This window comes from Sphingomonas edaphi (assembly GCF_003583725.1).
In the GTDB taxonomy this organism is placed as follows: domain Bacteria; phylum Pseudomonadota; class Alphaproteobacteria; order Sphingomonadales; family Sphingomonadaceae; genus Sphingomicrobium; species Sphingomicrobium edaphi.
Genome location: NZ_QXTF01000001.1, coordinates 280,467 through 390,260, shown reverse-complemented (window position 1 = coordinate 390,260; position 109,794 = coordinate 280,467). Strand labels below are relative to the sequence as shown.

The 109,794-nt window shown below is 63.0% G+C and carries 115 protein-coding genes, 2 tRNA genes, 1 other RNA gene and 2 pseudogenes (2 of these 120 running past the window's edge); 67 read left to right on the top strand and 53 right to left on the bottom strand.

Annotated elements, in window-relative coordinates:
• The 3 genes in view from trpS to secB are tightly spaced (at most 15 nt apart) and all read right to left on the bottom strand, a layout consistent with a single transcriptional unit that may run on beyond the window.
• Positions 1-445, bottom strand: partial view of a tryptophan--tRNA ligase gene (gene trpS / locus D3M59_RS02010; protein WP_407695421.1) — the 5' end (the start) only. The gene continues 566 nt to the left of window position 1, outside the view; the window shows 445 of its 1,011 coding nt (coding positions 1-445); the start codon lies at positions 443-445; the stop codon falls past the left edge of the window.
• Positions 442-1,995: a murein biosynthesis integral membrane protein MurJ gene (gene murJ, locus D3M59_RS02005; protein ID WP_119531111.1), complete on the bottom strand. Its 1,554-nt coding sequence runs from the start codon at positions 1,993-1,995 to the stop codon at positions 442-444. The genes trpS and murJ overlap by 4 nt, the downstream gene beginning before the upstream one ends.
• Before the next feature lie 15 nt (positions 1,996-2,010).
• Entirely contained in the window at positions 2,011-2,538 is a 528-nt protein-coding gene (gene secB / locus D3M59_RS02000; protein WP_119531109.1) for a protein-export chaperone SecB, read from the bottom strand.
• 194 nt (positions 2,539-2,732) lie between these two features.
• Between secB and D3M59_RS01995 the strand changes: the two genes are divergently transcribed.
• The 4 genes from D3M59_RS01995 (at position 2,733) to D3M59_RS01980 (ending at position 6,843) form a co-directional block, all read left to right on the top strand.
• Positions 2,733-3,392, top strand: coding sequence for a Tim44/TimA family putative adaptor protein (locus D3M59_RS01995; RefSeq protein ID WP_119531107.1), 660 nt, complete (start codon positions 2,733-2,735; stop codon positions 3,390-3,392).
• A complete protein-coding gene (gene mltA, locus D3M59_RS01990) occupies positions 3,389-4,561 on the top strand; it encodes a murein transglycosylase A (protein ID WP_119531105.1) in 1,173 nt (390 codons plus the stop codon). The genes D3M59_RS01995 and mltA overlap by 4 nt, the downstream gene beginning before the upstream one ends.
• A gap of 202 nt (positions 4,562-4,763) precedes the next feature.
• On the top strand, positions 4,764-5,066 hold the full coding sequence (locus tag D3M59_RS12385) for a Smr/MutS family protein (RefSeq protein WP_325048593.1): 303 nt from the start codon (positions 4,764-4,766) through the stop codon (positions 5,064-5,066).
• A 94-nt stretch (positions 5,067-5,160) separates the two neighbouring features.
• Positions 5,161-6,843, top strand: coding sequence for a putative bifunctional diguanylate cyclase/phosphodiesterase (locus tag D3M59_RS01980; RefSeq protein ID WP_119531101.1), 1,683 nt, complete (start codon positions 5,161-5,163; stop codon positions 6,841-6,843).
• Here D3M59_RS01980 and dapE read toward each other — a convergent pair.
• Positions 6,840-7,970, bottom strand: a complete 1,131-nt coding sequence (gene dapE, locus D3M59_RS01975; protein WP_119531099.1) for a succinyl-diaminopimelate desuccinylase — start codon at positions 7,968-7,970, stop codon at positions 6,840-6,842. The genes D3M59_RS01980 and dapE overlap by 4 nt on opposite strands.
• A gap of 26 nt (positions 7,971-7,996) precedes the next feature.
• Here dapE and D3M59_RS01970 point away from each other — a divergent pair, with 26 nt between their 5' ends.
• Complete coding sequence (locus D3M59_RS01970) at positions 7,997-8,446, top strand: cupin domain-containing protein (RefSeq protein WP_119531097.1); 450 nt, start codon at positions 7,997-7,999, stop codon at positions 8,444-8,446.
• Here D3M59_RS01970 and D3M59_RS01965 read toward each other — a convergent pair.
• The 7 genes from D3M59_RS01965 to D3M59_RS01935 all read right to left on the bottom strand — a co-directional run bounded on the left by D3M59_RS01965 (position 8,443) and on the right by D3M59_RS01935 (position 12,642).
• A complete protein-coding gene (locus D3M59_RS01965; protein WP_119531095.1) occupies positions 8,443-9,105 on the bottom strand; it encodes a glutathione S-transferase family protein in 663 nt (220 codons plus the stop codon). The genes D3M59_RS01970 and D3M59_RS01965 overlap by 4 nt on opposite strands.
• Entirely contained in the window at positions 9,102-9,743 is a 642-nt protein-coding gene (gene yihA / locus D3M59_RS01960) for a ribosome biogenesis GTP-binding protein YihA/YsxC (RefSeq protein ID WP_119531093.1), read from the bottom strand. The genes D3M59_RS01965 and yihA overlap by 4 nt, the downstream gene beginning before the upstream one ends.
• The gene (yidC, locus tag D3M59_RS01955) at positions 9,740-11,461 is read right to left on the bottom strand and encodes a membrane protein insertase YidC (protein ID WP_119531091.1); all 1,722 of its coding nucleotides are present in this window, start codon (positions 11,459-11,461) and stop codon (positions 9,740-9,742) included. The genes yihA and yidC overlap by 4 nt, the downstream gene beginning before the upstream one ends.
• A 22-nt stretch (positions 11,462-11,483) precedes the next feature.
• Positions 11,484-11,696, bottom strand: a complete 213-nt coding sequence (gene yidD, locus D3M59_RS01950) for a membrane protein insertion efficiency factor YidD (RefSeq protein ID WP_119531089.1) — start codon at positions 11,694-11,696, stop codon at positions 11,484-11,486.
• Entirely contained in the window at positions 11,693-12,013 is a 321-nt protein-coding gene (gene rnpA / locus D3M59_RS01945) for a ribonuclease P protein component (protein WP_199662395.1), read from the bottom strand. Before rnpA ends, yidD begins: the two co-directional genes overlap by 4 nt.
• 5 nt (positions 12,014-12,018) lie before the next feature.
• Positions 12,019-12,153, bottom strand: coding sequence for a 50S ribosomal protein L34 (gene rpmH / locus D3M59_RS01940; protein ID WP_037504084.1), 135 nt, complete (start codon positions 12,151-12,153; stop codon positions 12,019-12,021).
• Positions 12,154-12,237: 84 nt separating this feature from the next.
• Positions 12,238-12,642 carry a hypothetical protein gene (locus D3M59_RS01935; protein WP_233543099.1) on the bottom strand — a complete coding sequence of 135 codons (405 nt, stop codon included), beginning with the start codon at positions 12,640-12,642 and terminating at the stop codon, positions 12,238-12,240.
• A gap of 423 nt (positions 12,643-13,065) precedes the next feature.
• On the opposite strand from D3M59_RS01935, the gene D3M59_RS01930 reads away from it, so the two are divergent.
• The 3 genes from D3M59_RS01930 (at position 13,066) to D3M59_RS01920 (ending at position 14,506) form a co-directional block, all read left to right on the top strand.
• Positions 13,066-13,150 (top strand) — tRNA-Leu (locus tag D3M59_RS01930).
• A 70-nt stretch (positions 13,151-13,220) separates the two neighbouring features.
• Positions 13,221-14,378, top strand: a complete 1,158-nt coding sequence (locus D3M59_RS01925; protein WP_119531087.1) for an AI-2E family transporter — start codon at positions 13,221-13,223, stop codon at positions 14,376-14,378.
• 51 nt (positions 14,379-14,429) lie between these two features.
• Positions 14,430-14,506: transfer RNA gene (locus tag D3M59_RS01920), tRNA-Asp, on the top strand.
• A gap of 45 nt (positions 14,507-14,551) precedes the next feature.
• Here D3M59_RS01920 and D3M59_RS01915 read toward each other — a convergent pair.
• The 6 genes from D3M59_RS01915 to D3M59_RS01895 form a co-directional block, all read right to left on the bottom strand.
• The gene (locus tag D3M59_RS01915) at positions 14,552-15,616 is read right to left on the bottom strand and encodes a cell wall hydrolase (protein ID WP_119531085.1); all 1,065 of its coding nucleotides are present in this window, start codon (positions 15,614-15,616) and stop codon (positions 14,552-14,554) included.
• 63 nt (positions 15,617-15,679) lie between these two features.
• A complete protein-coding gene (locus D3M59_RS01910; RefSeq protein ID WP_119531083.1) occupies positions 15,680-15,892 on the bottom strand; it encodes a DUF2842 domain-containing protein in 213 nt (70 codons plus the stop codon).
• Positions 15,889-16,476, bottom strand: coding sequence for a 5-formyltetrahydrofolate cyclo-ligase (locus D3M59_RS01905; RefSeq protein WP_119531081.1), 588 nt, complete (start codon positions 16,474-16,476; stop codon positions 15,889-15,891). The genes D3M59_RS01910 and D3M59_RS01905 overlap by 4 nt, the downstream gene beginning before the upstream one ends.
• A non-coding RNA gene (gene ssrS, locus D3M59_RS12430) (6S RNA) lies at positions 16,463-16,615 on the bottom strand. Before ssrS ends, D3M59_RS01905 begins: the two co-directional genes overlap by 14 nt.
• 11 nt (positions 16,616-16,626) lie before the next feature.
• A complete protein-coding gene (locus D3M59_RS01900; RefSeq protein WP_119531079.1) occupies positions 16,627-16,941 on the bottom strand; it encodes a cell division protein ZapA in 315 nt (104 codons plus the stop codon).
• Positions 16,934-17,116, bottom strand: coding sequence for a hypothetical protein (locus D3M59_RS01895; protein ID WP_119531077.1), 183 nt, complete (start codon positions 17,114-17,116; stop codon positions 16,934-16,936). Before D3M59_RS01895 ends, D3M59_RS01900 begins: the two co-directional genes overlap by 8 nt.
• Positions 17,117-17,250: 134 nt before the next feature.
• On the opposite strand from D3M59_RS01895, the gene tkt reads away from it, so the two are divergent.
• From tkt to D3M59_RS01875, 4 genes are read left to right on the top strand one after another with little or no spacing between them, the layout of a single operon-like run.
• A complete protein-coding gene (gene tkt, locus D3M59_RS01890) occupies positions 17,251-19,236 on the top strand; it encodes a transketolase (protein ID WP_119532818.1) in 1,986 nt (661 codons plus the stop codon).
• Positions 19,233-20,240 carry a type I glyceraldehyde-3-phosphate dehydrogenase gene (gene gap, locus D3M59_RS01885; RefSeq protein WP_119531075.1) on the top strand — a complete coding sequence of 336 codons (1,008 nt, stop codon included), beginning with the start codon at positions 19,233-19,235 and terminating at the stop codon, positions 20,238-20,240. The genes tkt and gap overlap by 4 nt, the downstream gene beginning before the upstream one ends.
• Positions 20,241-20,245: 5 nt before the next feature.
• The gene (locus D3M59_RS01880; protein WP_119531073.1) at positions 20,246-21,448 is read left to right on the top strand and encodes a phosphoglycerate kinase; all 1,203 of its coding nucleotides are present in this window, start codon (positions 20,246-20,248) and stop codon (positions 21,446-21,448) included.
• Positions 21,449-21,458: 10 nt separating this feature from the next.
• Positions 21,459-22,340, top strand: coding sequence for a fructose bisphosphate aldolase (locus D3M59_RS01875; RefSeq protein WP_119531071.1), 882 nt, complete (start codon positions 21,459-21,461; stop codon positions 22,338-22,340).
• 6 nt (positions 22,341-22,346) lie between these two features.
• Here the strand turns inward: D3M59_RS01875 and D3M59_RS01870 are convergent, their stop codons facing one another.
• Positions 22,347-22,730, bottom strand: coding sequence for a hypothetical protein (locus D3M59_RS01870; protein WP_119531069.1), 384 nt, complete (start codon positions 22,728-22,730; stop codon positions 22,347-22,349).
• Between the two features lie 35 nt (positions 22,731-22,765).
• Between D3M59_RS01870 and thiE the strand changes: the two genes are divergently transcribed.
• The 25 genes and pseudogenes from thiE to D3M59_RS01745 all read left to right on the top strand — a co-directional run bounded on the left by thiE (position 22,766) and on the right by D3M59_RS01745 (position 45,769).
• Positions 22,766-23,443 carry a thiamine phosphate synthase gene (gene thiE / locus D3M59_RS01865; RefSeq protein ID WP_119531067.1) on the top strand — a complete coding sequence of 226 codons (678 nt, stop codon included), beginning with the start codon at positions 22,766-22,768 and terminating at the stop codon, positions 23,441-23,443.
• Positions 23,444-23,761: 318 nt separating this feature from the next.
• The gene (locus D3M59_RS01860; protein ID WP_233543098.1) at positions 23,762-24,802 is read left to right on the top strand and encodes a L,D-transpeptidase family protein; all 1,041 of its coding nucleotides are present in this window, start codon (positions 23,762-23,764) and stop codon (positions 24,800-24,802) included.
• Positions 24,803-24,811: 9 nt separating this feature from the next.
• Entirely contained in the window at positions 24,812-25,447 is a 636-nt protein-coding gene (locus D3M59_RS01855; protein WP_119531065.1) for a M23 family metallopeptidase, read from the top strand.
• 81 nt (positions 25,448-25,528) lie between these two features.
• Positions 25,529-26,092, top strand: coding sequence for an elongation factor P (gene efp, locus D3M59_RS01850; RefSeq protein ID WP_119531063.1), 564 nt, complete (start codon positions 25,529-25,531; stop codon positions 26,090-26,092).
• Entirely contained in the window at positions 26,092-26,904 is an 813-nt protein-coding gene (locus tag D3M59_RS01845; RefSeq protein ID WP_119531061.1) for an inositol monophosphatase family protein, read from the top strand. The genes efp and D3M59_RS01845 overlap by 1 nt, the downstream gene beginning before the upstream one ends.
• A 95-nt stretch (positions 26,905-26,999) precedes the next feature.
• Positions 27,000-27,377, top strand: a complete 378-nt coding sequence (gene ndhC, locus D3M59_RS01840) for an NADH-quinone oxidoreductase subunit A (RefSeq protein WP_119531059.1) — start codon at positions 27,000-27,002, stop codon at positions 27,375-27,377.
• Between the two features lie 107 nt (positions 27,378-27,484).
• A pseudogene (locus tag D3M59_RS01835) lies at positions 27,485-27,949 on the top strand (NuoB/complex I 20 kDa subunit family protein); the annotation flags it as partial.
• Entirely contained in the window at positions 27,946-28,824 is an 879-nt protein-coding gene (locus tag D3M59_RS01830) for an NADH-quinone oxidoreductase subunit C (RefSeq protein ID WP_119531057.1), read from the top strand. The pseudogene D3M59_RS01835 and the gene D3M59_RS01830, both read left to right, overlap by 4 nt.
• Positions 28,821-30,053 (top strand): NADH-quinone oxidoreductase subunit D, encoded by a 1,233-nt coding sequence (locus D3M59_RS01825; RefSeq protein ID WP_119531055.1) that lies wholly within the window; start codon positions 28,821-28,823, stop codon positions 30,051-30,053. The genes D3M59_RS01830 and D3M59_RS01825 overlap by 4 nt, the downstream gene beginning before the upstream one ends.
• Positions 30,053-30,718, top strand: a complete 666-nt coding sequence (locus D3M59_RS01820; RefSeq protein ID WP_119531053.1) for a complex I 24 kDa subunit family protein — start codon at positions 30,053-30,055, stop codon at positions 30,716-30,718. The genes D3M59_RS01825 and D3M59_RS01820 overlap by 1 nt, the downstream gene beginning before the upstream one ends.
• A complete protein-coding gene (locus tag D3M59_RS01815) occupies positions 30,718-30,900 on the top strand; it encodes a hypothetical protein (protein ID WP_119531051.1) in 183 nt (60 codons plus the stop codon). The genes D3M59_RS01820 and D3M59_RS01815 overlap by 1 nt, the downstream gene beginning before the upstream one ends.
• Positions 30,890-32,179, top strand: coding sequence for an NADH-quinone oxidoreductase subunit NuoF (nuoF, locus tag D3M59_RS01810; protein ID WP_119531049.1), 1,290 nt, complete (start codon positions 30,890-30,892; stop codon positions 32,177-32,179). Before D3M59_RS01815 ends, nuoF begins: the two co-directional genes overlap by 11 nt.
• Positions 32,176-32,889: a hypothetical protein gene (locus D3M59_RS01805; protein WP_119531047.1), complete on the top strand. Its 714-nt coding sequence runs from the start codon at positions 32,176-32,178 to the stop codon at positions 32,887-32,889. Before nuoF ends, D3M59_RS01805 begins: the two co-directional genes overlap by 4 nt.
• Positions 32,889-34,892: an NADH-quinone oxidoreductase subunit NuoG gene (nuoG, locus tag D3M59_RS01800; RefSeq protein WP_119531045.1), complete on the top strand. Its 2,004-nt coding sequence runs from the start codon at positions 32,889-32,891 to the stop codon at positions 34,890-34,892. Before D3M59_RS01805 ends, nuoG begins: the two co-directional genes overlap by 1 nt.
• Entirely contained in the window at positions 34,889-35,944 is a 1,056-nt protein-coding gene (gene nuoH / locus D3M59_RS01795; RefSeq protein WP_119531043.1) for an NADH-quinone oxidoreductase subunit NuoH, read from the top strand. The genes nuoG and nuoH overlap by 4 nt, the downstream gene beginning before the upstream one ends.
• A complete protein-coding gene (gene nuoI, locus D3M59_RS01790) occupies positions 35,941-36,423 on the top strand; it encodes an NADH-quinone oxidoreductase subunit NuoI (RefSeq protein WP_119531041.1) in 483 nt (160 codons plus the stop codon). The genes nuoH and nuoI overlap by 4 nt, the downstream gene beginning before the upstream one ends.
• 23 nt (positions 36,424-36,446) lie before the next feature.
• A complete protein-coding gene (locus tag D3M59_RS01785; RefSeq protein ID WP_119531039.1) occupies positions 36,447-37,052 on the top strand; it encodes an NADH-quinone oxidoreductase subunit J in 606 nt (201 codons plus the stop codon).
• The gene (gene nuoK / locus D3M59_RS01780; protein ID WP_119531037.1) at positions 37,049-37,354 is read left to right on the top strand and encodes an NADH-quinone oxidoreductase subunit NuoK; all 306 of its coding nucleotides are present in this window, start codon (positions 37,049-37,051) and stop codon (positions 37,352-37,354) included. The genes D3M59_RS01785 and nuoK overlap by 4 nt, the downstream gene beginning before the upstream one ends.
• Positions 37,354-39,408: an NADH-quinone oxidoreductase subunit L gene (gene nuoL / locus D3M59_RS01775; protein WP_119531034.1), complete on the top strand. Its 2,055-nt coding sequence runs from the start codon at positions 37,354-37,356 to the stop codon at positions 39,406-39,408. Before nuoK ends, nuoL begins: the two co-directional genes overlap by 1 nt.
• Positions 39,405-40,931, top strand: a complete 1,527-nt coding sequence (locus D3M59_RS01770; protein ID WP_119531032.1) for an NADH-quinone oxidoreductase subunit M — start codon at positions 39,405-39,407, stop codon at positions 40,929-40,931. Before nuoL ends, D3M59_RS01770 begins: the two co-directional genes overlap by 4 nt.
• A complete protein-coding gene (nuoN, locus tag D3M59_RS01765; RefSeq protein WP_119531030.1) occupies positions 40,931-42,364 on the top strand; it encodes an NADH-quinone oxidoreductase subunit NuoN in 1,434 nt (477 codons plus the stop codon). The genes D3M59_RS01770 and nuoN overlap by 1 nt, the downstream gene beginning before the upstream one ends.
• The gene (locus D3M59_RS01760; RefSeq protein ID WP_325048606.1) at positions 42,361-43,059 is read left to right on the top strand and encodes a biotin--[acetyl-CoA-carboxylase] ligase; all 699 of its coding nucleotides are present in this window, start codon (positions 42,361-42,363) and stop codon (positions 43,057-43,059) included. The genes nuoN and D3M59_RS01760 overlap by 4 nt, the downstream gene beginning before the upstream one ends.
• Before the next feature lie 39 nt (positions 43,060-43,098).
• Complete coding sequence (locus D3M59_RS01755) at positions 43,099-43,875, top strand: type III pantothenate kinase (RefSeq protein ID WP_119531026.1); 777 nt, start codon at positions 43,099-43,101, stop codon at positions 43,873-43,875.
• Positions 43,872-45,512, top strand: a complete 1,641-nt coding sequence (locus tag D3M59_RS01750) for a ribonuclease J (protein ID WP_119531024.1) — start codon at positions 43,872-43,874, stop codon at positions 45,510-45,512. The genes D3M59_RS01755 and D3M59_RS01750 overlap by 4 nt, the downstream gene beginning before the upstream one ends.
• Entirely contained in the window at positions 45,509-45,769 is a 261-nt protein-coding gene (locus D3M59_RS01745; protein WP_119531022.1) for a DUF1467 family protein, read from the top strand. The genes D3M59_RS01750 and D3M59_RS01745 overlap by 4 nt, the downstream gene beginning before the upstream one ends.
• A 36-nt stretch (positions 45,770-45,805) precedes the next feature.
• Here D3M59_RS01745 and D3M59_RS01740 read toward each other — a convergent pair whose 3' ends face one another.
• Complete coding sequence (locus D3M59_RS01740; RefSeq protein ID WP_147416674.1) at positions 45,806-48,118, bottom strand: coiled-coil domain-containing protein; 2,313 nt, start codon at positions 48,116-48,118, stop codon at positions 45,806-45,808.
• Positions 48,119-48,248: 130 nt separating this feature from the next.
• Between D3M59_RS01740 and D3M59_RS01735 the strand changes: the two genes are divergently transcribed.
• The 3 genes from D3M59_RS01735 to D3M59_RS01725 are packed head-to-tail and all read left to right on the top strand — an operon-like array spanning position 48,249 to position 51,809.
• Complete coding sequence (locus D3M59_RS01735; RefSeq protein WP_119531018.1) at positions 48,249-49,439, top strand: hypothetical protein; 1,191 nt, start codon at positions 48,249-48,251, stop codon at positions 49,437-49,439.
• Positions 49,440-49,474: 35 nt separating this feature from the next.
• Positions 49,475-50,491 (top strand): DUF2336 domain-containing protein, encoded by a 1,017-nt coding sequence (locus D3M59_RS01730; protein WP_119531016.1) that lies wholly within the window; start codon positions 49,475-49,477, stop codon positions 50,489-50,491.
• The gene (locus tag D3M59_RS01725) at positions 50,484-51,809 is read left to right on the top strand and encodes a sensor histidine kinase (RefSeq protein WP_158581920.1); all 1,326 of its coding nucleotides are present in this window, start codon (positions 50,484-50,486) and stop codon (positions 51,807-51,809) included. The genes D3M59_RS01730 and D3M59_RS01725 overlap by 8 nt, the downstream gene beginning before the upstream one ends.
• Here D3M59_RS01725 and D3M59_RS01720 read toward each other — a convergent pair.
• The 6 genes from D3M59_RS01720 to D3M59_RS01695 form a co-directional block, all read right to left on the bottom strand.
• Entirely contained in the window at positions 51,806-53,092 is a 1,287-nt protein-coding gene (locus D3M59_RS01720; RefSeq protein WP_119531012.1) for a citrate synthase, read from the bottom strand. The genes D3M59_RS01725 and D3M59_RS01720 overlap by 4 nt on opposite strands.
• Positions 53,089-54,555, bottom strand: coding sequence for a glutamate--tRNA ligase (gene gltX, locus D3M59_RS01715; RefSeq protein WP_119531010.1), 1,467 nt, complete (start codon positions 54,553-54,555; stop codon positions 53,089-53,091). Before gltX ends, D3M59_RS01720 begins: the two co-directional genes overlap by 4 nt.
• Before the next feature lie 175 nt (positions 54,556-54,730).
• The gene (locus D3M59_RS01710) at positions 54,731-55,069 is read right to left on the bottom strand and encodes a VOC family protein (RefSeq protein ID WP_119531008.1); all 339 of its coding nucleotides are present in this window, start codon (positions 55,067-55,069) and stop codon (positions 54,731-54,733) included.
• Positions 55,070-55,077: 8 nt separating this feature from the next.
• Positions 55,078-55,728 carry a transcriptional repressor LexA gene (lexA, locus tag D3M59_RS01705; RefSeq protein WP_119531006.1) on the bottom strand — a complete coding sequence of 217 codons (651 nt, stop codon included), beginning with the start codon at positions 55,726-55,728 and terminating at the stop codon, positions 55,078-55,080.
• A gap of 55 nt (positions 55,729-55,783) precedes the next feature.
• Positions 55,784-56,368, bottom strand: a complete 585-nt coding sequence (locus D3M59_RS01700) for an anthranilate synthase component II (RefSeq protein WP_119531004.1) — start codon at positions 56,366-56,368, stop codon at positions 55,784-55,786.
• Positions 56,369-56,390: 22 nt separating this feature from the next.
• A complete protein-coding gene (locus D3M59_RS01695; RefSeq protein ID WP_119531002.1) occupies positions 56,391-58,328 on the bottom strand; it encodes a peptidylprolyl isomerase in 1,938 nt (645 codons plus the stop codon).
• A 130-nt stretch (positions 58,329-58,458) separates the two neighbouring features.
• On the opposite strand from D3M59_RS01695, the gene tpiA reads away from it, so the two are divergent.
• The 6 genes from tpiA (at position 58,459) to trxB (ending at position 63,385) form a co-directional block, all read left to right on the top strand.
• Positions 58,459-59,214, top strand: coding sequence for a triose-phosphate isomerase (gene tpiA / locus D3M59_RS01690; protein ID WP_119531001.1), 756 nt, complete (start codon positions 58,459-58,461; stop codon positions 59,212-59,214).
• A gap of 70 nt (positions 59,215-59,284) precedes the next feature.
• Complete coding sequence (locus D3M59_RS01685) at positions 59,285-59,785, top strand: hypothetical protein (protein WP_147416673.1); 501 nt, start codon at positions 59,285-59,287, stop codon at positions 59,783-59,785.
• 98 nt (positions 59,786-59,883) lie between these two features.
• Entirely contained in the window at positions 59,884-60,246 is a 363-nt protein-coding gene (gene secG / locus D3M59_RS01680) for a preprotein translocase subunit SecG (protein ID WP_119530997.1), read from the top strand.
• 85 nt (positions 60,247-60,331) lie between these two features.
• Entirely contained in the window at positions 60,332-61,966 is a 1,635-nt protein-coding gene (locus tag D3M59_RS01675; protein ID WP_119530995.1) for a CTP synthase, read from the top strand.
• Between the two features lie 170 nt (positions 61,967-62,136).
• Positions 62,137-62,364, top strand: coding sequence for a hypothetical protein (locus D3M59_RS01670; protein WP_119530993.1), 228 nt, complete (start codon positions 62,137-62,139; stop codon positions 62,362-62,364).
• A gap of 52 nt (positions 62,365-62,416) precedes the next feature.
• Positions 62,417-63,385 (top strand): thioredoxin-disulfide reductase, encoded by a 969-nt coding sequence (gene trxB, locus D3M59_RS01665; RefSeq protein ID WP_119530991.1) that lies wholly within the window; start codon positions 62,417-62,419, stop codon positions 63,383-63,385.
• 43 nt (positions 63,386-63,428) lie between these two features.
• Here the strand turns inward: trxB and D3M59_RS01660 are convergent, their stop codons facing one another.
• Positions 63,429-63,722, bottom strand: a complete 294-nt coding sequence (locus D3M59_RS01660; RefSeq protein WP_119530989.1) for an acyl carrier protein — start codon at positions 63,720-63,722, stop codon at positions 63,429-63,431.
• Positions 63,723-63,799: 77 nt separating this feature from the next.
• On the opposite strand from D3M59_RS01660, the gene D3M59_RS01655 reads away from it, so the two are divergent.
• Complete coding sequence (locus D3M59_RS01655) at positions 63,800-65,269, top strand: AMP-binding protein (RefSeq protein WP_119530987.1); 1,470 nt, start codon at positions 63,800-63,802, stop codon at positions 65,267-65,269.
• Positions 65,266-66,486, top strand: coding sequence for a pyridoxal-dependent decarboxylase, exosortase A system-associated (locus tag D3M59_RS01650; RefSeq protein WP_119530986.1), 1,221 nt, complete (start codon positions 65,266-65,268; stop codon positions 66,484-66,486). Before D3M59_RS01655 ends, D3M59_RS01650 begins: the two co-directional genes overlap by 4 nt.
• Here the strand turns inward: D3M59_RS01650 and truA are convergent.
• Positions 66,483-67,223, bottom strand: coding sequence for a tRNA pseudouridine(38-40) synthase TruA (gene truA, locus D3M59_RS01645; protein WP_119530984.1), 741 nt, complete (start codon positions 67,221-67,223; stop codon positions 66,483-66,485). The genes D3M59_RS01650 and truA overlap by 4 nt on opposite strands.
• Complete coding sequence (gene fmt, locus D3M59_RS01640) at positions 67,220-68,125, bottom strand: methionyl-tRNA formyltransferase (RefSeq protein WP_119530982.1); 906 nt, start codon at positions 68,123-68,125, stop codon at positions 67,220-67,222. The genes truA and fmt overlap by 4 nt, the downstream gene beginning before the upstream one ends.
• Positions 68,126-68,180: 55 nt before the next feature.
• On the opposite strand from fmt, the gene recR reads away from it, so the two are divergent.
• A complete protein-coding gene (gene recR, locus D3M59_RS01635) occupies positions 68,181-68,777 on the top strand; it encodes a recombination mediator RecR (RefSeq protein ID WP_119530980.1) in 597 nt (198 codons plus the stop codon).
• Between the two features lie 31 nt (positions 68,778-68,808).
• A complete protein-coding gene (gene def / locus D3M59_RS01630; protein WP_119530978.1) occupies positions 68,809-69,357 on the top strand; it encodes a peptide deformylase in 549 nt (182 codons plus the stop codon).
• Here def and D3M59_RS01625 read toward each other — a convergent pair.
• Together D3M59_RS01625 and D3M59_RS01620 are read right to left on the bottom strand one after the other, a co-directional pair.
• Entirely contained in the window at positions 69,354-69,737 is a 384-nt protein-coding gene (locus D3M59_RS01625) for a four-helix bundle copper-binding protein (RefSeq protein ID WP_119530976.1), read from the bottom strand. The genes def and D3M59_RS01625 overlap by 4 nt on opposite strands.
• Positions 69,738-69,842: 105 nt before the next feature.
• On the bottom strand, positions 69,843-70,718 hold the full coding sequence (locus D3M59_RS01620) for a TolB family protein (protein ID WP_119530974.1): 876 nt from the start codon (positions 70,716-70,718) through the stop codon (positions 69,843-69,845).
• A gap of 195 nt (positions 70,719-70,913) precedes the next feature.
• Between D3M59_RS01620 and rmuC the strand changes: the two genes are divergently transcribed.
• Complete coding sequence (rmuC, locus tag D3M59_RS01615; RefSeq protein WP_119530972.1) at positions 70,914-72,257, top strand: DNA recombination protein RmuC; 1,344 nt, start codon at positions 70,914-70,916, stop codon at positions 72,255-72,257.
• Between the two features lie 141 nt (positions 72,258-72,398).
• Here rmuC and D3M59_RS01610 read toward each other — a convergent pair whose 3' ends face one another.
• Genes D3M59_RS01610 through D3M59_RS01575 form a run of 8 tightly spaced genes read right to left on the bottom strand, consistent with a single transcriptional unit; the run spans position 72,399 to position 78,301 of the window.
• The gene (locus D3M59_RS01610) at positions 72,399-73,157 is read right to left on the bottom strand and encodes an META domain-containing protein (RefSeq protein WP_119530970.1); all 759 of its coding nucleotides are present in this window, start codon (positions 73,155-73,157) and stop codon (positions 72,399-72,401) included.
• Positions 73,158-73,181: 24 nt separating this feature from the next.
• Positions 73,182-73,985 (bottom strand): TrmH family RNA methyltransferase, encoded by an 804-nt coding sequence (locus D3M59_RS01605; protein WP_119530968.1) that lies wholly within the window; start codon positions 73,983-73,985, stop codon positions 73,182-73,184.
• Between the two features lie 4 nt (positions 73,986-73,989).
• Positions 73,990-74,262 (bottom strand): HPr family phosphocarrier protein, encoded by a 273-nt coding sequence (locus tag D3M59_RS01600; protein WP_119530966.1) that lies wholly within the window; start codon positions 74,260-74,262, stop codon positions 73,990-73,992.
• The gene (locus tag D3M59_RS01595) at positions 74,259-74,666 is read right to left on the bottom strand and encodes a PTS sugar transporter subunit IIA (protein WP_119530964.1); all 408 of its coding nucleotides are present in this window, start codon (positions 74,664-74,666) and stop codon (positions 74,259-74,261) included. Before D3M59_RS01595 ends, D3M59_RS01600 begins: the two co-directional genes overlap by 4 nt.
• Positions 74,667-75,602 (bottom strand): RNase adapter RapZ, encoded by a 936-nt coding sequence (rapZ, locus tag D3M59_RS01590; RefSeq protein WP_119530962.1) that lies wholly within the window; start codon positions 75,600-75,602, stop codon positions 74,667-74,669. It lies immediately after the preceding gene.
• Positions 75,603-75,604: 2 nt separating this feature from the next.
• Positions 75,605-76,045 (bottom strand): HPr kinase/phosphorylase, encoded by a 441-nt coding sequence (locus D3M59_RS01585; RefSeq protein WP_119530960.1) that lies wholly within the window; start codon positions 76,043-76,045, stop codon positions 75,605-75,607.
• Positions 76,042-77,616 carry a sensor histidine kinase gene (locus D3M59_RS01580; RefSeq protein ID WP_119530958.1) on the bottom strand — a complete coding sequence of 525 codons (1,575 nt, stop codon included), beginning with the start codon at positions 77,614-77,616 and terminating at the stop codon, positions 76,042-76,044. The genes D3M59_RS01585 and D3M59_RS01580 overlap by 4 nt, the downstream gene beginning before the upstream one ends.
• The gene (locus D3M59_RS01575; RefSeq protein ID WP_119532815.1) at positions 77,585-78,301 is read right to left on the bottom strand and encodes a response regulator transcription factor; all 717 of its coding nucleotides are present in this window, start codon (positions 78,299-78,301) and stop codon (positions 77,585-77,587) included. The genes D3M59_RS01580 and D3M59_RS01575 overlap by 32 nt, the downstream gene beginning before the upstream one ends.
• A gap of 170 nt (positions 78,302-78,471) precedes the next feature.
• Between D3M59_RS01575 and D3M59_RS01570 the strand changes: the two genes are divergently transcribed.
• The 3 genes from D3M59_RS01570 (at position 78,472) to D3M59_RS01560 (ending at position 81,205) form a co-directional block, all read left to right on the top strand.
• A complete protein-coding gene (locus D3M59_RS01570) occupies positions 78,472-80,079 on the top strand; it encodes a phosphoenolpyruvate carboxykinase (protein ID WP_119530956.1) in 1,608 nt (535 codons plus the stop codon).
• Between the two features lie 36 nt (positions 80,080-80,115).
• Complete coding sequence (locus D3M59_RS01565; protein WP_233543097.1) at positions 80,116-80,574, top strand: hypothetical protein; 459 nt, start codon at positions 80,116-80,118, stop codon at positions 80,572-80,574.
• A gap of 190 nt (positions 80,575-80,764) precedes the next feature.
• Entirely contained in the window at positions 80,765-81,205 is a 441-nt protein-coding gene (locus tag D3M59_RS01560) for a nuclear transport factor 2 family protein (RefSeq protein ID WP_119530954.1), read from the top strand.
• A gap of 51 nt (positions 81,206-81,256) precedes the next feature.
• On the opposite strand, the gene D3M59_RS01555 is transcribed toward D3M59_RS01560, so the two are convergent.
• From D3M59_RS01555 to D3M59_RS01540, 4 genes are all read right to left on the bottom strand, one after another.
• Positions 81,257-81,676: a reverse transcriptase-like protein gene (locus tag D3M59_RS01555; RefSeq protein WP_119532813.1), complete on the bottom strand. Its 420-nt coding sequence runs from the start codon at positions 81,674-81,676 to the stop codon at positions 81,257-81,259.
• Between the two features lie 158 nt (positions 81,677-81,834).
• Entirely contained in the window at positions 81,835-83,676 is a 1,842-nt protein-coding gene (locus D3M59_RS01550) for a DUF885 domain-containing protein (RefSeq protein WP_119530952.1), read from the bottom strand.
• A 17-nt stretch (positions 83,677-83,693) separates the two neighbouring features.
• Positions 83,694-84,149 (bottom strand): NfeD family protein, encoded by a 456-nt coding sequence (locus tag D3M59_RS01545; protein WP_119532812.1) that lies wholly within the window; start codon positions 84,147-84,149, stop codon positions 83,694-83,696.
• Complete coding sequence (locus D3M59_RS01540) at positions 84,149-85,117, bottom strand: SPFH domain-containing protein (protein ID WP_119530950.1); 969 nt, start codon at positions 85,115-85,117, stop codon at positions 84,149-84,151. Before D3M59_RS01540 ends, D3M59_RS01545 begins: the two co-directional genes overlap by 1 nt.
• A gap of 60 nt (positions 85,118-85,177) precedes the next feature.
• On the opposite strand from D3M59_RS01540, the gene D3M59_RS01535 reads away from it, so the two are divergent.
• From D3M59_RS01535 to D3M59_RS01520, 4 genes are read left to right on the top strand one after another with little or no spacing between them, the layout of a single operon-like run.
• Positions 85,178-85,984 carry an HpcH/HpaI aldolase/citrate lyase family protein gene (locus tag D3M59_RS01535; protein ID WP_119530948.1) on the top strand — a complete coding sequence of 269 codons (807 nt, stop codon included), beginning with the start codon at positions 85,178-85,180 and terminating at the stop codon, positions 85,982-85,984.
• 39 nt (positions 85,985-86,023) lie between these two features.
• Positions 86,024-87,499 carry an IMP dehydrogenase gene (gene guaB / locus D3M59_RS01530; RefSeq protein ID WP_119530946.1) on the top strand — a complete coding sequence of 492 codons (1,476 nt, stop codon included), beginning with the start codon at positions 86,024-86,026 and terminating at the stop codon, positions 87,497-87,499.
• 3 nt (positions 87,500-87,502) lie between these two features.
• Positions 87,503-88,678 carry an RsmB/NOP family class I SAM-dependent RNA methyltransferase gene (locus tag D3M59_RS01525; RefSeq protein ID WP_119530944.1) on the top strand — a complete coding sequence of 392 codons (1,176 nt, stop codon included), beginning with the start codon at positions 87,503-87,505 and terminating at the stop codon, positions 88,676-88,678.
• Positions 88,679-88,704: 26 nt separating this feature from the next.
• A complete protein-coding gene (locus D3M59_RS01520) occupies positions 88,705-89,202 on the top strand; it encodes a tetratricopeptide repeat protein (RefSeq protein WP_119532811.1) in 498 nt (165 codons plus the stop codon).
• Here the strand turns inward: D3M59_RS01520 and rsmA are convergent.
• The 4 genes from rsmA to D3M59_RS01500 all read right to left on the bottom strand — a co-directional run bounded on the left by rsmA (position 89,199) and on the right by D3M59_RS01500 (position 94,668).
• The gene (rsmA, locus tag D3M59_RS01515) at positions 89,199-90,017 is read right to left on the bottom strand and encodes a 16S rRNA (adenine(1518)-N(6)/adenine(1519)-N(6))-dimethyltransferase RsmA (RefSeq protein WP_119530942.1); all 819 of its coding nucleotides are present in this window, start codon (positions 90,015-90,017) and stop codon (positions 89,199-89,201) included. The two genes, D3M59_RS01520 and rsmA, sit on opposite strands and share 4 nt — an antisense overlap.
• Positions 90,018-90,020: 3 nt before the next feature.
• Positions 90,021-91,016, bottom strand: a complete 996-nt coding sequence (gene pdxA, locus D3M59_RS01510; RefSeq protein ID WP_119530940.1) for a 4-hydroxythreonine-4-phosphate dehydrogenase PdxA — start codon at positions 91,014-91,016, stop codon at positions 90,021-90,023.
• A 9-nt stretch (positions 91,017-91,025) separates the two neighbouring features.
• Positions 91,026-92,375, bottom strand: coding sequence for a peptidylprolyl isomerase (locus tag D3M59_RS01505; RefSeq protein ID WP_456114931.1), 1,350 nt, complete (start codon positions 92,373-92,375; stop codon positions 91,026-91,028).
• A gap of 73 nt (positions 92,376-92,448) precedes the next feature.
• Positions 92,449-94,668 (bottom strand): LPS-assembly protein LptD, encoded by a 2,220-nt coding sequence (locus D3M59_RS01500; protein ID WP_233543095.1) that lies wholly within the window; start codon positions 94,666-94,668, stop codon positions 92,449-92,451.
• Between the two features lie 162 nt (positions 94,669-94,830).
• Here D3M59_RS01500 and D3M59_RS01495 point away from each other — a divergent pair, with 162 nt between their 5' ends.
• From D3M59_RS01495 to D3M59_RS01480, 4 genes are all read left to right on the top strand, one after another.
• Entirely contained in the window at positions 94,831-96,294 is a 1,464-nt protein-coding gene (locus D3M59_RS01495) for a leucyl aminopeptidase (RefSeq protein WP_119530936.1), read from the top strand.
• Positions 96,295-96,314: 20 nt separating this feature from the next.
• Positions 96,315-96,752 carry a DNA polymerase III subunit chi gene (locus D3M59_RS01490; RefSeq protein ID WP_119530934.1) on the top strand — a complete coding sequence of 146 codons (438 nt, stop codon included), beginning with the start codon at positions 96,315-96,317 and terminating at the stop codon, positions 96,750-96,752.
• A gap of 75 nt (positions 96,753-96,827) precedes the next feature.
• The gene (ndk, locus tag D3M59_RS01485; RefSeq protein ID WP_119530932.1) at positions 96,828-97,250 is read left to right on the top strand and encodes a nucleoside-diphosphate kinase; all 423 of its coding nucleotides are present in this window, start codon (positions 96,828-96,830) and stop codon (positions 97,248-97,250) included.
• Between the two features lie 157 nt (positions 97,251-97,407).
• Positions 97,408-98,475 carry a retroviral-like aspartic protease family protein gene (locus D3M59_RS01480; protein WP_158581919.1) on the top strand — a complete coding sequence of 356 codons (1,068 nt, stop codon included), beginning with the start codon at positions 97,408-97,410 and terminating at the stop codon, positions 98,473-98,475.
• Here the strand turns inward: D3M59_RS01480 and D3M59_RS01475 are convergent.
• From D3M59_RS01475 to purM, 5 genes and pseudogenes are all read right to left on the bottom strand, one after another.
• Positions 98,472-98,897 (bottom strand): DUF6265 family protein, encoded by a 426-nt coding sequence (locus D3M59_RS01475; RefSeq protein WP_119530928.1) that lies wholly within the window; start codon positions 98,895-98,897, stop codon positions 98,472-98,474. The genes D3M59_RS01480 and D3M59_RS01475 overlap by 4 nt on opposite strands.
• Positions 98,898-99,018: 121 nt before the next feature.
• A pseudogene (locus D3M59_RS12180) lies at positions 99,019-99,261 on the bottom strand (IS30 family transposase); the annotation flags it as partial.
• A 261-nt stretch (positions 99,262-99,522) separates the two neighbouring features.
• On the bottom strand, positions 99,523-100,080 hold the full coding sequence (locus tag D3M59_RS01465) for a dihydrofolate reductase family protein (RefSeq protein ID WP_119530926.1): 558 nt from the start codon (positions 100,078-100,080) through the stop codon (positions 99,523-99,525).
• A 245-nt stretch (positions 100,081-100,325) separates the two neighbouring features.
• Entirely contained in the window at positions 100,326-101,285 is a 960-nt protein-coding gene (purN, locus tag D3M59_RS01460) for a phosphoribosylglycinamide formyltransferase (protein WP_119530924.1), read from the bottom strand.
• A complete protein-coding gene (gene purM / locus D3M59_RS01455; protein WP_119530922.1) occupies positions 101,278-102,369 on the bottom strand; it encodes a phosphoribosylformylglycinamidine cyclo-ligase in 1,092 nt (363 codons plus the stop codon). Before purM ends, purN begins: the two co-directional genes overlap by 8 nt.
• A gap of 62 nt (positions 102,370-102,431) precedes the next feature.
• Between purM and D3M59_RS12010 the strand changes: the two genes are divergently transcribed.
• The 4 genes from D3M59_RS12010 to D3M59_RS01440 are packed head-to-tail and all read left to right on the top strand — an operon-like array spanning position 102,432 to position 107,851.
• Positions 102,432-103,634, top strand: coding sequence for a heavy-metal-associated domain-containing protein (locus D3M59_RS12010; RefSeq protein ID WP_158581918.1), 1,203 nt, complete (start codon positions 102,432-102,434; stop codon positions 103,632-103,634).
• Positions 103,631-104,260 (top strand): P-loop NTPase family protein, encoded by a 630-nt coding sequence (locus tag D3M59_RS01450; RefSeq protein ID WP_158581917.1) that lies wholly within the window; start codon positions 103,631-103,633, stop codon positions 104,258-104,260. Before D3M59_RS12010 ends, D3M59_RS01450 begins: the two co-directional genes overlap by 4 nt.
• Entirely contained in the window at positions 104,257-106,383 is a 2,127-nt protein-coding gene (locus D3M59_RS01445; protein WP_119530918.1) for an RNA degradosome polyphosphate kinase, read from the top strand. The genes D3M59_RS01450 and D3M59_RS01445 overlap by 4 nt, the downstream gene beginning before the upstream one ends.
• A gap of 4 nt (positions 106,384-106,387) precedes the next feature.
• Positions 106,388-107,851 carry a Ppx/GppA family phosphatase gene (locus tag D3M59_RS01440; RefSeq protein ID WP_119530916.1) on the top strand — a complete coding sequence of 488 codons (1,464 nt, stop codon included), beginning with the start codon at positions 106,388-106,390 and terminating at the stop codon, positions 107,849-107,851.
• Here D3M59_RS01440 and D3M59_RS01435 read toward each other — a convergent pair.
• The gene (locus tag D3M59_RS01435) at positions 107,848-108,141 is read right to left on the bottom strand and encodes an I78 family peptidase inhibitor (RefSeq protein WP_158581916.1); all 294 of its coding nucleotides are present in this window, start codon (positions 108,139-108,141) and stop codon (positions 107,848-107,850) included. The two genes, D3M59_RS01440 and D3M59_RS01435, sit on opposite strands and share 4 nt — an antisense overlap.
• A 35-nt stretch (positions 108,142-108,176) precedes the next feature.
• Positions 108,177-109,379 (bottom strand): ribonuclease D, encoded by a 1,203-nt coding sequence (gene rnd, locus D3M59_RS01430; protein ID WP_119532809.1) that lies wholly within the window; start codon positions 109,377-109,379, stop codon positions 108,177-108,179.
• A 114-nt stretch (positions 109,380-109,493) separates the two neighbouring features.
• Between rnd and aspS the strand changes: the two genes are divergently transcribed.
• Positions 109,494-109,794 carry the beginning of an aspartate--tRNA ligase gene (gene aspS, locus D3M59_RS01425; protein ID WP_119530912.1) on the top strand. The gene runs 1,487 nt beyond the window's last position, so only the first 301 of its 1,788 coding nucleotides appear in the window; its start codon is at positions 109,494-109,496; its stop codon lies off the right edge, out of view.

Below are 109,794 nucleotides of genomic sequence, written 5' to 3'. Positions count from 1 at the left end.
CGACCGGGACGTGGGTCGCCTTGTAGACGAGGACGTCGGCGGCCTGGAGCACCGGATAGGTGAACAGTCCGACGCTTGCGCCTTCGCGGTTTTTGCCAGCCTTGTCCTTCCATTGCGTCATGCGATTAAGCCACCCCATTCGGGCCGTTCCCTGGAGAATCCAGGCAAGTTCCGGATGGGCTGGAACCGCGCTTTGCGCAAACAGAGTGGACTTGGCGGGATCAATGCCGCTGGCTATCAGCGCCGCCGCCATTTCGCGGACGTTGCCCCGCAGGATGGCGGGATCGACATCGACGGTCAGCGCATGAAGGTCGGCGAGGAAGAACAGGCATTCCGCCTCATCCTGCATGCGGACCCAGCGAAGGATCGCGCCCAGCAAATTGCCAAGGTGGAGGTCGCCTGTCGGCTGGATCCCGGAAACCACGCGCATCGGCTGATCGGTCATTGGACGGGCTTTTTCCTTCTCAGAGCGGCGATTGCTTCCCGATCCATTCCGCCAATCATCCACGCGACAGCAAAATAGATCGCGCCACCGATCCCGACGAGCGCTCCCAAGGCGAGAACGCGCTCGACGACGCCGCCGAGGAACATGTCGCCGGCCAAAATGCGGATTCCGTAAAGCGCCGCAGCCATGGCCAGAGCGGCGATCATCTGCTTTGAAATGCGAAGGACCAGCCACGCCGGCATACGAAAATGTCCCTTTGCATAGAGAATGCCGAACAGGAGCGCGAAGTTGATCCACGCGCTGACGGAAGTCACCGTCGCAAGACTGTAAATGCCAATTATGGGAATGAGGACGAAGTTGGCGACGATCCCCAGGCCGAGCACGGCCATCGCGATCCGTACGGGAGTCTTGACGTTCTTGCGGGCGTAGAAGGCGGGCGTCAGCACCTTGACCAAAACGTAGGCAGGAAGTCCAGTGACCAGGATTGCCAGGATGTTGCCCGTTACGCGCGCGTCTTCCACGCTATATTCGCCGCCCTGGTAGAGGGCGCCGATGATGGGACCCGCTGCGACTACAAGCGCCAACGTGGCAGGTAAGGTTAACAGCATCGACAGGTCGAATGCGCGAGCCTGCACGTCTGACGCGTCGTCCTCATTGCCTCGTGCAATCGCTTGGCTGATTGCCGGGAGGATGGCGACGCCAAGCGCCGTTCCGATAATCGACAAGGGAAGTTGGTTCAGCCGGTCAGCGTAGGAGAGCTTTGTGAGCGCGCCTTCCCCAAGTTGCGATGAGAAGTAAGCGTAAAACAGCTGGCTTATCTGATAAACGCCGGCTGCAAGCGTCGCGGGCAGCACTAGGATTACCAGTTCGCGCACTGCTGGCGTCAGGCGAGGCTTACCAAAACGAAGCTTCACGCCTGCCTTCTGCACCGCGACCCAGCAGAGCGCGAACTGCAATATTCCGCCCACCAACACAGCCCAGGCCATGTAGCGCACCACCTCGATCTTGTCTGACGGGGCGATCAACAGCGCTACGATTAGCGTAAGGTTGAGCAACGCGGGCGCAAACGCGGCTACGGCGAAACGCGTCAGGGAATTCAAGATTCCTGACAGAAGGGCGACTAAGCTGATGAACAGCAGGTAGGGGAAGGTCCAGCGGGTTAACTCAACCGCCAACTCCATTTTCCCCGGCGTGTCGGCATAATCTGGCACAACCAACAACAGCACGCCCGGCATGAAAACCACGAACAGCAACGTGACGGCCAAGAGGGCCGGCATGAACACCGAAAGGATTTCATTGGAGAACGCCTCAGCTTCCTTATCCCCGCCGGATGCCAGCCGTCGGCTGAACAATGGGACGAAGCCGGACGAAAAGGCACCCTCCGCGAAGAGTCGGCGGAAGATGTTCGGGAGCAGGAAGGCGAGGTTGAAGGCGTCGTTGGCGTGGCTGGCGCCGAGGATCCGCGAGCCGATCATGTCCCGGGCGAAGCCCAGGACCCGGCTGACCATGGTCAGGCCGCCGATCGACCCGATCGCCCGATAAAGGTTCAAGGACCCGCCTTCTAGTTAGGCGTGGCCGACCGGGGGCTCGCCATCGCCGCCCGGCTGGCCCTGCGCCTGCTGCTGAGCTTCGAGCTGGGCCATGTAGGCGGCGCCGAAATCGATCGGGTCGAGCAGAACGGGTGGGAAGCCGAGGTTCTGGACCGCTTCGGCAATAATCTGCCGCGCGAACGGAAAGAGCAGGCGGGGCGCCTCGACGAGAAGGAACGGCGGAAGTGCGTCCTCTGGAATGTTGCGGAAGCCAAACAGGCCGGCATAGCTGAGGTCGATGATAAAGTGCGTGCCGTTGGCGGACTTGGCGCTGACCTCGACCTTCAGGATGACTTCGTGGACATCGTCGCCGATCTTGCCCCCGTTGATGCCAAACTGGACATCAAGCGCTGGCTGGTCTGACCATTGGAATACCTGCGGAGCCGACGGGCTCTCAACCGACAGATCCTTGATGTATTGCGCGATCGTGCCGGCCTGCGGCGCTTCTGCGGCACCTTCGCCCATTGCTTCGGGGGCGGCGGTGGTGGTGTCCTGGTCAGCCATGGATTGTCCTTGAGAATCGGCGTTTGAATGACGGAGGCGTGGCGCCGAAACTGCGCCAAGCTTTCGGGGCGAGCGACTAGCAGCCACGCAACTACGGCGCAATGCCGCTGGGGCGGGACGGAGCGCCCTTTGAATCCGCGCGTTGTCTGCACTATGTTGGGCCGTAAAGCTTCTCACTTGGAACGGATTCTTCTTTGACCGCGATTGTCATCCTTGCGCTTGTCGCTTTGTTCATCGGCCTGCGCCTCTACAGCGTGCTGGGTGAGCGCACCGGGCATGAGCAGCCCATCCTGAAACCTGCCGACCCAGAGCAGGCTGCGGCCGGCGTCGACGCACGGTCACATCCCGGCCCGGCGACGGCGACTCCCGCCAGCGACGTCGATGACATGGCGTTTTTGCCGACTGCAGGGCCAGGCGTTCGCGCGCTGCTGGCTGCCGATCCCTCGTTCGATGTCGCCCGCTTTCTCGAAGGATCAAAGGCTGCCTACCGCCTGATCCTCGAGGCATTCTGGAAGGGCGAGGTCGAATCGATGCGTCCCTATGTCGACGGCCATGTGTTCGACACGTTCGCCGGAGCGGTCGAGGAGCGGGCCAAGGACGGCCTCGTGCTCGACAACCGGCTGGTCGCGATCGATCAGGCGGTCATCGCTGGTGCAGAACTGGATCGCAGCGTGGCGCTCGTTACTGTGCGGTTCGAAGCCGATATTGCCGCCGTCACTCGCAACAAGGACGGTGATGTCGTCGCTGGCTCGCTGTCGGACGCGGTGCAGACGCGCGATCGCTGGACGTTCCGCCGCGATATCGCATCGCGCGATCCCAACTGGCTCCTCGTCGAAACCGACGAGGAAGAGTGAGGGTCCTTCTTCGCGCGCTGGCGCTGTCCGCCAGCCTGCTCGTTGCCGCGTGCGCTACTCGCGGCCCGCAGCCGGCCGAGCCTGTGACACCGGCGCCTGCGCCGACGCCTGTTCCGTCGCCTCCGCCGCCTGAAAATGCGCGGGCGGCGGGTGCGTCGCTTGCGACGCCGGCGCTGCTCAATGCTGCAGAGTCGAGCCGGGCGTTAAGGGCGTTTCGCATTAGTTGCCCGGCGCTGGTCAAACGGCAGGACCAGTCCGGCCTGACCACCGTTGCCGACTGGCGGCCCCTGTGCGCAGAAGCTGCAACCGTTACCGAAGCCGGGGCGCCTGCATTCTTCCGCGACCGGTTTGAATGGGTTCGTGTTGGTAGCGGAGAGGCGTTTGCCACGGGATATTATGAGCCGGAAATCCGGGGGTCGCGTACCCGGCAGCCGGGCTATAATACGCCGGTATATGGCGTTCCCCAGGACTTGACCCGCTGTACCCGCCCCGATGGCGGGCAGGGCAGGGGGCGAATCGACGAAACGGGAACGTGCGTTCTCTATTACACCAGAGCGGAGATCGAGGACGGGGCGCTCGTCGGCAAGGTGCCGGAGATTGCATGGGTCGCGGATCCGATCGATCTTTTCTTCCTGCAGATTCAGGGGTCGGGGCGTCTGTTACTGCCTGATGGCGGCGTCATGAGGATCGGTTACGCTAACCAAAACGGCCGTGAATATGTCGCGATTGGACGATTGTTACGGGAACGGAACATCCTGCCGGCGGGCGGCGCTGACATGAAGGCGATCGTCGCGTGGATCCGTGCTAATCCGGAAGAGGGCCGCGCACTGATGCGGGAAAACCTCAGCTACATCTTCTTCAAGGAACTGATTGGACCCGGTCCCTTGGGTGCGCTGAACGTGCCCGTTACGCCGCGCGGGACGGTGGCGACCGATCCGAAATTCGTTCCGCTGGGCGCACCGGCTTATCTATTGATGGAACGGCCCGAGGCATCCGGCTTATGGGTGGCGCAGGATACTGGCGGGGCGATTAAGGGCGCCAATCGCTTCGACACCTTCTGGGGCGCGGGGGCTTGGGCCGAGGCGACTGCCGGGGGGATGTCGTCGAAGGGCCGTGCGATCATTCTGTTGCCGAAGGGCACGGTGGCCCGTGCGCAACCTCTCCCCTGAAGAAGCCGAATTGTGGGCGAAGGTCACCGCAACCATTCGCCCGTTATCGCGCGAGCCTTTAGAGTCCGAGCCGGAGCAAAGGTCTCCTGTGACTTTGGCTCCACCGCGAGGAAGAGTTCCTCCACCGAGGCCGGTTGCAAAGATATCAAAACCTGCTGCAGCGCTCCAGCAGGCGACGCTGGACGGGAGTTGGGACCGCAAGTTGCGGACTGGCAGGATCGATCCAGACCGGACGCTCGACCTGCACGGGCACGGACTGGACAGCGCGTGGGAAGCCATCGACCGTGCACTCGAACGCTCGATTGCTGCCGGCGAGCGCGTGCTCCTGTTGATTACCGGCCACGAGCGGAAGGGTGACCCGCCGCTGCTGAGAGGACGGATCCGGGCGGCGGTTCATGATTGGTTGGCGGTTTCCCGGCATTCGTCGCGGATTGCGGCAGTACGGGCAGCGCACCGGCGCCATGGCGGGGGAGGAAGCCTCTATATCATCCTTCGCCGGACCTGACCCTTCCACCCTTTTTTAACCTCACCTGTTTAGGACTGGGCCGATATCCCGTGACAGGAAGGTCCGGGCGGCGAGGGGCGGTCTGATTTCCACGTTGAAGGAAGGTACGGCGCAGAAAGTCAGCAACGCCCTTCTATCGGGCGCGGCAGGCTTTGCTTCGTTCGTATTTTCGCTGATCGCCTTCCTCTACATCACTAGCTTCAACGAGCAGGTGATCGCGTCGATTGTCGCAGGCGCCTTCTGCCTGCTGGTGAGTTACATCGCCTCCGAACGGCCGAACAGCGAGAGTGCCCGCGCCTTGTCAGCGTTGGGTGAGCGGCTGCTCGCTGTGGAGCAGGGCGACCTAACTAGCCCAACACCCAAGATCGTCCGGGACTCGATGCCGAAGCTCGCCACCGCCGTCGACAGTCTCTTCGCCGAGGTGCGTGCGTCGATCGAGAACGCCCACGCACTCGGCATGTACGATCCGGTTACGTCCCTGCCAAACCGGCTGCATTTCCGCGCTGAAGCGGACAAGATGCTGGCATCGCGAGCGCAGGATGCGCTGGCTGCGATGCTTTTCGTCGACCTTGATCGGTTTAAGAACGTCAATGACAGCCTGGGCCACGCTCGCGGTGATCAGCTGCTCATCATGGTCGCCAACCGGCTGCGCGTGGTAGTCACTGCCGAAATCGGCGAAGGCGCAGGTCCGCGTCCGCTGCTTGCGCGCCTAGCGGGAGACGAATTCACCATCTTCTTCCCAACCATGGAAGCTGCAGCGGACGCCGAGCGCGTGGCCCGCCGCATCGCCTTGGCCATTTCCGAACCGTTCGAACTGCACGGTCACAGCATCGATATCGGCGCGTCGGTCGGCGTTGCCCTTGCGCCAGAGCATGGCAGCACGATCGAATCGCTGATGCGTGCCGCCGACATTGCCATGTACCGTGCCAAGAATAGCGGCGGCGGCCGTTATTGCCTGTTCAGCGAGGAACTGGCCGAAGAGCATCAGCGGAAGATCGACACGGAAGCCGCGCTGAGCGAGGCGGTACAGCGCGGAGAATTCGTCCTCGCGCTCCAGCCGCAGCTCAGCTTTGCAACCGGCGAAGTGAGCGGCGCCGAAGCTCTTTTGCGCTGGAATCACCCGCGAGAAGGGATGCGGCTTCCTAACAGCTTCATTCCGGTGGCGGAACAGACCGGCATCATCGCAGAACTGGGCGACTGGGTCATTGCTGAGGTCGCCTCGATGCTGGCTGAATGGCAATCGCAGGGTATCGAGCGCCGCCTGGCGTTTAACGTCAGCCCACGCCAGCTCGACCGGGCCGACTTCTTCCAGCGACTTCGTACGACCTTGTCCGACGCGGGTGTTCCGCTATCGCTGGTCGAACTTGAATTCACCGAAAGCGCGGCGATGGAATGTTCGCAGCATGTGCTGGACGAAATTGCCGCGCTGCGCCGCGAGGGCGCGTCGATCGCCATCGATGACTTCGGCACCGGCTACTCCAACCTCGCCCGGCTGCGCACCATGCCACTTGATCGCGTCAAGTTGGACCCGTCCCTGATCAAGGATATCGAATCGAGCGAACAAGCGCGTGTCGTGGTCCAGGCGGTGGTCCAGTTAATCAAGGGTGTCGGCGCGGAGATCGTGGCGGAAGCCGTGGAAACGGCAGCACAGGCCGATATCCTTCGCGCCATGGGGTGCGAGACGGTGCAGGGCTTTGTATTCGCCCACCCAATGTTCGAGGAAGAATATCTGAACTGGACACAAAACGCCGAGCGCGGATCGCGCAGCGTCGCCTAGTTGAACAGCTTGTCCAGGACCCGGCCGTAAATCCGCGACAGCGTGCGGATATCCTCGACCGCCGCATGTTCGCCCACCTTGTGCATCGTCGCATTGGGCAGGCCGAAGTCTACCACCGGGCAGAGGCTGATCAGAAACCGCCCATCGGACGTGCCGCCGCTGGTCGATAATTCGGGTTCGATCCCGGTTTCCTCGCGGATCGCCGACACGATTAGGTCGTAAAGCTCGCCCGGCGGGGTCAGGAACGCCTCGCCCGAAATCCGGGCGCGGACCGACGATCCGGGCGCTTCCCGCTCAACGACTTCCTCGACCATGCGGACAAGGTCTGCACCCTTTTGCAAATTGTTGAACCGGATGTTGAGCTGGGCGGTGGCCGAGCCGGGAATGACGTTGCTGGCCTGCGTGGGCGTCGAGATTGCCGTGAATTCCAGGTTTGATGGCGGAAAGGCATCCGTGCCGTCGTCCAGGTGATGGTCGGTCAAGGCATTCACAATGCGCGCAAGGCTTGGCACCGGATTATCGGCGCGATGTGGATAGGCAACGTGACCTTGCGTGCCCAAGACGTCGATCCACATGTTGACCGATCCTCGTCGGCCGATCTTGATTGTGTCTCCCAGCCGGTCGACCGATGTCGGCTCGCCAATCAAAATCATGTCGGGACGAATGTCCCGCTCGTTCAGCCAATCAATGATGCGCGGCGTTCCGTAGGTCGCATAGCCTTCCTCGTCGCCCGTGATGAGCAACGATAACGTACCCTTTTCCCGAGGGGCACTCGCCACCGCGGCGATAAAAGCCGCGATCGCGCTTTTCATGTCGTTGGCGCCGCGACCGGTCAGAATGCCATCCTCGATCACCGGATCGAACGGGTCGCTGCTCCACCCTTCGCCGGGGGGAACGACATCGACATGGCCCGCAAAGCCGAAATGCGGCCCGCCGGACCCACGCATCGCTACCATGTTCTCGGTTGGTCCATCGGGCGCCTCACCTAGGACGAAGCGATGCACGGCGAAGCCAAGCGGAACCAGCGCCTCTTCGAGCAGGTCGAATACCTCGCCGCGCGCGGGCGTGATGCTGGGGCAAGCGATGAGGCGCCGGGCGAATTCCACGGGGTCGATGGACGAAGTCATGACGGTGGCGTAGCAAGGCTGTCGCCATGCCGAAAGTCGATCTTGCCCAAATCGAAGAAAGCAACCGCACCGGCTATCCGCCGCCCTATTCCGATGATGTGAAGGGCCGCTGGGCCCGCCGCCTCGGTCCGGTTCTCGGCTTAGAGGACTTCGGCGCAAATATCGTCCGGCTGGAGCCTGGCGCATGGTCGAGCCAGCGCCATTGGCACGAGGCGGAAGACGAAATCCTCATCATGCTGGAAGGGGAGGCCGTGCTGGTCGAGGAAGGTTCGCGCACGACCCTGAAGCCCGGCGATGTCGCCGCCTGGCGCAAAGGCGTAGCCAACGGCCATCACTTGATCAACGAAAGCGGGTCCGACTGCTCATTTTTCGTGATTGGCCGAGCGCCGGCCGCCGACTGTCACTATCCGGACATCGACCTGCATGTGGACGGGGCGACCAGCCGTTACGTTCACAAGGACGGCAGTCCCTACTAGTTTGAGGGCGTTTCGTATTGCTCAATAACCCAGGGTTCTTCCTGGGCGAGCTCGATCCACTCGACGACATCCGCGCGATGCAGCACTGCTTCCATGTATGTCGCGGCAAACGGAGGGATGGGCACGCCGTAGGTTACGAACCGCGTCACCACCGGCGCGAACATGATGTCCGCCGCGCTCCAGTCAGAGAAAAGATATTCGCCTTCGCCGCCGTGCCTTGCGCGCGCCTGCGCCCACAGGTTCAGGATTCGGACGACATCGGCCTCCACTGCGGGTGACAAGGGGACCGATCCGAAATTCTTGCGGACGTTCATCGGCAATTCTCTACGAAGCGCCGAAAAGCCAGAATGCATTTCGGCTGCCATCGACCTAGCCATCGCGCGCGCCGATTCGTCTTCGGGCCAGAATCGCTCGCGCCCGACGCGGTCCGCGCAGAATTCGATGATCGCCAGGCTGTCCCAGACGACGCAGTCGCCGTCCCAAAGGATCGGCACCTTGCCCAGCGACGGCGCGAATTCATCGCCTTCGCGGCGCTGCTCCCATGCTTCATCGAACAGCGGAACAACCAGTTCCTCAAATTCCAGTTCGGCATGTTTCAGTGCCAGCCAGCCACGCATCGACCAACTAGAATAGGCCCGATTGCCGATAATCAGCTTCATTGAAGGACCGCCTCCAGGATTGCGGTTCTCAACTCCGGCAGCCCCGCGCCGGTTTCACTGGATGTCGGCAGGATGAGCGGATGGGCCGCCGGATGCTTCGCCGCCTCGGCGCGGATGATCTCCAGGGTCTTATCCAGCTCCGTCGGCTTCACCTTGTCGGCCTTGGTGAGGACCAGGTGATAGCTCACCGCTGCATCGTCGAGCATCTTCATGACGTCGCGGTCGACATCCTTCAGACCGTGGCGAGCATCGATCAGCACCAGCGCGCGCTTCAGCACTTGGCGCCCGCGAAGATAGTCGTTGATCAGGAAGCGCCAGCGCTTGACCATGTCCTTGGGCGCTTCGGCAAAGCCGTAGCCTGGCATGTCGACCAGCCGGAACACCAGCGGATCCCTGCCGACGTCAAAATAATTCAGCTCCTGGGTGCGCCCAGGGGTGTTCGAAGCGCGCGCCAGCTTGTTGCGGTTGGTAACCGCGTTGATCAGCGAGCTCTTGCCGACGTTCGACCTGCCAGCGAACGCAATCTCTGGCACAGTCGGGTCGGGCAGGTGCTGCAGCTGCGGGGCCGACTTCAGGAAGTCGATCGGCCCCGAAAACAGCTTGCGTGCCCGCTCGGGAAGGTCGTCCGTTTCGATCATTTTTTCGAGACCACCGGTTCGGTCGGCGGGTTCATTTCATGGTCGTAGCGGTAATAGAGCCACTTCTGCTGCGCGATGGTCAGGATGTTGGAAACCACCCAGTAGAGCTGCAGGCCCGCAGCGAACGGTGCCATCACGAACATCAGAATCCAGGGCATGAAGCCGAAAATCTGTTGCTGTACGGGGTCCATCTGCTGCGGGTTCAACTTGAACTGAAGCCACATGGTGACGCCAAGCAAAATCGGCAGCACACCAATGGCTAGGAAGCCCGGCGGCGTGAAGTCGAGCAGGCCGAACAAATTGACCGGGGTCAGCGGGTCTGGCGCGCTGAGATCCTTGATCCACAGCGCGAACGGTTGGTGGCGCATTTCGACGCTTACCATCAACACCTTGTAGAGCGCGTAGAAGACCGGAATCTGCAGCAGGATCGGCAAGCAGCCCGACGCCGGGTTGATCTTCTCAGTCTGGTACAGCTTCAGCATCTCCTGCTGCAGGCGCTGCTTGTCGTCCTTATAGCGTTCCTGGAGCGCCTTCATCTTCGGCTGGACGCGGCGCATGCCGGCCATGGAGCGGAATCCCTTGTCGGCAATCGGGAACATGAGCAGCCGAACGATGAAGGTCAGGCAGATGATCGCCACGCCGAAGTTGCCGGTGACCTTGAACAGCCAGTTGAGCAGGTCGAAGATGGGCCGCATGAACCATTCGAACCAGCCCCAGTCGATCGACTTGGACAGCTTGGTGACCCCGGCATCCTCATAAGTGTCGAGCAGGCGCTTCTCCTTTGCGCCAGCGAACAGGCGGGTGTCGCCGCTGACCGCCTGGCCTGGGGCGACAATGAAGGGCGCTCCGGCATAGTCAGCCTGGTAGGCGCCGCTGGCGCTCTTGCGCAGACTCGCTTCGATCGGTGCGCCATCCGCCGGGACCAGCGCGGTCAGCCAATATTTGTCGGTGAAACCCAGCCAGCCGCCGCGGCTGTCGCGGGTCACGCCAGCCTTGTTCTCGTCAAGTGTTTCCCAGTCAACGCCATAGTCTGCCTTGCCTCCGAGGAAGCTGATCGGACCAACATGCTGGGTCCAGGTCGACGGGTCGGCGCTCTTCTCGGAGCGGCTGGCCAGCCCGTAGGAACGGAGCCCAACGGCGCCGGTGCCCTGGTTCACGACCCGCTGCTTGACCGAGAAAAGATAGCCGTCGTCGATCGATAAAATTAGCTCGAACCGCTGGCCGGTCGGGTTGCTCCAGCTTAACGTGACTGGCTTTCCGGGCGCCAAGGTCTGCGAGCTCGCGGTCCACAGCGTGTCCGGGCCGGGCGTGGCGATGCCCTGTCCGGTCCACCCAAACTGGGCGAAATACGCCTGCGGTGTCCCGGCCGGCGAGAGAAGACGTACAGCCGGGGAGTCCTTAGCAATCGATTCTCGCTGTTCGACCAGCACGAGGTCGTCGATCCTGGCGCCCTTCAGATTAATCGATCCCTCGAGGCGCGGTGTTTCGATGCCGACACGGGGTGATTCGGCCAACACCACGTCGCGGTTGCGGATCGCACGCGGCGTATCGGCGCCGGGATCGGCCTGCGGTTGGGGAAGGGGCTTAACCTTGCCGTTGTCGACCTGCTGCGTCTGCGGGCCGGCGGTCGGGAAAAAGGTATCGGACAAGAGGCTCCAACCGATCAGCACCATCGCGCTCAACACGATGGCGAGGAGCATGTTCTTATTGTCGTTCACTTTGCTCTCTTGTCCTTGAATGTCAGGGGACCGGATCCGGACCCTGTCCCCCCCAGGGATGGCAACGGAAGATTCGCTTGAGCGCGAGCCAACCGCCCTTGGCGGCGCCATAGCGCCGAAGTGCGGTGATCGCATAGGCCGAACAGCTGGGCTGGAAGCGGCAGGAAGGCGGCAGGATCCTGCTGGGTCCCAGTTGCCACCCACGCGTCAGCAGGATGAGCGCCCGGGCGATCATGCCGCGGCAAGTTTCTTCAATGCGCGCTTCAGCTCGAACTGCAGGCTCGCATAATCGCGCTCGATGCCTCCAGACCGGCCGATCAATACATGGTCTGCGCCGGCAATGCCGTGATCGGCGAGCGTCTCGCGAGCAAGGGAGCGAAACCGTCGCTTCATGCGGTTGCGGACGACGGCGTTGCCGATTTTCTTGGTGACCGTGAACCCGATGCGCATTTTCGAATCGCCATCACCGCGCGGGCGGACGAGCAGGACGAAACCGGGCATGGGGGCGCGCTTGCCGCGGTTGGCGGCGAGGAAATCCGCGCGCTTGGTCAGGATGACTAGGCGCTGAGCTTCTTGCGGCCGCGGGCGCGGCGCGCGTTCAGCACCTTCCGTCCGCCGACCGTCGCCATGCGGCTGCGGAACCCGTGCCGCCGCTTGCGGACCAGATTGCTCGGCTGGAAAGTGCGCTTCATCGCTCATGCCTTCAAAATCGAATGAGAAAAGGCCGCCGAAGCGGCCGTTGTTGAGGGCGCCGATAGTCGGATGGGCCGATGAAGTCAACGCTCCGGATCGCCCGGCATCTCAGGAGCGCGCACCGGTGGACCGGGAATTTTCGACGCGACCGGGCCTTCTGCCAGCTCGTCGGCGGGCGGCGGACAGCCAAGTTCTTCGCGCTCCTTGCGAATCTCTTCACGGCGCTTGGCGCTTTGCCGCCGAAGCCCCCAATCGGCCCAGCGCCCTGCCTTCGGCTGCCACCGCTTGAAATGAACGTAGCGGCGCTTGGCCCACATGCTCGTCTTAAGGACCATTGCCAGACCGATAGCGAACACGAAAATGCCACCCGGCCCTGGAATGACGCCGGCCAGTGGCGACAGCACCATCAGAAGAACGCCGACGACGAATATCGTCCACTCGACCACCGGATGGTCGATGAAGGCCTGCCATTTTTCACGCGTGAACATGGGCGGGCATGTGGGCAGGCGAGCTAGCCGCGACAAGGTGCCTGCGCATCGTTCCGGCGACCGGCTAGGCTCGCTCTGCCGAAGCTAGGGGGACGGTGCCCAGGCTCTCCCGCTATTTCTGGCGGGGCGTTTTCAGATCTTCGCCCGGGCTTTGCAGCTGGCCCGCCTTTTGCGCCAACACGGCTTCATGCAGTTGCGGAACGCGATTGCCGCGACGCGACCCAGTTCGCCCGAAACATCCTGAAAGCGCGGGTCGGCGAATTGCTGCTCGTCGAGCTGGACGACCGGCATGCCTGTTCGAGGCTCGGGAGCATTTCTTCGGAGGGACTTGCGAGATTTTGCCATACCGAGCCTTTCTCGTCCGTGAAAGCCTCACGGGCCGGGTTGCCCCGCGTTCCCGTCGTGCTAAGGGGACGCACGCGTGCCCCCGTGGCGGAATTGGTAGACGCGCTCGACTCAAAATCGAGTTCCGCAAGGAGTGTCCGTTCGAGTCGGACCGGGGGCACCATCGAGGCTCGACGATATGATGGCTTACCGCGCCATCTAGCTAAGCCGACCGCCGATGGTAATGTCGCACCATGGATGCGCGCACAGGGGCAACGGGCGATTCGCATGGCAATGACCTGGAGTCGCTCCAGGTCAAACGGGTGCGACTGCTTGCATCACTGACGTTGATCGGTGGAATCGGCCTGTTGCTGGCAACGCCGTTCGCATTGCGCGCCGGTGCCGAATTCTTCCTGCCAGTCACCGCGGCGCTCGTCGTTGCCATCGCGCTGGTGCCGATGCTGGAATGGTTCGAGCGGCGCGGAGTGCCGCCCAAGCTCGCATCAGGGCTGTGCGTCCTGATCTTTCTGGCGATCGCGATATTTGCGGTGGCGGCCATCGTCATTCCGGCGATCGACTGGGTCGCGCTCATCCCGCAGCGAATCAATCGGGTGACCGAAGCGCTTGCGCCGCTGCTTGACCTATATTCGAATCTCGAAAAGTTCATCGATCAGACCGCAGCGAAAATCTCCATTGAGGCCGACAATGCGCGGACCGTGCGGGTCGAAACGCCGAATTCCATGCTCGGGATTATTACTGCATCTGCGCCGCATGCCGCCGTACAGCTGTTTTTCGCGCTGCTGGTCATTTACTTCTTCCTCGCTGGTTGGACCGGCATGCGAAAACGCACCATCGTTAGCCGCGGCAGTTTTGAAGGCGCCCTGACCACGGCCCGCGTCATTCAGCAGACAGTCGACGCGACCTCGACCTATATCGGCACCATCACCGTCATCAACGTTGCTCTGGGGGCGCTGACCGCAGCTATTCTTTGGGCGCTGGGGATGGATTCACCCCTCATGTGGGGCGGCATCGTCGCGGTGCTCAATTATATTCCCTACTTGGGGCCGATCGCGGCATCGCTCCTGCTTGCACTTGGCGGATTAATGACTTTTGTCGATCCGTGGGCGGCGCTGCTGCCTCCGGCCATTTTTATCGCGCTTCACATGATCGAGGCGAATGCGATCACGCCGATGATCGTTGGGAAGCGCCTGACTATCAACCCGCTGCTGATCCTAGTGTCGCTGTCCTTTTGGGCCTGGGTCTGGGGGACGACGGGTGCGCTGCTGGCCGTACCACTGCTGATTATCTTCAAGACAGTCTTCGCCGCGGCCGGCACGCCGGACATTGCCGGCTTCCTGTTCGAGGACGGGACGCTGACCCATGTCGGCGAAGATGAAGAAAAAGACGATTAGGCTTGTTGACAGCCCAAGGGGCCTGACCTAGTTGGCCGCCCACGCCAAAGCGCGGGTGTAGCTCAGTTGGTTAGAGCGCCGGCCTGTCACGCCGGAGGTCGCGGGTTCGAGCCCCGTCACTCGCGCCATTTTCTTCATATCGATGACTGGGATGGCCGCTCGTTCGGGCCAGGTCAGTTGCTTGCCGCCGCGCTGCTTGCACCAGCGCCGAAGGCTGCCTGGTTGGCCGTCGTGTTCTCTCCGCCACCAAGGGCGTAACGCAGGTTGTCAGACGCGGCGACACGTTCGACGTAGGGCGTGACCTTGACCTTCTCGACTGCGTCACGGGCTTCCTGGCTGAAGCGGACGCGGACGCGGCCGCCCGCCTCGGTCGTGACCTTGGCGCCGGCGGCTTCAAGCTTTTCGACCGTTGCAGAGGCCTGTTTCGTCGCAGGCGTCACGTGCGGCACGCTTAGCGCAGCAAGACGTAGCGCGGAGGGATTAGCTTCCTGGCGCGACCAGCGGCTGGTAAATGCCGCCGGCTGGCCCCAGCTGCCTGTCCAGCGATAGAAGATGTGCGCGCCCTCGACCGTCGTCTTGACCAGGCTCGAGGCCCAGTAAGGAACAACATAATTGGCGTGATAATGGGTTGCATGGCCGGCCGGCGCATAGACGCGGCCGGACAGCATGTCGCGGGCGACCGCCTGTGCGCGGTTCCAGAGTGCCGGGACGGGGCGGCGCGTCATAGATCCGTCACAGGTGAAGGTGAACTGACACCCGGTTGGACGCGTCGACCCTTCATAGACCACGCCGCACACGCTGCTCGGGAATGCCGGATGACGGACGCGATTGAGGATCACCTGTGCCACGCCTCGCTGGCCGTCCGTGCTTTCCTGCCCCGCTTCATAGTAAATGGCGCTGGTCAGGCATTCGAGCGCCCGCGCCCGCACCTCGGCCGAGGCATTGCCCATCGAAAAGGGGCTGGCGGCACTGCCGGCGCCCGCCACGGGTATTTTTGCATTGACCGCGACCGCGGTCTCGGGCGCGATTGGCCGGAGATCGTAGGGCAGGGCGGGCGGGGGCGCAGCGGGCGTCGAAACGGCGTCCCGCGCTTTCTGGAAATCCGGCAGTAAGGTTGTTGCCCCACTCGCTTGGCCAAGGGCCACGAGGCCCACGACCGACAATGCCGCGGCCGCGACGGTTTCCCGCGGATGGGTGCGCCAGGGCCTCAAGGGCTTGGAGAAGAGTGCAATGGTCATGGGGCGTGGTGATTTGGTGCCCCAATACACTTAAATCAATGAACCGTCGACGAACGGGTCGTTTCAGTCTTTGAAATGTCCCGATTCCATCCAGCGGAGAAGGGGTTTGAGCGGTAGAATCCAGGCGATCCCTGCCACTAAATAGAAGGCGGACTGGGCCAGGATCGGCCAATTGCCGACATGATCCGCCGCTGATGCGATCAGCACCGCCCAAACGACAATCAGTGCCAAAATGAAGAAAATGCCGGCGGGTTTGCGCCAGCTCGGCTGATTCATCGGAACAACTCCAGGCCCGACGGCGATCCGAAACCGTCCAGCGGAATATCCCAGGCGTCGGCCGGAATTTCCCCTTCGATCAGTTGAATCTCCCATCCGACGCCGATCAGCTGCGCGCCTCTGCGCCGCAAGTCGCCGACAACTCGGTCGTAATGCCCTTTGCCCTGTCCCAAGCGCGTTCCCTTTCGGTCGATGGCGAGCAGCGGTAGCAGGACGAGGTCGGGATACACCGCCGGTGACGACAGGGCTGGCTGGTCGACGGACCACGGGCCCGGGCTGGTAGGTTTGCCCTCGAGAAAGCGGAAAGGATCGAGCCGGTTTGCAAATGCGGGGTACGCGATGGTCCCGCCGTACTGGCGAGCGATTTCAAGTGCCGGCAAGGGGCTAATTTCCATGGTCATCGGACAATAGCCGCCAATGATTCGCGCTTTCTCCAGCAGCGGGCGCAGATGTTCCACCAGAGCAAGTTCAAGCTGGCTCTTCCTTTCCAGATCAAGGTCTTCCACGAAAGTCTTGCGACGCTCTCTCGCCAGCCGGCGAAGCGCAACCTTGTTGGCGGGAAGGGGAAGTGACGGGACCACCATGGCCGTTTGCTCTAAAATCCTCTGACGCCAAGAACGTCAGGTGGGCACCGTGTTCCCGGACCAGGGTCCAGGTAGGGACAGCTCCCATGGATCGGAAATCGCCTCAGGGATATTATCAGCTCGTACGAGGCAGAACCCGTCGCCACCTACTTAGGCGGCGCCGGCGTTATGCTCAAGGGCATCGGCGAGAGATTCGAGCCGCTGAGCAAGCTGTTCTGACCGTTCCACCAGCCCCGGATCAATGACGGTCTGTATTTCGGCCTGGCGGCCGTCGACCAACTGATCTGCCAGCAGAAGAGCGGCGAACAACAACTGGCGCGATTCGGACAAGGTACCGAGCCCAGCCAGAGCCTCCCGGCTTTTGGCGTCCACCAGTGATCCGGCGGCGCGAAGATTTTCTTCCTCGCCGTTACGGCACGCCACCCGATACAGTCGTCCGGCGATGGTGAGTTCGACTTCAGCCATCTTGGCGGCCCGCGTCCCTCAGCAACTCGTCCAGTTCGGCTAGCGCACCGGCAACCTTGGCGCGCAGTGCTTCGTCACGGCCGACATGCATCGCCCCGCGCGCGACCGAGCGTTCGATGCGCATAAGCGCTCGTTCGGCCCGGTCCAGTGCGTTTTCCAGCGGCTTAGCGTCCATCGTTCATTGGCCTAGGCAAGTCCGCGCCGCACCGCAAGAAGCCCGTAAGGTTGACGCCGCGCGGTCGTGCGACAATAGGCACCAAACCATCGGCCAGCCGAATCCCGCCAACCGGCCGACCCATGGGAGAATTCATGCCGACGCAACGCCGACTCGCCAATGCCATCCGTGCCCTGGCGATGGATGCGGTCGAGGCCGCCAACAGTGGCCATCCGGGCATGCCGATGGGCATGGCCGATGCCGCCACCGCGCTTTTCACACGGCACCTGAAATTTGATGCAGCCGACCCGCATTGGCACGATCGTGATAGGTTTGTTCTATCGGCGGGCCATGGGTCGATGCTGATTTACGCCTTGCTCAATTTGACTGGCTACGAACGGCCGACGATGGACGACATCCGGAACTTCCGGAAGCTAGTCAGCCCGTGCGCCGGTCACCCTGAAAATTTCATGCTGCCAGGCGTTGAAACGACAACGGGTCCCTTGGGGCAGGGACTGGCGACTGCGGTCGGCATGGCCGTCGCCGAACGTCACCTCAACGCGATCTACGGCGACGACCTGGTCGACCACCGCACCTATGTCATCGCGGGTGACGGTTGCCTGATGGAAGGTATCAACCACGAAGCCGCCGGCCTTGCGGGACATTTGAAGCTCGGCCGGCTGATCGTCCTTTGGGACGACAACCGGATCACCATTGACGGGTCGACGGAGCTCAGTCGCAAGGAAGACGTGGTTGCCCGCCACGAAGCGATGGGCTGGCACGTTACCGAATGCGACGGCATGGACAGCGGCAAGGTGTCGAAGGCCATTGAAGAGGCAATCGCCGATCCCCGCCCGTCGCTAATCCGTTGCAAGACGATCATCGGCTACGGCGCCCCGAACAAGCAGGGCACTGCTGCCACGCACGGCGCCCCCCTCGGCAAGGACGAGATTGCCGCGGCGCGCAAGGAACTTGGCTGGGACCTCGAGCCTTTCGAGGTGCCCGACGATGTCGCGAAGGCGTGGCGGGAGGCCGGGTCGCGCGGCGCCTCTGAGCGTGCGGAGTGGAAGAAGCGCCTGGAGGCGAGCGGCAAGGCAGCCGACTTCAACGATCGCATGGCGGGGAAACTCGACGATAGCTGGCTGAAGCCTTACCTAGATGGGCTGCTTGCTGATTTGCCCAAGGTCGCCACGCGCAAGGCGTCGGAAATGGCACTGGAGGCGATCAACGCCGCCAACATCTCTACGATCGGCGGCTCGGCCGACCTTACCGGTTCCAACAATACCAAGACCAAGACACTTCAGCCGCTTACGTCGGACAATTACGGCGGGCGCTACATCTATTACGGCATCCGCGAATTTGGCATGGCCGCTGCTATGAACGGCATGGCGCTACACGGCGGCGTCCTACCCTACGGCGGCACCTTCCTCGTTTTCAGCGACTACAGCCGGGCCGCAATCCGCCTCGGCGCCCTCCAGACGGCCAAGGTTGTACACGTCATGACCCATGACTCGATCGGCTTGGGCGAGGATGGCCCGACGCACCAGCCGATCGAACATCTGCAAAGCCTTCGCGCCATGCCGGGCCTGCACGTCTATCGGCCTGCTGATGCGGTCGAGACCGCCGAGTGTTGGGCGGCTGCGTTGACCAATGACGGGCCGAGCCTGCTGGCCCTGTCGCGCCAGAACCTCACACCGATGCGTATCAAGGCGGAAGGCGAGAACCTTTCCGCCAAGGGTGCCTATCGCCTCAAGTCTGCACAGGCGGCTCGCAAGGTGATTCTGATTGCGACCGGTTCGGAAGTTGAGATCGCCGCAGATGTCGCGCGGTTGCTTGAGGAACGCGGCATCGGCGCCGATGTCGTGTCGATGCCGTGCACCGAAGCGTTCGATGCTCAGGATGCTGCTTATCGCGAAGACATCCTGCCTGACGTGTCGAACCGTGAGATTCTTCGCGTGTCCATCGAGGCCGGGACGACGTTCGGTTGGGAGCGCTACACTGGGCTTCACGGCCTTCGGTTCGGGATCGACCGTTTTGGCGCGTCGGCGCCGGCCCCAAATCTGTATGACCATTTCGGGCTGACCGCGCCCAAGATCACCGAGCGCGTTGTCGCGCACCTCAAAGCAAGGGAAATTGCATGACCAAAGTCGCCATCAATGGCTTCGGCCGTATCGGCCGTCTCGTTGCCCGCGCCATTCTGGAGCGCGACGACCACGACCTGGAACTGGTCGCGATCAACGACCTGGCCGACGCCAAGGCGAACGCGATGCTCTTCAAGCGCGACAGCGTCCACGGCCCGTTCCCGGGCGACGTCAGTGCCGAGGGTGATGTGATGATCGTCAACGGCAAGCGCATCAAGGTGACCGCGGAACGCGATCCCGCCAAGCTGCCGCACAAAGAACTGGGCGTCGACATCGCGCTTGAATGCACCGGTTTCTTCACCGACCGAGAAGGCGGCCAGAAACATCTGGATGCTGGCGCGAAGCGGGTCCTGATTTCGGCCCCTGCGAAGGGCGCTGACCTCACAGTCGTTTACGGCGTAAACCACGACAAGCTGACCGCCGAGCACACCATCGTCTCCAACGCCAGCTGCACGACCAACTGCCTGGCCCCGGTCGCCAAGGTCCTCAATGACGCCATCGGCATTGAGCGCGGTCTGATGACCACGATCCACGCTTACACTAACGACCAGAAAATCCTCGACCAGATCCACAGCGACATGCGCCGTGCTCGCGCTGCCGGCATGTCGATTATCCCGACCACGACCGGCGCGGCCCGCGCGGTTGGCGAAGTTTTGCCCGAGTTGAAGGGCAAGCTCGACGGATCGGCAGTTCGCGTGCCGACTCCGAACGTGAGCCTCGTCGACCTGACATTCACGCCGGGCCGTGACACAAGTCGGGACGAAGTAAACTCAATCCTCAAAGCAGCCGCCGACAGCGGTCCGCTGGCAGGCATTCTCGACTATACCGATGAGCCGCTGGTTTCGATCGACTTCAACGGCGCACCGGCAAGCTCGACCGTGGACAGCCTTGAGACAGCCGTGCTCGAAGGCAAGCTCGTTCGCGTTGTCAGCTGGTACGATAACGAGTGGGGCTTCTCGAACCGCATGGTCGACACGGCGGGCGCCATCGCCAAGCTGATCTGACCGCCATGGCTCGCTTCAAGACGCTCGACGATCTGCCCGCCGATCTTACCGGTAAGCGGGTGCTGGTGAGAGTGGACCTCAACGTGCCGATGCAGGGCGGGTCGGTCAGCGATGACACCCGCCTGCGCGCGGCATTGCCGACGATCGAGGAACTGGCGGGGAAGGGGGCAATAGTCCTACTCCTGTCGCATTTCGGACGGCCCAAAGGTCATGTCCGTCCCGATATGTCGACGGCATTGCTGGTTAGCCCCCTCACAGAATTATCGGGCCGGTCGGTTCGCTTCATTGAAGATTGTCAGGGACCCGAAGCGGAGCGGGCCATCTCGATCATGCTACCGGGGTCGATCGGGATTCTCGAGAACACCCGCTTCCATCTTGGCGAGGAGGCGAATGATGCCGAACTCGCTAAGGGAATGGCCGCGCTCGGCGACTATTACGTTAACGATGCCTTTTCGGCGGCCCATCGCGCCCATGCGTCGACCGAGGGCGTTGCCCACCTCCTGCCAGCCTTTGCTGGCCGGGCAATGGAGGCGGAGCTGTCGGCGCTGCAGAAGGCATTGGGTAAACCGGAGCGGCCTGTCGCTGCCGTTGTCGGTGGCGCCAAGGTATCGACGAAGCTCGCGGTGCTGTCGCACCTTGTCGGCAAGGTCGATCACCTGATCATCGGCGGCGGGATGGCGAACACCTTTCTGGCCGCTCGCGGGGTCGATGTCGGCAAATCGCTGTGCGAGCGGGACCTGATTGGTGAGGCGGAGAGCATCTTCGATCGCGCGGACGAAGCGGGGTGCATCATTCACTTGCCGTACGATGTGGTTGTGGCGAAAGAATTCGCGCCCAATCCGCCGTCGCTGCGCACGGTCAACGTGCACGAAGTCGCGCCGGACGAAATGATTCTTGACGTTGGTCCGGCTGCCGTCGAGGCCCTCTCTGATGCGTTGAAGACCTGCCGCACGCTGGTCTGGAATGGCCCGCTGGGAGCTTTCGAGACGCCGCCGTTCGACGTCGCCACTGTCTCACTGGCAAAAACTGCGGCGGCGCTGACTCAGGACGGCAGTCTGGTCTCCGTTGCTGGTGGCGGCGACACGGTTGCGGCGCTTAATCAGGCCGGCGTTGCGCAGGATTTCACTTTCGTCTCGACCGCTGGCGGGGCGTTCCTCGAATGGATGGAAGGCCGAGCCCTCCCGGGTGTCGCGGCCCTCGAGCAATAGGACGGACAGGATGACCAACGAAGAGATGCGTGCGCGGATTGCGCAGGGTGATGGGTTCATTGCGGCACTGGACCAGAGCGGAGGCTCTACGCCCAAGGCGCTACAAGGCTACGGTCTCAATGAGGATGCTTGGTCCAGCGACGAGGAAATGTTCGACCTCATCCACCAGATGCGCAGCCGCATCATTACTTCGCCTTGTTTTGGATCGGGCAAGGTGCTCGGCGCCATCCTGTTCGAACGGACCATGGACGGTCAGGTGGGCGGCAAGCCGACACCGCAGGCCCTGACCGAGCAGAACATCATCCCCTTCATCAAGATCGACAAGGGCCTCGAGGACGAGGTCAATGGCGTGCAGATGATGAAGCCGATGCCGGAGCTGGACGCACTGCTGACCCGCGCCAAGGCGCTTGGCGTGTTCGGCACCAAGGAGCGCTCGGTTATCAACGCCGCCAACGCCGAGGGCATCGCGGCCGTAGTAAAGCAGCAGTTCGAAGTCGGTGAAGCGGTGCTTGCGTATGGCATGGTCCCTATCATCGAGCCGGAAGTGAACATCAAAAGCGCGGATCGCGCCCAGTCGGACGTCATCCTCCGGGACGAGATATTGAAAGCGCTCGACTCCGTTTCGGCGCCCGTCATGCTAAAGCTGTCGATCCCGGCCGAAGCGGGCCTGTTCCAGCCCTTGGTCGATCATCCCAAGGTGCTTCGCGTTGTCGCGCTGTCGGGCGGTTTCGGCCGCGACGAAGCCTGTCAGGAACTGGCGAAGAATCCCGGCATGATCGCCAGCTTCAGCCGCGCGCTGCTGTCTGACCTTCGCGCTGATATGACAGACGAAGAGTTTGATTCGTCGCTCGGAACTGCGATCGACGACATCTACTGCGCGTCGGTGGCCTGATCCCGGTCAGGGCCGGCTGTAGGCGAAGGTGAAGCGATAGGCTTCGCGCTCAAGCGATCCCAACGATCCTTTCGGCGGATCGACATTCACCAGCGTCAGCATGCCACCATAGATGCTGGCGGCCTGTCCGAGCGTGAGTTCGTGCCGACTGATCTCGCCGCCGCCCGGCGCGCCAACTGCCACGAGCACGCGCACGCGTCCGGCCCAGACGCACTCGACGCGCGCTGGGCACCGGCTGTCCTCGACGACTTCCAGCGGCCGGAGGCGAAGCCCGTTGACTTCAGCGGCCTGGCCGAGTCCCGCAACCGGGCCTGGCGGAGGTGGCGGGGTCGATTTCGGCCCGCAGGCGGCCAACGCTAACGCTGCGGCGATCGGAATGAGCAGTTTCATTGGACGAAGCCTCTCCCCACGCTATTGAGCGGCGCATGATTGAGGATGAAGCCGACCTGTCCGCCTTTCCCCCGCCCGAGCGCCGCGAGCAATGCCAGCTGTACCTCATCAGCTCGCAGGATGTAGGCGGAAATTTCTCTGACCGGTTGAAGGCCGCGCTTTCCGCTGGACCAGTCGCCGCTTTCCAGTTGCGTGTGAAGGGCATTGACCAGCACGAACTTGCACGGCTGGCCGAGCCGTTGCAGCGCATTTGTGCAGACGCGGACGTTGCCTTCATCGTCAATGACAGCATCAGCCTCGCAAAGCGTCTCGATGCCGACGGCGTACATCTGGGCCAGTCGGATGGTGACGCGCGCGAAGCGCGCTCCATTCTTGGGCCGACGAAGCAGATTGGTGTGACATGTCACGCCAGCCGGCATCTCGCGATGGAGGCAGGGGAGGCGGGTGCCGATTATGTCGCGTTCGGTGCCTTCTATCCCACCACGACGAAGCTCAGCGAGCATCGCCCGGATCCGGCATTATTGAGCTGGTGGGCATCGCTGTTCGAAATTCCCTGTGTGGCAATCGGTGGAATTACCCCCGACAATGCCGCGCCGTTAGTAACCGCGGGCGCCGATTTCGTTGCGGTGTGTAATGCGGTCTGGGGATCGGACAACCCGGGAGCCGCGGTGCGCCGGTTCAATGAAGTCCTGCGCGGTGAGCCAGCCAACTGAGATGGCGGCGCATACGGCGCCACGCGCTAATCCGAACAACCTCCCTGTCCGGCCGCTGCATCACCGCGCTCTGGTTGTCGGAGGTTGCGCGGATGGCGCCCGAATATTGCATTTTGTCCGTGCCGAGGCTGGAGCGCAGTAGTTAGACATCCTGCCCTGATCGGTCCGGTCGCGATCGGTCCGGCCGCATGGAATGGGCGAAGTCTTCAGTGAACCGGACCGCTTCGCTCGAGCGGTAGCAATTGAACAGGCAATAATCGCAGGGATATTCCTGCGTGTAAGCTCGTTTCACCTTCTCATCGAAGTGAGGAGAGCTGCGTGCCCCTGTATCGCCGCGTCGCCATCGGCCTGTTCGCCGCCACGAGCGCCGTCATTGCCGTTGCCCAGTCATCGCCTTCCGCCCCGGCCAAGCCGTGGGTCGCGCCGGGCACTCCAGGCAGCGAGATCGACGGGACCATCTTTCATGCGCAGGTCCTGCTCAACACGATGGGGTTCTCGACCGGCGTAATCGACGGGAAGAACGGAATGGTCGTCAAGTCTGCTATCCGCGGATTCCAGAAGGCCCGCGACCTGCCCGTGACCGGCGAACTCGATGGCGCGACAAGGCAAGCTCTGTTGCGTGAAGGCAACCGCCCGTCGACAGTGACCGTGAAATTGTCTCCCGCCGATATCAGCGGTGATTACCTCTATCCCTTTCCCAAGAAACCGGAGGCGCAGGCCAAGGCAGAGGGACTCAAGTACCGCAACATGCTGGAAGAGGTTGCCGAGCGTTATCACACGACACCGCGCACGATCATCGCTCTGAACGGCCCGACCGCTCTCATCGGCATCGGTCAATCGCTTCGCCTGCCCAACGTCGTCGCGTCCCGTACCGACTATGAGGGGGACCTGAAGCCGGAACATGCCGCGCTGATGCGCAAGCTCAACGTCGATGCCGGGCAGCCGTCCGGCGACCATATCGTCGTCGACAAGTCCGAAGGCCTGCTCAAGGTGATGGACAAGGACGACAAGCTCGTCGCGCAATTTCCGGTAACGACCGGCTCGGGCTACGACCCGCTGCCCATCGGCAACTGGAAGGTGACGACCTACGCTTACAATCCGCCTTTCCACTACCAACCAGACCTTTTCTGGGATGTCGATGATGGCAAGCAAGATCAGAAGCTGCCGCCGGGACCGAACGGCCCGGTCGGGGTGGCTTGGCTCGACTTGACCAAGGAACATTACGGAATCCACGGAACTCCCGAGCCTCAGACGATCGGACGGGCTGAAAGCCATGGCTGCATCCGCATGACCAACTGGGACGTTCTGCGGCTGTCGCGCATGATGAAGCCGGGCTTCAAGGCCGTATTTCAGGCCTAGGGAAAGACTATGGGAGCGATCGTCAATCGAATTGGAAGGGTAGTTGTCAGCAGCGTCCTACTCGCGGCTGCGACCATTTTCTACTTCGGCATTACCGGCACCATCGCTCCCAACCAGGTCGCTGTGAGCACCGACACTGTCGTCAATCCCGCAGGTGATGCGGCGCCGGTCGCGGTCGGCAGCGTAGTCGTCGGCCCTGCCGGGTTGGCAATCCCGGTCGCCGGCGTTCGACCTGGTCAACTGGTCGATACCTACACGCAAGCAAGGGCAGGGGGCGCTCGCCGCCACGACGCTATCGATATCATGGCGGCAACGGGCACGCCGGTGGTTTCCGCTGCCCCCGGGCGGGTCGAGAAGCTGTATTTCAGCAACGGTGGGGGCGGGATCTCGGCGTATGTTCGCTCCGACGACGGTCTTTGGAATTATTACTACGCTCACCTCAGCGCCTATGCACCCGGGCTGCGTGAAGGGCAGCGCCTGCATCGCGGCTCGCCTGTCGGCTATGTCGGGTACACCGGGAACGCCAATCCGGAAGGACCGCACCTGCACTTCGCCGTCAACCGCATGGCGCCAGGTGAGAAATGGTATCAGGGCACGCCGATCAACCCCTATCCGCTTCTTGCCGGAAACGCCGCGAAGCGTTAGGGGCGCATCGCAAGTTTTGCCGGGAACCTGCGACAAGGGCGCCCGGGGCTCTTTCAACAGTCAAAGCGGAAAGCGGATCGCATGAAGATCAGCGGTGTGGACATTCGTCCCGGCAACATCATCGAATATGAAGGCGGCATCTGGCGCGCGGTGAAAATCCAGCACACGCAGCCTGGCAAGGGTGGCGCCTATATGCAGGTCGAGATGAAGAACCTCATCGACGGCCGAAAGACCAACGTCCGCTTCCGCAGCGCCGAGACGGTTGAGCGCGTTCGTCTCGACACAAAGGACTTTCAGTTTCTCTTCGCCGACGGCGACGACCTTACCTTCATGGACAAGGAAACCTACGAGCAGATCACGCTTCCGCGCGACTTGCTCGGCGATGCGGCTGCCTTCCTCCAGGACGGCATGGATGTAATCATGGAACTTCACGAGGAGCGGCCGATCAGCGTCCAGCTTCCCGACACGATCGAAGCGACGATCGTCGAAGCCGACGCAGTCGTGAAGGGGCAGACCGCCTCGTCCAGCTACAAGCCGGCGGTGCTCGACAACGGCGTTCGCATCATGGTCCCGCCGCATATCGCGAGCGGCACCCGCATCGTCGTTGACGTCTACGAACAGACATACGTCCGCCGCGCCGACTAATGGTTAGTCATTCCGGCCTGATCACCGTCATGACGCGCGCCGCCCGGAAGGCGGCGCCGCGTCTTCGCCGCGACTTCGGCGAAGTTGAGCAATTGCAGGTCTCGAAGAAGGGGCCCGCTGACTTCGTTTCGATGGCCGACAAGCGTGCCGAGCGCACACTGATCGACGAGCTTCGTAACGCCCGTCCCGACTGGGCGATCTATTCCGAGGAATCGGGCGAGATCGAAGGCGATCCCAACAAGCCCCGCTGGATCATCGATCCACTCGACGGCACGACCAACTTCCTCCACGGCGTTCCACACTTTGCCATCTCGATCGCGGTTGAGGACCGCCGCGCCGACGGCAAGGCGGAAATCACGCACGGCATGGTCTACCAGCCGCTGACCGACGAGAGCTTCTGGGCCGAAAAGGGCCGGGGCGCATGGCTCGCGGACCGTCGCTTGCGCGTCTCCGCCCGGCGGCACCTGGACGAAGCGTTGATCGGGACCGGCCTTCCGCACTTCGGACGCGGCAATGTAGCGACCTGGTCGCGAATCTACGGTGCGATTGCACCGGAAGTGTCCGGGATTCGCCGCATGGGCGCCGCCAGCCTGGACTTCGCGTGGGTTGCTGCGGGCCGCTTCGACGGCTTTTGGGAAGACGATCTCGACATTTGGGACAGCGCGGCTGGCGTATTGCTCGTCAAGGAAGCGGGCGGCTTCGTCAGCGACTATCGCGGACAGGACCGTATGTTTGAACGCCGCGAGTATCTCGTTGCGAACGGCGATCTTCACAGCAAGCTCCATAAACTGCTGGCTGGATCGCTCCGCTAGCTTGTTGCGAGTCATTATCAGGGTTTCAGATGTTGCCCCATTAGGGGCGGCGTCCTAGAGAGCCGCCAATCTTTTTGCCCACCCGGGAGTCTCCATTGGCCAGTGTCGCCGCCGGATATCTGCCGATCCTCCTGTTCCTCGCGGTCGCGCTAGCGCTGTCGGGGGCGTTCGTCCTGTTGCCGATGCTGGTCAGCCGGCTGGCCGGGACGCACAAGCCGGATCCGGAAAAGCTCAGCGAATATGAATGCGGGTTCCCTGCGTTCGAGGACAGCCGTGCCCAATTCGATGTCCGCTTCTACCTGGTCGCGATTCTGTTCATCGTGTTCGACCTTGAAGCGGCATTCCTTTTCCCTTGGGCGGTCAGCTTGGTCGGGACGGGTTGGGCCGGTTGGGGTGCCATGATGATCTTCCTCGCCGAACTGGGCCTTGGCCTCGCATATGCGTGGAAGAAGGGAGCGCTCGAATGGGAGTAATGCTGGACCCCGCACGCAACCCCAACCCGACCGAGGAAGAAATTGCTCGGGCGGCGGGCCTTGTCCCGGGGAGCGAGCAGGAAGCCAAGTTCCTGGAAATGCGCAAGGAGCTCGACGAAAAGGGCTTCCTGGTTGCATCGATGGACGACCTGGTCACCTGGGCCCGCACTGGCTCGCTGTGGTGGATGACCTTCGGCCTCGCTTGCTGCGCGGTTGAGATGATCCACGTCAACATGCCACGCTACGATCTCGAGCGTTTTGGTGTCGCTCCTCGCGCGTCGCCGCGCCAGAGCGATGTGATGATCGTCGCCGGTACGCTGTGCAACAAGATGGCTCCTGCGCTGCGCAAGGTGTACGACCAGATGAGCGAGCCGAAATACGTCATCTCGATGGGTAGCTGCGCCAATGGCGGCGGCTACTATCACTACAGCTATTCGGTCGTTCGCGGTTGCGACCGCATTGTGCCGGTCGACATTTATGTCCCGGGCTGTCCGCCAACTGCCGAAGCGCTGCTCTACGGCATCATGCAGTTGCAACGGAAAATCCGTCGCGAAGGAACGATCGACCGGTGAGCAGTCCAGCCCCCCTCATCAAGGAGCGAGAAGGCTTCGCCGATGCTTTCAAGGTGGCCATAGGCTCGGCCTATGTTACCCATAAGGATGCCGTCGGCGAGTTGACGTTCACGGTGACCCGGGAAGGCCTGGTCGAGGCCGCGCGCATCGCCCGCGACCAGTTCGATTATCAGCAATTGATGGAAATCGCAGGCGTCGACTATCCAGAGCGCGCCGAGCGGTTCGAAGTTTGCTACCACTTTTTGTCGATCACCGCGAACCACCGCGTTCGCTTGAAGGTGACGGCTGACGAGGAAACGCCGGTGCCGAGCCTGACCGGCTTGTGGCCGGTCGCCGGTTGGCTCGAACGTGAGGTGTTCGACATGTACGGTGTTGTCTTCTCGGGTAACGCCGACCTGCGCCGAATTCTGACCGACTATGGTTTTGAAGGGCATCCGCAGCGCAAGGATTTCCCGCTGACCGGCTATGTCGAGCTTCGCTATTCCGAAGCGGAGAAGCGGGTCGTGTACGAGCCCGTAAGCTTGCCGCAGGATTTCCGCACGTTCGACTTCCTGATGCCTTGGGACGGTCCCGAATATCGTCTGCCAGGCGATGAGAAGGCTGTGCCGCAGGCGCCCGGAGCGCCGAGCCCTGCGCCGGCCGCCAGTGCTGCGCCCAAGGTTGAAGCCAAGGCGCCGCCCGCCCAGCCGAAGACGACAGACACGCCGGCGAAGACCGGTGCTGGCGCTCCCGCGAACAAGGAAGCGACCAAGGCCGCCCGCAAGCCCGCTGTTAGAAAAGCGGCAACGTCGGGCGGCAAGGCAACGGCCAAGGCCGCGCCGAAGCCCGCCCCGAAGAAGAAATCCCCGGCTAAGCCGGCGAAGGGTGACGCATGACGACGACGCTCGACTTCATGGTCGGTGCGCCACAGGGCGACAAGCCGACGGCCGGTGACCAGACGGTATCGAACTACACGATCAATTTCGGGCCGCAGCACCCGGCGGCCCACGGCGTGCTGCGCCTGATCATGGAACTGGACGGCGAAATCGTCGAACGCGTTGATCCGCACGTCGGTCTGCTCCACCGCGGCACCGAAAAGCTGATCGAATACAAGACCTACGCCCAGGCGCTGCCCTACTTCGATCGGCTAGATTACTGCTCGCCGATGTGCATGGAGCACAGCTATGTGCTGGCGGTCGAAAAGCTGCTCGGCCTCGAGGTTCCGCTCCGCGCGCAATATATCCGCGTGTTGATGGCGGAACTGACCCGCATCTCCAATCATATGTTGAACCTTGGCGCCCACATCATGGACGTCGGTGCTATGACGCCGAACCTGTGGCTGTTCGAGGTTCGCGAAGACACGCTGCAGCTGTACGAAGCGGTTTCGGGCGCGCGCATGCACGCCAATTACTTCCGCGTTGGCGGAGTCCATCAGGACATCCCGCCCAAGGTGCTGGACCGGATCGCCACTTGGCTGGATACCTTCCCGAAGATTTTCGAGGATGCGATTAGCCTCGTCGCCGACAACCGGATCTTCAAGCAGCGCAACGTTGATATCGGTACCGTTAGCAAGGAAGACGCGTTGGCCTGGGGCTTCTCGGGCCCGATGATACGCGCGGCGGGCATTCCCTGGGACATCCGCCGGGCGCAGCCGTACGAAGTCTATGACCGCATGGAATTCGACATTCCCGTCGGCACGCGCGGCGACTGCTACGACCGTTTCATGGTCCGCGTCGAGGAAGTCCGGCAGTCGGCCCGGATTATGCGCCAGTGCCTGAAGGAAATACCCGAAGGTCCGATCGGCAGCCTCGACCGCAAAGTCTTCCCGCCCAAGCGCGCGGAGATGAAGCAATCGATGGAAGCGCTGATCCATCATTTCAAGCTCTACACCGAAGGTTACCACGTGCCCGCAGGCGAAGTGTATGTCGCCACCGAAAGCCCCAAGGGCGAGTTCGGCGTCTATCTTGTCGCGGACGGGACCAACAAACCCTATCGCTGCAAGATCAGGCCGACCGCGTTCAGCCACCTGCAGGCGATGGATTTCATGATGAAGGGCCACATGCTCGCCGACACCACTGCGGTCCTCTCCGCGATCGACGTCGTCTTTGGGGAGTGCGACCGCTAATGGCCGGCCGTTTCTTCGCTCCCGACACGCCCGAACTCCGCGCCGAGTGGGGCGATTTCGCGTGGGACGACAAGCGGTCCAAGGCGGCCGCCGATATCCTAACCCGCTATCCGGCGGGGCGCCAGGCGTCCGCCTCTATCCCGTTCCTTGATCTTGCCCAGCGGCAGGTCGGCGAGATGACCGGCACGCAGGGCTGGCTGCCGATCCCGGTCATCGAGTTTGTCGCCCAGCAGCTCGATATGCCGGCGATCCGCGTGCAGGAAGTCGCCAGCTTTTACACCATGTTCAACTTGGCTCCGGTCGGCAAATTCCACGTACAGGTCTGCGGCACGACGCCTTGCATGCTGCGTGGGTCGGACGACGTCCTCGCCGCCTGCGCCAAGCGCGGGTTGAAGAAGGGCTACACCACCGCCGACGGGATGTGGACGCTGACCGAAGTCGAATGCCTCGGCGCCTGCGCCAACGCGCCGATGGTTCAGATCAACGACGATAATTACGAAGACCTGACCGAAGAGAGCATGGGCGCCGTGCTTGACGCACTTGCTCGCGGCGAAAAGCCGAAAATCGGTCCGCAGGTCGAGCGCCAGACGAGCTGCCCTGAAGGTGGCCCTACCACGCTTAAGAAAATGGCCGAGCGCAACTACGACTATCGGGGGCAGTGGTAATGGGCACCGTCATCCGCGCCATCATTGCGATCGTTGTGATCGTCGTCGCCTGGAAACTGTTGAAAGGCCTGCTGGGCCTGATCGTCGGGGTCGTCGTCGCTGCAATTATTTTTGTCGCGGCTAAGAACCTTATCACCGGCGGCGGCAACAACAAGCGCATCGGAGGGCCCGATGCTCGCTGACAAGGACCGCATATTCACCAATCTCTATGGCTTTCAGTCTCCCGATCTGAAGGCTGCGCAGCAGCGTGGCGACTGGGACAAGACTGCCGACTTGATGAAGATCGGGCAGGACGAGATCATCGAGGTCGTCAAGGCATCCGGCCTGCGCGGGCGCGGTGGTGCCGGCTTCCCAACTGGCATGAAGTGGAGCTTCATGCCCAAGGCGCCGACCCCGGGCCGTCCGAACTTCCTCGTCATCAACGCGGACGAATCCGAACCCGGCAGCTGCAAGGACCGCGAAATCCTGCGCCACGATCCGCACAAGCTCGTCGAAGGTGCGCTGATCGCCGGATTCGCGATGCGGGCGCGGGCGGGGTACATCTATGTGCGGGGCGAATTCATCGTCGAGACCGAAGCGCTGCGCAAAGCCGTCGCCGAAGCCTATGAGGCTGGCCTGCTCGGCAAGAATGCCGCTGGCTCGGGCTACGACTTCGACCTGTTCGTCCACCGGGGCGCGGGCGCGTACATCTGCGGCGAAGAGACCGCTATGCTGGAAAGCCTGGAAGGCAAACCCGGCAAGCCCCGCCTGAAGCCGCCATTCCCGGCCGGCGCGGGCCTTTACGGCTGCCCGACGACCGTCAACAACGTAGAGAGCATCGCGGTCGTCCCGACGATCCTCCGCCGCGGCGCCGCCTGGTTTAAGAGCTTCGGGCGCGAGAACAACAGCGGCACCAAGCTGTTCCAGATCAGCGGTCATGTGAATAAGCCGACGGTGGTCGAGGAAGCGATGAGCATCAGCTTTCGCGAGCTCATCGACACCCACGCTGGCGGCATTCGCGGCGGCTGGGACAACCTCCTTGCCGTTATCCCGGGCGGCTCCTCGGTCCCGCTCGTTCCGGCCGCCCAGATAATGGACGCGCCGATGGACTTCGATGGCCTGAAGGAATTGGGTTCAGGCCTCGGCACCGCGGCCGTCATCGTCATGGACAAGTCCACCGACATCGTCCGCGCGATCAGCCGCATTAGCTACTTCTACAAGCATGAGAGCTGCGGCCAGTGTACGCCGTGCCGAGAAGGCACCGGCTGGATGTGGCGCGTGATGGAACGACTTCGCGAAGGCGAGGGCGACGTCGGCATGATCGATCGGCTTTATGACGTGACCAAGCAGGTCGAAGGCCACACCATCTGTGCGCTCGGAGACGCGGCGGCGTGGCCCATCCAGGGCTTGATCCGACATTTCCGTCCGGAACTTGAGCGCCGTATTGCCGAGCGTCATGGCATGCAGGAGGCCGCGGAATGAGCCTGTTCGTTGCGTTTGCGATGCTGGCCGGGCAGGAAATCGCCGGCACCCGCACTCCGCCGGTAGTGGTGCAGCGCCAAGTCGCGACGAGCCCGGCCGTCTCGCGCGCGGTGATGTCGGAATTCGCCCGCTGCGTAGTACGCCGCAAGCATGACGTAGCCGCCGAGGTCGTGCTCGATCCGTTGCAGAAATTGGGCAGCGAGGAAACCAAGGGCCTCTTCATCAGCGATTGCATGCCTCGTGGTTCACGCATGCGGGCCAGGGCGGTGCAGATGCGCTACGGCCTCGCCGAAGCGCTTGTCCTCGCTGACATCAAGTCCGCTCCTGCCGACCTGTCGCAGGTAGCCCCGCTGCAGCATCTTCCCTTCACCGATCGTCCGATGCCAGCCGATGTAGCTGCCGATCCCGAGCGCGTTGCCGGCTGGCAGGTCTTTGCCGACGCCGCGCAGGGTTACGCCGCCATCGCCCCGCTGGGCGAATGCGTGGTCCGCGCCAATCCAGCTGGCAGCCTCGCGCTACTCAAGACACCGGTCGAAACGGAAGCCGAAAAGGCGGCGCTCAGCGCACTCGCCCCGGCGCTCCCCGGCTGCGTCAAGAAGGGCGAACAGATCGCCATTAACCGCTTCAACCTGCGCGGAACGATCGCGCTCAACCTTTATCGACTGGCCCGTGCGCCGCGCATCGCGGTCGGATCGGGCGGAGCCCAATAATGCCTAAGGTTACCGTTGACGGCGTCGAGATCGAGGTTCCGCAGGGCGCGACCGTCCTGCAGGCCTGCGAGCTTGCCGGCAAGGAAATCCCGCGTTTCTGCTACCATGAGCGGCTGAGCATCGCCGGCAATTGCCGCATGTGCCTCGTCGAGGTGGCTCCGGGGCCGCCCAAGCCGCAGGCAAGCTGCGCACTGCCCGCTGCAGACGGCCAGACGATCAAGACCGACACGCCGATGGTCAAGAAGGCGCGCGAAGGGGTGATGGAGTTTCTGCTCATCAATCACCCGCTCGACTGCCCGATCTGCGACCAGGGCGGCGAGTGCGACCTTCAGGACCAAGCGATGGCCTACGGCCGTGGGCATTCGCGCTTCGACGAGAACAAGCGCGCGGTCGACGACAAATATTTCGGTCCGATCGTCAAGACGGCGATGACGCGCTGCATTCAGTGCACCCGCTGCGTCCGATTCGCGGAGGAAGTCGCCGGCACTCCGACCATCGGTATGCTTTTTCGTGGCGAGGACGAGCAGATCACCACTTACCTTGAGGGCGCCTTCAATTCGGAGCTCTCAGGCAACCTCGTCGATCTTTGCCCGGTCGGAGCGCTTCTGTCGCGCCCGTACAGCTTCGAAGCGCGCCCGTGGGAACTGAAAAAGGTCCCCGGCATCGACGTGATGGACGCCGTCGGCACCAACATTCGCATGGATGTTCGCGGCCGCCAGGTCATGCGCATTCTGCCGCGCATCAACGACGCGGTGAACGAGGAATGGGCCCACGACAAGACCCGCCATCATGTCGACGCGCTGGTTCGGGGCCGGCTTGACCGGCCCTGGGTCAGGGAAAAGGGCAAACTGCGGGAAGCAGGGTGGGGCGAGGCGCTCGACGTCTTCGCCAGGCAGTTCAAGAAGGCGGGAAACAAGGTCGCGGCGATCGCTGGCGACCTTCTCGACGCCGAAACCATGTTTGCCGCTAAGGCGCTGCTCGCAGGTGCGGGTTCGACCTTGATCGAGGGTCGCCAGACAGGCCTCGACTACGACGTCAGTAGCCTTGGCGCCGTCCGGTTCAATACACCGCTCGCCGACCTTGAAAATGCTGACCTCATCATGCTCGTCGGCACCAACCCGCGCTGGGAAGCTCCGCTGGTCAACACGCGACTGCGCAAGGCGGTTCGCCGCGGCGCAAAGGTTTTCGCGATCGGCCCGGAAGTAGACCTGACCTACAAGGTCGAATGGCTTGGCCAAGACCTCTCGCTGCTCGGCAAGCTCCCACAGGTAGTTGCGGACGCAATCAAGTCGGCGTCGAAGCCGGTGGTGATCGTCGGGCCGGGTGCGCTCGGCGGTGGCGCGCTGGGTGCGGCCCTTGCCGCATCGGGCGACTTCATCAAAGACGGCTGGAACGGCTTCAACGTCTTGCACACCGCGGCGTCGCGGATGGCGAGCCTACTCCTTGGCTATGCCCAAAAGGGTGGCATCGCCGATATCGAGGAGGCAAAGCCCGAACTGGTCATCCTCCTTGGAGCAGACGAAGTCCCGGCCGCCAATTTCAGCAGCGCGTTCAAGGTTTACATCGGCCACCACGGCGACAACGGGGCTGCGCAGGCCGACTTGGTCCTTCCGGGGGCCGCCTATGCCGAAAAGCACGGCACCTACGTCAACATTGAAGGTCGGGTTCAACGCAGTGAACGTGCGACGTTCGCACCGGGCGAAGCCCGGGAAGACTGGACCATCCTGCGGGCGCTCAGCGACCTTATTGGCAAGCCGCTGCCTTTCGATCGCTTTGACCAGCTTCGCGCCGCGATGATTGCAGAGGTTCCGGTGCTCGGTATTGACGGCATCATTAACATGCCTTGGGCGCCGCCCAAGCTGAAAGCCGATGCTTCGGGACCCGTTAGCTATCCGATCAAGGACTTTTACCTAACCAACGCGATTTGTCGCGCCAGTCCGACGATGCACCGCTGCTCTGAAGAACTGGTGCAGGGCCGCGAATATCTGGAGGCCGCGGAATGACCGCCTTCTTCCAGAATCTGGGGATGACCTACGACTGGGCCTGGTTCACTGCGACCATCGTCGGAATCTTGGTCATCGCGCTGCCGCTCATGCTGGCCGTGGCGATGGTCATCTATGCCGAACGCAAGATCTGGGCAGCCATAGCGCTCCGCCGCGGCCCGAACGTGGTCGGTCCCTGGGGGCTGCTGCAAAGCTTCGCCGACGGTTTGAAAGTCTTCCTCAAGGAAACCATCATCCCTTCGAGCGCCAACAAGGGTCTGTTCCTGATTGCGCCGGTTATTACCTTCACGGTGGCGCTGATCGTCTGGGCGGTGGTTCCGTTCGACGTCGGCGTGGTGCTGACCGACATCAACGTCGGCCTGCTCTACATTCTGGCGGCCTCGTCGCTGGGTGTCTACGGCGTGATCATTGCCGGCTGGGCGTCAAACTCGAAATATCCCTTCTTCTCAGCGCTACGCGCGGCGGCACAGATGGTCAGCTACGAAGTCTCGATCGGCTTCGTCCTCATCTGCGTCGTGCTCTACGCGGGCACCTTCAACCTGACCGAGATCGTGCTGGCGCAGAAGGGCAACATCGGCTTCGGCCTCTTGAACGGCCACGGGTTCAATCCGCTGCTATTCCCGATGGCGATAGTGTTCCTGATCAGTTCGATGGCCGAAACGTTCCGTACCCCGTTCGATCTTGTCGAAGCGGAGAGTGAGCTGGTCGCCGGTCACCAGACCGAATATTCGTCGATGAGCTTCGCGCTCTTCTGGCTTGGCGAATATGCCAATGTGATCCTGATGTGCGCCTTAAATGCCATCCTGTTCTGGGGCGGCTTCTTGCCGCCGCTCAATATCGAATTCCTCTACGCGGTGCCGGGCATTGTCTGGCTGCTGTTGAAAATGGGCTTCTTCTTTTTCGTCTTCGGCTGGGTGAAGGCGACGGTGCCGAGGTACCGCTATGACCAGCTGATGCGTCTGGGCTGGAAAATCTTCCTGCCGCTGTCGCTGCTCTTCGTCGTGCTGGTGTCCGGCTGGCTGATGTTCACCCGTTACGGAGTGGCCGCATGATCGCGCGCACCCTCAAGGCCTTCACGCTCTGGGAATTCCTGAAGGCGCATATCCTGACGCTGAAGTATTTCTTCAAGCCGAAGTCGACGATCAACTATCCATACGAAAAGGTGCCGCAGTCGCCCCGTTTCCGCGGCGAGCATGCGCTCCGCCGTTATCCGAACGGCGAGGAACGCTGCATCGCCTGCAAGTTGTGCGAAGCGATCTGTCCGGCCCAGGCAATCACTATCGAGGCCGAACCGCGCGAAGACGGCAGCCGCCGTACCACGCGCTACGACATCGACATGGTGAAGTGCATCTATTGCGGCCTATGCGCCGAGGCCTGCCCGGTAGATGCCATTGTGGAAGGACCGAACCTCGAATTCGCGACCGAAACACGCGAGGAACTTCTGTACGACAAGGCCAAGTTGCTGGCCAATGGCGACCGCTGGGAACAGGCGATCGCCGCCAATCTTGCCGCTGACGCGGCCTACCGTTAAGCGCGCCGCCAACTGGGGATCCGATGATCGCAATCTTCGCCTTTTACCTGTTCGCGACGCTGACCATCGCCTCGTCGGTGATGGTCATTTTCGCGCGAAACCCGGTGCACAGCGTGCTGTGGCTGATCCTGGCCTTCTTCAACGCGGCCGGCCTGATGCTTTTGCTGGGCGCCGAATTCATCGCGATGCTTCTGGTCATCGTCTATGTCGGCGCGGTCGCGGTGCTGTTCCTGTTCATCGTCATGATGCTGGACATCGACTTTGCTGCCCTGCGGTCCGGGTTCACTAAGAACCTGCCGTTCGGCCTGATCGTCGCGCTTGTGCTGCTGGCGGAGATTGTCGTCGCGGTTTCCGCCTGGAAGGCCGGGCCTGTCACAGGCGGGGCGCAGCCTGCCGCAACGACGCAGCCCAATATCGAAGCGGTGGGAGAACTGCTTTACACCCGGTTCCTCTTCCCGTTCGAAATCGCCGGCCTGATCCTGCTCGTCGCTATGATCGGTGCTATCGTGCTCACCCATCGCAGTCGCGGTGACGTTCGCGGCCAGAAAGTCAGCCGCCAAGTCGACCGCCGTCCGGATGAGGCCATCAAAAATCTCAATCCGGCCGTGGGCGAGGGGATGAAGCTGTGATCGGGTTGACCCACTATCTCGCCGTCGCGGCGATCCTGTTCACGCTTGGCGTGCTCGGCATCTTCCTTAACCGCCGCAACATCATCCTGATGTTGATGGCGATCGAGTTGATCCTGCTGGCGGTGAACATCAACTTAGTGGCGTTCAGCGCTTTCCTTGGCGATCTGGTCGGCCAGGTATTCGCCATGTTCGTTCTGACCGTCGCCGCTGCCGAGGCTGCCATTGGCCTTGCTATCCTTGTCATCTTCTTCCGTCGCCGCGGCTCTATCGCGGTCGACGACGTCAACCGGATGCGCGGCTGATGCACCCTATTGTTCTTATTGTCTTCCTTCCGCTCCTCGCGTCTATTGTCGCGGGGCTGGGCGGTCGTGCCATCGGCAAGACCGCGTCTAAGGTCATCACGACCGGCGCACTATTCGTTGCTGCCGCGCTTAGCTGGCCGATCTTCCTGTCCTACCTCGGTGGCAATGCGGAAGCGCAGGTCGTGCCTGTGCTCGACTTCATCAATTCGGGCGACCTTAGCGTCGACTGGGCGCTGCGCGTCGACGCGCTGACGGCCGTTATGCTGGTCGTAGTGACGACGGTGTCCAGCCTCGTTCACCTCTACAGTTGGGGTTATATGGAGGAGGATCCGAGCCAGCCTCGCTTCTTCGCCTATCTCTCGCTGTTTACGTTCGCGATGCTGATGCTCGTGACCGCCGACAGTCTAGTGCAGATGTTTTTCGGCTGGGAAGGCGTCGGCCTCGCGTCTTACCTGCTCATCGGTTTCTGGTATCACAAACCGTCCGCCAACGCCGCCGCGATGAAAGCGTTTGTCGTCAACCGCGTCGGTGATTTCGGCTTCAGCCTTGGCATCTTCGGTACCTTTCTTGTGTTCGGTACCGTCTCGATCCCTACAATCCTCGAAGCGGCGCCGGGTATGGCCGGATCGACCATCGGTTTCGCCGGCATGCGCGTCGACACCATGACCCTGCTCTGCCTGCTGCTGTTCGTCGGCGCGATGGGCAAGTCGGCGCAGCTCGGCCTCCACACTTGGCTTCCGGACGCGATGGAAGGTCCGACGCCGGTCAGCGCGTTGATTCACGCCGCAACTATGGTCACTGCCGGCGTGTTCATGGTCTGCCGCCTGTCACCCATGTTCGAAGTGTCGCAGACCGCTCTCACGGTTGTAACCTACGTCGGCGCCGCTACCGCAATCTTCGCGGCCACGGTTGGAACGGTGCAGAACGACATCAAGCGGGTCATCGCCTATTCGACCTGTTCGCAGCTTGGCTACATGTTCTTCGCCGCGGGCGTCGGCGCCTATGGCGCGGCCATGTTCCACCTGTTCACCCACGCCTTCTTCAAGGCGCTGCTGTTCCTTGGCGCCGGCTCGGTCATCCATGCCATGCACCATGAGCAGGACATGCGTTATTATGGCGCTCTCCGGAAGGAGATCCCGCTGACTTTCTGGGCGATGATCGCCGGCACGCTGGCCATCACCGGCGTCGGCATCATGGGAGTGTTCGGGTTCGCTGGCTTCTACTCGAAGGACGCGATCCTGGAGAGCGCGTTCGCCAGCGGCACCGTCCACGGCAATATCGCCTTCTTCCTCGGCATTTTCGCCGCCCTACTAACCAGCTTCTACAGCTGGCGCCTTATCTTCCTCACCTTCTTCGGCAAGCCGCGCTGGGCGGGCAGCGAGCATATCCAGCACGCCGTCCACCATGTCCATGAAGACGAGGCGGAGGAAGCGTCGGATCACGACAGCGCCCACGATCACCATGTGAAGGGCGTCGAGGGCACGGCGGGATATCATCCGCACGAAAGCCCCTGGGTCATTCTCCTTCCGCTAGCTATCCTGTCGCTCGGCGCTGTATTCGCTGGCTTCCTGTTTCACGGCGCGTTCGTCGAACCGGAAGCGGGCGCCGACTATTGGCGCGGAAGCATCGCTTTCAGCGAGCATCTCGCGCACGAAATGCACGCGGTCCCGTTGTGGGTGAAGCTGTCGCCACTGGCGGTCATGCTGATCGGCCTCGCGATAGCTTGGCGCAATTATATCGCCAGGCCGGAAGCGCCGGCGGCATTCGTCGTCATGTTCCCGCATTTGCACAAATTCCTGATGCACAAATGGTATTTCGACGAACTGTACGAAGTCATCTTTGTCCGGCCAGCCGTGAAGCTTGGCCGCTTCTTCTGGAGGCGCGGCGACGAGCAGACCATCGACCGCTTCGGCCCGCACGGGGCTGCCTACGCGGTCGGCATAGGCAACCGTCTGACGACGCGTCTGCAGTCCGGATATGTCTATAGCTATGCCCTCGTCATGCTGCTGGGCCTGATCGGCGCCGCGACTTGGGTCTTCTGGTGGGTACGATGAGCGGCATCCCGATTCTTTCCATCCTAGTGCTGCTCCCGCTAGTCGCGGGCATCGTCGCACTGTTCCAGCCCGCCAGTGGAGCGCGCTGGAATGCGCTGATCACCACGCTCATCAGCCTGGGCCTCGGCATCTGGCTCTGGGCTACCTACGATCCCAATGGCGCACAGTGGCAGTTCGTCGAGAATTACGCGATCGGCGGCGGGATTAGCTGGGCCATGGGCATCGACGGCATCGCGCTGATGCTCATCATGTTGACCCTGTTCCTTATGCCGATCTGCATTGGAGCTAGCTGGCGCGCGATCGAGAAGCGAGTGCCGGAGTACATGGCCGCATTCCTGCTGATGCAGGCGCTGATGATCGGCGTTTTCTGTGCGCAGGACCTGCTGCTGTTCTACATCTTCTTCGAAGGTGGCCTTATTCCGATGTACTTGATCATCGGCATTTGGGGCGGTGCGGAGCGTATCAAGGCCAGCTACAAATTCTTCTTATATACGCTGGCGGGCTCGGTGCTGATGCTAATCGCGATGCTGGCGATGATCTACACCGCCGGCACCTCGTCGATCCCGGCGCTGATGGCCTACAATTTCGACCCGTCGCTGCAGTGGTGGCTGTGGCTCGCATTCTTCGCCAGCTTCGCGGTGAAGATGCCGATGTGGCCGGTCCACACCTGGCTTCCCGATGCTCACGTGCAGGCGCCGACCGCGGGATCGGTCATCCTCGCCGGCGTCCTCCTGAAAATGGGCGGTTACGGGTTCATTCGCTTTTCGCTCCCGATGTTCCCCGAAGCATCGGCGGAGTTCATCCCCTTCGTCTTCGTGCTCAGCGGTATAGCCGTTGTCGTGACCAGCCTCATTGCGCTGGTCCAGCACGACATGAAGAAGTTGATCGCCTATTCGTCGGTTGCCCACATGGCGTTTGTCACATTCGGTCTGTTCGCCTTCAACCGGCAGGGCATCGAGGGCGCGCTGATTGTCATGTTAAGCCACGGCCTCGTCTCGGGTGCACTCTTCATGTGCGTCGGCGTCATCTACGACCGGCTCCATACTCGCGAGATCGCGCGCTATGGCGGCCTGGCGGACAATATGCCGATATATTCGCTGCTGTTCCTGCTATTCACTATGGCCAGTGTCGGCCTGCCGGGCACCAGCGGCTTCGTCGGCGAATTCCTGAGCCTCGTCGGCACTTACGAAGTGTCGAGCTGGGCAGCGGTCGTCGCCACCACCGGCATCATCCTTGGCGCCGCCTACATGCTCTATCTTTACTGGCGAGTTTGCTACGGCAAGCAGGTCAACGCGGACGCCGCGGCGATGAAAGACCTGAGCGTCCGTGAGTTGTGGCTGCTGGCGCCGATTGCGGCTGCCGTGTTGTGGATGGGTATCTATCCAGAATCCTTCCTGAAGCCCATGCGCGCCGATGTGGGTCGCCTGCTTGAGCGGATCGAGCGCGCGAAGCCAGCGGGTGACGCGCACCTTACCGCCGGCAAGCCGGCACCGGTCCAAGCCCATTCGACGGAAGCCCATTAATGAACTTCGCCGCCATTCTTCCGGAGATCATCCTTACCATTGGCGCGCTGGTGCTGATGATGGTCGCGGCCTTCATGGGCCGCCGCGCCTCTGCCTTATGCAGCTGGTCCGCCGTTGCCCTGCTACTCGGCGCGGCCATGGCCCTGCTGGGCGAGCCGCAGCGCGCCGGCGCCCTCTTCGGCGGTTTAATCGCTGCCGACGGGTTTGGCGCGTTCGGAAAGCTGCTCATTTACCTTTGCGCTGCTGTTGCGGTCGTCATTGCTCACAACTGGTTCGAGCGAGATTTCGAGCATGCCGCCGAATATCCGGTGCTCATCCTGCTCGCCGTCGTCGGCATGTCTGTAATGGTGTCGGCGACCAATCTCATGTCGCTCTATGTCGGCCTTGAGCTCAACAGCCTCGCCGCATACGTCCTCGCGTCCTACCGCCGCACGGACGAGCGGTCGGCGGAGGCGGGGCTCAAATATTTCGTTCTCGGAGCGCTGGCATCCGGTATACTGCTGTACGGCATTTCGTTGCTGTACGGTTTTACCGGCACGACGCAGTTCGACGGCGTCGCAGCGGCTTTCCTGCGTGACGGGACCGGGTCGATCGGCCTGCTGTTTGGCCTCGTCTTCACGCTGGCCGGCCTCGCGTTTAAAATCAGTGCGGTTCCGTTCCACATGTGGACTCCGGACGTCTACGAAGGAGCGCCGACGCCGGTCACCGCTTTCTTTGCCTCCGCGCCAAAGGTCGCCGCGATGCTGCTCGGTGTCCGCGTCTGCCTCGACGCGCTAGGCCCGGCGATCGACGCGTGGCGCCAAATCATGACATTTGCCGCGCTCGCCTCGATCTTCCTCGGCGCGGTCGCCGCCTATGGACAAACGAATATCAAGCGGCTGCTCGCCTATTCTTCGATCAACAACGTCGGCTTCGCGCTGATCGGCTTGGTTGCCGGCGGCGTCGCGGGCGCCTCCTCGGTTCTGTTCTACATGGCGGTCTATGTCGTCATGACGCTCGGTGCCTTCCTATGCGTCCTGCGCATGAAGAACGAAAATGGTGAACCCTTGGAAGGAATCGACAGCCTTTCCGGCCTGTCGCAATCACGCCCTGGGCTAGCCGCCGCGCTGGCCGTGTTCATGTTCAGCCTTGCCGGCATTCCGCCGCTGTTTGGCTTCTGGCCGAAGCTGATGGTATTTAACGCTGCCGTTGCGGAAGGCCTTTATCCGCTAGCCGTTGCGGGCATCCTCGGCACCGTCATCGGCGCCTTCTATTATTTGAAGATCATCAAGGTGATGTACTTCGATGCCCCCGGCGCGCCTTACGCAAGGGGCGGAAGTGGGCTTGAGGGGGCGCTTATTGCCCTTGCGGCGCTAGTCGTGTCGCCGCTCGGCTATCTCCTGATCGGACCGCTCGGCCAACTGACGGCCAACGCGGCGGGTTCTCTCTTCTGAGCCGAATCCGCATCGTCGAGGTCACCGGCTCGACTAATACCGACCTGCTTGCCGATCCCTCCGCTATCGAGGGCGACTGGCTGGTGGCACTGGCGCAGCAGGGCGGGCGCGGACGCCATGGCCGCGTGTGGCAGACGATTGACGGCAATTTCTTTGGATCGACGCTGATCCAGCTTCGGGCCGCCGATCCGTCTGCACCTTCACTAGCCCTCGTAGCAGGGCTCGCCCTGCTTGAAGCGGTGGAGGTTGCTGCGCCTTCCGCGCCACTGTCGCTCAAATGGCCAAACGACCTGATGCTGGGCCATGCAAAGCTTGCCGGGATCCTGCTCGAACGGTCCGGTGACCGGGTCGTCGCGGGATTCGGAGTCAATCTAGCCGGCGCGCCCGATATTGCGGACCGGGAGACGGCCGCCCTGAAAACTTATGCCGACCTGCCCCCGAAGGCCTTCGCGCCGCTGCTGGCAGGAAGCTTTTCCCGCTTGCTTGGCGCGTGGAGAATTGCGGAGCCGACTGCGCTGGCCCACGCATGGATGACCCGCGCCCATGCCGTCGGCACCCGGCTCGAAGTGCATAGCGGGCCCGGCGAACGCATTGCTGGCCGCTTTGACGGCATCGACGCGGACGGGGCGATGCGTCTGCGTCTCGATAATGGCCGCATCGAAACGATCCGCGCCGGCGACGTGACGCTCGGCTGACCCTCGCAATTGGCATCGCTTCCGGCTAGGCGTTCCCCCATGCTCCTCGCGATCGATGCCGGAAATACCAATATCGTCTTCGCGCTGGTCAAGGACGGCGAAATCCGCGCCCGATGGCGCATCGCGACCGACCCGCGCCGCACCGCCGACGAATATGTCGTCTGGTTGCGCCAGTTGCTGGACCTCGACGGCTACGGAGTGGACGACGTGTCCGACGTGATTATCGGCACCGTCGTCCCGCGTGCGCTGCATAATCTGCAGGTACTCGCTGAAAAATATTTCCGGGTGACGCCGCTGGTCGCGGGGCAGGGGGCGGCCGAATGGCCGATCGCGTTTGACGTCGATGAGCCGTACAATGTCGGCGCCGACCGCGCGCTGAATGCCATCGCCGCCCATGCCAAGCATAAGGGCGACCTCATTGTCATCGACTTTGGGACGGCGACTACCTTCGATGTCGTCGATTTCACGGGGGCCTATAAGGGCGGGATTATTGCGCCGGGCATCAATCTCAGCCTCGATGCGCTCGTCCAAGCCGCGGCCAAGCTGCCGCGCGTTGCCATTTCCGCGCCAGAAGACAACAGCGTCGTCGGCCGCACGACTGAGCGACAGATGCTGATCGGAGTTTATTGGGGTTATGTTGCGATGATCGAAGGCCTTGTTCAACGGCTGAAATCGGAAATTGGCCGTCCGGTGACGGTGATCGCCACCGGCGGCCTTGCCGTGCTGTTCGACAAGCATACGGATGCGTTCGACGCCATCGAACCTGACCTCACCATCCAGGGTCTCGATATCCTCGCGTCAAGGATTGACCGATGACTCCGGGCGAAGAACTACTGTTCCTTGCGCTCGGCGGGTCGGGCGAGATTGGCATGAACGTCAATCTCTACGGTTGCCGGGGCAAATGGCTAATGGCCGATCTCGGCCTGACGTTCGCCGACAGCGATTATCCGGGCGTCGATCTCATCCTTCCGGACCTCGATTTCATCGAGGAGCGGATGGGCGATCTTGTCGGCATTTTCCTGACCCACGGCCATGAAGACCACATCGGCGCGCTTCCCTATCTCGCCGCCGACCTCAAGGTGCCGCTCTACGCCACCCCGTTCACGGCCGGTTTGATCGCCGGGAAGCTGGAGGAAGAAGGGCTGACTGGACAGGTCGCTCTTCGAATCGTCGAACGGGGCGGCTCGGTTGACCTCGATCCCTTCCGCGTGACCTATGTTCCGCTGGCGCACTCAATTCCTGAGGGGAACGGCCTCTTCATCGAAACGCCGTTCGGCAATGTCTTTCACACCGGCGACTGGAAAATCGACGAAACGCCCGTGCTCAGCCAGCCGAGTTCGGCCGAAACGATGACCTCACTCGGTGACAGGGGGGTGCTCGCATTGGTCTGCGATTCGACCAACAGCTTCCAGGACACGCCATCGGGCAGCGAAGCCAGCGTCCACGACGGCCTGCGCGCCGAAGTGGCTAAGGCGAAGGGCCGCGTACTCGTCACTACCTTTGCTTCAAACGCTGCGCGTCTGGAAACGATTGGGAAAGTTGCCAACGAAACCGGGCGTCGCATCGCCGTGGCAGGCCGAAGCCTCGACCGTATTATTCGCGTCGCCAAGGCCACTGGCTACCTCCGCGACTTCCCGGAGCCGGTCCGCTTCGACGAGGCGATGAAGCTTCCCCGCCATGAACTGCTCGTTATCGCGACTGGGGGGCAGGGCGAACCGCGCGCCGCGCTCGGCCGGATTGCTTTCGACACACATGAGCTAAAGCTCAAGGAAGGTGACACTGTCATTTTCTCGTCGAAACAGATTCCCGGGAACGAGATCGCGATCGGCCGGATCATGAATGCCCTGTCCGACCTTGGCGTGCTGATTGTCACGGAGCGGCAGGCGCACGTGCACGTCTCGGGCCATCCCGGACGGCCTGAACTTGCCGCGATGTACAAGTGGATGCGGCCTGAGATCATCGTACCGGTGCATGGCGAAATGCGGCACATGCGTGAACAGGCCCGCTTCGCGCTGTCCCAAGGCGTTCCCCGCGCCATCATCCAGCGCAACGGCGACCTCGTCCGCTTGGCCCCCAATGGCCCGGAAAAGATCGGTGAGGAACGAGTCGGCCGTCTTGTGCTGGACGGTGACGTCATCCTTCCCGCTGACGGCGCGACGCTCAATGAACGGCGCAAGATTTCCATCAACGGCCTTATCACAGCCGCCCTGCCGATCGGCGCCGACCGGCGCCTGATGGGCGATGTGGTCATCCGTCCCTTCGGCGTTCCGGTCGAGGAAGACCGCGCCGATTTCCTCGCGGATGCCGCCGACGCGGCGGTGAAGGCTTACGACCCGACCGGCGATATCGAAAAGGTTCGTGAAGCCGTCCGGCTTGCGGTCCGCCGCTGCGCTACGCTGTGGACCGGCAAAAAGCCGATCGTCGAAGTCATGCTGATCGAGACAACGCGATGAAGTGGACGTCGGTCCTCGCGATCTACTTCCTCATTTTTTGTTTTTCCGCCTTCCTTCTCCTCCCGTTCGGAGTCCGGACTCATGAGGAAGCGGGTGTCGAGCGTGTGCCGGGCCAGGCCGACAGCGCGCCTCACAAGTTCGACCTGCCGCGCCACCTCGGTCGCGCCGCGATCCTCGCGGTGCTGCTGACTGCGATTTACGTCGCGAACTATGTCTTCGGCTGGATCACAGTCGACGATCTCGACTTCTACAATTAAGCAGCACGCTGGTCTGACGGGGCAGTCCAGACCCGCTCAACGGCGGCGCTCGATCGCCTGCGCCAGCGCGGCGTAAAGTTTGCCCATGTCCGAACTCATCAGCGTCACCGCGATCATCCCGCCATCGCGCTCGGCCAAGACGCGGCGAAGCATGGCTTCGAAATCGTGGACGTAACGGTTGACTGACCCCTGGAACTCCGGGTCCTCATCATACTGGCTGGCGATGGCTTTGGTCTCTGCCCCATCGAGCAGGCGCACGGCGCGGCGGGTGAACACGCCCCGATTGCCCTTAAGGTAGTTGTTCCAGGCTTTTTCGTCGACTTCGTCGCTCAGGATCTTTTGAACGTCGATCGAAGCCGAGTTCATCGAGTCCATCAGGAGCGAGACCCGCCGTGCGAACTCCTCGCCGCTATCGTTGCGCTGCGCCTCGCGGCTGCGCTCGATGTGCGCTTCGAGGGCGGCGGCGCTTTGCCCGATTGACAGCATCTGCGCCGTCAGCCGGTCCGAAGCCTCACGAGCCGTCTCAACCGCCTTGGTCGCCACCGCGTCGAGTTCGACCAGCTTGGCCTCGACCCCTTCCCGCACTGCAGCTTCCAGCGCTGCACGGGTTGCCAGACCAAGTTCGCCGGCGCTGTCCGGAATGACCTTGGCGATCGCTTCCCGGGCCCGCTCGGCCGCATGAGACGCAGCCTCCCGCACCTGGACCAGTGCCGCGACGAGGGCAGGACCCGTGTCGTTCGACAGTCTCCCCGCTTCCTCGCCGGCGGCAGCGATGGCCGCGCTAAGCTCGGAAAGCCGCTGCTCGGCCTGGCTGACGCCCAAGTCGACCGAGGTCATTAGCCCGGCCAGGCGCTCCTGCTGGGCATCGACGTTCGATGCGCCCGCTTCGATGCGGTTGGCAGCCTCGACTGCCGCGTCGCGCATCGAATCGACGTGCGGACGGGCTGCTTCGGCCGAGGCCAACAGTCGCGCGGCGCCAGCTTCCGCTTCGCCCAGCGTCGCCGCCATCTGCCCCTGCAGGACTAGCCCTAACTCGTCGACGCCGGTCCGCAGCCGCTCTGTCCGCTCAGCCAGCGAATCGATGCTGGAATCATGACTATTCGCCGCCGCGGACAGTGATTCCAATTCGGAACGCAGTCGGGTCAGAGCAGTCTGGACATGTCCGGCGCGCTCGTCGCCCGATCGGGCAAGGTCTAGGAACCGTTCGTCGAGCGCCGCCAGCCCGCTGTCGAGGTCGGCAATCAGTCGGTGTGACGCGCGTTCCTGCTCGGCAATTCGCGCTGACAGTCCGTCGAGCGCCGAGCCAGCCGCCACCAGCCGCTCGCCCAGCAGCTCCGACGCGTCGATCCCCGCGCGGCCGATGCCCGCTTGGCTTTGCGCGACCAGCGCGGCAACGGCCGCCGCTTGCGCGTCGATCCCGCCGCGGATTTCTGCCAACGCCTCGGCCGATCGCGCCAGGATGGCATCGACCATCGCGCCCGTTTCCCTCCCCGCGTCAGACACCCGTAGCGACGCTGCGGCGCCCGCGCTCTCGATATGCGTGAGCTGCGCGAGCAGCCGCTCCGAAGCCTCATGCACAACCGCGTCGGCTTGCTGAGCTTGCGTCGCCAGCCGCCCGACCTGCTCCTCGAACCCTGCTGCCTGCTCCGATGCGGAGCGCCCAGCTTCGCGAAGGGTATCCGCCATGCGCCGTGCGCTGTCCTCTGCCTGCGGCAGGTCAGCCAATAGTACGCCGATGTCGGTTCGCGCTGCTTCCGCCGCCCGGTCGAGTGCTGCGCCATGCTCTGCCAGCGTCCGCGATCCGGCATTGAGCTCGCTGGTGATGCCGCCCAACCGTGTCGCCGCCTGGTCGCCAAGTCCGATCAGGTCGCCGGCCATGACACCCAGCGCAGCATGGTTCTGCTCGATTTGTTGCGACAGCGCGCCGAGGATATCCTGCAATGATCGCGCCTCGGTTCGCATTGCGATCACCGAGCGCGTGAACTGCTCCGCTTCCTTGCGCCGCGTCCGCCCGAACATCAGCCAGACAAGGCCCATTAGCGCTAGCGGACCCGCTAGGATCGCGATCCATTGCGCGACCATCGGGCTCGACAGCGGCTCGGCCGACAGCGTCCGTCCGGCGGACCAGGCGGTATAAGCGGTCCACAGCAACGCCAAGATGCCCAGCGCCCACCCTAGCACCGCGCGCCCGCCCGCCGTCGCAACCTCATTCTCGTCGCGCGTCTCGGACCAGCTCAGCTGGTCGAAAATTCCGACATTGGGCAGGAGCCCATTGTCGATCTGCGGATAGGCATCCTGGCCATAGGCCGGGGCTTGATCGCTGGACGCGCGCTGCGGGCTGGTGCTCATGACCATGGAGTTTACCACCTTTGTTTTCGGTGGAAAGCGACAAACGGCGTCTTGCGGGGTGGAAATCTTGCCGCACACTGCCCTATGTCGGACGGCTCAGGGGGAAATCGTTCTTCACGCGGGGAAAGCCATGGCGCTCGGCGCCTTGATCGGTGCCTATCAGGAAGATGACGCGGGCGGGCTTCGGGCCTTGCTCCCGCTCGCTGGACGTACCCTATTCGAATATCAGGCGCGCTGCCTTGCCGGCGCTGGCGTGGCGCCGCTGATCGTCCTGGTCGAGCGGGTCCCGGTCGCGTTAAATGAAGCGTTTGATCGCCTGAGGGCCGAAGGCATCAGCGTCGTTCCGGTGAGCGACGGCAACGAGGCGGCCAGCCGCTTCGAAGGTGGCACCGAACTTGTCTTGCTGGCCGACGGCATTGCGCCCGACATGGCAGACCTCGCGGGACTGGCCGAGGAGGCTGGCCCGGCGATCGTAACCGTGCCCGACGACGAAACTCACTCGGACTTCGAGCGGATCGATGGCGCGCACCGCTGGGCCGGGCTTGCCCGGGTCGATGCGTCTATGCTGGGAGCGACGGCGGCGATGCTCGGCGACTGGGATCTCCAATCGACCCTGCTGCGTCGGGCTGTCCAAGCCGGCGGAAAGCTGGTCCCCGCGGTCAGCGGGGAGGGGCGCGGCCCGTTCCTCGCCGCGGGCGAAGCGGAAATGGCGGGCTTCGAACGTCGCTTGCTCGTCGCGTCGCGCTCCGCCCGCGAAGACGCCGTCAGCCGCTACATCCTGCCGCTGGTTGAGGAAATCGCTACCGAGAAATTGATGGAGACTGGCCTGCGCCCATCCTGGCTGGTGCAGGCGGCGCTGGTCATGACGGTCGCCGCGGCTTTCTTCTTCACCCGCGGCTGGCATTGGGGCGCGATTGCACTGCTGCTGCTGTCAACACCGCTCGACCTCGTTGCGCAGCGTCTGGCGAGCCTGCGGCTCAGTCCGCTGCCAACCACAATGGTATCGCGCCGGCTGCTCTGGCCGGCGGCAGGGCTGGCCCTTATCGCGCTTGGCTGGTTTGAGTCCCGCCATGGATCGGGCTGGGGAGCCGTCGTCGCCGCGCTCTCGGCAGGGGCCTTTGCGGAGGCTGCCCGACTAGAACGAACCGCCGCCAAGCCGCCGGGCAGCCATTGGCTGTTCTCACGGCGCACCGCCATTTGGCTGTCACTCCCGTTCGCGGCTGCTGACTGGTGGAGCGCTTATCTCAGCCTCCTCGCGCTTTACGCAGCGACCAGCTTTTTCATCCTCCAGCACTGCCGGCACCGCATCGAACGCGATTGACCCCGCGTTAACCCCATCTGTTTTATGGAAGCGGGATGATGCCCGTGGAATGGCCGCTTGCTGCATCGGCAGCCGACCGCCCGACCGATCCCGCGCGCCCAGGCGCGGGCCGTGATCGGCTGGGTATCGTCATGTCTGATTTCTTCCTGGACGACAGTGGCCGGCTGACCGACGAGGAGCGTGCGCTCATGGCCGCGATGCTTCGCGGCTTAGTGACCGAGATTGCGGACGAATTGATCGCAGCCTTGCCTACGCTACTCGTGGCGCAGGCAGAATCGGCGAAAGATCTCGCCTATCGCCGCCTGCGCCGCGTTGACCTGCTTGAACGGCGCGGACTCGTCGCGCTTCTCCTGCGCCGCGCGGACGAGCAGCAGCTGACCGGATATCGCGAACGCGGCGGCGAGGCCTTGGTCGCGTCCCTCGTCAGCGACGATGATGCTCCCGTGGCCGAGGCGGCGATGGCGCTGACGCTCGCACGCGGCCGCCGCCGCGACCGTTTCGGGAGACTGGGCCTAGAATATGACGACCTCGATGCCGAAGATGCGGTTGCGCTGACCCACTCGGTCGCCGCAGCTCTGCGCGAAAATCTGGATCGGGAAGCCGACCTGCCGCTTGGCGAAGCGTCGCGCTCCTTGTTGTCGCGCCATGACGAAGGTCGGCGCTTGGAAGCCAGCGTCGCCGCCCTCGCACGGGCGCTTGAGGCTGCGGGCCGGGCGGGCGACGACATGATCACGGCCGCCGCAAAGGACGGAGACGCGGTTCTGCTGGTCAACTTGCTCGCCCGCAGGGCCGGAATTGACGGTATCGACGCATGGAACTTCTTCACGGGTGGCGATGCTATGCTGCTGGCCAGGCTAGCGGATTGCGGTCGTCCCGCGGCTGCGCAAATCCTCGCGGGGTTCGACAGCATCACCGGCCCGGGCGCTGCGGAGCGGTTCATCGACACGTTCGACGCCATCGCCGAAGATCGTGTGGAGCATTGCCGCCGCTGGATGCGGCTCGATCCGCATTATCGCAACGCCCGCTATGCGCTTGAGCAGGCCAATGGCTAGCGCGCCGTCGGGTATCGATCCGGTGCACGGCCGCGTCGACAGGCAGGGTCGCCTTACCGAGGCGGGGCCGGCCCTGTTGCGCCTTCAAGAAGAGGCAGGTTCCCGGCTTGGGGCGCCGATCGCCATTCCCCAGCTTGCGGCAGTTATCCGCTCCGCGATGAAGCTCGGCGTGCCCCTTTCGCGCTCAGTTATCGCGGCTTCGGCGGACCAGGACCTCGACCTCTGGGTTCGCGTCGAACCCGATGCCGACGGCGCGGCGCTGGCAATCGAAGGCTGGAAGGCCCGGGCGCCGGCTCCGCCACGCTTGACCCTCGTCGCAAGCCAGTCGAGCCCGGCCGACGACGTTAGCGATCGTGCCAATTCGCTCACGACCGATGCCGAATTGCAGATCGTCGAAATCAACGACGGCCTCGTCGCGCGCCTTGGCAAGGATGCGTCTTCGCTAATCGGCAGGCCGCTGACCCGGCTGTTCCAGCTGGTCGAGGATGGCGAAGGTGTTATGCCCCTGCTCTCTGCCATCGGGAGCCGACAGGATTTCGCGCAACAGCTTGCCCGAGTGCGCGGCGGCGCCGACGACCAGCAGGTGATACTCGACGGGACAGCCAATTCCGCTGGCGGCAAGTTCGCCGGCTATGAAATCCGGGTGACGATTGCCGGCGATGGCGGCGAGCCTGCAGGCATGTTCGACCCTGTTCTGGACGAAGCATTGCGCTCGCCGCTTGACCATATCATCGCCGCCGCCGATCGCATCGTTGATCGCAGCGAGGGGCCGTTGCGCAGCGACTATGCGGCCTACGCAGGCGACATTGCCGCCGCTGGACGCCACCTCCTCTCCGTAATCCGCGCGATGACGGAACAGGAAACGGGGAACGGTGCCGACCTTGACCTCCCCGCCATCGCAGCAGAGGCTATCCAGCTCGTCCAGCCACGCGCCCAAGACCGGGGCATATCCATTGAATTCATCGGGGCACCCGAAGGCGCGCTGGCATCTGGCGAGGAACGCGGTGTCGTCCAAATCCTCGTCAACTTGCTCGGTAATGCCGTTCGCCACTCTCCCGATGGGGCTGTCGTCAGCCTGTCGATCGAGCGTCGCGGCGACATGCTGGCGGTAACGATTGCCGATTCGGGCCCGGGCATCGCCACGACGGACCAGCAGCGAATCTTCGAACGCTATGAGCGTGTTGGGAACGAGCCTGGTGGAATTGGCCTTGGCCTTGCGATTTCGCGTCGGCTGGCCCGCTCAATGGGCGGGGACATCGAAGTGGAAAGCGCGCCCGGTGAAGGGGCGCGCTTCACTCTGGTCCTTCCGGCCGCTTAGCGGTCGCCCAGCTTCACATAGTCCCGTTGCGTCGCGCCGACGTACAGCTGGCGCGGACGGCCAATCTTCTGCTCGGGATCCGAAATCATCTCGTTCCACTGCGCGACCCAACCCACTGTACGGGCCAGGGCGAACAACGCGGTGAACATCTCGGTCGGGAAACCGATCGCGTTGAGGATGATGCCAGAATAGAAATCGACGTTCGGATAAAGCTTCTTCTCGACGAAATACTCGTCGTGGAGCGCGATTTGCTCCAGCTCGCGTGCCACATCCAGCACCGGATCGGAGAGATTGAGTTCCTTTAGCACCTCTTCGGCTGTCGCCTGCATCACTTTCGCGCGCGGGTCGTAATTCTTATACACGCGATGGCCGAAGCCCATCAGGCGGAACGGGTCGTTCTTGTCTTTGGCGCGAGCGATATATTCCGGGATCCGCTTCACGTCGCCGATCTCGCGCAACATGTTCAGCGCGGCCTCGTTCGCGCCGCCATGCGCGGGCCCCCACAAGCAGGCGATGCCAGCCGCGATGCAGGCGAACGGGTTTGCACCCGACGAACCGGCTAGGCGGACGGTCGAGGTCGACGCATTCTGCTCATGGTCGGCGTGAAGGATGAAGATGCGGCGCATCGCGCGCTCGATGATCGGATTGACCTCGTACGGTTCGGCCGGGACGCCAAACGTCATGCGCAGGAAGTTCCCGGTGTAGCTGAGGCTATTGTCCGGATAGAGGAACGGCTGGCCAATGCTGTACTTGTAGGCCATCGCTGCAATGGTCGGCATCTTCGCGATCAGGCGGTGCGACGCGACTAGGCGCTGCTTCGGATCGGTGATGTCGGTGCTGTCATGATAGAAAGCGCTAAGCGCTCCGACGACCCCGCACATGATCGCCATCGGGTGCGCGTCGCGGCGGAAACCGCGGTAGAAGGTCGCGAGCTGCTCATGCAGCATCGTGTGGCGGCTAATGGTATAGGTAAACTCGTCCAGCTCGTTCTGCTTGGGCAGGTCGCCATGGAGGAGCAGGTAGGCCACCTCCATGAACGTCGAATGTTCGGCCAGCTGGTCGATCGGGTAACCACGGTGCAACAGGACGCCTTGGTCGCCGTCGATATAGGTGATGGCGCTCTGGCACGACGCGGTCGACGTGAAGCCGGGATCATAGGTGAACGCGCCGGTCTGACCGTAAAGCTTGCGGATGTCGACGACATCGGGACCGACGGACCCTTCCAGCAGCGGATACGTAAAATCGCCGCCTTCCATCGAGAATTTCGCGGTCTTGTCGGTCATTCAGTCGGCTCCAGCATTTGGTCGGCGATGCGCGCGAGGCTTTCGTTCTTTCCCAAGAGGACAAGGACGTCGAAGATGCCCGGCGAGGTCGTCTTACCCGTGAGCGCCGCGCGAAGCGGCTGGGCGAGTTTGCCTAGCTTAAGTCCGTGCTCTTCCGCAACCTTTCGCACTGCAGCATCGGTGGAATCGTGTGACCAGTGGCTAAGTTCCATAAGCGCTTTATGTGCAAGTGCGAGATGGCCCTTTGCTTCTTCCGACAGGAGCGCAGCCGCCTTTTCGTCGATCTCGAGCGGCCGCTGCGCGAACAGGAAGCCCGCGCCGTCGGCCAGTTCGTTGAGATTGTGCGCGCGCGCCTTCAGCTCGGGCATTGCCTTGATGAGCAGCGGCAGCTCTTCATAGCTCAAGCCGAGCGCGGGCGAGGTCAGCATAGCCAGTCGGGCGTCGTCCGCTTCGCGGATGTAATGGCCGTTTAGGTTTTCTAGCTTCTTCAGGTCGAACCGTGACGGCGACTTGCCGACGTGGTTGACGTCGAACCATTCGATCGCCTGCTCACGGCTGATGATCTCGTCGTCGCCGTGACCCCAGCCCAAGCGTAGCAGGTAGTTGAACAGCGATTCCGGCAAAATCCCCAGTTCGTCGCGATAGGCGTCCACACCCAGCGCGCCGTGGCGCTTACTGAGCTTTGCCCCGTCATTACCGTGAATCAGCGGAACATGCGCATAGACCGGAACTGGCCATCCTAACGCGTGGATAATCGCCAGCTGGCGAAATGCATTGTTCAAATGGTCGTCGCCGCGGATGATGTGCGTGACACCCATGTCATGGTCATCGACCACCACCGCGAGCATATAGGTCGGCGTCCCGTCCGACCGGAGCAACACGAAATCGTCGATCTCAGCATTGGCGACCGTCACGCGGCCCTGCACGAGGTCGTCGATGACCGTTTCGCCATCGCGCGGAGCCTTGATCCGGATGACATAGGATTCGCCCTCCGGCCAGTCGGTCCGGTCACGCCATTCGCTGTCGATCCGGAACGGCCGGCGCTCGGCCTGCGCCTTCTCGCGTCGGGCCGCCAACTCCTCTTGCGTCAGGTAGCAGCGGTAGGCTGCGCCGTTGGCGATCAGTTCATGCGCAACCTCGGCATGACGCTTCTCGAACTGCGACTGGAAATAGGGTTCGCCATCGCCGTCGATGCCCAGCCAAGACAGCCCGTCGAGGATCGCGTCGATCGCTTCCTGTGTCGAACGGACCTTGTCCGTGTCCTCGATGCGAAGGAGGTATTTTCCGCCGTGGTGCCGCGCGAACAGCCAGTTGAATAACGCGGTGCGGGCGCCGCCAATGTGCAGGTAACCGGTCGGCGAAGGGGCGAAGCGGGTCACTACGCCCGGAATTTTGCTGCTTGCGCTCAAGCTAGCTTTCCTTTGTCTTGGATCGCGATTGAATTGGTTGAGGGCCCCTAACATAGAGGATGCGCTGGCGGAACTGGCGCACAGGCATTTCGTCCGTCGCGCTGCGTAGCGCTTACGCTCGCGTATAACCATTACTTGAAGCTGATAGGATCCGGCTTGCGATCAGCACGGTTGCACGCCAGATCGGCGATAAACTTTGGGCAGCTTCCGCCGCGCCCCGATTAACGGATCAGAGTTCGCTCCAGACCGCCATTTCGCTACCCGACGGATCGATGAAGTGAAAGCGGCGTCCACCAGGGAAACTGAAAATCTTCTTGGCGATAGTTCCGCCAGCCTTGGTCACAGCGTCGAACGCGCCTTCCAGATCGTCTACGCGGATCACCGGTAACGGCGCTGCCAAGGCTTCGTCCGGCTGCCCGTTCAATCCAACGTCGACGTCACCAGTCGTCGTCGCCGAATAATCGGGGCCATAATCGGTAAAGTCCCAGCCAAAGGCCTTGGCATAGAAACCGCGCGTCACCTCATGCGCGGTGACGCTCGGCAGTTCGACATAATCGATGCGCGCCATCCTATTTCTCAGTAGCGCCGGATAAGGCCGGCAAGACGACCTTGGATGGTGACCTGGTCTGGCCGATAGCGCTGCGCCTCGTAATGACGGTTTGCAGGATCGAGGCGGACCATCGAACCTTCGCGGCGGAAAGTCTTCAACGTGGCTTCGGATTGGTCGATCAGCGCAACGACGATCTCGCCGTCCCGCGCGGTGTCGGCGCGCCGGATCAGCGCATAATCGCCATCAAGAATGCCTTCCTCGACCATCGAATCACCAGATACCTCGAGCGCGTAATGCTCCCCGGGACCGAGAAGAGCGGCGGGGACCGCAAATCCTTCGCTGCCCTGCAATGCCTCGATCGGCGTGCCGGCCGCGATCTTGCCATGCAGTGGGATCTCGATGGTGTCGTTCGCTGCGGCCGGCACCACTGGCCGGACCGCGGGCACCGGTGCGCTCCCGGCGACTTCCGGCATCCGGACGACCTCCAGCGCGCGCGCCCGATTGGGCAGGCGGCGGATGAACTGGCGTTCTTCGAGAGCGGAGATCAGACGGTGCACGCCCGACTTCGATTTGAGGTCGAGGGCCTCCCGCATCTCGTCGAAACTGGGCGAGACGCCCGTTGCAGACAGTCGGTCATGAATGAAATTCAACAGCTCATGCTGCTTCGCGGTGAGCATTGGCCCCTCCGTTTCGGAACGAACGGGGAACGTGTAGGAAACAAAAGTGAAGTCGTCAAGCTTGCTCGCTGCAAATTCGGAGGAACGCCGCGAGCAGATCATGGCCGTGCGCGGTTCCAATGCTTTCAGGGTGGAACTGCACACCGTGGACTGGTGCGGTCTCGTGCCGCATACCCATGATGACGCCATCGTCGCTCCATGCGTTGGCGACCAGCGGCGGCAGGGGATCCGGGATCGCAAGCGAATGATAGCGCGTCGCTGCAAGAGGCGATGGAAGACCTGAAAAGAGTCCGGTCCCGTCGTGTCGCACGGTTCCCACCTTGCCATGAACGGGCGGGGCGCGCTGCACAACGGATCCGGCGGCGAGCCCGATCGCTTGGTGGCCCAGGCACACGCCAAGCAGCGGATGACTTGCCGACATGCAGAGCCCGGCGAGTTCAACCGAAATGCCGGCACCGGCAGGCTCCCCGGGACCCGGCGAGATCACGATACCGTCGCGGCCGGCATCGATGGCTTCGCCCGCAGTCAGGTCGTCGTTTCGAACAACGGCGACCTCGGCACCGAGCGAGCGCAAATAGTCGACCAGCATGAAGGTGAAGCTGTCGACATTGTCGATCACCAGGATGGCAGGCCGGGTCATGACAGGCGCATGAGCCCGCGCCTTAATTTCCCGACCCGGTGATCCGCTGACGCGCAGCCGTGATCTTGTCTTCATTGCGCTTGACGCCTTGGTCGGCTTTCATCGCGGCAAGAAGCTGGGCGCCGAGCTCGTCAGATGCCGTTTGCTGGAAGGCCATCTGCGTCTGCGTAATTAACGAGGGATTAGTCAGCGCATTTCCAGGGATCACCTTGTTGGTCTTGACGATGAAATAGCCACGACCCTGAGGGTCAGCGACCATCCGGCTTTTTCCCTTCGCCAAGGCAAACATCATCTTCAGTGGCGCCGCGACAGCAGCATCGGCCTGGCTGATTTGAAGCCGGCGGGCATTGACCACCTGTGCGGGCGGCAGCTTGACGGTCGATCCGGCGAGCGCCTGTTGGAACGACGCGCCCCGAGCGACCTTTGCGGCGATGTCGGCTGCAACCGCGCGCGCCTTGTCGGAAGACTTCCGTTTGATCCAGTCGTCCCGGACCTGGTCTTTGATCTGGGCGAGAGGAGCAGGTGCGGATTCAATCACGCTGTCAACGCCGACGAGAGCATAACCCGCGTCGTTGGGCAGTGTTACAACTTCAGGATCATCGTCCGCCGCCATCGCGAAGCCGGCCTTCAGCGCAGGGGCGAGTTCGGCCGGGAATTTGTAGGCAGGATTGGAGCGCGCAGCGCCGGCCGCAGTGATTGCCGGGGTCGGCGTAACCGTCAGCTTCGCGGCGGCGGCGGTTTCCGCCAAGCTCGCGCCGTCGGCGATCTGGTCTTCGATTTTGGTAACGAAGTCGGTCAGCGCTTCCGTGCGCTTGTTCGCGGTCAGCAATGCCGCGATCTCGCCGCGCGACTGTGCCAGCGACTTGCCGGACGCGGCACGAACGTCATCGATCTTGATGACGTGCCAGCCAAGGTCGGACTTCACCGGGCCGACGATGCCGCCCTTCGCCGCTGCAAATGCCGCATTGGCGACTGCGTCGCCGGCTAGCGATCCGAACTCGGCGCGAGTCTGCGGGCCGACGCTCACGTCCTCTGCGGAGAGACCGGCAGGGGCGGCGGCAGCCGCGAAGGCCGCGCCGCCGCGGGCTCGCTGGGCGATGCCGTTGGCGACCGCCTGGGTCTGAACGACCGCTTGGCTGATGACCCGCGTTTCCGCGCCGCCATAGGTGGCCTGGTTTGCTTTGTAGTAAGCAGCGATCTCCGCTTCGGTCGGTGTCGCGCCGGGGACGGAAGCCGGATCGATCTTCGCAATCCGGAGCACCCGCTGTTCGGGAACGAGATAGTTGCGGCTGTTCTGCGCATAGAACGCCTGAAGGTCGCCATCGGATGGACTAAGGCCCGCGCGGAATGCTTCGGCGGGCACTAGCGCGACTTCCCCTTCACGTTGCTCGAGCAACATCGACGCGTAGGGCCTCGCAACGCCCAGCGGTACGCGCGCCTCGACCGCTCCCGGCGCCAGTACGAGGCGCTGCGTCAGCGCCACATTGAGCAGGCGGCGCACGTCGGCGTCGGTCATCTGCTGTTGCGAAAGGAATTGGGCATAGGCCTGCTCGCTGAACTTTCCATCCAGCCCGCGGGTCTGGGGAAGGCTGGCGATCTCCGCGTCCACCAGCCGCTTCGACAGGACGAAGCCATGGTCCGCGGCAAAGGCGAGCAGCGCCCGTTCGTCGATGAGCGAATCCAGCACGGCGCCGAACTGGCCGGCGATATTGGCATAGGTCGCTTCCGGATTCTGCTGGCGTGCTTGGTTAAGTACGCGCCGCATCGCCGAATCCATGTCGCGTTCGGTGATCATCTCATCGCCGACGGTGGCAAGCGAGGAACTGCTGCCGCCGAAGCTGCTCGATCTCACATTGGCGATGTCGGCCACGGCGAAGGACGCCAGAATGGCGAGCAGGAACAGGACCACGATGATGGTCCCGACCGCGGATTTGGACAGGCGGCGGAAGGCGGAAAGCATAAGGGGCCGGGTCTCGCTCGACGTAAAAAAGGAAGCGTTGCTTTAGAGGCGGTGGCAGCAAGGTTCAACGCCTTGGCTCATGCTTCCCGGATTGCTAGGCCTCGCGCCACCATTTCTGGAGGGGTAGGGCATGACGCGGCGGATGCTGGTTGCTGGCAATTGGAAGATGCACGGGGTGAACTCAGACCTCGCTGAGGTCGTGGCAATCTCCCAAGCTGGCGGGCAGGGCAGTGCCGATGTTGCGCTTTGCTTGCCCGCGACCCTCATCGAGCGCGCTGCCCGCGCCGTCCCGGGATTCGCCATCGGCGGCCAGGACGTTCACCAGGCGGCGAAGGGTGCCCATACAGGGTGCACTTCCGCCGCCATGCTGCTCGATGCCGGTGCGTCCCTAGTTATTGTTGGCCACAGCGAGCGCCGCGAAGCGCAGGGCGAGACCGATACCGACGTGAAGGCCAAGGCGGAAGCATCACTGGCGGCCGGTCTGCGCGTCATACTGTGCGTGGGCGAAAGCGACGCGGTTCGCGAGGCAGGCAGCGCGGTTGAAACCGTCGACGCACAGCTCGCGGCATCGCTGCCGTCGTCAATTGGCGACGCGGCCGGTTTAGCCGTTGCCTACGAGCCAATCTGGGCAATCGGCACTGGCAAGGTTCCGTCGCTCGACGAAATTGCCGAAATGCATTCCGCGCTCCGCAACCGCCTTGTTACCGCCTACGGACAGGCGGGCGAGCAGGTTCGACTACTCTACGGCGGTTCGGTCAAGAATTCCAATGCGGCCGAGATTTTCGGTGTCGCTAATGTCGATGGCGCGCTGGTCGGCGGCGCGTCGCTGACGGCCAGGGATTTCCTCCCCATCGTTGAAGCCGCTGTCGCCTGCTGCCAGCATTAAAGCCCCGTTCACTTGCCACTCAGACGGCGTGGGCTATAAATGTCCAATCATATCAGTGGGAAAGGATGACATGCAGCGTTTAACCCGTGGTGTAGCCTCGTTTCTTCTTATTGCCGCCGCGCCATTCACACCGGCCGCAGCACAGTCGGTCGGCATGGCCGTCACCGACGTCAATGGCGGTGCGGTTGGCACCGTAACCGCAGTCAATGGCGACGTCGTAACCGTCAAGACGGATCGGCTCGAAGCCAATCTGCCGAAGGCGAGCTTCACTGCTCACGAAGGTAAGCTGCTAGTCGGCATGACCCGGACGGAGCTCAACGCCGCTATTGAAAAGGACAAGGCGGCTGCCGAGGCGTCTCTCGCGGTAGGCGCGCCCATCAAGGGTTCGGCCGGCGCCACGCTGGGCACGATCGACGCGATCGACGCCGAATTCCTTACGCTGAAACTGACGTCGGGCAAGCTGGTCCGGCTCCCGCGCGCCAGCGTGGCTGGCAGCGCGGATGGCGCTCTGATCGGCATGACGGCTGCCCAATTGGAAGCCCAGGTCGGCGGGGACGCGCCCGCACAATAACTCGGGAGCCTAGGCCATTGCGGGCGCGCGTTGAAGTTTCGGCGCGCGCTCGCTAAGTGGCGCCTAAATTCACCGGCTCTTTTTCGGATACCCCCTCGATGTTCACCTTTCTGCTAATCGTCCAGACGATCGTCGCCGCAGCACTTGTCGCGGTCATTCTCATGCAACGGTCGGAAGGCGGCGGGCTTGGCGTCGGTGGCTCCTCGGCGGGCCTGATGACTGCCCGAGGCGCAGCAGACTTCCTGACCCGTGCGACCGCGATTCTCGGCGCGATCTTCATCATCCTGTCGATCTTGCTTGCGGCCATTGCCGGCGTCAGCCGGGAGGCTACGACCGTCGATACCTCGCTCGCCAAGGAACAGCCGTTCCAGCAGACCGCTCCGATCCAGCAAGCGCCGGGCGCCCCCGCGACGGTCCCGGCCGGCAACGAGACTTCACCGGCGGTCCCACTCGCCCAGTAATCGGGCCGACCGGACCGACTTTTTTCGTTTCATTTGATTCGAGCGCTTGCCAGCGGCGGGCGCTCGCCCCTAAGGCCCGACTCCCATGGCGCGGTATATTTTCATCACCGGCGGCGTGGTCTCTTCGCTCGGCAAGGGTCTTCTGGCCGCCTCACTTGGGGCGCTCCTCCAGGCGCGTGGCTTTTCGGTTCGTATCCGAAAGTTCGACCCCTATCTGAATGTCGATCCGGGGACCATGTCGCCCTACCAGCACGGCGAGGTCTATGTGACCGACGACGGGGCGGAAACCGACCTCGATCTCGGCCATTATGAGCGCTTCACCGGCGTCTCGGCCCGGCAAAGCGACAACATTACCTCCGGCCGCATCTATCGCGACATCATCGCCCGCGAGCGGCGCGGCGATTACCTTGGCGCGACGGTCCAGGTCATCCCGCATGTCACGAACGCGATCAAGGAATTCGCGCAGAATGACACGGACGGCCTCGATTTCGTGATCTGCGAAATCGGCGGGACGGTCGGTGACATCGAAAGCCTGCCTTTCGTCGAAGCGATCCGCCAGCTGCGCAACGACCTCGGCCGCGAACGTTGCGCCTTCGTCCACACGACGCTGGTGCCCTACATCGCGGCCGCGGGTGAGCTGAAGACAAAGCCGACGCAGCACAGCGTTCGCGAACTGACCGGTTACGGCATCCAGCCTGACGTACTGTTGTGCCGCGCCGACCGGCCGATCCCGGAAAGCGAGCGGGCGAAGATCGCGCTGTTCTGCAACGTTCCGCCCTCGGCGGTCATCCAGGCGCTCGACGCCCGGTCGATCTACGACGTGCCGCTGCAGTATCATGCCGAAGGCCTAGACGATGAAGTTTTGCGCGTGTTCGGCATCACCAACGCGCCGAATCCCGACCTCGCCCGCTGGAACGACATCATGGACCGCGTCGACCACCCAGAAGGGGAGGTCACGATTGGCGTCGTCGGCAAATATGTCGGTCTGCCCGACGCCTACAAGTCCCTCCGCGAAGCGCTGGTCCATGGCGGCCTCGCCAATCGGGTGAAGGTCAACATCCGTTGGCTCGACGCCGAGCTATTCGAAAAGGACGATGCCGACCTCGCAGCCGAGCTGGAACCGCTGCACGGCATCCTCGTCCCTGGCGGCTTCGGCGAGCGCGGCAGCGAGGGTAAGATCGCCAGCGTTCGTTTTGCCCGCGAGCGCGAAGTGCCGTTTTTCGGCATTTGCCTCGGCATGCAGATGGCATGCATCGAGGGCGCCCGGAACACGGCGGGGATTAAAGAAGCCTCGACCACGGAATTCGGGGAAACGAGCGAGCCTGTCGTCGGCCTCATCACCGAATGGATGAGCGAAGAAGGCCTTCAGAAGCGCACCGCGGAAACCGACCTTGGCGGCACGATGCGGCTGGGAGCCTATACGGCGTCGCTGGCGGGTAACAGCCATGTAGCGTCCATTTACGGCACGACCGAGATCAGCGAGCGGCATCGCCACCGCTATGAGGTCAATGCCCATTACAAGGATGCGCTGGAAAAGGGCGGCTTGCGCTTCTCTGGCATGTCACCCGACGGCCAGTTGCCGGAAATTGTCGAACGGCCGGAGCATCCATGGTTTATCGGCGTGCAGTTCCACCCCGAACTGAAGAGCCGCCCGTTCGAACCCCATCCGCTCTTTGCCGGATTTATCGGTGCGGCCTTGAAGCAGAGCAGGCTGGTTTGACGCTACGGGCCGTTACGAAGTAAATTCGTAACGTCAATCCTGGCTCCAACATCAGCCCCGGGACGGGGCAGGCTGGCCAGCGTTCAGCCGGTCTTCGCGCTTGTTCCGCTGTGCTCGGCGCCTTGACTGATTCATTTGCTGTTCATGCGTGGAGTCGTTACGTTAACGACATGCAGGGGAAGCTGATTAGTCTAGCGATTCTTGGCGCGGCTCTGACGCCGTCTGCCGCCGTCGCCGGTGAGGCGATCAAGCGCCAGGCCTGCCCTAAGGCGGAACAGCCGTCACCCACGCAGCAGCGCCAGCAACAGCAGCAGCAACAGCGCTCCAAGACTTCGGAATGCCGGGTGCAGAAGGTCATTCCGCCTGTCGTCGACCCCACTCCCTACTTCCTTCTCTAGGCTCTCCGTGCGGCTTATTGCCGCGCCGTCAAAGCGCCCTTAAGTGAGCGCCATGACCAACATCGTTTCGACCCGTCTGCTCGTCCTCGGATCCGGCCCCGCGGGCTATACCGCCGCCATCTATGCCGCGCGCGCCGGCCTTTCCCCGATCGTCGTCCAAGGCATCCAGCCCGGCGGCCAGCTCACTACGACCACCGATGTCGAAAACTATCCTGGGTTTCGTGATGTCATCCAGGGCCCGTGGCTGATGGAGGAAATGCAGGCGCAGGCCGAACACGTCGGCACCAAGGTCATCTGGGACCATGTCGCGGAAGTCGACCTAACTCGCCGCCCGTTCGTTCTTAAGGGCGACAGCGGCAGCGAATATCATGCCGACGCTCTCGTCATCGCGACCGGCGCGCAAGCCAAGTGGCTCGGCCTTCCGTCCGAAGAACATATGAAGGGGAAGGGGGCGTCGGCCTGCGCGACTTGCGACGGCTTCTTCTATCGCGGCAAGAAGGTCGCGGTGATAGGCGGCGGCAATACGGCCGTTGAGGAAGCTCTCTACCTCACAAATCACAGCCACGACGTGACGCTCATCCACCGCCGCGATTCGCTGCGCGCGGAGAAAATTCTTCAGGACCGCCTGTTCGCTCATCCCAACATAAAGATCATCTGGGACAGCGAAGTGGCTGAATTCATCTCTGGCGGCTCGCCCGAAGCGCTCACTGGCCTCGACCTTCGCAACGTTAAGACCGGCGAGATCAGCCGTGTTGACGTCGAGGGCGCCTTCGTCGCCATCGGCCACAAGCCCGCGACGGAACTGTTCGAAGGCAAGCTGAAGCTTGATTCGGACGGCTACATCGCCGTCGAAACCGGCACGACCCGCACCTCGATCCCCGGCGTATTCGCCTGTGGCGACGTAATGGACAAGATCTATCGCCAGGCGGTAACGGCGGCCGGCACGGGCTGCATGGCCGCGCTCGACGCGGAGCGATTCCTGGCCGCGGAAGAATTCGACGCACTGCAGGCGGCCGAATAGCGGCAGTTGCTCATTCCACCGCGAATCGGAAGTGGACGTCGACCTAGATCAGCGCCTTCCGACGGGCGAATGCCACCAGGCGGCCGAAGGTCATGAAATCCTCGGCCTCAACGTCATCATCTTCGATTAGCATTCCCAGGCGGTCTTCCAGTCCAGTCAGAAGTGTCGCGACGGCCATCGAATCCAGCTCGGGCAGGGCGCCGAATAATTCGGTCTCCTCGTTGAAGCTGTCCACGCGATCCTTGCTGAGCCCCAACACGTCCACCAGCAGCGCGCGCAGCGTCGCTTCGACCTCGCCGCTATCGTTCAACGCCACGATCTGGATCCCCTCGAACATTTCGCCCGCGCCCCTAGGGAATGCGTCGTCGTGAGGCAAGCTTTGCACGGCCCCGTGCGGCAAGCTAGGCGGGGCAGGTGATAACGCCGGACCCGAGACCCTATCCGCTCGACCATCTCGCACGGCGCGGGGAGGGCGAGGGGGCCGCGCTCATCGTCGGTGAGCAGCGACTGACCTATTCGGATCTGGACGATCTGGTCGGCAAAACAGCCGCCGGACTTTTGGCGCGCGATCTTCGCCAAGGCGACCGCGTCGCGACCTGGATGGGCAAGACTGTGCTGGCCTGCGTCATGCCGTTGGCCGCGGCGCGGGCAGGGCTCGTTCACGTGCCGATCAACCCGGTTCTGAAGCGCTCGCAGGCTGCCCATATCCTTGCGGACAGCGGCGCCCGATTGCTAGTTGCCAACCGCTTGCGGCTGGACACTCTCGCGGACCCAGACCTGTCCGATGCAACGGCCGTCGCGCTCGAGGATTGGCGGGGCGGCGACGATAAACTGCAGCCGTCAGCCCACGACCCGAACGATTTGACGGCCTTGCTCTACACCTCGGGTTCGACCGGGCGCCCGAAGGGCGTAATGCTCAGCCACGCCAATCTGTGGCTCGGGGCGGTCAGCGTTGCTCACTACCTGGGTCTGAAGCCTGACGACCGGACGCTGGCAGTGCTGCCACTGGCGTTCGATTATGGTCAGAACCAGCTTCTGTCTGCCTGGTATGCCGGCGGGAACGCGATCGGCTTCGACTACCTGCTGCCGCGGGACGTGGTGCGCGCCGCAGGACGTCATGACGTCACGGTGCTGGCCGGGGTCCCGCCGCTCTGGCTGCAATTGGCGGGCCAGCAGTGGGGCGATGCCGGTCGGTCGTTACGCACGCTGACCAACAGCGGCGGCCACTTGCCCGAACTCATGGTTCGACGCTTGCGCGAGCTGTTTCCGAAGGCGAGGCTTCACCTTATGTATGGGCTGACCGAGGCTTTCCGTTCTTCCAGCCTCGATCCGGCTCTGGTGGACGAACATCCCGACAGCGTCGGCACCGCAATTCCCTTCGCAAATTTGCGCGTAGTTCGTCCCGACGGGACGGCGGCTGCAGCGGGCGAAGAGGGCGAGCTAGTTCATTCCGGACCCCTCGTCGCCCAAGGGTATTGGAACGACCCCAATCGGACTGCCCAACGTTTCCGCAATGGCGAGGTCTGGTCGGGTGATACCGTCGTTCAAGGAGAAGACGGCTTGCTCCGCTTCCGCGGTCGCGACGATGCGATGATCAAGGTCAGCGGCAACCGCATCAGCCCGACGGAGATAGAGGAAGCCGCGCTCACCAGCGGAGCGGTCAGCGATGCCGCAGCGTTTGGGGTCCCGGATGAGCGGCTTGGCCAAGCAATCGTTCTGGTCGTGGTAACCGCAGGAGAGGGCAAGGACGAGATGCTGAGTGCCCACCTCCGGCGCGAACTTCCTCCGCACATGCAGCCGCGCGAGATCATCTGGAAAGATGCGCTGCCGACTGGCCCTAATGGCAAGCTCGACCGAACCGCTCTGAAGGCAGAACTCGCATGAAGGCGACCGGACCCATCCCTGCCGGCTTCGAGTCCGGCGAGCGCGGACTGCTTGAAATCGGTGAGCGTGATGTCGATACATTGGTGACGCAGGCCGGCGGCACCCCCTTATTCGTCTATAATAGCCAGCGCATCGCGGATCAGGTCCGGCGCTTCCGCGCCGCCTTTCCGGCTAAGGTCGGTCTACATTATGCGGTAAAGGCAAATCCTTACGCGCCGCTGCTCGAATATGTTGCGAACCTTGTCGACGGGTTTGACGTGGCGTCAGCCGGCGAACTTGGCCGCGTCGCCCACCTTGGCTTGCCGATCAGTTTCGCCGGGCCGGGCAAACGCAACCAGGAACTGGAAACCGCGATCCGCGCCGGGGTCACCATCAACCTTGAAAGCGAAGGCGAAGCGGAACGCGCGCTGCTCATTTGCCAGCGCGACGGGCTGACTGCGAAGTTCGCGGTCCGCGTCAATCCGCCATTTGGGCTGAAGGGATCCGGCCAGAAAATGGGCGGCCTGGCCAGCCAGTTCGGGGTCGACCATGATCGCGCGCCCGCGCTCGTCCGCCGCATCGTCGATGCCGGTGTGGAATGGGCCGGCCTGCACATTTTCGCAGGGAGCCAAGCGCTTCACGCAGATGCCCTTATCGATCTCCAGCGTGAAACCGTCGCACTCGCCGCGTCGATCGCTGAAGAAGCGGGCCAAGCGCCGCCGCACGTCAATCTTGGCGGCGGTTTCGGCATTCCCTATTTCGCCAAGGACGACCCGCTCGATCTCCAAGCCGTCGGAACTGCGCTTGCCGATAGATTGGCACGCCTCCCGAAAATCCTCGCCGACACGCAGTTTTCCATCGAGTTGGGCCGCTGGCTGGTGGGCGAAGCGGGGGTCTATCTGACGCGCATTGTGGACCGGAAGGAAAGCCGCGGAAAGACGTTCCTCGTGACCGATGGCGGCCTCCAGCACCAGCTCGCCGCGTCCGGCAATTTCGGCCAGCTCCTCCGCCGCAACTACCCGGTCGCGATCGCCAACCGGTTCAACGCCGCGGCCGAGGAGGAAGTGACGATCACCGGTTGCCTGTGCACGCCGCTCGACCTGTTGGCCGACGAGGTGATGCTCCCGCGCGCGGATGTAGGCGATCTCGTCTCCATCTTCTGTGCTGGCGCCTATGGCCTCACCGCCAGCCCGGTCGGCTTCCTCAGCCAACCGATGGCCCGGGAATTGCTGGTCTAGGGGTAGATCGCCTCGACGAAGTAGAGGCCCTCCGGCGGCGCGTTGAGGCCCAGCGCCTGACGGTCCTTCGCTACAAGCGCCGACTTTACATCTTCCGGCCCCCATCGGCCATTTCCGACCTGCACCAGCGTCCCGACCATCGATCGGACTTGGTGATGAAGGAAGCTGCGCGCCGCCGCCCGGAAATGGATTTCCTCACCAACCCGCTCGACCTTCAGGCTGTCGAGCGTCTTCAACGGGCTCTGTGATTGGCAATGTACGGATCGGAACGTCGTGAAATCGTGCCGCCCGACTAGGTGCGCCGCCCCCTCTGCCATTGCGTCGGCGTCAAGCGGCACAGGAACATGCCAGACCTTTCCCCGGTTCAGCGCAGGCGGCGGTCGCCGGTTCAGGATCCGGTAGAGATAGCGCCGTCCAACGCAGGAGAAGCGCGCGTGCCAGTCGTCGGCGACTTGGCTGACGGCCGTTACGCTCACCGGCGCGGGCCGGATAAGTGCATTCAGCCCCTCGCGAAGCCGATGCTCGGTCAACGGCTTTGCCACGTCGGCATGCGCGGTCATAGCCAGCGCATGTACCCCGGCATCGGTACGCCCGGCCGCGTGCATCGCCGCCCGTTCGCCAGTCATTCGCAACAGTGCCTCTTCCAGCGCCTGCTGTACTGACGGGCCATGGTCCTGCCGTTGCCAGCCCATGAACGGTCCACCGTCGAATTCGATCGTCAGCCGCCAGCGCGTCATTGGAGGACGCAGCCCTTGGGTATCGCGAACCCTCGCAGCAGTTCGTCCGCGCTCATCGCGCTCTTTCCGGCACGCTGGAGCATCGTCAACCGAAGCGCTCCGGTCCCGCAAGCGACCGTGAGTTGCTCGTCCAGCACGGTCCCCGCCGCGCCCGTTCCACCGGCAACTTCTGCCTTCAGCACTTTCACCCGCTCGCCATTCGCTTGGAGCCAAGCGCCGGGGAAGGGGGCCAGCCCCTGGACATGGCGGGCTAGCTCCGTCGCCGGTCGAGACCAGTCGATCCGCGCTTCGTCCTTGCTGATCTTGGTGGCATAGGTGACGCCCTCATCCGGCTGCCGGACCGGTTCGAAGCCCGGCATGTCTGCGAGCACCTCAACCATCAACGCGGCTCCAAGAACCGCCAGCTCTTCAGTGAGTTGTGCGGCGTTCTTTCCGTTGATTGCCACAGTCGCCTTCAACAGCATCGGCCCCGTATCGAGCCCCGCCTCCATCTGCATGATCGTCACGCCGGTCGCCTTGTCGCCGGCCATTATTGCTCGCTGCACCGGCGCCGCACCGCGCCAGCGGGGCAGCAACGATCCGTGAACATTAAGGCAGCCCAGCCTCGGTGCATCCAGAATGGGTTGGGGGAGGATCAACCCATATGCCGCGACGACCGCGACATCTGCTTCCACTGCGGCAAATTCGGCTTGCTCGGTCTCGCCGCGAAGGCTTTTGGGGCTGCGCACTTCGATCCCCAGCTCCCTCGCCCGTAACTCGATCGCGGTCGGCCGCTCGCCCTTGCCGCGCCCCGCGGGACGAGGCGGCTGGGTATAGGCGGCGGCGACGTCATGACCAGCCTCGACCAGCGCATTCAGCGTCGGCACGGCGAAATCCGGGCTGCCCATGAAGATGATCCGCATCGTCGCCCTATGGCGCGGCTTGCGCCCGCCGCCAAGCGCCCCCTATGTCCGGCCTATGGCGTCACAGCAGATCGAAGCCCTGACTCAGGCCCTTGCGCGATTGCCTGGCCTTGGCCCGCGTTCGGCGCGGCGGGCGGTCCTGCACTTGATGAAAAAGCGCGAGGCGGCGCTGGAGCCGCTGCTGGCTGCGTTACAGGCAGTCTCCGAAACCCTCTCAACCTGCTCCACCTGCGGCAATGTCGACACTAGCGACCCGTGCATCATCTGTAAGGACCCGCGCCGCGACCAGCGACTGCTGTGCGTGGTAGAGGAAGTCGCCGACCTTTGGGCGCTTGACCGCTCGCGCCTGTTTCCCGGGCGTTATCATGTGCTGGGTGGCCGACTGTCGGCGCTGGAAGGGGTCAGGCCCGAGGATCTCGGCATCGACACGCTCGTCGCCCGCGTTGCGGCGGGCGGCATCGACGAGGTGGTGCTGGCCATGAACGCCACGCTCGAGGGCCAAACCACCGCCCATTATCTCGCCGAGCGGCTCGAGAAATTTCCCATCCGCCTCACCCAGTTGGCGCACGGCCTTCCGGTCGGCGGTGAACTCGACTATCTCGACGAGGGTACCCTTGCGCAGGCCCTCAGGGCTCGGCGTCCTGTCGCTTGAACCCATTGCCCTGAAAGACTAAATCGCCCCCATGGCCATCCTGCGCATCTACGAAACGCCCGAACCCGTCCTTCGCGAAATCTCGACCCCGGTCGAAAAGGTCGATGACGAGCTACGCCAGCTGATCTCGGACATGTTCGAAACCATGTACGATGCGCCGGGTATCGGCCTTGCCGCTGTGCAGGTCGGCGTTCCAAAGCGCCTGTTGGTCATGGACCTGCAGGAACCGGAAAATCCTGACGACCCAGAATCCAAGCCCGTCCGCGAGCCGCGGGTCTTCATTAACCCAGAAGTTCTCCAGGCATCGACTTCGAAGGTGCCTTACACTGAGGGCTGCCTGTCGGTCCCCGACCAATATGCCGAAGTGATGCGCCCCGACCGCATACGCGCCCGCTGGCTGGACGAAAATGGCGACAGCCACGAAGAAGAGCTGGAGGGCCTGCTGGCGGTCTGCCTGCAGCACGAAATGGACCATCTCGAAGGCGTGCTCTTCATAGACCATTTGTCGAAGCTGAAGCGCGACATGGTTTTGAAGAGACTCGCCAAGACCCGTCGCGAACGGGGCCTGCGCGCCGCCTAGGCGATCGACGCCGCCGCGTTGCGGCAATCTTCCGCGCACTCGCGGCAGATCTGTGCGCACAGCTTGCAATGCTCATGGTCATGCCGCTCGCACTCGGCAGCACACTGTTCGCACATGCGGGCGCAAACCTCGAGCAGTTCGCGAAGCATTGGCTGGTCATCCCCGGTGCGACGCAGGGCCAACCGCGACGTCGCCTCGCAAATGTCGGAACAGTCGAGGCAAAGGCGAATGCACTGCGACATGTCCATCGCCTCGACCATGCAGGCATCGGCGCAGCTCAAGCACATTTTCGAACAATACATTAGGTGATGGACCGCGTCGGCCAGAGTCTGGTTGTTTTGGTCCTTTGGGTGAAGTGCGATCATTTTCCGAATGGACATTTGCCTCTCCCTCTCTTGCAAACGAGAGCGAAGCAGAAGCGGAAGGGTTCCGCCACCCCCACCCGAAGGCGAAGGTGGCGTCCAGCCCCCGCTGGAATCGCGATTCTATCTTGAACGCGTCGAAATATAGATGTCGGGGGCACCTCCGCTCCGGCTCGACGAAAAGATCAGGGTCGTCCCGTCCCAGCTGACGAAAGGTCGGCCGTCGAAGCTCCCAGCAGCACTAGAGTTGCCGAGCCGCTCGGCCGTTCCCCAGGTAGCGCTGGTGCTAGAGCGCGTTGCAAACCAGATATCGGGGTCGGCGGGATCGCTGTTGCGCGTCGAGTCCCAAAAAATCGTCTTTCCGTCATGGGTGACGCTTGGGCGATTATCCGCTGCCGAACTGTTGATGCCCCCGGACACCAGGGTCGCAGGTCCGCCATCGACGCTCTGGAAAATATCGCCGGGATTGGCACCATTGCGCCGCGACCAGACCATGACCTGCCGTCCTTGGTCATCCTCATAAACGGAAGCAACTTCGTCCTGAATGCCGGGCTGGTTGATGTTCGGTCCGAAACGCTGCGGGCTCGACCATCCCTTTGGCCCCAAGCGCGTCAGGTAAAGATCGCCGGCCTGATCGTCTCGGAAACTGGTGAATATCATCTGCTTGCCTTGCAGCAGGGTCGGACAGCTATCGGTCGTGGGGCCGTTCACTGGCGCGGGAAGGCGCTCGGGCGGGCCGAACCCGTCCGACGGGCTCAGTCGGCGCGCGAAATATATATCGAAGTTGCCGGTGCGATTGGAATTGAACGCGAGAGTTAGACCGTCTGGCGAGAGACTGGAACAGCCGTCGACGGCCGGCACGTTGATGTCCGTAGAGGAGTTCGGCAACGCCTCTATGTTTTGCGGTGCGGTCCAATCGCCAAACGATGGCATTGCCATGGCCGTGCTCGCGATCAGGCAAGCTCCTCCGATAATCAGGCCAACTGAAAATTTCCTCATCCTCGCCTCCTGATGGTTGGCCGGGACAACGGGGTGGGGAGGGTTGTCCCGGCCTTGGCGGCGAAGGTGACCGAACCGGTCCGGCGGGGCGATGATGATGTCATGACGAATTGCCGATGGTGGCGTCAGGCTGCGCTTGAGCCAGAGGCAAAATGGTCATAGGTTCGCATTTCGTTCTACATTCAGGAGGGCAGGTTGGACGCCTCGTTGATCATCGTTGGGCTGGTAGCCCTCGTGCTGGGTGCGGCCATCGGGTGGTTGCTGGGAGCGCGCGGCGGCGAGCAGGGCAAGGCCGCCGCCGAATCGCTGCGGCTCCAGCTAAACGCAGTTCGCGACGAACGCGACGCGGCCCGCTCGGCGCATGAGGTCGCGGCCCGTGATCTTGCGACGCTGCAGGCTGATGCCCGTAACTTCGATGCGCGGATGAAGGACCTTCAGGAATCGAAGGATTCGCTGATCCGGCAAATGCGCGAGGTAGGCGACCAACTGCTCGAAAAGGCCCAGAAAGACTTTCTCGACAAGGCAGGCGAACGTTTCAGCGAGGCGGACAAGGCCAGCCAGGCCAAGCTCCAGACGCTGCTGCAGCCTGTCGAGGCGACTCTCAAGCGCTACGAGGAGGGCCTGCAGCGCGTCGAGAAGGAGCGTGTCGATCATTATGCCGGCCTGCGCTCCGTGGTTGAACAGGTGCGCGAAGGGCAGGGACGTGTCCGCGACGAGACCCGCAACCTCGTCAATGCACTTCGAGCTTCACCAAAAGCGCGTGGTCGGTGGGGCGAGCAGAGCCTTCGCAATGTGCTAGAGCAAGCGGGACTGATCGAACATGCTGATTTCCGTACGGAAGTCAGCGTGACGACGGAGGACGGTCGGTTGAGGCCCGACGTCATCGTCAATCTGCCCGGCGGGCGAAAGCTTGTGATTGACGCCAAATGCTCGCTCAACGCCTATCTTGATGCGTCTGAAGAGGTGGACGACGACCGGCGCGCCGCGCACCTGTCGGCTCATGTCGCGTCGGTAAAGAATCATGCGCAGCAGCTTGGGTCCAAGTCCTACTGGGCGCAGTTTGACGACGCTGCTGACTATGTCGTCATGTTCATCCCGGGAGAACATTTCCTGACCGCCGCCCTGGAACATGATCATGGTCTGTGGGAATGGGCCTTCGAGCGAAAGGTTCTGCTGGCGACTCCGACCAACCTTGTCGCCATCGCTCGGACGGTCGCCAGCGTGTGGCGGCAGGAAAAATTAAACGAGGCTGCCGATGAAATCGCCAGCCTTGGCAAGGAATTGCACTCGCGTCTTGCGACGATGGCGCAGCACATGGAACGCGTCGGCAAGAATTTGTCGACCGCCAATGCTGCCTACAACCAGATGGTCGGAAGTTTCGAAAGCCAGGTCTTCACCCAGGCCCGGCGCTTCGAATCGCTTGGCGCGGGAAGCGCCAAGGACGTCCCCACGCCGCCGATGGTTGAAGCCAGCCCGCGTCCGTTGACCAAGCTCTCGGCGCCCAAGCCTACTGCGAACGAAGACGACGCTGCGGCCTGACAGCGTTTTGCAGTGGTAATGCATGGGTTCGCCTGCAGCCAGCTGCCGGCTCTTTAGAAAGGAACCTCATCGGGAACCTCGAAGTTGGCGACCTCAGATTTCATCGGCCACGTAAACTTCGCGCATCGCTGCGCGGGCAGGTCACCTCGCCTGTTCGGCCCTAACCAAATCGATAGTTCCGGCCGAATTGGCCAAGCGCATGCGATCGCCACCGCCGGAAATGTTCATTGGCCGGGCAAGGATAGCCGATCCCTGTGTCTCGAAGGTCATGTCCGGGCACGCCATTCGCGTTGCCATCACAGCGCCCGCGGTCAGCACGCTACCTGCTACCGAATAGCCAGCGCCCAGTGAGTTGCAGCCAAACTTGGCGCCGATCCGGTCGGGAATGAAATTCATGTAAAAATTCTGCGGCGGCGTCGGTCGGCCGTTGATAGCGACCACGCGCCAGTTCGTGCCGGTCAGCGTCATGGCTCCGGATCCTGGGTAGTTTGGTTGGCCGTCCTCGCCAACCTGACCGAAAAAGGCGACTGTTGCACCGCATCCTCGATACTCGCGGCCATCGACCCGGACCTGGACTGTGTCGGGGTAGACGCGGTCACTCATGCCGTCACTGCAGCGAGCATGCACCACATTCGCCTCGATACGTGGCGTCCTGTAGATTTCTCCCGCAACCCCGTTGATTGGGCGCGGTGTCGGTTGGACGACGCGCATATTATCGCCGCGGTCGGTGAAAACCATGTCGCGGCCGATTTCCAGGTCCCAAAACGGTTCTGTACCGATTGCCCGATAGGTCGCTTCCGGCGATGGACCGCCCGGCGGGTAGGGCTGGCCATAGGGTGGATAAGTCTCGCATGCGGCAAGACCAAGGGCGAGCAGCGGCAGCGCGAATATCGTTTTCATGGCGGAACAAACCCGCGAGGCGCGTCAGCGGTTCCGCCAACTTGCCCGTACCTGGAACGCCATTACGGCCGCCGCGACCGCCGCGTTCAGGCTGTCGGCTCGGCCCAGCATCGGGATTTTTACCAGCAGGTCGCATTCGGCCTCGTAAGGCTCGGGCAGGCCTTGGCTTTCGTTTCCGATCAACAGGAAGCAGGGCTGCTCGTAAATCGGCTCCAGATAGTCATGCTCGGTTTGAAGACTCATGCCGACCAACTGACCCACGCCGCTGCGTAACCAGGGCAGGAATTCCTCCCAGCGAGCCGCTGCAATAGATTGGGTGAAAATAGCCCCCATCGACGCCCGAACCGCCTCGACCGAATAGGCGTCTGCGCAATCGTCCAGGAGGATCAGGCCGCCTGCTCCAGTCGCATCTCCAGTTCTCAGGATCGTCCCGATATTGCCGGGATCGCGCAGCGATTGGGCGACCAGCCAAAGCGGAGACCGCATCCGGTCGATGCCGGCAAGGCCGCTTTCCGGCTGCCGATAAGCTCCGAGGATCGCCTGCGGATTATCCTTGCCTGACATTTTCGAAAGGATGTCCGGCGTTGTCTCGATGACATCCGCGCCCTGTGCTTCAGCGGCAACGATAATCTCTTCTGCCAGAGGATGAATCCCGCCGGCGCTAGAATAGGCAATGATTTCTGGCAGACAGCCGCTATCGCGACCTTCCGCGAGGATGCGCAGCCCTTCAGCTAGAAACAGACCTTCCGACTTGCGCTGCTTCTTGTCGCGAAGGCCGCGGATTCGTTTGACGGTTTCGTTCGAGAATGAACTGATCTGGCGGGGCATGTGATCAGTCCTCCCCGAAGCGTCCCTCGACCAGGGCGGACAGTTCGGCCAGCGCGTGGTCACAGCCTTCACCGTCGCAATGGATGGTGATGTGATCGCCCATCGCAGCACCCAGCATCATCAGGCCCATGATCGATGTGCCGACGACGCGATTGCCGTCCTTTTCGACCTCAACCCTGGCGGGAAGGGCCGACGCGAGATTGACGAATTTGGCGCTGGCGCGGGCGTGGAGCCCACGCCGGTTCGTGATCTCGATGGTACGCGACTGGCCGCTCAAGCAGCGGCCTCGCCGAGAATTTCGGAGGCGACCGATATATATTTCCGCCCGGCTTCCCGGGCTGCGGCGACGGCCGCTCGAACGGTCATTGCCTTGCGGGCGCCCTCGAGTCGGATCAGCATGGGCAGGTTCACGCCAGCGATTACCTCGACATTCTCGCTTTTCATCAGGCTGATGGCGAGGTTCGACGGAGTGCCCCCGAACAGGTCGGTCAAAATGATGACCCCCTTGCCCTGGTCGCAGCGTTGAATGGCATCGGCGATGTCCTTGCGGCGCATCTCCATGTCGTCATCCGCGTCAATGCAGATTCCCTCGATGGCCTCTTGGGGGCCAACGACATGCTCCATTGCGGTGATGAACTCGGCCGCCAGACGGCCGTGGGTCACCAACACTAGTCCGATCATTTACTCACCCGCTTCGTCAACGCCCGCGTCACCTGGACTTGCGGGTTCTCCCTCGATCGTATCGCTTGGCGGCGAAGCGAGGTCACGATGGCGGACATTCGGCGAAAATCCCGCTTTACGCAACCGGTTCGCCATTTCGACCGCCGCAGCCACCGATCGGTGACGTCCCCCGGTACAGCCAAACGCCACCGTTAAATAGCTTTTGCCGGCGGCCCAATAGCGAGGAATGAGCGCAGATAACAGGGTCTCGATCTGTTCCATCGCCGGGGCCCAGCCGGGGTCATCGCCGACATAAGCCTGAACAGGAGCATCCTCTCCGGTTAATGGTCGCAGTTCGTCAATCCAATGCGGGTTCGCAATAAACCGCATGTCGAACACCAGGTCGGCGGTTCGCGAAATCCCTCTGGCGAATCCGAACGAGGAAATAGTCACAACCGGTTGATCGACTTCACCACCGTACCGGCGGCGAAGCTCGTCCCTCAGCTCGGCCGGCGTAAGGTCGGTCGTGTCGAGTACCGTGTCCGCGATCTGGCGAAGGGGCGCGGTCGCACCGCGTTCCCGGGCAATGCCGTCCTCCGCTGGTCGGTCAGGCGCTAGGGGATGACGCCGACGGGTCTCGTCATAGCGGCGAATTAGCTCCGTTCCGGCGCAATCCAGGTAGAGGATTTCCGGGCGAACGCCCTCGATCGATCTCAGGAGGGCCGGCAACGCTTGCGGGTCGAAACCCCGGCTGCGGACGTCCATCCCGACGGCGACGGGCACGCCCGCCCGCGACTCGCGCTCACCATGGACAAAGCTGTTGAGGAGGGCCGTTGGCAGGTTATCGACGCAATCCCACCCCATGTCCTCAAGTGCATCCAACACGGTGGACTTGCCCGCACCTGACATGCCTGTGACCAGAAGCAAGCGCGGCAAATGTCTTGGGCGGCTCGCCATGGTCAGAACTTCAGACCCAACCGGTCGAGGGCCATCGCGACCTTTGATGGCGCGGACGCGGTCATCGCATCGACGTTGATAAGGGGAATATGGACCCCAAGGATCAGGCGTTCCTGCCCATCGTCAGGCATGCGCTGAATGGTGTTGGTCAGCTCGACCACCAGCCCGACGGGGATATCGTCCACCGAATTTACGTCAACGATGCCGATGCCTCGTACTTCCAGCTTGCCCTTGATCGTCGGAGGCGCCGAAGCGACAAGCCGGTCGCCGTCGCGATGAACAATCGTGCGGTCGTCGCTGACGAGGATGAAGCCGTGGTCGAGTAGCCGAAGCGTAAGGTCTGACTTACCCGATCCCGATGGGCCCGAAATGATTACCGCGTGACCGTTAAGGGCCACGGTTGAGGCGTGCAGGTTTTCCGAACTGAGGCGAGGGCCGTTCATGCGCGGTCCGCCGCTTTGAGGCTGATGGTGAACCGTGCGCCCGAAGGCGCGTCGTCGCGGTCGGCGACATCGATTTCCCCATCATGGCCTTCGACAATCGCCCGAGCGATTGCCAAGCCCAGACCGGAGTGGCGGCCGAAGTTTTCGGCGCCGGGGCGAACCGAGTGAAAACGGTTGAAGATGGCCTCACGCGATTCGGGCGGCACGCCCGGGCCTTCATCATCAATTCGAATGCGGATTTCGTCTCCGACATGGGTTGCGGCAATTTCAACCAAGCCGCTTGGAGGGGAAAAACTGATCGCATTATCGATCAAATTGTCGATCGCACGAGCGAGACGGCCTGGCTCACCCATGACGATGGCGCTAGCGCGTCTGGGGCGTGCGAAGGCGATGCGGACGTTACCGGTTTCCCGCCGCGTCTCCCAACTTGAGACGAGATTGCCGATCAGCTCGCCCAGGTCGACCGGTTCAAAGCGGGCGCGGGCCAGCTCGGCATCCGTCCGAGCGGCTTCGCCAATGTCGCCAATAAGCCGGTCGAGGCGAAGCACGTCCTGCCGGATGACGTCGATCAACTGACGCTTCAGTGCAGGGTCGTCGATACGATCGAGGCTGTCGACGGCGGAGCGCAAGGATGCGAGCGGGTTCTTGAGTTCGTGGGTTACGTCAGCTGCGAATGCTTCGATATTGTCGATGCGGTGGCGAAGGGACTGGCTCATGTCGCTGACTGACCGGGCCAACAGGCCGATTTCGTCACGGCGCGACGGAAGGCGGGGAACCCTGACCTCGCGGGCTCGACCGAGCCGCACGCGATGTGCCGCAAACGCAATGCGCCGCAACGGCTGGACGATGGTGCGAGCCAAGAATAGGGACAACAACACCGACAGCCCGGTGACGACCGCAAGCGCGACCAGCAACGACCGGCGCTGCTTGCGGACAGTCCGAGTGAAGGACCGGTCGTTGTCGGTAACCAACAGAGTGGTTCCATCACCGACCGGCGCAGCGGCGGAGAAGACGGGCGTTAGCTCGGGGGCCAGCCTGATTTCCGTCTGGATGGCTCCGGTCCTCATCGCCGCTGCGACTTCTTCCCACGCATTTGCTCGATCGACGGCCGGTTCGACGAAATCCTCGTCGTTCTTTTCGCCGACGATGGCGTTGAATCCTCGGTCGAGGGCCCGAGCAACATCCTTGTTCCACCGTTGCATGGCGGGATCCCTCAGGCGGTAGGTCGGGCCAACCAATTGCCAGCTGTCCAGCTTGAGAGAGCCATCGGAGCCGTATATCCGGATACGGGTCTTGTTCTGCTTAGACAAACGCGCCAGCAATTCGTCGTGACGGTCGGGCGCCACGGTCGATAGGGCGGTGGCCGCCATCTCGGCTTGTGCTGCGACCTTCTGAACCCGTTCCTTTTCCAGCCGATTACGGTAGCTGTCGAGATACAGGAATGCGAGGCCAACAAGGGCAAGCGTCAGCACGTTCACCGCAAGGATGCGGTGGGCGAGGGTCCAACGTCCCGACCAGGCGAGGACGAGATCCTCTTCGCTATTCCTCTCCGAATTTATATCCGACGCCATAGAGGGTCTCGATTGCGTCGAACTGGGTGTCGACGGCGCGGAACTTCCGCCGAATCCGCTTGATGTGGCTGTCGATGGTGCGGTCGTCGACATAGACATCGTCCTGATAAGCAATATCGAGCAGCTGGTTGCGCGATTTCACGACGCCGGGCCGCTGGGCCAGAGCCTCGAGGATAAGAAATTCGGTGACGGTGAGCGTCACGTCCTTTCTGTCCCACAAGACCTTATGACGCGCCGGGTCCATCACCAGTCGGCCGCGTTCGATCAGCGGCGTCTCGGCGGGAGCGCTTTCACCATTCCCGGTACTGTTGCCTTTCGCCAGCTCCTGACGGCGCAGCAGCGCGCGGATGCGGGCTATCAGCAGCCGCTGGGAAAAGGGCTTGGAGATGTAGTCGTCAGCGCCCATCGCCAAGCCCAGCGCTTCGTCAAGCTCGTCGTCCTTTGACGTCAGGAAGATGACCGGCATGGCGCTCGTCTCGCGTACGCGGCGGAGCAGCTCCATTCCGTCCATCTGGGGCATCTTGATGTCGAAAACGCCCAAGTCCGGCGGATTGTCGGCGAAAGCCTTCAATGCGGACTGGCCGTCGGTGTAGACCCGGGTCAGGAATCCTTCGGCCTGCAGCGCAATCGAAACGGACGTCAGGATATTGCGGTCGTCGTCGACGAGCGCGATCACTTGGCTCATGCCCGCTCCTATGCGTGTCGTCCCATGGGATAGCCAGCGCCGTTCGTCGAAACAAGGGCGAGAAGGGCTGCTTTGACCGTCCTGCTTCTGGTATGTATAGGCCCCATCGCATACGTATGCGGCGAGGTCTGGGGACAGGCTTCGCCTTTGAAATTTCAGGGAGAATCGATGTGAGCGAGCGCATCCCCGCGCACCAGTTGGCGACACAGGGCATTGAAACCGGTGCCACCGTCCACTGGAACCTTACGACCGCGCCGCTGGTCGAGCAGGCGGTTTCGCGTGGTGAAGGACAGCTCGCCAAGGATGGCCCGATCGTCGTCAAGACTGGGCGCCACACCGGCCGTTCGGCCCAGGACAAGTTCACCGTCCGCGATGCGGAGACGGAAAACACGGTCTGGTGGGGCAAGTCGAACAAGCCGATGGCCCCCGAGGCCTTTGCGGCGCTGAAGGCCGATTTCCTAGCCCACCTGAAATCGCTCGATACACTCTTTGTTGCCGACCTGTTCGGCGGATCGCAGCCGGAACATCGCGTTAAGGTGCGGGTGGTCAACGAATATGCTTGGCACAACTTGTTCATTCGGACGATGCTGGTTCGCCCCGAAACGGTGGAGCTGGCCGGTTTCGTTCCCGAATTCACGATCATCGACCTGCCGAGCTTCCGCGCGGATCCGGCGAAGCATGGTTGCCGCAGCGAGACGGTTATTGCCGTCAACCTGACCGAAAAGCTGATCCTGATTGGCGGTACGGAATATGGCGGCGAAATGAAGAAGTCGGTGTTCGGGCTGCTCAATTACCTGCTTCCGGCGCAGGGAATCATGCCGATGCATTGCTCGGCCAACATCGGGAAGGACGGCGACACGGCCATCTTTTTCGGCTTGTCGGGAACCGGCAAGACGACCCTCTCGGCTGATCCCAGCCGTACGCTCATTGGGGACGACGAGCACGGATGGTCGGATACGGCTGTCTTCAATTTCGAAGGTGGCTGCTACGCCAAGATGATCCGCCTGTCGGCCGAGAGTGAGCCGGAAATCTATGCGACGACCAAGCGCTTCGGAACGGTGCTGGAGAATGTCGTAATGGACCCCACGACCCGCGAACTCGATCTGGACGACAATAGCCTGGCCGAAAACAGCCGTGGTGCTTACCCGATCGACTTCATCCCCAATTCTTCCGACGAGAACATGGGGCCGGTCCCGCGCAACATCGTCATGCTGACCGCCGACGCGTTCGGGGTGCTGCCTCCGATCGCAAAGCTGACGCCCGATCAGGCAATGTACCACTTCTTGTCCGGATACACCGCGAAGGTTGCCGGCACCGAGATCGGCGTGACCGAGCCGGAAGCGACTTTCTCGACTTGCTTCGGCGCGCCGTTCATGCCGCGTCACCCGTCGGTCTACGGCAACTTGCTCAAGGAGCGAATCGCCAAGGGCGGCGTCGACTGCTGGCTCGTCAACACCGGTTGGACCGGCGGCAAGTACGGCACGGGCAAGCGCATGCCGATCAAGGAAACCCGCGCGCTGCTCAATGCCGCGCTCGACGGCAGCCTGAAGAATGTCGAATTCCGCAAGGATCCCAACTTTGGCTTCGAAGTGCCGGTGGCGGTTCCGGGCGTCGACAGCTCGATCCTCGACCCGCGGTCGACCTGGGCCGACAAGGCCGAGTACGACCGTACGGCGGCGAAGCTGGTGGACCTGTTCGTCGAGAATTTTGCGGAGTTCGCGGACCATGTCGAAGAGGGCGTGCGGCAATCGGGGCCGAAAGTAAGCGCCGCCGCCTGACCTGCCCGTTCATCAGATCGGGCAATCTTTGGAAGAATGTCCGATCCGATGACCGCGTTTCCTATTCGCCATTTCCTGTCCGACGAAGCCGTCGCCCGTGTGGGCGAGGGCCTACTGGCGCGCAGTCTCCCGCGAGCCGAATGGACGCATGAAGCGCACTTGGCCGCGACGACCTATTTGATCCTGGGGTGCCCGGAGATCGACCTTGATGCCGAGCTTCCGGACCTGATCCGCCGCTACAATGTCAGCGTCGGCGGCGTGAACAACGACATGCAGGGCTATCACGACACGATAACGCGGGCTTACCTAAGGGGCGTCCGGCATTTCCTGGAAGTGGCGGGCACGAACCGTCCGATCCATGAATTGGTCAACGAACTGCTTCATTCGCCTATTGGCCGCCGCGACTGGCCGCTGCGGTTCTGGTCGAAGGAGCGGCTGATGAGCGTCGACGCGCGGCGGAGCTGGCTGAAACCGGACCTTGCGGCCTTGCCTTGAAGTTTTCGCGTGAGGCGGCATTTCGCAGGCCTTTGCCTGTAGGACAGCCATTTGTTGGATGCCGCTCCGTTGGATGGGTACTAGCCGTTAGTGCAGTCCCAGAGCGACACCCTCCCTCGGACTGTTGCTGATGTCCACTGAGCAGCGCTAAGTAGCTTCAACAACGTTCCTGGGCGAAGGAAGCAAAAAGATGGGCATCGGAACGGCATTGATGCTTGCTTTCAGCGCAATGCAACTTGGGTCGGCGCCAACTCTTGACGACGTTGGAGTCCAGAACACGATCTCGCTGTACTTGAAGGGCCAAGCGACCGGTAACGCTGACTTTTATCGTCAGGCGTTCCATCCGGACGCCAGATTGAGTGGCGTTCGAGACGGCAGACCCGAACAGCGAACCTTGTCCGAATATTTGGCGCTTCAATCAGGCCGGCCGGCAGCCGACGAGGGCCAGCGGAAGCGTACAGTGAGCAATGTTGTCGTTACTGGCGACGCTGCCGTCGCCACGATCGTGCTCGACTATCCGAGGGCGCTGACGACGGATCATATGTCGCTCATTCGCAGTAATGGCAGATGGCTTATCGTCCACAAACTGTACAACGTAGCGAGCAAGCGCCAGCCGAAGACCTCAAATTAGTCGTGGAATCTTCTCGGTTGCAATGGATCGAGAGCAGACGTGATGTCCTGATTACGTGTCAGTTACGTCGCCACGCTTGGCACAATTGTGGCGACGAGTGAGGGCAATTCCGGCGAGGTTTTGCTGCCGGGGAATCCAGCGCAGCCGCCTTGGCGGCCAAGCGGCAGCTGCGGCCTCGTAACGGGCGCGGTGATGGCGGGCTGATAGGCTGCGGCACGGCGCCGCTCCGCTGGCCTGCTCGACGACGCTGCGACTGTCCCCGACAAGATCGAAGATCGGTTCGGCGAGCGACTGGGCGACTTCAAGCGCGAGGCACAGGGCGAGCCATTCGGCGTCGCTACTGCTGCCCTCGCCGAGGTTATCGAAGAAACGGGTTTGACCGCATGCGACAACGGCGACTTCGATCCGCCCCGGATTGGGCCGGCAGCCGCCATCGTAGAAGATCTTTAGAGGCTGATTACGGCGGGTCACGCTTCTTCCGGACGCATGAAGCTGCTTAGCCTGAACCAAGTCGATCTGTCAGGCGTAAAGAAGATGATTGGTGATGGGTGGAGTAGACCGGCGGACCAACGAGACGGCTCAACCCTGCAAGCCGTCCAGACAGGAATTAACGCCGATCGCACGCTCCGTTACGTCCGGCTGCTCGCGATATACTCGTCCACGTTCTTGGCGAGGACGTCCATTGGGACGTTGCCGCCCTTGACCACCGCGTCGTCGAAATCGCGCAGGTCGTATTTGGCGCCGAGCGCGGCTTGCGCGCGGGAGCGCTGGCGGACGATTTCGGTGTGGCCGATCTTGTAGCCGCAAGCCTGGCCGACCCAACTGCAGTAACGATCGACTTCGCTTGCGACTTCGTCCGGCTTGGAGCCGTTCTTTTCGACGAAGAACCGGACGCCCTGTTCGCGGGTCCAGCGCTTGTGATGCAGACCGGTGTCAACGACGAGGCGGATGGCGCGGAAGGCGAGGCTTTGCAGGTAGCCCAGCCGGCCGACCTCGAAGCCGTCATAGACGCCAAGTTCGTCCGCCAACTGTTCCGCGTAGAGCGCCCAGCCTTCGGAAAAGGCGTTGAAGGCCAGCATGGTGCGGATGAGCGGCAGCTGGTTCGAATATTCGCCCTGCCAGACGTGGCCAGGAATCGCCTCATGGTGGGTGAGATCGGCGAGGTCGTACTTGCGGTGCAAATCGGTGGTGCGCAGGTTGATCCAGAACTTGCCGGGAATTGAACCGTCGATCGAACCGGCACCGCCATAGGCGCCGGGCGCGCCGGGTTCTTCCTCGGGCGGTAGGCGCTTCACTTCCAGATTGCCGCGCACCAACGTGCGGAATGCGCGGGGGAGCTGGGCGCGGATGATCTGCAGCCGTTCCTGGATAAACGCCATGATTTCGGCGCGGCCCTTGTCGCCTTCGCTGAACTTGTAGCGCGCGTCGTCGGATAGAGCGGTCATGCGGGCGCCGACGGTGCCCTGCGTGTAGCCGAGGCTTTTCAGGATGACATCCATTCGCCCGTGAAGCTCCGCCACCTGTTCGAGGCCCATCTGATGAATTTCGTCCGGGGTCATGGTCGTGGTGGTCGAGGCCTTCAGCGCCCAGCGGTAGAATTCGGGGCCTCCGGGCCGTGCCCACATGCCTGCGTCCATCGTCGCTCGTGCGCGCTGGCCCTGTAGCTCCGCCAATTGCCGTTCGAGGGCTGGGGCGATTTTCTGCTGGGCGATAGAGCGGGCGCGGGCGACCCAGTCACCGGGGATGTCCTTCGTGCGCCGTTGGATAGATTCGACCAGTCCGCCGCCTTCGCGGGTGCCCTTGAGTGTCATGGTCATCTGGCTGACCGCCTTGTCGATCAGGAACGCAGGGGCGATGAGTCCCTGGTCGCCCGCCGCCTTCAGCCGGCCAAGCTCCCCGTCGAGTTGCGCGGCATAGCCATCGAGGCGCCACAGATAGGCTTCGGCATCGGCGGCGTTCTTCACCGGATGGTCGCTGTCGAGGAAGCGCGGCACGTCGAGATAGGCGCCGACATTTTGGATGACGACGTAGGGCGTGTTGCGCCAGCCGCCGACGGCAACGTCGCCATAGGGCTGAGCAAAGCCTTCCAGCGCAGTGCGATAGGCGGAGCGGACAACTTCAACGCTGGTGCGCGTCGCGTGGGTGAGGCCGGCGGTTTCAATAGCTTCGGCACGGGCTAGGTCGGTGCGCAGCACGGCGGCGAGCCGGTCCTGCCCCGCCTGACTGCGGTCGGCGAGGCGCGAGCGAAGGATGGCGCGCGGGCCGGTGTCGAGGCCGAGGCTGGTTGCGCTTTCCGGCGACAAGGCGAGGAGATTTTCGCCAATCGAGTCAAGCAGTGCCTTGACCCCCCCCTCACCGGAGGGAATCGGGCCGCTGGCCAACGTTGGCGCGCAGCCGGGCAGGGTGAGGGCAGCGGCGCCGGCCGAAAGGGTGCCGATCACCTGGCGGCGCGAAAAGCTGAGGTCGTTCACTAAGGCTACTCCGGGACTTACGCTGGGGGCAGGGTGCGGACAGGCTCGACGGTCAGGCAGTTGCCGTCAACCCCGGTGACGGTCACGCGCTCTCCAGCCGCAGCCGGGCCGCCACGGGCGCTCCACTCGCTGTCGCCGACGCGAACCCGGCCGCCATGATCGTCGACCGGTGAGACGACGGTAACGGTCTTTCCGACCAGCCGCTTTGCGGGATCGTTGAGCTTGATCGACTGGTCTTGATGGTTCGGTTCCGCGTACCAGCGCTTGCCCAACATTACCGCCAGCGCGGTGTAGATGACGAACAGCGCAAGCTGTGGACCCAGGCCAAGGTCGAACAAAAGAGTGAAGAGGCCGGTGGCGATGGCCGCGACGCCGAGAAATACGAGAAAGAAGCCGGGAGCAATAATCTCGGCGATCAGCAGCAGCAGGCCGCCGATCGCCCAGAGCCAGCCGGCATGGAGATCGAGGCCCATCATTCGCCCTTACGCGCTTCAACCCGGGGAACTGCGGAGGAGGCGGTCGGGGCGGGTTTGTCATTGCCGAGCACAGACTTGGTCAGCTCGCCAATCCCGCCGAGCGATCCGATCAGCTGCGTAGCTTCGACCGGGAAGAGGATGGTCTTGGCATTGGGCGACGTGGCGAACTTGCCGAGCGCCTCGACATATTTCTGAGCGATGAAATAATTGATCGCCTGAGTGCTGCCGCCCTCGATCGCGTCGCTGACCGACTTGGTCGCGTTGGCTTCGGCTTGCGCGGCGCGCTCGCGCGCTTCGGCTTCGCGGAAGGCGGCTTCCTTTAGGCCTTCGGCGGACAAGATTTTCGACTGCTTTTCGCCTTCCGCCCGGAGGATTTCGGAAGCGCGCATGCCTTCCGCTTCGAGGATGGAGGCGCGCTTTTCGCGCTCGGCCTTCATTTGGCGAGTCATTGCGTTCACGATGTCGGCTGGCGGGCGGATGTCCTTGAGCTCGACGCGGGTGATCTTCACGCCCCACGCCTCCGTCGCATGGTCGACTACTGCGAGCAGTCGGGCGTTGATCTCGTCACGCTTCGACAAGGTCTCGTCGAGGTCCATCGACCCCATGACAGTGCGGAGGTTGGTCGTCGCCAGGGCGAGGAGTGAAGTGTAAAGGTCGCTGACCTCATAGGCGGCCTTGGCAGCGTCGAGCACCTGGAAGAAGACAACGCCGTCCACCGCGACCATGGCGTTGTCCTTCGTGATGATTTCCTGGCCCGGAATATCGACCACCTGCTCCATCATATTGATCTTGTGGCCGACGCGGTAGACGAAGGGCGTGACGAGGTTGAAACCCGGTTCGGCCACGCGCACGAACTTGCCGAACCGCTCGATGGTGTAACGATAGCCCTGGCGGACGATCTTGACGCTCATCATGACGATGAGCAGCACCAGGAAAGCGAGAATGGAAAGAAAGGTCAGCATGATAGTCCCCCTTGATCGCCGCCATGATGCAAAGCGTTGGCGCCATGGGGAAGGAAAATCCGCATGACGCTGTCGCTTTTCGACAGGCCGGCGGTGCTGTTCCTACCGGCAAGCAACGCGCGAGCGATCGCGAAGGCGCGGGAAAGCAGGGCGGATCTGGTGATTCTCGACCTTGAGGATGCGGTGAAGCCGGAAGACAAGGATTCGGCCCGCGACGCGGCGGTCCATGCGGTTGCCGAGCCTTGGCCGATGCCCGTCGCGATCCGGATCAACGGGTCAAAGACGGAGTGGCAAGGGCGCGACGTGGTGGCGATGATGCATTCGAGGGTCGACGTCATCGTCGTGCCCCGCACCGAAACTAGAGAGGACCTGTCCTTTGTCCGCAACCAGACAGGGCGCCCGATCGCAGCGATGATCGAAACGGCGCGCGGCGTGCTGGCGGCGGGAGAAATTGCGAAGGAAGCGGCGGCGCTTATCGCCGGGACGAATGACCTTGCGGCGGACCTGCGCCTTCCGCGCGATGCGGGGCGGTCACCGTTGCAGATGGCGCTGCAGTCGATCCTGCTGACGGCCCGGGCGACAGGCATTGCGGCGTTCGACGGGGTATTTAATGGGCTGGACGATGAGCAGGGCTTCGCGGCGGAGGCTGTGGAAGGACGGAGGCTCGGCTTCGACGGCAAGTCGCTGATCCATCCCAAGCAGATCGGACCATGTCACGCCGCCTTTGCCCCAACCGACGACGAGATTTCCCGGGCTGAGCGGCTCATCGCCGCAGCGACCGGCGGGGCGGAGCGGTTCGAGGGCGAGATGGTCGAGCGGATGCATGTCGAGGCGGCAGAGCGGCTGCTGGCGAGGGCGCGACGTGCCTGACGGGCTTGGCGAATCGCCTCTGTCCTGCCAAAGGCCCGCATGGCCGACCTTCTCCACGACGAAATCCCCCTCGGGCTCACCTTCGACGACGTCCTCCTCCAGCCGCTCGAATCAAGTGTGCTCCCGAGCGGTGCCGACACCCGCACCTTCCTGACCCGCGAAATCCCGCTGCAGATTCCGCTGCTGTCGTCCGCTATGGACACGGTGACGGAAGCCGACATGGCGATCGCGCTTGCGCAACTGGGCGGGATTGGCGTGCTTCACCGCAACATGGAAGTCGACGAGCAGGCGATGGCCGTTCGTGCTGTGAAGCGGTTCGAAAGCGGCATGGTCGTCAATCCGATCACGATGACTCCGGACCAGACACTGGCCGAGGCGTTCGAGTTGATGAAGGCCAACCGCATCAGCGGCATCCCGATCGTCGAGAAATCGGGAAAACTGGCGGGTATCTTGACCAACCGCGACGTTCGCTTCGCTGAAAATCCGCGCCAACCGGTGCGCGAGCTGATGACGTCCGAGAATCTCGCGAAGGTTCCACTGGGAACCAGCCAAGAAGAGGCGCGTCGCTTGCTTCATCAGCGGCGCATCGAAAAACTGCTGGTTGTCGACGACGCGGACCACTGCGTTGGCCTGATTACTGTCAAGGATATCGAAAAAGCGGTCGCATCGCCCCACGCCACGAAGGATTCGCAGGGTCGCCTTCGCGTCGCCGCCGCCACGACGGTGGGCGACAAGGGATTCGAGCGGAGCCAAGCGCTGATCGATGCGGGCGTCGATTGTATCGTCATCGACACTGCACACGGGCACAACCGAGACGTAGGCGCGGCCGTTGAGCGGGTGAAAGGGATTTCCAATAGTGTGCAGGTCGTCGCAGGTAACGTCGCGACAGCGGATGCCGCGCGGGCGCTGGCCGATGCTGGAGCCGACGCAATTAAGGTCGGGATCGGGCCAGGCTCGATCTGCACGACTCGAATCGTTGCGGGCGTAGGCGTGCCGCAATTGAGCGCGATCATGGCCGCGGCCAAAGCGGCTGGCGAAAAGGGCGTTCCGGTGATCGCCGACGGCGGTATCCGCACGTCGGGAGACATTGCCAAGGCGCTGGCGGCGGGTGCCTCTACTGTGATGGTTGGGTCCCTGCTAGCCGGAACCGAGGAAGCCCCTGGCGAGACTTTCCTCTACCAAGGCCGTGCATACAAAGCATATCGGGGCATGGGCAGCGTCGGCGCAATGGCGCGGGGTTCGGCCGACCGCTATTTCCAGCAGGATATCAAGGATCAGCTGAAGCTAGTGCCCGAGGGTATCGAGGGCCAAGTCCCATACAAGGGTCCTGTGCGCGACATCGTCCACCAGCTGGTCGGCGGAGTGAAGGCGGCGATGGGCTACACTGGATCGACGACCATCGAGGAACTGCAAAAGCGGGCGCGCTTCGTGCGGATAACCAATGCGGGCCTGAGTGAGAGCCACGTCCATGACGTCGCCATCACTCGCGAAGCGCCTAACTATCCGACTCGCTAGGCCATGACGCCATCCGCGAGGGTGCAGGCGGCGATCGACATCGTCGATGAGGTGATCGCGTCGGCGCGGGACGACGGTCCGCCGGCGGATACGATCGTCCAACGCTATTTCAAGATCCGGCGCTATGCTGGGTCGAAGGACCGACGCGCCGTTCGCGAGCTCGTCTATCGCGCCATCCGGCGAACTGCCGAGCGGCCCGGCAGTGGCCGCATGGCGATGCTGGGCGTCGCGGACGATGATCCGGATATTGCGGCGGCATTCGATGGATCGGCGCACGGGCCCGCGGCTCGTGGCGACGAAGCGTCCTCGACAGTCTCGTACGTGCCCGAGTGGGTGAATTCCGAGTTGTCTCCCCTCGTCGGGCCGGAGGAATGGCCGGCCTTGCTCGAACGGGCGCCGCTCGACCTGCGCGTAAATGTCGCGCGGGCGTCCCGGGATGACGTCGAAGCAATCTTCGACGGGGCAGTTGCGACCCGGCTCAGTCCTTGGGGGCTGCGGCTACCGGCGGACACGAAAGTGGACGATCATCCGGCGTTCGCCGATGGTCTGGTCGAAGTGCAGGACGAGGGCAGCCAGCTGATTGCGTTAGCGTGCAAGTCTTCCGATGGACACGACATTCTCGACCTGTGCGCTGGAGCAGGCGGCAAGGCCCTGGCACTGGCCGCTGCGGCGCCTGGAGCGAGAATCATCGCGAGCGACAATAATCGAGCCCGCCTTGCCCAGCTTGGGCCGCGAGCGGAACGGGCCGGCGCGTCAATTGCCACGCGCCTGCTCGACGGAGGCCGCGAGGAACAGCAGCTTGCCGACTTGGCGGGACAGGCGGACGTGGTGCTGGTGGATGCTCCGTGCAGCGGGTCGGGAACGTGGCGGCGCAACCCGGAGGGCCGCTGGCGGCTAACGCCGGATAGGCTCGATCGGCTGGTCGCCCTACAGAAGCATCTCCTGGATATGGCCGCTCCACTGGTGAAGCCGGGCGGGGCGCTGGTCTATGCGACCTGCTCGATCCTTCATCGCGAGGGCGCGGGCCAGGCCGCAAGTTTCTTAGGCCGTCATTCATCTTGGATGGCGCAAGATGTGCCGTTCGATGGTGGTCGTACCGATGGGCCGGGAAAGCTGCTCACTCCGGCCCACGATGCCACCGACGGGTTTTTCGTCGCGCGCTTTGTCAGGCCGTGCTAGGCCAGCGCGATTGGTTGGAGAAGATAATGCGCCTAACGCCGCTCGTTCTGTGCCTTGGCCTCGCCGCTTCGGCCGTTCCTGTCGCGGTCATCGGCCAACGGCCTGACGACCAGGTCGCGCCGCAATCCATCGCGCTGTTGAAGCAGGGAGAGACCTTGCTGGGGCAGGGAAAGCTGATCGAAGCCGACGATGCGCTAGAAACGGCGCTGGTGGTCGATCCGAAGAACCGAGCGGCCTTCAACGCCATGGCCCGTGTGGCGATCAAGCAGCAGCTTTACGGGCAGGCGATCCGCCTGACGAACCGCGCGTTGACGTTGGAGCCGACCGACCGCGAGGCGCTAGCCGTCCAAGGCGAGGCGATGGTCGAGCTGGGCGCTCTTCCGCGCGCAAAGGAAAATCTAGCGAAGCTGCGGAAGCTGTGCGGGACGGCGGGCTGTCCGCAGGTCGCGACGCTGTCGACGGCGATCGCGCGTGGGCCGGCGCTAGCGGCGGCGAAGACGGAACCGGTCGAAAAGAAGAACTAAGCGTTCGCGGTGAGGTAGCGGGCGAGGGCGACATATTCGTCCACGTCGACCGTTTCCGCGCGCCGTTCCGGGTCGATACCGAGCGCCTCCAAGGCATCGAGCGCCCCCGGCATGGCCTTCAGGCTTGAGCGGAGCATCTTGCGACGCTGCCCGAACGCTGCGGCGGTGAGCCGCTCGAGGACGACTGGGTCGACGCCTTCAGGCTCGTCTGCGGGGACGATGTGGACGACAGCCGAAGCAACCTTGGGCGGCGGCACGAAGGCGGAACGGTGCACCGCCATCGCAATGCGCGGCGTCGAACGCCACTGGGCAGCGACCGACAGTCGGCCGTAATGGTTGCTGCCGGCCCTCGCCACGATGCGCTCGGCGACCTCCCGCTGGAACATCAGGGTTAGCGACGCCCACCAAGGTCGCCATTCGCCGCCGAGCCAGCGAAGCAGCAGTGCCGTGCCGACATTGTACGGCAGGTTGGCGATGATGTGGGCACCGCGCCCGACTTGGGCTTGCTCGTCCACCTCCAGCGCATCGCCGGAGATGACCTTAAGGTGCCCAGAAAATTCCTCCTCAAGCTCAGCAAGGGCGGGGATGCAGCGGCGGTCGCGCTCGACAACCACCAGCGAGGCGCCCGCCTCGAGGATCGCCCGGGTCAACCCGCCGGGGCCAGGGCCGACTTCATAAGCATTCGCGCCGTCGAGCGGTCCCGGAATGGCGGCAATCCGCGCCAACAAATGCCTATCGAGAATGAAATTCTGGCCGAGCGCCTTGGTGGCCTGCAGCCCGTGGCGCGCGATGATGTCGCGGAGTGGTTCGACCATCGATCAGGCGGCGCGATTGCGAGCGCAGTCGCCGGCCATATTGATCGCGGCAGCCATCGCTCGCGGATCGGCGCGATCCTGTCCGGCGATGTCGAACGCCGTGCCATGGTCAGGAGCGGTCCGGACGATGGGAAGGCCTAGCGTGATGTTGACGCCTTCTTCAAAATGCAGGGCCTTCAGGGGGATGAGCGCTTGGTCATGATACATGCACAACGCGGCATCATACTGACCGCGTGCCGCGGCGTGAAACATGGTGTCTGCCGGATGCGGGCCAGTTACCCGCCAGCCTTCCGCCCTGAGCGCGTCGATCGCTGGCATAATGCAGTCGAGTTCTTCGGTGCCTAGCGTACCGCCTTCGCCGGCGTGCGGATTGAGACCGGCTACGGCGAGGCGCGGGTCAGCGATGCCGAAGGTACGCTGCAGCCCCCGCAACGCCGCCCGGCCCCGCATCTCGATAAGACCCGGCGTCAGCATTTCCGCTGCCCGGCGCAAAGGCACGTGCGTCGTGACCGGAACCGTCCGCAGACTGGGGCCAGCCAGCATCATCGCGACATTGCCGGGCGAAATGCCGCATCGCTCCGCAACAAACTCGGTTTGGCCGGGGTGGGAAAAGCCGATGCCGTACAGCTGCTGCTTGGATACCGGGCCCGTGACGACCGCCGCCGCCGAGCCTGACCTTGCAAGTCCGACCGCCAGTTCAAGAGCGTCTAGCGAGCAATGGGCGCCCGCTACGCTGGGATGCCCAGGTAGATCGGTGTCGGAAGAGTTGATCGCCAGGACCGGAAGGCCGTCATGGAACGCCTGCAAGGCCTCTGAGGGATCGTCGATGACGGCGATCGGGCCGTCCCAAACCGCCGCAAGGCTGCGTGGATTTCCGACCGCAACGAACGGCATCAAGCCGAACTGTTGTCGATGGTCCCAGCATTTCCCGACCACTTCCGGGCCGATCCCGGCGGGATCGCCCAGCGAAACGGCCAACGGCCTTATCATTGTCGACATCGTTTCCGCTTAACGGAAGTCGATCACCGCGTCACGGCGAAGGTCGCGCAGGTAACGGCGGGAACGCAGGTTGATCCGCTCCTCATTCAGCTGCGCATAGACCTGGTCAAAGCTCGGCGCAGTCGGATCGACCTCGTCGCGGCCGCACAGGACGAGGATCCGCACGCCTTCCTCAATTGAGCCGAAGGGTCGGGTTGCCTGGCCAACCTGCATTTCCATCATCATGTCCTGCAAAGCAGTGGGAAGGTCGCGCATCTTGACCTGATCGGACTCAACCACTTCGCCGTTGAACTCGCTCGCGAGTTTTTCGGCTCCGCCGCATCCGCCAATGTTCTGGCTCGCCGCCGCAAAACGGCCAACGACCGGTTCTGCCTGGGCACGGGTCGCACCCTGCGGGAAGCGGATCGAGACCTGCTTGAGCGTCAGCACGGCGCTGCGCGGATCGGCCGTCAGAATCTTTCGGACGTCCTGGACGGCAATGATGGAATAGCCACCCGGCACCTTGATTGGCGAAGAGACCATGCCGGGGCGCATCTGGCGCACGGCTATGGCTAGCTGTTCCGGAAGCTGTTCCGGTCGAACCCAGCCGAGGTCGCCGCCGACGGCGGCGGTCGATGCTTCGGAGAACTGCCGCGCATAGGCGACGAAAGATCCGCCCTGTTCGAGCGCTGCCATGATCTTCTGGGCGTTGGCGGCTGCCTGCTGCTCATTGGCGGTCGTCGCCGACAGGAAGATTTCGCCGACGCGGAATTCTTCAGTGCCTTTGGAGGCATTGAGCTTGTTGATCACGGCATTCACTTCGTCATCACCGACGCTAATGCCGCTTTCGATTTTCTTTGACTGCAATCGGCGCCACGCCATTTCGCCCAACACCTGGCGACGGATCGAACGGATCGAGGAGCCGCGCGACTTGAGGTAGACCGCCATCTGGTCAGGTGTCTGCTTCACATTGCCCGCCACGCGCTCGACGGTCTTGTCGATTTCGGCGTCAGTAATTTCGATTTCCTCAGCCTTGGCGGCCTGGATCTGGAGCGTTTCGTCGATCAGGTTGCGAAGGACCTGTTGGCGAAGGCGATCGACTTCCTCTGCGGGAATATCGGTGCCGTTGGCGATGGTCAGCAAGGCGAGACGTTGGTCGACGTCGGTCTGGGTTATGACCTCGCCGTTGACGATTGCCGTAGCCTTGACGACCGAGGGCAGCGTCGTGCCGAAAAGTTGGGGTGCCTCTGGAAGCTTAAGCGTCGCGGCCGAATTCGCCGGAGCCGCATTCTGCTGAGCGGCCACTGTCGTCGCGAGCGCGAGGCCAAGTGCCAGCGGAACGCCGCGAACCAAGCGCGCCTTGAACGTCGTTTGCTTCAATCCCACCACTAAATTCCCTTTGTCGCCAACGCTGTAGAGAGTTGCCCTTTACGCACCGGTGCTGAACGGCAGCTTAGCGGCCGATGCCCTTAAGCGCGAAATTGATCGAAAACGTACTGCCCTTCCGGAACTCCCCGATGCGTTCATAGTCGCGCTTCCACGCGACGCCAAGTTCCAGGCAATCGTCCTCGTAAGCGATGCCCAGCCGGTGTCGTACAGGCTCATAGCCATCTGCGAGGCTCAATGGGTCTTCATCCTCACCAGTGAGGTCGAGGACGGTAGATCCGAATACTGACCAGTAGCGATGGAATTGCCACCGGCCGGCAAGTCGCAACTCTTCCTTGTCGCGCAGATCCTCGACGGTCGGCGAGATGTCCCGGTTCAGTCGGAGATAGCCGATCTGGGCATAAGTGAGATCCGTGCCGACGGTGAGGTCAAGCTCGTTGCGGCGGACGGCGAAGTTGTCCTTATCGAGGCGATAGCGATGCGTCAGGTCGATAAACCGCCCGAACTGTACGCGCGTGCGTCCTACGATATCGGAAAAGCTATCCGTGAGACCCGTGCCGTCCGGGAAAATGCTCGGTTCCCGGGTCAGGCGGTAACTTTGCCCGACAACCGTGTGGATCGCCCATTTCGGACGGTCGACCGCCCATTCAAATCCGTATGTGATGCGCGATCCGTCTTCCCAGCGGTCGTAGCCGGGGAAGCGGTTGAGCGCGAACAAGTTGCTATCCTCCAGGTCAACCGCGCGAGCATCCTCATTCGGAATGCTGAGGTTGGGCGTGGGCGGTGTCAGGACGAGCTGGACGCGAGGGGTCAGCCGCTGCGTGCCGCCCCACAACTCACCAATCAGCGGCCATTTGAGATCTGCGGCGAGCGCGCCGATGCCCCGGAACTGCCAGCCGTCCTCGCCACGGTAGATGGCGACCGGCGTCTCGCTGGATTCGTCCGTGTGATAGGCGTCGGCGCGGGCGTAGGCCGTCAGGAGAAGTTCCTGGCCCATGCTGGTGATGCGGCGTAGTTCCCATTTCGCGCTCGCGAATGCGCGCTGGGTGTCTTGGCCATCCCGGCGCAGAATAGCGAGGCTGTTTGCCTGTACTTCGAATTTGCCGCCAAGCCAGGGGTCGTCCAGCCGGAACCGAGCGTCCACTGCTGGAAGCGCGATTGGGATTTGTTCCTGGTCGTCGCTTGAGCGGAGGCCCTGGAATGCCCATCCGCTGATCGACACATAACTGTCGAGCGAAATCCGCTCGGCATTGATGAAATTACGCAGGCGGTCGTCGCGGGTGATATCGTAGCGCCGCGCCACTGTCTTGTCGGTTGCGACCCGGAATGATCCGGTGACCGTCCAATACGGGTCCAGCTGGAACCGACCATTTCCTTCGAAATAGCCCCGAATGCCGTTGCGATCGCTGAGGGTTGTCGCGGCCGGGTCGGGATCGGCATCCGGAATATCGCCGTAGGTAATGAACGCTCCAAGTTGATACGCGCCCTTTGAAGTCAGGTGACGCCAACGTGCCTCAAACGCAGGCGCGGAGTGGGTATAAAGATGGGGCGTAACGGTCAGGTCGCGATCGCGGTCGACGCGCCAATAATAAGGGAGGCTGAGTTCAAGCCCATTATTGCTGTCGACGCGAATGCTTGGAACGAGGGCGCCGGTGACGCCCCCCTTTTGCGAGCCGTCGCCGATACTGAAGATCGGCAACAGCGGGATCGTCATGCCGAGGATAGTTAGCCGTCCGCCGGCAAACCGCACCCGACCGGTCGAGGAATCCTGCACTACCCGCGCGGCATTGATCTTCCAGCTCGGATTTCTCGGGCAGCCTGCCGGCGTTGTGACCGGGCAGGGCGAGTAGACGGCGTTGGTGAGTTCGGTCGTCGTGCCGCTGCGCGTGCCCCTAACCGCGGCGATGCGGCCACCGCTTTCCAGGACGATTAGGAGGTTGTCGATCGTGCCATCGCGCAGGGTGTCGGTCAGGTCGACGCGATCACCGATCAACTTGTCGCCGCCCGGATTGATGACCACCACATTGCCTTCGGCTACGACCCGGCCGCTGTTGCGGTCCCAGCTGACCCGATCGGCGGCCAAGTAGTTGCCGTCGCGGGACATGCGGACTTGGCCTGACGCGGTAAGCTGCTCCGCGCCGCTGTCGTAAATCACCTCGTCTGCGCTGAAGTCGACCGTGGGTTCGGCAGCCGGCTCAGCCGCGGGCGCGTCGTCCTGCGCACGGGCCGCCGGTGCCAACGCAAGGAACAGCGGCAATGCCGTCAAGCCCAGGCCAATCGATCGCACTGCCCGCAAGTTTCCGCCCGGTCCCATTCTGGTTGAAGAACCGCCTATTGCAGCTTGTCCGCGAACCGGCAATCCGCCTTGGGACGAGGTGCCCCTTTGCCTTGGCGCGGCGCACGCCGTAAGGGGGCGAAAACTTTGGCTTCATCGCATTCGAGGAAATTCATGCAGATCCGCTTTGCCGACACTCGCCCGACCGGCGACTTCGCCGTTGTCATTCCGTCCGCGGGAAAGAGCCGCCCGGCCGTCGACGCACTGGGTGCGGAGCAGGCGAGCGTCGAGGCCGCTCTGAAACGGAGCCGCTTCGAAGGTGATAGCGGTTCGGCGGTGGAGCATTTCCTCGCCAGCGATAGCGGGCGCCGCCTGCTGGTCGTTGGGACCGATCCCAAGGGTAAGGACGCTGCCGAGAAGCTGGGCGGTAATGCGGTCGCGAAGCTGCTCACCTCCGGGGAGGCGTCGGCGGTCATCGACCTGACGGGAATGGATTATGATGCGGACGCGGCAGCGCGGGTGGCGTTCGGGGCGGCGCTGCGTAGCTGGCGTTACGACCGGTATCGCACGAAGCTGAAGGACAAGCAGAAGCCGACGCTGACAACCGTGACGATCGTCGGCGGCGGGACCGGGGCCGAGGAACGCTATGCCACACGCTACGCGGGTGTGGTCGAGGGCGTGGCGCTGACGCGGGAGCTGGTAACGGAACCGGCCAACATCATCTATCCCGAAACTTTCGTCGAGCGCGTGTTGGAAAGCATCAAGGGCGTGGGCATCGAGGCGCAAGTGCTAGGCCGCGATGAGATGGCGCGGCTGGGCATGGGCGCGCTCCTCGGCGTGGCGCAGGGCTCTGTGCGCGAACCTAAGTTGTTGATTTTGAAGTGGAATGGCGGAAATGCCGGTGACACGCCGGTGGTTTTCGTGGGCAAGGGCGTAACGTTCGACACGGGGGGCATTTCGATCAAGCCGGCGCTTGGTATGGAAGGGATGAAGTGGGACATGGGCGGCGCGGGTGCCGTCGCCGGCGCGATGAAGGCGCTGGCGGCGCGCAAGGCGAAGGCCAATGTCGTCGGCATCTGCGGGCTGGTTGAGAACATGCCCGACGGCAATGCGCAGCGCCCGGGCGACGTGGTCACGACCATGTCGGGCCAAACAGTCGAGGTAATCAACACTGACGCCGAGGGGCGGCTGGTGCTGTGCGACGCGATGACTTGGGCGCAAAAGCAATTCAACCCGAAGGTGATGATCGACCTCGCGACTCTGACCGGCGCGATGGTCATCACGCTGGGCCATGAATATGCCGGCATCTTTTCCAATGACGATAAGCTGGCGGCTAGCCTCATCGCGGCAGCCGACAAAAGCGGCGACAAATTGTGGCGGCAGCCGCTGGGCGAGGCCTACGACCGGCTGATCGATTCGGACATTGCCGATATGAAGAATGTCGGCCCGCGCGAGGCCGGTTCGATCACCGCCGCGCAATTCCTGAAGCGCTACGTCGACGAAGGCGTGACCTGGGCGCACCTAGACATTGCCGGGGTGGCCTGGTCGAACAAGGCGTCGGCAACTTACGACAAGGGCGCGACCGGCTACGGCGTGCGTCTGCTAGACCAGTATATCGCCGACACCGTCGACGTCTGATCCGGACGGAGCGCGCCGCGATGCAGGTGGACTTCTACCAGCTTGGCGGCGCACCGTCGGACGGCATCGTGGCGTCGATCGCAGCCAAGCTGATCGACGAGGGCCAGCGGCTGCTAATCGTTTCGGCCGATGAGGGCGCACTGGCGCGGCTCGACCGGCAATTGTGGGACCAAAGCGCGGCGAGCTTCCTGCCGCACGGACTGGCCGGCGGGGCGGACGATGCCTCTCAGCCAATCCTGCTGTCGCTAGGGACGGACGCGCCAAACCGTGCGCGTAACATGCTGATCGCCGACGGCGAGTGGCGTGACGCGGCACTGGCCTATGACCGCGCCTTCTACCTCTTTGACGCGGAAACGCTGGAGGGCGCCCGACTGGCGTGGAAGTTGTTGTCCGGGCGGGACGGTGTGGAGCGCCATTACTGGGCGCAGGAAGAGGGGAAGTGGGTGAAGAAGGCCTGAGCCTTGCCCTTCCGACCCGCTCCGGCTAGGGGCGCGGCCAACTTCTCATTCCATCACGATTTTTTGGAGCTTCCCATGGCGGTTACCCGCACCTTTTCAATCATCAAGCCCGACGCTACCCGCCGCAACCTGACCGGCGCGGTCACTAAGATGCTGGAAGAAGCTGGTCTGCGCGTCGTAGCGTCGAAGCGCATCCACATGACCAAAGATCAGGCCGAAGGCTTTTACGCGGTCCACAAGGAGCGTCCCTTCTTCGGCGAGCTGGTCGAGTTCATGATCAGCGAGCCGGTGGTGGTCCAGGTGCTGGAAGGCGAAGACGCCGTCGCTCGCAACCGCGATATCATGGGTGCGACCAACCCGGCCGACGCCGCCGAAGGCACGATCCGGAAGACCCACGCGCTGTCGATCGGCGAGAACAGCGTCCATGGTTCGGACAGCGACGAGAATGCGGCGATCGAGATCGCCTATTTCTTCAAGGATGAAGAAATCGTCGGCTAAAAGCCGATACGCTAAACCGGAAGTCATATCCGGGAGAGGATGGCCGTCGGGGAAAATTCCCCGGCGGCCTTTTCTTTTCGACCAACGGCGGTGGCGGGAGTCCTTGGCGAGGCATATCATTCGGCTGGTAACGTCAAGGAGTGGAGGCGCATTGGTGATGCCTCGTTCGTTCCTGTTGGTCGTATTGACCGCCTTTCCGACACTGGCCGCCGGTGCCGTGGGCGCCGTGCACGCCCCGAAGATTCAGCGCCCCCAACCCGTCCCGACGACGCCCATGCCGGCTCTGCCGCCCGCGATCATCGACGACAAGCTGGCAATAGGCGGGGAGGACATCAACGCGCGCAAAAGCAACACGCGAATGACGGTAGAGGTGCGGGTGAACGGCCGCGGACCCTATCGCTTCCTGGTGGACAGCGGAGCCGACACGTCGGTGGTGGGGCAGCGGATCGCCCGCGACCTGTCGCTGCCGATGGGCAATGCGGTCACGTTGCACGCGATGACGGCGAGCGCGCGGGTCGACACGGTCCAGGTTGCCGAATTGTCGATGGGGCAGAGCACCATTCGCGACCTGCAGATGCCCGCGCTTCGCGAAGAGGATTTGGGCGGCGAGGGAATGATCGGGATCGACGCGTTGGTCCAGCAGCGGCTGATGATGGATTTCGAGAAGAGGGTTATCAAGGCCGAGGATGCGCGGCAGCCGGCGAAAATGCTGGCAGGCGAGATTGTTGTGACGGCGCGGCGTCACCGTGGCCAACTGATCCTGACGCAGGTCAAGGCAGCAGGACAGCGCGTGGACGCGGTGGTCGACACAGGATCTGAAATCTCCATCGGTAACACGGCCCTGCGGGACAAACTGCTGCGCAAGCGACAGAAATTCGAAACGGTCGAGGTGACCGGCGTCACCGGTGTTACGGTGCCAATTCAGATTGCGCGGATCGAGCGGCTTCAGCTTGGATCGGTCACGTTAAGCAATGTGCCGATCGCCTTTGCCGACGTGCCGCCGTTCAAGGTTTTCGGCCTGTCCGACCAGCCTTCGCTGTTGCTTGGCACGGACCTGCTGGCGACGTTCCGCCGGGTTTCCCTGGATTTCCGGGCGCGAAAGGTTCGATTTCAACTGCGGCGTTGCGGGACGTCGGGCGTGGTCATCAGCACGGCGTCATCCTTCTGGTCGACCAAACTGTCGTCTGGCGACAATGAAGAGGTGTGCCGGAGAGACCGTTATTAGTTGGAACGGCGATAAGTCCAGCGATTGGGCTTGCTGCCGTCCACGAGGCTGATTTCGGCGTAGATACCGTCGGCGGTCAGGCGATAAATTATCCGCTGCGGATAATCGTGCACGTGGTTGCGCCATTCGATTTCGGTCGCCGTGGCGCGAACGACAGGGAATGAGGCGACCGGAGCGCCTTTCGGCGAGGCGTGGAATACGGGATTGCCCAAAGTGTCCCGTTCGATGCGCATCCATTCCCAATGAGTTACGCGGTCTCCCTTCCCGGTGCGGGCGGAGCCCATCATCTGGCCGCCCTTAGGCGCCGTCCAGCACTCCTCGGTCCAGTCATCGGCTTTCCGTTCGATCCAGCAGCCCGCAAGGAAGGCCGGCAGCGGCAGGTTGGCTGAAGGTTCGGCAAGGGCGAGTATGATGGCCAACATGCGAGCGCTCCGAGATTGGACGTCTGCTTCTGGGTGTACCAGATTGGAAGCGGGCTGTCCGAGAAGGGCCGCCGTTTTAGTGGGTCATCGCAACACACGCTTCGAAATGCTTGATGGGAGCTTAGAAGCCAAGCGTCTTCAGGGCGTCCATTAAGCTGTCTGGCGATCTCGTCCAAGCGCTCCTGTGAGTGGACGCTGAGGTTGGCGCCCTTTGGGAAGTACTGCCGCAGGAGACCGTTCGTGTACTCGTTCGAGCCGCGCTGCCACGGACTATGCGGGTCGCAAAAGTGACTGCGGCATCGGTCGCAAGCGTAAACTCCTTGTGGCGCGCCATCTCCTTGCCGCGATCCCAGGTTCGCGATTTGACCAGCTCGCCGGGAGGCGATGCGCCTGTTTGAGCAGGGCCGTGAACACCGGCTGGCTGGCGCCGCGGCTACTCACCTTGGCCAGCAGCACGTAGCGTGAGTGCCGCTCGACCAAGGGATGATTGCGGATGCTTTAGGCCTCCGGTCCGATCAACCGAGCTCCCGTGGCAGCAGGATCAGCGGGTATACCGTGTTACGCGGAAAGAACGCATCCTACGGCCGGCAGGCCCGCGAGCCGAGCGCGAAGAGGCTTCTCTGGATTAGCGGGCGCGTTTGTAATGCATGGCGACGGCGCCGCTGCGGAGCGGCGTGGCCGAGATCAGCTCGAGCCGTCGCGTGCTTGGCAGCCCGCTCTGGTAAAGGGTTGGGCCGTGGCCGGCGATCCTGGGGTGGACGAGGAGTTTGTACTCGTCGATCAGATCTAGCCGGTCCAGCTCGGTCGCGAGCTTGCCGCTCCCGAGGAGCACGCCGGCCGGGGTCGCGTCCTTGAGCCTCTGCACGTCCGTGCGCAGGTCGCCGGCGATGTGGTGGCTGTTGGTCCACGGGAAGGCCTTTCGCGTCGACGACACCACGTACTTCGGCTTGGCCTCCAGCTTGATCGCCCACTCGCGTAACGCCGAAGGCGCCTCCTCGTCGCCGCGGGCGACTGCTGGCCAGTAGCTCTCCATCATCTCGTAGGTGACCCGACCCCACAGCATCGCCCCGCTCTCGCCCATAAGATGGGTGAAGAAGGCGTGCGTCTCGTCGTCGGCAACTCCCTCCTGGTGGTCGACGCAGCCGTCTAGGGTGACGTTGATGCTGAAGGTCAATAATCCCATAAGGTTAGCCTAAGCCAAACTCTGGAGAATCCGAAGAGGTCTTGCTCGCGGTTGATGTTCAACTTCAGCAATGAGTCGGCGCCGGACGTAACGCAGTTTGATGAATGAACGACCGGAAACGAGATGGTAGCCAACTAGCGTGATTCAGCCTTGTGAAGCGCCTCAAGCGCGGCAAGTTCATAAATGGTCATAGAGGCAGAATAGCGCCCGACCTAGTGACCGAAATGGGTTGCGGGTTCAGACGTTCAGAACTCGTCCGCGGCCCGCATCAATTTGGTGAATCGTTGCGGGGCGCATTGGCGCCAGCTTCGTTCCAGCCAGTCGTTCACTTGGCCCCAGTCGACGTCGCGGCGGTTGAGCTTGAGGCCTAGCCAGCCGTTCGCGCCGTAGTATTTGGGCCAGTAGTAAATGTCTGGCTGCGCCTCGATCAGGCCGGTCATTTCGTCGGGGCCGCTCGCCTTAACGAGCAGGCCGACCGCTTTCTCGCCATGGTGATGGTCCGCGATGATGGCGAACAGCTTCGCGGTCTTTTCGTTGCCGACGCCCCAGCCGGGCGACCCATGACTTGTCTTGCGTATGACTTCCGGCAGGCGAGAGGCGAGTGCGTCGACCTGTTGCTCGATCCAGCCCGCGTCGAACGGGCGGGCTGCGTAGCGGCCGAGGATGCGCGGGTAGAGCTGATGTTCCGCGATCAGTACTCGATCTGCAAGCGTTTCCGCCGTGTCGCCGCGCAGGACGGCGACCTCGACCTGGCCGAGGATTTCGCCCGAATCCAGTTCGGGGGTCACTAGGTGGACGGTCGCGCCGGTGATCGTGTCGCCATTGTCGAGCGCCTGTTGCTGCGTGTGCAGGCCCTTGTACTTCGGGAGTAGCGAGGGATGGATGTTCACGATGCGGCCCGCCCAGCGCGCGACGAACGCGCTAGGGATGATGCGCATGAAGCCGGCGAGGGCGATGAGATCGACGCCGGCCTTTTCCAGCGCTGAGTGCAGCACCTCCCAGTAGTCGGCGCCGAGCGACTTCGCATCAAGACGGATGACCGGCGCCCTTTCTGCCTCCGCCAGCGCGAGGCCTGGAGCGTCGGGCTTGTCTCCAGTGACGAGCGCGACGTCATAAGGGCAATCGTCAGCGCGGCTAGCGTAGAGGAGCGCCGCCATGTTCGAGCCGCGGCCCGAAATCAGGACCGCGACGCGCGCCTTATCCATGATGAATGGCGGACCAGTCTTCGCGAGCGCTCCAGGTCTCGGCGCTGCCCCTTACGGTGCAGCCTTTTTCGCCCGCCTGGATCGAGCCGATGTGATGGACGGTCTCACCGGCAGCTTCGAGTGTGGAGGTGACATCGTCGGCCAGATTGGCGCGGACTACAGCGATCATGCCAATGCCGCAGTTGAAGGTGCGAGCCAGTTCACCCGGCTCGATCGCGCCTCCGGCCTGGAGGAAGGCGAACAGGCGGGGCAGGGGCCATGCGTCGGCGTCGACCGTCGCGTGGGCGCCTTCGGGAAGCACGCGCGGGATGTTCTCGAGTAGGCCGCCGCCAGTGATGTGAGCGAGGGCGGCGATTTTCCCGCCGCGGACAAGCGGAAGCAGGCTCTTCACGTAGATACGGGTCGGTTCGAGCAGCAGGTCGCCGAGGAGACGGTCCTGGTCGAACAAAGCGGGTCGATCGAGTTTCCACCCGTTGTCGGCGATGAGCCGGCGGACGAGGCTGAAGCCATTGCTGTGCACGCCGGAGCTGGCGAGACCGAGGATAACATCGCCGGGCCTAACGTCGTTGCCTGTGAGCGCCTTCGCGCGGTCGACCGCGCCGACACAGAAACCGGCGAGGTCGTAGTCGCCTTCGCTGTACATGCCGGGCATTTCCGCGGTTTCGCCGCCGATCAGCGCGCAGTTGGCCTGGCGGCATCCTTCGGCGATGGAGGCGACAACCGCGGTGGCGGTGGCGTTGTCGAGTTTCCCGGTGGCGTAATAGTCGAGGAAGAAGAGCGGCTCCGCGCCCTGCACGATAAGGTCGTTTACGCACATCGCGACAAGATCGATGCCGACGCCGTCGTGGCGGCCTGTCTCGATTGCGAGTTTGAGCTTCGTGCCGACGCCGTCGTTCGCGGCGACCAGCAGCGGATCTTCATATCCCGCCGCCTTCAGGTCGAAAAAACCGCCGAATCCACCAAGCTCGGCATTCGCGCCAGGGCGGGCAGTGGACTTTGCGAGTGGGCCGATGGCTTTCACCAGAGCGTTGCCGGCGGCGATCGACACGCCAGCATCGGCGTAAGTGAGCGGCTTTTGCGTCATGTCGAAGCCGCCTAGCCATATCCTGCTTGGAATTCCACGCCATTGTCGCCAAAAGCGCCCTGATGCTTTTTCGCCGGCCTGCTGTCCTCCTTTCCGCTGCCGTCCTCGCCCTCGCCGGGGGCGGGACTCTCGTTGCCCAGATGGAGGGCGCGGAGCGCGGTATCCTTCCCATCGACAGTTCGGGAACGCTGGAAATCAGCGGGATCAAGGTCGATGTGCCGGGCAAGGATGCCAATTCTGCGCGATATGCGGGCTGGCGTGAGGCGCAGAGGCAAGGCTTCAAGGCGCTGTGGGCCAAGACCAACAAGCGGCCGTTGAGCGAAGCGCCCAACCTGTCGGATTCGGTGTTGGACACGCTGGTCAGCTCGATCGTCGTCGAGCGGGAGCAGATCGGGCCGACGCGATACATTGCGACGCTGGGCGTGCTGTTCGATCGCGCGCGGGCTGGCGAGTTGCTGGGTGTCCCGGGCCAGACAACGCGATCTGCGCCAATGCTGCTGATCCCTGTCGTGACGATGGGCGGGGCGGAGACAAGCGTCGAGCTGCGCAATCCGTGGCAGCGCGCCTGGGCCCAGTTCCGCACCTCGCAAAGCCCGATCGACTACGTCCGCGTTAGCGGACTCGGCGTCGATCCGCTGCTGGTCAATGCGGCGCAGACCCGGCGGCCCGCGCGCGGATGGTGGCGCAACGTGCTCGACCTGTACGGCGCGGCGAACATCCTGGTCGCGGAAGTGCGGCTGGACCGGCTCTATCCGGGTGGGCCGAGCAAGGGGCGCTTTATCGGAAAGTTCGGGCCGGACGGGAAAGTGCTGGGAAGCTTCGAACTGACCGCCAAGGACAACGCTGACTTGCCGCGCATGATGAACGAGGGAGTCCAGCGAATGGACGAGCTGTTCGCGCAGGCGCTGGCGGCAGGAATTGTTCGTGGTGATCCCGACCTCATAATCCAACCGCCGCCGGTCCAGGAGGAAGAGGTTGTCGAGGAGGCGCCGAGCGTCCCTGCCGTCATGTCGGTATCGATCAGCTCGCCCAACGCCGCATGGTTGGATTACGGTCTGGCCGTTATCCGATCGATCCCGGGCGCGCGGATTTCCGGGTCTGGCAATGTGATTACCGTGACCTACAGTGGCGGGCCGTCGGCGCTCCGGGACCAGTTGATCGCACGCGGGCTCAGCGCCAGCGCTTCGGGAACATCGATCAGCGTCACGTCGGCGCCCGCCACGCTCAATCCCAGCCCGGCGCCGCAGAGCAGCCCATCGCCGTGAAGGGTCGCCCGGACCAGATCGCGCTGCCGCTCGACTGGCCGCAGGTCCAAGCAGACAGCCGCTTCATCATTGCCGACGCGAACCGCGAGGCGTTTGAGCATTTCCGCGGCTGGAGCCTTTGGCCGGTAAAGGCAACGATCCTGACGGGTCCTCCGCGGTCGGGTCGGTCCCTTCTCGCGCGGGCCTTCGTCGAGCGGGTACACGGGCGGCTTTACGACCGAGCGGAACGGCAGAACGAGGCGGACCTGTTCCATGCCTGGAATGCCGCGCAGGATGACGGGCGGCCCCTGGTGATGATTGCCGACGAGGTGCCACCGCAGTGGGAAATCGCGCTTCCGGACTTGCGGACGCGGCTGGCGATTACCCCGATCGCGCGGATTGGCCTGCCCGATGACGAGCTGTTCCGGTCGGTCATCCGGCTGCTGTTTGCCGACCGGGGCGTCCATATTCCGGAGGAGGCGCTGAAATATATCTCCGAGCGGGTAGAACGAACCTATTGGATGGCCGAGCGGGTGGTGGAGACCATAGACCGTTTCGCCATTGCCGAGCGGGCACGGCTGACGCTGCCAACTATCCGCCGGGCCCTTGGTGACGGCGGCATTCTGGAGGCTAGGGGGGCGGCATGAACGTGGAGCGCAAGATCGCCGAAGCGCCGGCCCGCCTGTTTAACCGCGAGCTGAGCTGGCTCGCGTTCAACCGGCGCGTACTGGAGGAAGCGACCAATGGCGCCCATCCGCTGCTCGAGCGGCTGCGGTTCTTGTCGATTTCAGGCACCAATCTGGACGAATTTTTCATGGTGCGCGTTGCGGGCCTGAAGGCGCATCAGTTGCAGGGTATCGACGACCTTAGCGCTGACGGGATGACCGCGACGCAGCAACTCGACGCTATCGCCGAGGAAGCGGACGCTCTGGTCGTGTCGCAACAGGCGGAATGGCTGGTCCTTCGCGAGGCACTGGCCGAATCCGCATTGCAGGTTGTGCAGGAGGGGGGACTGACCGGCGAAGAGCGGGCTTGGCTAGCGGATCACTTCCGCGAGCAAGTCCTGCCAGTACTCACCCCGCAAGCGATCGACCCGTCGCATCCGTTTCCCTTCATCCCCAATGGCGGGTTCAGCCTAGTGTTCGACCTCAGGCGCGGTAAGCGGGCGGAGCCGGTCGTCGAACTGCTGATGATCCCGCCGACCTTGCCGCGCTTCCTGAAGCTGCCGGGCAAGGAGATGCGCTTCATTGCCATGGAGAATGTCGTCCGCGCGCATTTTGACCAGATATTCCCAGGCTTCGAGAAGGTCGGCGCCGGCGCGTTCCGCCTCCTGCGCGACAGCGACATCGAGGTCGAGGAAGACGCTGAGGACTTGGTTCGGTATTTCCGCAGTGCCATCAAGCGGCGGCGGCGCGGGCGGGTCATCCGTATCGAATTCGCGGCTGACACGCCCGGAGACCTGGAAGCAATGGTTCGCGAGGGTGTCGGAGCGGACTCGGCGCTGGTTGTCGAAAGCGCCGGCTTCATCGGGATCGCCGACTTGGGGCAGTTGGTCGAGGTTGAACGGCCGGACCTAAAGTTTCCGCCCTACACGCCACGCTTTCCGGAGCGGATCATTGAGCATGACGGCGACTGCTTTGCCGCCATTCGGGGCAAGGATTTCATCGTTCACCATCCATACGAAAGTTTCGAAGTGGTCGTCGCCTTCCTGCGGCAAGCGGCCGAGGATCCCAATGTCGTCGCGATCAAGCAAACGCTTTACCGGGCGGGCAAGCAATCGGCGATTATCGACGCGCTGGTTGCAGCAGCGGAAGCCGGAAAGTCGGTCACCGCGGTCGTCGAACTGAAGGCGCGCTTCGACGAGGAGCAGAACCTGTTGTGGGCAAGCCGGCTCGAGAGGGCGGGCGTTCAGGTAATCTACGGCTTCGTGGAGTGGAAGACGCACGCCAAGATCTCGATGGTCATCCGACGCGAGGGCGCGGTGATGCGGACCTACTGCCACTTTGGAACGGGCAATTACCATCCTACGACGGCGCGGATTTACACGGACCTGAGCTATTTCACGGCTTCGCGGCGCGCGGCGCGAGACGCCGCCAAGCTATTCAACCTGACCACCGGCTACGTGCAGCCCAAGGGCCTGGAGCTCTTAACCCTCAGTCCGCGCGGGCTCCGGGAAAAGATACTGGCGCTGATCGATGCGGAAATCGCGAACGCCAAGGAAGGAAAGCCGTCGGCCGTCTGGGCGAAGATGAACAGCCTGGTCGACCGGCAAGTGATCGACAAGCTGTACGAGGCAAGCGAGGCGGGGGTGTCGATTGAATTGATCGTGCGGGGCGTCTGCTGCCTGCGGCCCGGCGTGCCGGGGCTGTCATCCAACATTCGGGTGAAATCAATTGTCGGCCGCTTCTTGGAGCACAGCCGAATATTCGTTTTTGCAAACGGAGCGCGACTGCCGCATCGCAAGGCCAAGGTCTTCATCAGTTCGGCGGACTGGATGCCGCGGAACTTCGACCGGCGAGTCGAATATATGCTTCCAGTGGAAAACCCCACCGTCCATGCACAGGTGCTCGACCAGGTCATGATCGCCAACCTTATCGATAATGAGCAGAGTTGGGTCCTGGGCGCTGACGGCAGCTACAGCCGGTTGAAGCCCGGGAAGCGCCACTTCAACTTGCATCGCTACTTCATGACGAATCCGTCCTTGTCCGGCCGCGGACAGGCGTTGGCAGGCAAAGCCGTGCCGAAACTTCGATTGACGCAGCGAGGCTAGCGCCATGGCCATCAAGCGTTTTGGCCCGGTCGGGATCATCGACATCGGGTCCAACAGCGTCCGCTTCGTCGCCTATGGCGGCGCAGCGCGGGTGCCGTCGGTGCTGTTCAACGAGAAGGTCATGGCGGCGCTCGGCCGCGGGCTGCCAAGGGACGGCAAGCTTGACGACGAAGCGATGGCAAAGACGCTTCAGGCGCTGGCCCGTTTTCGGCGGCTCGCCAGCGAAATGGGCCTGAAAAAGCTCCATGCGGTGGCGACAGCGGCGGTGCGCGATGCCAGCAATGGGCCGGCATTCCTGAAGAAGGTCGCGGCGGTCGGACTGAAGCCTAGGGTGCTTCCCGGGCCGGAAGAGGCCGAGCTGTCGGGCTTGGGGGTGATCTCGGCCATTCCCAAAGCGAACGGTGTCGTTGCCGACCTGGGCGGCGGAAGCCTGGAGTTGATCGGGGTCGCGCGAGGCGGGGCGGGCGAGGGGATTTCCCTGCCGCTGGGCGTCTTGCGCGTCGGCACGGACCCGGACCTAGGAGAGCTGGTGCGCAGCATCCGGTCAGCCCTGAAATCGAGCCGACTGAAGGACGCGGCGCGAGGACATAGCCTCTATCTTGTCGGGGGATCGTTTCGGGCGCTTGCACAACTGGACATGAAAACAGCCGGCCATCCGCTTCCGATCATTCACCATCACCGAATTCCCCAGTCTCGGCTGAAGGATTTGCGCGGCGTCCTGCAGACGCTGGAGCTTGCCGAACTCAAAGCGCTTACCGGCATCACTTCCTCGCGCATCCCGACGTTGCCGGCGGCAGTGACTATCCTTGAGGCACTAATCGACGTGCTTGGACCCAGACGCGTGACGGTGTCGGCGTTTGGGCTGCGCGAGGGCCTTCTGTACCGCGACCTCGACGACGCGACGCGCGATGAAGACCCGTTGCTAGCTGCGGCGCTGGAGGTCGGGGAGAAGCTTGGCCGCTTTGGTGATCATGGCGCGGCGCTGGACCAGTGGATGGATCCTTTGTTTCCCGACGAGCCGACAGAAATGCAACGGCTCCGGCTGGCCGCTTGCCTGTTGGGAGACATCGCATGGAACGCTCACCCCGATTACCGGGCGGAGCGTGCGGTCGACATGGCCATCCACGGCAATTGGGTTGGGATCGACGCGTACGGTCGGGCCATGCTGGGCCGCGCCCTGTGCAGCGCATTCGGCGGCGATGGTGGGTTCAGCGAGGACCTAGGCGCGCTGCTGCCGGAAGATGAGACAGTCCGCGTCATAGCATGGGGAAAAGCGCTCCGTCTTGCGCAGCGCCTGAGCGGTGGGACTGAGCCGCTGCTTCGCAAGACCAGTATCGCCCTTGCCCCCAAGCAGGTCGTCCTGTCGGTTCCGTCAAAATATCGCGAGCTTTATTCCGATGCGGTCGAGCGGCGGCTGACCCAATTGGCAAAGACGCTGGGCCGCGTAGGCGAAGTCCGCTTCGTTTAACCGCAGCGCGCGGTCTCGACCCGATTGGCGTCGTCGAGCCCGATCGTCAGCCGGTCGCCGCGGAAATCCATCGTGACTACCCCGCCCTTGGGAACCCAACGGATCATCCGCGCGCCAGACGCAGCAAGCATCCGCCCGCCTAGTTCCTGGCTGGCGGGTTGGCCGACGAACTGTTCGAGCGCCTCGTTATTGCAGGCCATTACCGGCTCACCGGTGCCGGGATGGCCGGACGGAGTAGTCATGCAGGCGGAAAGGGGTACCATGCCCAGGGCAATCATCAAGCTACGCATCGAAAAGTCCTCCCGCGTGATCGGTTTCGAGGGCATCAAGCGATGGCGGCGCTGTCCGGTTCCTGAATGTCTTGCTGAATACGGCTCATCTTGAGCTTGCCGTTCTCTATTGCGAAAGCGAGGCGACCTTCGACGAGGTCGAGCGCGTCGCGGCCAAATTCCTCGAACCGCCAGCCAGACAGGATGTTAAGTTCACTGCGCACACCAGCTGCCAGCGCCTCAAGCTCGTCCGAGCGGGCAATGAGCTTGGCGGCGACGCCGGCTTCCTTGGCGCGGATTTTGAGCAACAGTTTCAATAGGTCGCTCACTAGCGCGGCATCCTTCGTCAGGCCCGGACGGCGCGGCTCGCGGGCCGGCAGTTCTTCCGGGTCGAGCGGGGTAGCTCTGGAGAGAGCGACCATCAGCCGGGCGCCGATGTCGTTGTTTCGCCACCCAGCGGACAGGCCGCGAACCTTGCCGAGATCGTCCTGCGATTTGGGCGGATGGCCGGCCAGGTCGTTGAGCGTGTCGTCCTTGATGATGCGGCCGCGCGGCAGGTTCTTCGACCGCGCCTCGGTTTCGCGCCAGCCGGCGAGCGCCTTCAACCGGCCTAGAACCGCCGGGTTGCGGCTTGGCAGCTTCAGGCGGCGCCAGGCATCTTCCGGTTCGAAGGCGAAGCTGGACGGGTCGGCGAGTCGCTCCATTTCCTCGTCTAGCCAGGCGCCCCGTCCGGTCTTCATCAGCTTCTTCACCAGCTTGGGAAAAATCGTCGCAAGATGGGTAACGTCGGCGATGGCATAGTCGATTTGTCGCTTGTCGAGCGGGCGACGCGACCAGTCGGTGAAACGCGCGCCCTTGTCGAGATTATGCCCGAGGACGCTTTCGACGAGGTTCGAATAGCCAATCTGTTCGCCGTAGCCGAGCGCCATGGCGGCGATCTGCGTATCGAATAGCGGGTTGGGCACTTTGCCCGTCAGGTTGTGAATGATTTCCAGGTCCTGGCCACCGGCGTGGAAAACCTTGAGCACTTGGTCATTGTCGACAAGCAGGTCGAGCAACGGATCGAGGTCGAGGCCGTCGGCCTTGGGGTCGATGGCGGCTGCCTCGTCCGGGCTGGCGATCTGCAGCAGGCAAAGATCCGGCCAATAGGTGTTCTCGCGCATGAATTCGGTATCGACCGCGACAAAGTCATGGTCTTTTATGCGGGAAACGAGGGCGGCGAGGTCGTCCGTGGAACTGATAAGCGGGTGAATTTTCATCTGCGGCGGGCCATAGCGACACCGGCGCGCCTTGACAAAGGCCATGACGGAAGGTGAAGCGACGGCGCGAATTTTTCCGCTTATCGCCAGCCTTTATCCCAAGAGAATTTACGCATGCACGCCTATCGCACCCACACTTGCGCCGACCTTCGCGGTTCCGACGTCGGGTCGACCGTCCGCCTGTCCGGCTGGATCCATCGCAAGCGCGACCATGGTGGCGTTCTGTTCATCGATCTGCGCGACCATTACGGCCTGACCCAGGTCGTTGCCGCAGCAGGGAGCGAGGCGCTGAAGACGCTGGATGCGCTCCGCGCCGAATCGGTGGTGACGATCACGGGCGATGTGGTGATGCGCGAGGGCGGGGCAGTGAACGCCAAGCTGGCAACCGGCGATATCGAGGTCGTGGCTCGCGAGG

Excerpts from the sequence above, each read along its gene's own strand:
- secB (WP_119531109.1), bottom strand. The coding sequence starts at position 2,538 with ATGGCTGACCAGGACACCACCACCGCCGCCCCCGAAGCAATGGGCGAA.
- dapE (WP_119531099.1), bottom strand. The coding sequence starts at position 7,970 with ATGACTTCGTCCATCGACCCCGTGGAATTCGCCCGGCGCCTCATCGCT.
- D3M59_RS01970 (WP_119531097.1), top strand. The coding sequence starts at position 7,997 with ATGCCGAAAGTCGATCTTGCCCAAATCGAAGAAAGCAACCGCACCGGC.
- D3M59_RS01965 (WP_119531095.1), bottom strand. The coding sequence starts at position 9,105 with ATGAAGCTGATTATCGGCAATCGGGCCTATTCTAGTTGGTCGATGCGT.
- yihA (WP_119531093.1), bottom strand. The coding sequence starts at position 9,743 with ATGATCGAAACGGACGACCTTCCCGAGCGGGCACGCAAGCTGTTTTCG.
- yidD (WP_119531089.1), bottom strand. The coding sequence starts at position 11,696 with ATGATCGCCCGGGCGCTCATCCTGCTGACGCGTGGGTGGCAACTGGGA.
- rpmH (WP_037504084.1), bottom strand. The coding sequence starts at position 12,153 with ATGAAGCGCACTTTCCAGCCGAGCAATCTGGTCCGCAAGCGGCGGCAC.
- D3M59_RS01935 (WP_233543099.1), bottom strand. The coding sequence starts at position 12,642 with ATGTTCACGCGTGAAAAATGGCAGGCCTTCATCGACCATCCGGTGGTC.
- D3M59_RS01925 (WP_119531087.1), top strand. The coding sequence starts at position 13,221 with ATGGATGCGCGCACAGGGGCAACGGGCGATTCGCATGGCAATGACCTG.
- D3M59_RS01915 (WP_119531085.1), bottom strand. The coding sequence starts at position 15,616 with ATGACCATTGCACTCTTCTCCAAGCCCTTGAGGCCCTGGCGCACCCAT.
- D3M59_RS01910 (WP_119531083.1), bottom strand. The coding sequence starts at position 15,892 with ATGAATCAGCCGAGCTGGCGCAAACCCGCCGGCATTTTCTTCATTTTG.
- D3M59_RS01905 (WP_119531081.1), bottom strand. The coding sequence starts at position 16,476 with ATGGTGGTCCCGTCACTTCCCCTTCCCGCCAACAAGGTTGCGCTTCGC.
- D3M59_RS01900 (WP_119531079.1), bottom strand. The coding sequence starts at position 16,941 with ATGGCTGAAGTCGAACTCACCATCGCCGGACGACTGTATCGGGTGGCG.
- D3M59_RS01895 (WP_119531077.1), bottom strand. The coding sequence starts at position 17,116 with ATGGACGCTAAGCCGCTGGAAAACGCACTGGACCGGGCCGAACGAGCG.
- tkt (WP_119532818.1), top strand. The coding sequence starts at position 17,251 with ATGCCGACGCAACGCCGACTCGCCAATGCCATCCGTGCCCTGGCGATG.
- gap (WP_119531075.1), top strand. The coding sequence starts at position 19,233 with ATGACCAAAGTCGCCATCAATGGCTTCGGCCGTATCGGCCGTCTCGTT.
- D3M59_RS01880 (WP_119531073.1), top strand. The coding sequence starts at position 20,246 with ATGGCTCGCTTCAAGACGCTCGACGATCTGCCCGCCGATCTTACCGGT.
- D3M59_RS01875 (WP_119531071.1), top strand. The coding sequence starts at position 21,459 with ATGACCAACGAAGAGATGCGTGCGCGGATTGCGCAGGGTGATGGGTTC.
- D3M59_RS01870 (WP_119531069.1), bottom strand. The coding sequence starts at position 22,730 with ATGAAACTGCTCATTCCGATCGCCGCAGCGTTAGCGTTGGCCGCCTGC.
- thiE (WP_119531067.1), top strand. The coding sequence starts at position 22,766 with ATGATTGAGGATGAAGCCGACCTGTCCGCCTTTCCCCCGCCCGAGCGC.
- D3M59_RS01855 (WP_119531065.1), top strand. The coding sequence starts at position 24,812 with ATGGGAGCGATCGTCAATCGAATTGGAAGGGTAGTTGTCAGCAGCGTC.
- efp (WP_119531063.1), top strand. The coding sequence starts at position 25,529 with ATGAAGATCAGCGGTGTGGACATTCGTCCCGGCAACATCATCGAATAT.
- D3M59_RS01845 (WP_119531061.1), top strand. The coding sequence starts at position 26,092 with ATGGTTAGTCATTCCGGCCTGATCACCGTCATGACGCGCGCCGCCCGG.
- D3M59_RS01825 (WP_119531055.1), top strand. The coding sequence starts at position 28,821 with ATGACGACGACGCTCGACTTCATGGTCGGTGCGCCACAGGGCGACAAG.
- D3M59_RS01820 (WP_119531053.1), top strand. The coding sequence starts at position 30,053 with ATGGCCGGCCGTTTCTTCGCTCCCGACACGCCCGAACTCCGCGCCGAG.
- D3M59_RS01815 (WP_119531051.1), top strand. The coding sequence starts at position 30,718 with ATGGGCACCGTCATCCGCGCCATCATTGCGATCGTTGTGATCGTCGTC.
- nuoF (WP_119531049.1), top strand. The coding sequence starts at position 30,890 with ATGCTCGCTGACAAGGACCGCATATTCACCAATCTCTATGGCTTTCAG.
- D3M59_RS01805 (WP_119531047.1), top strand. The coding sequence starts at position 32,176 with ATGAGCCTGTTCGTTGCGTTTGCGATGCTGGCCGGGCAGGAAATCGCC.
- nuoG (WP_119531045.1), top strand. The coding sequence starts at position 32,889 with ATGCCTAAGGTTACCGTTGACGGCGTCGAGATCGAGGTTCCGCAGGGC.
- nuoH (WP_119531043.1), top strand. The coding sequence starts at position 34,889 with ATGACCGCCTTCTTCCAGAATCTGGGGATGACCTACGACTGGGCCTGG.
- nuoI (WP_119531041.1), top strand. The coding sequence starts at position 35,941 with ATGATCGCGCGCACCCTCAAGGCCTTCACGCTCTGGGAATTCCTGAAG.
- D3M59_RS01785 (WP_119531039.1), top strand. The coding sequence starts at position 36,447 with ATGATCGCAATCTTCGCCTTTTACCTGTTCGCGACGCTGACCATCGCC.
- nuoL (WP_119531034.1), top strand. The coding sequence starts at position 37,354 with ATGCACCCTATTGTTCTTATTGTCTTCCTTCCGCTCCTCGCGTCTATT.
- D3M59_RS01770 (WP_119531032.1), top strand. The coding sequence starts at position 39,405 with ATGAGCGGCATCCCGATTCTTTCCATCCTAGTGCTGCTCCCGCTAGTC.
- nuoN (WP_119531030.1), top strand. The coding sequence starts at position 40,931 with ATGAACTTCGCCGCCATTCTTCCGGAGATCATCCTTACCATTGGCGCG.
- D3M59_RS01755 (WP_119531026.1), top strand. The coding sequence starts at position 43,099 with ATGCTCCTCGCGATCGATGCCGGAAATACCAATATCGTCTTCGCGCTG.
- D3M59_RS01750 (WP_119531024.1), top strand. The coding sequence starts at position 43,872 with ATGACTCCGGGCGAAGAACTACTGTTCCTTGCGCTCGGCGGGTCGGGC.
- D3M59_RS01745 (WP_119531022.1), top strand. The coding sequence starts at position 45,509 with ATGAAGTGGACGTCGGTCCTCGCGATCTACTTCCTCATTTTTTGTTTT.
- D3M59_RS01740 (WP_147416674.1), bottom strand. The coding sequence starts at position 48,118 with ATGAGCACCAGCCCGCAGCGCGCGTCCAGCGATCAAGCCCCGGCCTAT.
- D3M59_RS01735 (WP_119531018.1), top strand. The coding sequence starts at position 48,249 with ATGGCGCTCGGCGCCTTGATCGGTGCCTATCAGGAAGATGACGCGGGC.
- D3M59_RS01730 (WP_119531016.1), top strand. The coding sequence starts at position 49,475 with ATGATGCCCGTGGAATGGCCGCTTGCTGCATCGGCAGCCGACCGCCCG.
- D3M59_RS01725 (WP_158581920.1), top strand. The coding sequence starts at position 50,484 with ATGGCTAGCGCGCCGTCGGGTATCGATCCGGTGCACGGCCGCGTCGAC.
- D3M59_RS01720 (WP_119531012.1), bottom strand. The coding sequence starts at position 53,092 with ATGACCGACAAGACCGCGAAATTCTCGATGGAAGGCGGCGATTTTACG.
- gltX (WP_119531010.1), bottom strand. The coding sequence starts at position 54,555 with ATGTTAGGGGCCCTCAACCAATTCAATCGCGATCCAAGACAAAGGAAA.
- D3M59_RS01710 (WP_119531008.1), bottom strand. The coding sequence starts at position 55,069 with ATGGCGCGCATCGATTATGTCGAACTGCCGAGCGTCACCGCGCATGAG.
- lexA (WP_119531006.1), bottom strand. The coding sequence starts at position 55,728 with ATGCTCACCGCGAAGCAGCATGAGCTGTTGAATTTCATTCATGACCGA.
- D3M59_RS01700 (WP_119531004.1), bottom strand. The coding sequence starts at position 56,368 with ATGACCCGGCCTGCCATCCTGGTGATCGACAATGTCGACAGCTTCACC.
- D3M59_RS01695 (WP_119531002.1), bottom strand. The coding sequence starts at position 58,328 with ATGCTTTCCGCCTTCCGCCGCCTGTCCAAATCCGCGGTCGGGACCATC.
- tpiA (WP_119531001.1), top strand. The coding sequence starts at position 58,459 with ATGACGCGGCGGATGCTGGTTGCTGGCAATTGGAAGATGCACGGGGTG.
- D3M59_RS01685 (WP_147416673.1), top strand. The coding sequence starts at position 59,285 with ATGCAGCGTTTAACCCGTGGTGTAGCCTCGTTTCTTCTTATTGCCGCC.
- secG (WP_119530997.1), top strand. The coding sequence starts at position 59,884 with ATGTTCACCTTTCTGCTAATCGTCCAGACGATCGTCGCCGCAGCACTT.
- D3M59_RS01675 (WP_119530995.1), top strand. The coding sequence starts at position 60,332 with ATGGCGCGGTATATTTTCATCACCGGCGGCGTGGTCTCTTCGCTCGGC.
- D3M59_RS01670 (WP_119530993.1), top strand. The coding sequence starts at position 62,137 with ATGCAGGGGAAGCTGATTAGTCTAGCGATTCTTGGCGCGGCTCTGACG.
- trxB (WP_119530991.1), top strand. The coding sequence starts at position 62,417 with ATGACCAACATCGTTTCGACCCGTCTGCTCGTCCTCGGATCCGGCCCC.
- D3M59_RS01660 (WP_119530989.1), bottom strand. The coding sequence starts at position 63,722 with ATGTTCGAGGGGATCCAGATCGTGGCGTTGAACGATAGCGGCGAGGTC.
- D3M59_RS01650 (WP_119530986.1), top strand. The coding sequence starts at position 65,266 with ATGAAGGCGACCGGACCCATCCCTGCCGGCTTCGAGTCCGGCGAGCGC.
- truA (WP_119530984.1), bottom strand. The coding sequence starts at position 67,223 with ATGACGCGCTGGCGGCTGACGATCGAATTCGACGGTGGACCGTTCATG.
- fmt (WP_119530982.1), bottom strand. The coding sequence starts at position 68,125 with ATGCGGATCATCTTCATGGGCAGCCCGGATTTCGCCGTGCCGACGCTG.
- recR (WP_119530980.1), top strand. The coding sequence starts at position 68,181 with ATGGCGTCACAGCAGATCGAAGCCCTGACTCAGGCCCTTGCGCGATTG.
- def (WP_119530978.1), top strand. The coding sequence starts at position 68,809 with ATGGCCATCCTGCGCATCTACGAAACGCCCGAACCCGTCCTTCGCGAA.
- D3M59_RS01625 (WP_119530976.1), bottom strand. The coding sequence starts at position 69,737 with ATGTCCATTCGGAAAATGATCGCACTTCACCCAAAGGACCAAAACAAC.
- D3M59_RS01620 (WP_119530974.1), bottom strand. The coding sequence starts at position 70,718 with ATGAGGAAATTTTCAGTTGGCCTGATTATCGGAGGAGCTTGCCTGATC.
- D3M59_RS01610 (WP_119530970.1), bottom strand. The coding sequence starts at position 73,157 with ATGAAAACGATATTCGCGCTGCCGCTGCTCGCCCTTGGTCTTGCCGCA.
- D3M59_RS01605 (WP_119530968.1), bottom strand. The coding sequence starts at position 73,985 with ATGCCCCGCCAGATCAGTTCATTCTCGAACGAAACCGTCAAACGAATC.
- D3M59_RS01595 (WP_119530964.1), bottom strand. The coding sequence starts at position 74,666 with ATGATCGGACTAGTGTTGGTGACCCACGGCCGTCTGGCGGCCGAGTTC.
- rapZ (WP_119530962.1), bottom strand. The coding sequence starts at position 75,602 with ATGGCGAGCCGCCCAAGACATTTGCCGCGCTTGCTTCTGGTCACAGGC.
- D3M59_RS01585 (WP_119530960.1), bottom strand. The coding sequence starts at position 76,045 with ATGAACGGCCCTCGCCTCAGTTCGGAAAACCTGCACGCCTCAACCGTG.
- D3M59_RS01580 (WP_119530958.1), bottom strand. The coding sequence starts at position 77,616 with ATGGCGTCGGATATAAATTCGGAGAGGAATAGCGAAGAGGATCTCGTC.
- D3M59_RS01575 (WP_119532815.1), bottom strand. The coding sequence starts at position 78,301 with ATGAGCCAAGTGATCGCGCTCGTCGACGACGACCGCAATATCCTGACG.
- D3M59_RS01565 (WP_233543097.1), top strand. The coding sequence starts at position 80,116 with ATGTCCGATCCGATGACCGCGTTTCCTATTCGCCATTTCCTGTCCGAC.
- D3M59_RS01560 (WP_119530954.1), top strand. The coding sequence starts at position 80,765 with ATGGGCATCGGAACGGCATTGATGCTTGCTTTCAGCGCAATGCAACTT.
- D3M59_RS01545 (WP_119532812.1), bottom strand. The coding sequence starts at position 84,149 with ATGGGCCTCGATCTCCATGCCGGCTGGCTCTGGGCGATCGGCGGCCTG.
- D3M59_RS01535 (WP_119530948.1), top strand. The coding sequence starts at position 85,178 with ATGACGCTGTCGCTTTTCGACAGGCCGGCGGTGCTGTTCCTACCGGCA.
- guaB (WP_119530946.1), top strand. The coding sequence starts at position 86,024 with ATGGCCGACCTTCTCCACGACGAAATCCCCCTCGGGCTCACCTTCGAC.
- D3M59_RS01525 (WP_119530944.1), top strand. The coding sequence starts at position 87,503 with ATGACGCCATCCGCGAGGGTGCAGGCGGCGATCGACATCGTCGATGAG.
- D3M59_RS01520 (WP_119532811.1), top strand. The coding sequence starts at position 88,705 with ATGCGCCTAACGCCGCTCGTTCTGTGCCTTGGCCTCGCCGCTTCGGCC.
- rsmA (WP_119530942.1), bottom strand. The coding sequence starts at position 90,017 with ATGGTCGAACCACTCCGCGACATCATCGCGCGCCACGGGCTGCAGGCC.
- pdxA (WP_119530940.1), bottom strand. The coding sequence starts at position 91,016 with ATGTCGACAATGATAAGGCCGTTGGCCGTTTCGCTGGGCGATCCCGCC.
- D3M59_RS01495 (WP_119530936.1), top strand. The coding sequence starts at position 94,831 with ATGCAGATCCGCTTTGCCGACACTCGCCCGACCGGCGACTTCGCCGTT.
- D3M59_RS01490 (WP_119530934.1), top strand. The coding sequence starts at position 96,315 with ATGCAGGTGGACTTCTACCAGCTTGGCGGCGCACCGTCGGACGGCATC.
- ndk (WP_119530932.1), top strand. The coding sequence starts at position 96,828 with ATGGCGGTTACCCGCACCTTTTCAATCATCAAGCCCGACGCTACCCGC.
- D3M59_RS01480 (WP_158581919.1), top strand. The coding sequence starts at position 97,408 with ATGCCTCGTTCGTTCCTGTTGGTCGTATTGACCGCCTTTCCGACACTG.
- D3M59_RS01475 (WP_119530928.1), bottom strand. The coding sequence starts at position 98,897 with ATGTTGGCCATCATACTCGCCCTTGCCGAACCTTCAGCCAACCTGCCG.
- D3M59_RS01465 (WP_119530926.1), bottom strand. The coding sequence starts at position 100,080 with ATGGGATTATTGACCTTCAGCATCAACGTCACCCTAGACGGCTGCGTC.
- purN (WP_119530924.1), bottom strand. The coding sequence starts at position 101,285 with ATGGATAAGGCGCGCGTCGCGGTCCTGATTTCGGGCCGCGGCTCGAAC.
- purM (WP_119530922.1), bottom strand. The coding sequence starts at position 102,369 with ATGACGCAAAAGCCGCTCACTTACGCCGATGCTGGCGTGTCGATCGCC.
- D3M59_RS12010 (WP_158581918.1), top strand. The coding sequence starts at position 102,432 with ATGCTTTTTCGCCGGCCTGCTGTCCTCCTTTCCGCTGCCGTCCTCGCC.
- D3M59_RS01445 (WP_119530918.1), top strand. The coding sequence starts at position 104,257 with ATGAACGTGGAGCGCAAGATCGCCGAAGCGCCGGCCCGCCTGTTTAAC.
- D3M59_RS01440 (WP_119530916.1), top strand. The coding sequence starts at position 106,388 with ATGGCCATCAAGCGTTTTGGCCCGGTCGGGATCATCGACATCGGGTCC.
- D3M59_RS01435 (WP_158581916.1), bottom strand. The coding sequence starts at position 108,141 with ATGCGTAGCTTGATGATTGCCCTGGGCATGGTACCCCTTTCCGCCTGC.
- rnd (WP_119532809.1), bottom strand. The coding sequence starts at position 109,379 with ATGAAAATTCACCCGCTTATCAGTTCCACGGACGACCTCGCCGCCCTC.